Genomic DNA, 115343 nt, shown 5'->3' with positions numbered 1-115343 from the left:
GGTTGAGGGTGGAGATTTTCACTAATCGGTAGGTGGTTAGATGAATGCTAACCAATTAGCTATCGATCCGCCCTTAAACCTCTCCACTCAAAATCTGTTGAACCGTCAAACTTAGCTGTGGAAACATCGGAGATACGATCGCCTCTCCATCCCGAAATACCCCAACCTCAACATATTGCCCCTCCTCAAGCCGCAAAACCGTCACCACTTGTTCAATTGGATCGATAACCCAATACTCTGCGATGCCCCGCGCTGCGTACTGAGCTCGTTTGCGTTGGCGAAGCCCTCGAAGAGGCTCGTAATCCCGATCCCTGCCCACTCTACCCGGACTGACTACCTCCACAACAAACCGAGGAGGCAGCATATCGAAAGTGATAGTTAGCCTGATTGCTGTCAGCGGAATGTGTTCAGGTTCCAGAATTATCAAATCGGGGTAGCGGTTGGCCGCATCTCCCGATCGCAAAACGGCAACTTGAACCTCGCAATTATGCGTTTTAATCAGCCTGAGTGGCACGAGTCCGCTGCTAGCAAGATAGAAAAATAGATAGTTAGCAATGAAATTATTAGGTTCAGATTCTGGTGGCAAAGCTATTAACTCCCCATCAATTAACTCATAGCGTTGACCCGTATCATTTGAGTAATTAAGGTACTCGTCAAAAGTTAATTTTTTAGATTGAGCTTGTACCATAAAATTACATTCCTTGATTTATTCGTTCCTTTCTGCTGGGAGTTTGTTTATGTAGAAACGGTTTCAACAGCCGAAGCATATCCATCAAATCTGCTGTGCAAGTTTAGCAGGTGTCCCAGCCTCCATCGACAATCGAGCCACAAATGACATATTAAAAACTATCACAGTTCAAATCCTCTGGAATATTAAAAATGATTTCAGATAAATTTCGGCGCGAGTTGCGAGATCAAGCCAAACTCTGGCAAGCAGAAGGACTCATCGACACTTCATTCTACCAACAACTTTCGGAACGCTACCAATTCAACACACTCGAAACCGCCTCCCGCAACCGATTCCTCAGCATTCTGATGAGTCTCGGCGGCATTCTCCTCGGTATAGGAGTCATCACCTTTGTAGCGGCAAACTGGCAAGTTTGGTCGCGGGAAGTGAGAGTGGCACTGCTGCTAAGTCTTTTCGTAGCAGTCAATGCAGCAGGTTTCTATCTGTGGCGAATTCCCCCATCCCGAAGCCAAAACTCCCATCCAAATATGCCCGTAACAAAAGGGCGAAACAAACTCCTAGGTGAAGGATTGTTGCTGTTAGGAGCTCTGATTTTAGGAGCAAATATGGCATTGATGGCGCAAATGTTCCATATTGGCGGTTCTTCCTACGGACTTTTCCTTGCTTGGGGAATCGGCGTGCTCGGAATGGCTTACAGTTTGCGGTTGACTTCCTTGGGCGTTTTGTCCGCACTTTTAATCGGTTTGGGCTATTGGCTTGCCGTGTTAGATTGGTCTTCCAAAGTCGAGTTTTCTTGGCTGGAAGTTTTGGTGCGGCAAATGCCGATCGCAGCCAGTATAATGTTTGTGCCGCTGGCTTATTGGTGTCGGTCGCGTGCTATTTTTGCCATAGGTGCGATCGCGATAATTTTTTCCCTACAAGTTTCAATTATCCAAGGGTTAAATCAAACTTGGGCTGTGACAATGTTTTGCGCCCTACCGCCCGCTTTGCTGTGGGGATACGACGATGCAATCTGGCCGAAGGTACGCAGCAAGCTGTTTCAACCTACTTCCCGCAGTTTAGCACTGCTGTTTCTCGCCGGTTTGTTTTATTTTCTTTCTTTCCACTGGTGGTGGCAAGATTCGCCGAATCCTGGGCAAACTGAGCCCGATTGGGTTTTGCTGACAAATGTGGCTGTTTTGGGCGGTTTCACGGTGTTTGAGTGGCTGCGTTTGGGACGTTTGGAACTCCGACGGCCCAAACAAAATGGTGTGGATTTGAGTACAGGTGCGATCGGCATTTTAATCCTCGCCAGCGCCTTAATACCGCTTTTTCACCTCAATTTTACTCCCCTTCCTCAATTAGCGACTTTTCTGTTCAATGTTTTCTTATTTTTGCTTGCTGTCGGCTTAATCAGAGAAGGTTTAGCATTAGGAAACCGCCAGACTTTTTGGGGAGGCATGGTATTAATTACCCTGCAAATTATCAGCAGAGTCTTTGAATATAACACAGGATTGTTGCTCAAATCTTTTGTCTTTGTTTTGTGCGGAATTGGCGTAATTGCTGCGGGTTTGTGGTTCGAGCGCCACTTCGCAAAAATCCCCGATGAATAGAAAATCTTCATCTCTCTCTTCTCTAACTCAGCGCCCTCTGCGGTCTCTGTGGTTTAATCATTCCGAAACAACCGTAAACAATATAGCCATCCTCGCATCATTTGTGAATTTCTTACTCCCTCCCCTTGATAAGGGGAGGGTTGGGGTGGGGTCAAAAATTTACGACTCCTGCAATGATTGCTATATAACCCATACCTAATATGAACACAAACAACATTGACTTATTAGTTGAAAATCCAGATACAACAAATGTGTTTCAGCTTCCCCCGGAAGCAAAACGCCTTCCTGCGTGGCGGCTGTGGGTTCCTTTACTCTTGCAAATCGGACTAATTGCCGCCGTACCCGCGACCGCAGTTTACACTTTTATTACTGGCAAAACAGTTGTTCTGCAAACAGCACCAGTAGACCCTTACGACTTTTTGCGCGGATATTACCAAGTTTTGAGATATGATATTTCCGATGTCACAAATCTCCAAAAACTCCCCGATTGGAAAGATTTACCTACCGAAAAAAAACCTTGTCCGCCCGGAATTGTTTGTCCAAAAAATACGCACAATCTCAAACCAGAAACCAGTTTTTATGTAATCTTAGAAGCGCCAAAAGCCCCCACTAAGCCCGGCCGCCCCCAAGCTTGGAAACCCGTCCGGGTCAGTCTCAAAAATCCCACCAATTTGCCCGCCAATCAAATCGCAATTAAGGGCAAATATAACGGTTGGCAGATGCAATACGGCTTAGAAACTTATTATATGCCAGAGGATGAAAGGGAAAAAGTCAATCAGGAGATTAGCGAAGCTCAAAGGAAGCAGCGACAATCATTTTTGGTAGAAGTAAAGGTTGACAAAACAGGCCATGCTGTGCCTGTGAGTTTGTGGGTGCGCGATCGCAATTATCGATTTTAGCCAATCAGGGCAAAAGGTCGATCGACCTTTTGCCCTTGTTTTGAGTATTTTGGCTTAGGGATGGGGCAGAAGTTCGGCGATTCCCTACCGCAACGGGCCCGCAGGCGCGTTGGGGATAGCTTCGCTAGCGCGGACATTCAATTGCCGACAACTCAGGAGAATCTATTAAGATAGATAAGACTTGCACAAATCTTGCCTGTTCAAGGGCGCAAGTCATGACTCTACTGGAGCTTCTCATGTTAGCCGAGCTAATCTCTGCCAGACGAATACTCAAGACCAAACTCCTCGACTTCTTAGGACTTCCCGAAAATTGCCCAGACCAAACAGATCATCTCGTCAACCGAATTGTATCCCTCCTGGAAGCAAATCCAGCCGAACAAGAAAGATTTTGGGAGACTTTCAAAAGTGAATTAGCCGTCGATCCGGTAGAATTAGAAACAATACTCAAGTGTTCGCCCGCAGAACGCCAGCAGTGGATTGAACAAGACAAACTCCCTATTTTAGAATACCGCTCTTTCCGCAAATCAGGAATCCATCTAGAATATCCCGTTCACGACAGAAGATTCATCTTAAGTCTAACGCCAACCGATATTAATAATTGGCGCAAACAACCCAAAGGGCTGATTAAAAATAATCACCAAATACCCACCCCAATCAATACAGAAAAGCCTGAAGAAAACGAACAATCACGAGTAGCTTTTAGTTCAGCTTGGGAAAAAATTATTGCCGACTGGAAAGAACAAGGTTCGGAAGAAATTTCAGCAACCTTCCAGCTAGCTTACTGGACAGTTTGGGCGTCGCGCTGGGCCAAAGAAAATCAGCTCAACAGCTTTAAAGCAATTAATAAATATAAGGAAGTCTACGAAACTCACCAGCAGGAATGGTACCAGCGAAAAAATCAAGCAGTCAAGTTACTGATTGAAATGCCCTACGCCATGCTTTACTTCTACCGTCCGGCGGATTCTGACAAATTATATCTCGAACTGTGCGACGACCACCAGGAAATGATGAAAGATGCCTACTATTGGGACAAGTGGGACTTTTTCTATCAGAACCGCAAACTTGTAAATAAGTGCCGCGAATGTGTGTACTGCGAAACCAAAGATTATTACTCGCTTTACTATCTCGAAATCAAGAGCGACAAGTTTCCCGATTTTAGTTTTTCTTTCCACACGCCGTACACCATCGGCAGAAAATTTTTGCCACATCCAGAAACGCTACCTTATGTAGACCACGTAGAACAGGACGGCATTTTTCGCTTTGGCCGCCCGCTGCTGGAACAAGAGAAAGCTATTCACACCGAAAAGGATGTATTGCTCAAGTTTGAGGCGGCTTTGGCAGAAGCGAAAAAGTTTGTTTAGTTAGCAGTCATTAGTCATTAGTCATTAGTCATTAGTCATTGGTCATTAGTCATTAGTCATTAGTCAGGAAGGATTAGTCATTAGTCATTAGTCATGAAGGATTAGTCATGAAGGATTAGCGATGAGTAGACATTCTTCATTTTAAAAGTAAGAACTCAGCAGTGTTTAGTCAATAATTGGCGCGTCCTTTACTAATGACTAATGACTAATGACCAATGACTAATGACTAATGACTAATGACTTTTGAACTTGTATTACTTGAATGCTGCCGCCAGCATAAAGTTTGGGTTGTGGAGTTACTTCGGAATTGTACGATCGCCATCCCACCTCTGCCAACAAACTCCCCAAGTCAGTTTCAGTCTCCAACAACCACAAAAATACAGCCAACCCTGGCATAAATACCGGATTTGTATGCCGATGAATATCTACCAAAATGAATAGACCACCGGGCTCGATCGCGCGGTATACTTCCTGAAATATTTGTCGCAATTGCGCCCGTTGCATTTCGTGCATCCCAACGCTGCTGCGTACTCCTGTCAAACTGACAGTTGGCAAAAGCTTCTAAATAATAATTGGCTGATGGTACATTTTTCGTTTGCCGTTGTGACCCAAACGAGGATTGCAGCCTACGCTCAAAGCAGCCAGACGCGCGATCGCAATCCTAGAGACACTGATACGGATAACTTAAATCTCTAAAAAGTTTTGCAATAGTCAAAATTATGTATACGTTGCTATCGACTTAAGATATTATTAAGTTATATCATAAAGATAAGTAACAGAACTGAGACGATGGGAGAGCTGTAACCGCTATGGGTCGTGTGGGAGTATTGCTATTAAACTTGGGCGGGCCAGATCAAATCGAGGATGTCCGTCCTTTCCTGTTCAACTTGTTTGCTGACCCGGAAATCATTCGCATTCCGTTTCCGTGGATGCAAAAACCGCTCGCCTGGTTGATTTCGACCCTGCGCTTTCAAAAATCCCAGGAAAACTACCGCCAAATCGGTGGCGGCTCTCCTTTACGGCGGATTACCGAGGAACAAGCCACTTCGCTGCAAGAACTCTTGCAAGAAAAGGGACAGGATGCTCGAGTATACGTGGGGATGCGCTACTGGCATCCTTTTACTGAAGAGGCGATCGCCAAAATTAAGCGCGATCGCATCGAACATTTGACAATCTTGCCGCTGTATCCTCAATTTTCTATCAGCACCAGCGGTTCCAGCTTCCGGCAGCTAGAAGAAATGTGGGGCAAAGATCCTGCCCTCAAGGATATACAATATACCGCGATTCCTTCTTGGTATCAGCGGCCTGGTTACATTCAGGCAATGTCGGAACTGATAGCCCAACAACTAGACCACAATCCGAATCCCGATCGAGTTCACATCTTTTTCAGCGCCCACGGCGTCCCCCTCAGCTACGTAGAAGAGGCTGGAGACCCCTATCAGCGCGAGATTGAAGATTGCACTCGTCTGATTATGGAACATTTGAACCGATCGAACGAACACACTCTAGCTTATCAAAGTCGGGTTGGCCCGGTGGAATGGCTCAAGCCTTACACCGAAGACGCCATTACCGAATTGGCAGAAAATGGAGTCCAAGATTTGTTGGTAGTTCCGATTAGTTTCGTTTCCGAGCACATCGAGACTCTGCAAGAAATTGACATGGAGTATCGAGAATTAGCAGAAGAATCGGGGATTAAAAATTTCTACCGAGTGCCGGCCCTGAATACTCATCCGGTGTTTATTGAAGCCTTGGCCGATTTAGTCATCGAGTCGATCGAATCTCCCAGCGTTAAATTCTCTGATGTTATACGCCCTTCCAAGATAGTGAAAATGTACCCTCAAGAGCAGTGGGAGTGGGGTTTGACCACGGGGGCGGAAGTCTGGAACGGTCGTGTGGCGATGATTGGTTTTGTGGCACTATTGCTGGAGTTAATTACGGGTCAGGGCCCGCTACACTCGATCGGATTGCTTTAAATTGACAGTTGACAGTTGACCGTTGACTGTTGACTGTTGACTGTTGACTGTTGACAGTTGACCGTTGACTGTTGACTGTTGACCGTTGTTACACATGGTTAATGATATCAAATCCGTTGGGATCGGAATGATTGATCTCTCTCTTCTCTTCCTCAGCGCCCTCTGCGGTCTCTGCGGTTAAATCATTCCGAAATAACCGTAAACAATATGACTAATAACCCATAACAAATAACAAATAACAAATAACTAAATTAATCAGGATCGCGCTTGCGGCGGCGGGGATTTCCCCTATCGCCCGGTATTCCCTGACTTTTGTACCAGCGATACCACTCTTTAGAACTGCGAATTGCCAGCCACAGCAGGATCATCGCAACTAACCCTCCCTGCCGCGGTGCGTCAAAGGCAAACAAAACCAAGGAAATGCACAGAACATCTTGGAGGAAAATCACCCAAATCGGCAAACCTCGCAGCCGATAAAACCATCCAGCTTGTACCAGTTGCAGCACTAAAGCCAACAAACCTCCGACAATACCAATTATCCACAGCATCCAAGGGTGAGCAATAATTTCGTCGATCGAACTTACCTGAGCGATCGCAATTCCCATAATTGCTCCTACAATGGGACTGAAAATAATTTGCACAATTTGCAGTACCCGCTGTCCTACAAAGGTTTTAGAAGCAAATAACTCTAACAGCGACCAACTCACTAAAATTGCTATCACCACCTGGGGGTGAAGCCCAGACAATAGAGGTATTTCCGACCAAAGTTTGTCAATCCGCAACAAACCAATTAACAGCAGGGGCAGGGCAATTCTCATACCCCCTGCCGCAGACGCAGAGAGTGCGGCTAGGAGTCCAACCATAATAATAATTCAGTTTCTAACGTCAGCTAAAGCCTCGATCTATTTCAGAATTTAATTCCCCTGATGGCTGGCTGTGATTTGAGCGATCGAACTCAAATTGAGGCTTGAGCTTAAATATCACCTTCTATTGTAAGTGTATCTGCTTAATCCTGCTTGGCACTGCGATATTGTCGATCGACAATATCGCAGTTGACTGTTAACTGTTGACTGTTGTCAGAATAAAGGAGGCACCATTCAACCAGGATTGTGATTAAATTAGCTTAAGCACCCGAATCCTTCTTGTCTCTGACAACAGTCAACTAACAACAGTCAACAGTCAACTAACTTCTTATGTCTGAATCATTATTTGCCGATGCCAGCCGCCGATTAGAACGAGCCTTAAAATATGTGTCCCTTTCCGAGGATACGATCGAAAGGCTTAAACACCCCAAATCCAGTTTAATTGTATCGATTCCCGTGCGGATGGATGACGGTTCCCTGCGAATTTTTCAAGGTTATCGCGTGCGCTACGACAATACCAGAGGCCCGTCTAAAGGAGGAGTGCGCTATCATCCGGGAGTATCCCTTGATGAAGTGCAATCCTTAGCATTTTGGATGACTTTTAAATGTGCAGTTTTGAACTTGCCTTTTGGAGGAGCCAAGGGCGGAATTACTCTCAATCCCAAGGAATTGTCCAAACTGGAATTGGAACGGTTGAGCCGAGGCTATGTCGATGCGATCGCAGATTTCATCGGCCCGGATGTCGATATTCCCGCGCCGGATGTCTACACCAATCCCATGATTATGGGTTGGATGATGGATCAGTACAATATTATTAAGCGGCAGCTTTCTCCAGCGGTTGTGACTGGAAAACCAGTGACAATTGGTGGTAGTTTGGGCAGAGATACGGCAACAGCAATGGGGGCTTTTTTTGTAGTAGAAACTATCTTACCCAAATTTGAGCTAAATCCTCAAGATACAACTGTAGCAGTACAAGGTTTTGGTAATGCAGGTGCAGAAATAGCTGAACTGCTCTGGAAAGCAGGTTACAAAGTTGTTGCTGTCAGCGATTCCCAAGGGGGAATTTATGCTAAACAAGGGCTGGATATCCCCAGTATAAGAAGCTTTAAAGACTCTAACAAAGGGATCAAAGCTATTTACTGCGAAGGTTCTGTTTGCAATATTGTCGAACACGAAATATTGACAAATGAGCAACTTTTAGCATTAGATGTAGACGTGCTGGTTCCAGCAGCGTTGGAGAACCAAATAACAGAAGCCAATGTTAATGATGTTAAGGCTAAGTTTATTTTTGAAGTAGCTAACGGCCCGATTGATTCTGCTGCTGATTTGATTTTAGAAAAGCGGGGCATTCACGTAATTCCTGATATTTTAGTCAATGCCGGAGGCGTAACGGTTAGTTATTTTGAGTGGGTGCAAAACCGCAGCGGGCTTTATTGGACGCTGGAGGAAGTCAACCAGCGGTTGAAGCATAAAATGGTCGAAGAGACTGAGGCAATTTGGAAAAAATCTCAGGAATTGTCAGTTTCCATGAGAACTGCTGCTTACGTGTACGGGTTAAATCGGCTCGGAGAAGCGATGAATGCGAAGGGAACGCGGGATTATTATGTGAACGGTTGAGAAAAGTGCGATCGGGGAAGCTCGATCGCACAATCTTACCGCACTTATTCGATAAGAGTGCAGTCTACGAACCGACTTGGCAAAACTTAGCCCTTAATTGGGGAATTTTAGGTTGGCACGCAGCCGTTTATTTGACCGCAACTTTGGTGCTTTAAAAGACGAAAGATGTTTTTCAATAGAGATTTTACATAGAGAGAAATGTGTGAATTTCTAAGAAATACCTAATTTTACAAAAGCCACAGCTATGATGTAGGGCCAACCACCGGAGGATTACCCCGACCAAACACCATATCGGGAGGTCATGTGTAAGTCCGGATCTTGCAATTTTCTCAATCAATCGCCGCTGCACAATACTGGCATTCTTTTTTAAGAGGGCAAGAGAAGAAACGATCGCACTTTTTGATTAGATATGGAATAGGTGCGATCGCTGTTGCTTTTGCTTTTGCTTAGTTTGCTTTGTTAAGCTACCAAATCGTCTAACGAAAGCTTCAGGAGGTCGCACAAAACTTTCGTCGGTTCGAGATAGAGTTTGGGAATATGTCTACCCGTTTCCCAATTTTTCACAGTGGTTACACTCACCCCCAATTCATCCGCAACTTGCTGCTGCGTCAAAGAAAGCGATTGGCGTCGCTGTTTGAGTTTTTCCCCCACACTACTCATAATTCCTCTGGTTAAGTTGACTTAACCACAATTTGTCCGTAGTATGAGAAATGATGACTTGCGAACAAAACCGTTTGAAGACAGCTACGCCAACTGTTGCTGCCCTTACCCTCGAACACAGGCGAGTATCTTAAACAACAGCAACAACTCATCCAAAAACTCATTAGTGACCATTTTGACCCACACCCACACTTAAAAAAACAGCGTGACTTATTGACCTCAATTCCTGGAATTGGCGATTTAACAGCTTCTCTATTATTAGCTGAAATTGGTGAGGTTTCCGATTACCATAATGCTCGTCAATTAGCAGCCTATGCTGGTCTAACTCAAGCACGAACGGAGTTCTGGAACTTCGGTTAAAGGCAAAACTCGTTTGTCTTGTACCGGAAACGTCCGACGAAAAAAGGCGTTGTATCTGCAGGAGGTAGTGGCGATGCTCTGCGACCAGTTACTCAAAGCGACTCACTGTGCGATTATTGGGTCGGGGAAAGGTCAAAATGCAGGTGATTGATGCAATGATATCGGAAGTTGCTGCATTTGGCTTTTAGGATTTGAAAATCCCAAAAGCCTTTCGATCCCAATTATTTGAATGCTACCCCTTGACAGGTCAAAACAGTATAGACAACAGTATCTACCAGGTAAATAAATCAACCTTGCAAAACTTCAATTAAAGCATCGCCCATTGCCCGACAGCCGACGAGTTTCATGCCTTCCGACATGATATCACCAGTGCGATAACCTCGATCCAAAACTTCGACAACTGCTTGCTCAATTTTATTAGCAGCTTCCGGCTGATTTAAGGCGTAGCGCAGCATCATTGCCGCGCTTAAAACTTGGGCGATGGGATTGGCTTTATCTTGTCCGGCGATGTCCGGTGCGGAACCGTGCACGGGTTCAAAAACTCCCGGCCCGCTTGCTCCCAAACTAGCAGAAGGCAGCATCCCAATGCTACCAGTTAGCATCGCCGCCGCATCGGAAAGAATGTCGCCGAATAAATTGCCGGTGACAATTGTATCGAACTGTTTCGGCCAGCGAATTAACTGCATGGCGGCGTTGTCAACGTAGAGGTGAGAAAGTTCGACATCAGGGTATTCTGAAGAAAGGGCAATAATACGATCGCGCCACAGTTGCGAAACATCCAAAACATTCGCTTTATCAACGGAACACAGCCTTTTTCCCCGCTTCCTGGCCGTCTCAAAAGCAACTCGCCCGATTCTGTCAATTTCCGACTCGGTGTAAGCCATCGTATTGACACCGCGTTTTTCGCCGGTTTCCGTCTCAAAAATACCTTTCGGTTTGCCGAAATAAATGCCGCCTGTGAGTTCGCGGATGACCATAATATCCACGCCTTCGACAACTTCCCGTTTCAAACTAGAAGCATCAACCAACTGCGGTAAAATAGTCGCCGGACGCAAATTTGCAAACAATCCCAATCCGGCGCGCAGTCCTAATAATCCAGTTTCCGGGCGCTGTTCGCGGGGCAAATTATCCCACTTGTAACCGCCAATAGCTGCTAACAATACTGCATCGCAGTTGCGGCATTTTTCCAGTGTTTCTTCGGGCAGCGGATTGCCTGTTGCGTCAATAGCAGCGCCGCCCATTAAAGCTTCTTGAAATTCAAAGCCGATGTCCAATTGTTGACCGACAAGTTTCAGGACATCTACCGCCACAGCGATAATTTCAGGGCCGATGCCGTCTCCTGGTAAAAGAGTGATGCGGTAGTTTTGAGTCATATCGATTTGGGAGTTTTGATTTGAGATTTGAGATTGAGAGTTAATGGGAATTCTTTGGAAATGCAAGACATTCTCACAAGGTTATAATCATATCAGGATAAGCAACCTCAGAATTGATTATGACATTCCCGACTTACCCGCCTGCTCAAGCTGAACCGCCTCTAGACCCCCGGCAGAGTTTGCCAACAATGTATGATTTACCTAGCGAAGACCCAAAGGAGCCCGGTTTGCCAGATACATTTCATTTAGATCAGCCGCAACTCTTGGAATTCACGTTTTTGCCGCCGGGATGGGATGCGGAACAAGTCTTTACAGCCAGTGACCTAAATTTGTATTACGATGCAACACAACCGCGCTGGCATAAACGCCCGGATTGGTTTGCTGCGGTGGGTGTGCCAAGGCTTTATCAAGGGCGCGATATGCGTTTGAGTTATGTAGTTTGGCAAGAACGGGTAAATCCGTTTGTGGTGGTGGAATTGCTATCGCCGGGAACTGAAGATGAAGATTTAGGGCGGACTGTTCAGCAAGCTGGGGAACCGCCGACTAAGTGGCAAGTTTATGAACAAATTTTGCGGATTCCTTACTATTTTGTGTTCAGTCGCTACACGGATGAATTGCGAGCTTTTCATCTTGTAGGAGGCCACTATGAACCTGCAGAATTAATTGATGGGCGGTTATTTATTCCTGAGTTGCAGTTGAGTTTAGGTTGGTGGCAAGGCACTTATAAGAGTATGAATCGGTTGTGGTTGCGGTGGTTTACGGCCCAAGGAGGGTTGATTTTGAGTCCGGGTGAAAGGGCGACGGCGGCGGAACGGCAACTGATAGAAGCTCAACAGCAAGTTCTAGAATCTCAACAGCAACTGACAGAATCTCAACAGCAACTGACAGAATCTCAACAGCGAGAGGAAAGACTAGCGGCGCGGTTGCGAGAGTTAGGCATCGATCCTGAACAGTTGGTTTAATAGTTCTCGCACCCAGGCCTGGTGAAACCCCTTTTCAACTCATCGAATCCGCGCAACAGGAGTGAAATAAGATAAAAACAGTTCGATCGCACGCACGTACAAAAAAATCGGCAAGGAGTCGCACCAGTGGCAGAGGGCGAAGGCATACCAACATCACCACAGATTGATTATCGGGACTATTCTTGGGCCTTTTGGCCAGTTGTCCCCCTCTATCCTTACAGCAAGCGGCGCACCATCCGCAAGGAAATAGTCAAGGACACAATCTGGACTTTTGACCAACTACAAGGCATTTTTTACGTTGTCGTCCCGATTCGGATGACAGTAATTAAACTAGAACCCGAAGGCCTTCTCGTCTACGCCCCCGTTGCACCGACTCCTGAGTGCATCCGCTTGGTAAAAGAGTTAGTAGCAGAGCACGGCGAAGTTAAGTACATCCTGCTGACAACGGTTTCGGGGATCGAGCACAAAGTTTTTGTCGGCCCCTTTGCGAGGTGTTTTCCCGAAGCGCAGGTGTTTGTCGCCCCGCAGCAGTGGAGTTTCCCCGTGAATTTGCCGCTGAGTTGGCTGGGTTTGCCCGCCAAACGCACGTCTGTACTCCCCTTTGACAGCAGCAACACGTCCTTAGCCGATCAATTTGACTGGGCAATTCTCGGCCCCCTCGACCTCGGTTTGGGCAAATTTGCAGAAGTTGCGTTATTTCACAGACGATCGCGCACGCTGATGTTAACAGATTCCATAGTTTCGATTCCCGAAAATCCGCCCGCGATCGTCCAACTCGACTCGTACCCGCTGCTGTTTCACGCCAAAGACAGCGCCTTGGAGACGGTGGCAGACACCCACGAAAATCGGCGCAAAGGGTGGCAGAGAATCGCCTTATTTGCCATGTATTTTACGCCTAGCGTGCTGGAAGTGCCGCCGTGGTCGGAGGTGTTAGCCAGCGCGCGCCAAGCGCCAGAACGCTCTAGGAAAGCTTATTTCGGGTTGTATCCGTTCAAGTGGAAAACACATTGGGAGCGATCGTTTGAGGCTTTGCGGGGAGGAGGGCGGTTGTTTGTGGCCCCGATTTTGCAGACATTGATTCTCAACCGCGCGCCGCGGGAAACTCTCGATTGGGTGGATAAAGTGGCGAGTTGGGACTTTCAAAGGATTGTACCTTGTCACTTCGATAGTGCGATCGACTCCCGGCCGCGTGAATTTCGGCAAGCATTCTCGTTTCTGGAAAAACACTCGCCTGTTAATTCCTTACCCGAAGACGATTTTAAATTGCTCAGGCAGATTGATGCGGGTTTGAATAAAACAGGTTTGGTTCCACCTGCGAAAGAGAAAGTTTAATCTTACATCTTGCACCTTTGTTAGGAACAGGCAAGATGCCTGTTCCACAATAAAATTGAGTTTTGTGGAACGGGCATCTTGCCCGTTCCTAAACAGGTAATTGAGAATAGTGCAACATCTCAGTTTAATCTTACATCTTCCACCTTTGTTAAGAACAGGCAAGATGCCTGTTCCACAATAAAATTGAGTTTTGTGGAACGGGCATCTTGCCCGTTGCTAAACAGGTAATTAAAAATGGTGCAACATCTCAGTTTAATCTTACATCTTCCACCCTTCTCAAGAACAGGCAAGATGCCTGTTCCACAAAGAATGAATTTCTTTATTGTGGAACGGGCATCTTGCCCGTTGCTAAATAGCTAATTGAGAATAGTGCAACGTCTCAGTTGACTCAGATATCTGTAGGGACACGGCAATGCCGTGCCCTTACCTTTCGCACTTAAACTCATCAAACTTCACCACTTCCGATTCGGGTTTCCGCGTATCAAAATAGTAGCTGCTAACCGTACCCTCCCCCGTATCAAAAATAGTAAAAGCCGTAATATCATTGCTATCAATATACGGCAGCGGCCGCCCATCTTTCCCCAACAAAGGCGCAACTGTCGGCACCACAGGTTCCAATCCGTTCGGATCTCCAATAGCGCTGTAATCTTCCCGATATGCCGGCGGCACAAATCGGCGCTTTTCCCCCGCAAAAGCACCGTAACTGTTACCCACATTAGAAGTCTCCAAAAAGTGCATTCCGCTGGAACTTACAAACCGATTCCACAAGTGCGAATGTCCGTAAAATACCAACTGTACCCCCGCTGTTTCTAGTAGTGGCACTACATCCCGAATCAGATAATCTTGCTGTTTCGGATACTCGTAACGCACCATTTTAATCTCGCCATCGAGAGCGCGATCGACTATTTGCACTGGATCAGTATAAGCAGGTACAATATTGTCACCCAGAGAATGTGGCGGGTGGTGAAACATCACAATTTTATATTTTGCCTGCTGGAATTGCGAACTCTTTAACTCTTTTTGCAGCCAATTATATTGAGCGCTGTCCTTGACAATCGGCTCAAAAATATGCTGTCCGTATCCCCATTTTTCGGGATTATTAAAATCTTCGTCCCGTTCGCGATACCTGCCTCTCGCACCCGGATCTAAATTCGGAGTTCGCCAGATATTCGTAACATACAAAGTAACTAACCGCACGTCCCCAAAAGTCACAGCATAGTAATTTTTGCCTCCCGGTAAATTGAAAATTTCGTCATAGGTATCGCTATTAAAAGTATTGTTTTTCAGCCAGAGTTCGCGCACTGAAGAATCATTATTAGGATTTAAAAAGGCAGCACGTTGAGCGTATATTTTCTCGGCAGCGGCGCGGGGAAAAGGATCGTTAAATTGGTCATCGAGTTTGCTGCTGGTTGCAAAGCGACCCATGATTTCGTGATTGCCAATCGCCGGAAATAAAGGCGCGTGTTGGATCAGTTCGCCGCCGCTGTAAACGGTTTTGATGCCGTTTTTGTCGAGTTCGGAAAATGCGCGACCTTGCAGAGACGGAAAGAAGGCGCGGCCTCGGTAATCGTCAAACCATTCAGAAGCGCGATCGGGTATATTAATTAAATCCCCAGCCATGAAAACCGCGTCAACTCTCCCAATTGTTTCGGCTACTTTCTGGAGATTTGCTGCTGTCATCGGCATCAATTGATGGTCGGAAGTCAGGAGAATTTTGAGCGGCATTCCTGCTGCTGGTGTCGGAGAAAGAGTAAAAACTTTGCTGCTGACAGATGCGCCGTCTTTCCTTTCGCTGGTGACTCGATAAGGAATGCTAACACCGGGCATTAAGTTGGAGACTTCTGCTTCGTGGCGCCAGATGTCGCGGACAATTGGATTGCTATCAATTATGTTTTGTTTGATTGCATCGGAGATGCGCGAGTCTTTGTCTTCGCGAGTGCGACTTAGCTTGGTAGTATTTGCCGTCACAACTTGATTCAAATTTTCGCCGTAAGCAACAGTGTTGCGAGTACCGGCAAACTCGGTGAACCAGACAACTCGCACCGAGTTTGCTGTTGGGATTTGCAAAAACGGATCGGTTAAAAGCTGAGGTTTGTTAAGGTAAGATTGCATCATGAAACCTAGCAATAGGACAATCAAAATCAAAACAGCAAAAAACCAGGGATTGCGGGGCAAATCTCTAGATTTTTTAAATTGAACGGGCAATGGTGTCAACATTAGTTATTAGTTATTAGTTATTAGTTATTATTCATTAGTCATTAGTCTGAAGAAAAAACAGCCATCGATTTTAGATTCTCGACTGGGAATTTTAAACTACCAAGGTTATCAAAAAGTTAAGAAATTAGTAAAATATCTCACATCTAACAAACTTCAACCATTTTTTCACATCTTCTGACCTCTCCTTTCTCTTTCTCTGCGCCCTCTGCGCCCTCTGCGGTTCATTAAAAAAAATTCTCAAAAATGATTGAGACTTGCGATATAACATTCTTAACACCCTTCCTTCAATCTAAAATCTAAAATCTAAAATCCCATGACTCGCCACCTTCTCAAGGCTAACTGCAAAACCGTACACTTAGGCGGTTTTTCTCCGAACATCGAACCTGCTTTAATCGTCGATTCGGGCGATCGCATCGATATCGAAACCTATTCAGGATATTATGTTGCTGACAAGGCCCCGCCGGAATTTCTCACCCCCGAATTTTTAGATATTTGTCAGAATTTGCCTCCCCACCGCAAAGTTGGCCCAGGGCCCCACTTGCTGACAGGCCCAATTTATGTTAACAATGCCGAACCAGGAGACGTTTTAGAAATTCACATTGAGGATGTTTACCCAAGTTTGCCAGTAGGATTTAATGCAATTCGCGCCGGATGGGGATCTTTGCCTGAGTATTTCCCCGAACCTAAATTGCGGTTTATTTCGCTAGATTTAGAGCAAAAAATTGCAGAATTTCCCGCAGGTAGCGGCATTCGGATTCCCCTGCATCCTTTTTTTGGCATTATCGGCGTTGCCAATGCACAAATCAACCGTTCTTCTATTCCTCCAGAGCGCTACGGCGGCAATATGGACAATCAGGAACTCCAACCAGGAACGCGGTTATTTTTACCTGTTTTTATGTGCGGCGGTTTACTGTCCATCGGCGACGGACATTCGGCACAAGGAGACGGTGAAGTTGACGGTACTGCGATTGAAACTTCGATGAACGGGACTATTCAAATCATCTTACGCAAGGATTTATTTCTGATATTTCCGTTTGCGGAAACGCCCACTCATATTGTGATTATGGGATTTGGTAGAACATTAGATGAAGCGTTTGAGCTGGCGGTAAAACAGACGGTTTATTGGCTGCAAAAGTTTGCAGCTTTCAAAGAGGAAGATGCTTATGTTTTCTGTTCCCTTGCGGTAAATTTTCGGATTACGCAGGCTGTCAACAATCCTCAAAAAGGAGTTCACGGAATGATGCCCAAGTGTATCTTACCAGAGGTGAAAATTATTGGTCACGGAGTGTGATGTAAAATGATAACACGCGATCGACAAAAAAATTAGGATCGCGATCGCACAAACTACACAAATTTGTCACTGCTGTGGTCGATCAGGATCGCCATCCTGTTGACAATTAAGCTTAAAATAAGATAAGTTACCAGTTCTACCTAAATCGACCTCAACATGAAAAACTACACTGACGATGTTGCAAAAAAAGATTTAGTCGATCGAGCTTTTGGGAGTGCAGCAATACCAGATCCGACAGCGTGGGTGCACGAACATTATTTTCTGGCTAATTTCGCCGATACTCTGGCCCACATCCAAGAACATTTGTCTGATGACAGTTGCGAAATCGGCGAGAATGGTGAATCGGGCGAGGGGATATTATCGATCGATGCCAAAATTAGAGATATGTTGAGAGCTACTTTTAGCGACGATGGCTGGCAGTATGTCGAAAGTTTATTGTGAGTTTATGGTAAAATCCATAAGTATTTGTACGTTCATCACTTGAGAGCGTAAGTTATACCAGTTTAAAAAAAGAATCCAACTTTAGGCAGGTGATCTACACCATTAGATCCTCCGTTATGCCCAATTCTTTAATCTCAAATCTCAAATCTCCAATAATATCAGTTTCCTCCCCCAACGCAGACTCGCAACTTAGAGTAGCTGCGTGCATTTCCACCCCAATTTGAAGTAAATTTGACCTCTTGTGATGTAGGATACTTTAGATGGGAGGGAAATTACTGTCGCTAGGAATTTCGATCGATCGCAAAAACGCTGCACTTTCTTCGGGCAAAGCAGTATTGATAAACATCCCGCTGCCCAACTCAAACCCAGCTTGCTTGGTGACTCTGGGAATAATTGCGATATACCAGTGAAAGTATTTTGTTCCCCCTTCGGCGATCGGCACCGATCGAATATTATAGTTGTAATCGGGATTGTTCAATCCGTAATAAAGCTTAGCCAGTACAGTTTTCAAAGTATCAGCAAGATCCGTAATTTCCCCATCAGTAAGGTCATCAAATGAAGAGGAATGCCGGCGCGGAAAAATCCAAATGTGAAACGGTGAAAGTGCAGCGTAAGGGATAAAAGCCACAAAATGTTCACTCTCACAAATCACTCTTTCCTCCGCCGCTAATTCGTCTTCCAAAGTCCGGCAAAACAGACATTCTCCCGTGTCGTCAAAATATCTAATAGCTTCGTCGATGCGGCTGCGAAATTGGCTAGGTACAACAGGCGTTGCTGCTATCTGCGAGTGGGGGTGTTCGAGAGAAGTTCCGGCACTTTCCCCATGATTCTTGAAGATAATAATTGTTTCAATGTAGGGATTTTTTCTAATTTCTACATAGCGCTGGCGGTATACTAAAAGTATGTTGGCAATTTCTTCAACCCTCAACAAAGCGGTCGTCAAATCGTGTCGCGGGTGTTCGACAATTACTTCGTGAACGCCGATTCCCGCCATTGTGCGGTGAATTCCCGATGATATCCTCATCCATTCTGCTGTCGGGGAGAGGGCGGGATATTTGTTGCAAATTGCCCTGACTTTCCAGCCTGCGCGATCGCCCAAACGGCAAGTTTCTAAGGTTCCGTCTTCCTCATTTCCCACGCAAAACGGGCAATCGGCACGGTGCGGTGGCACTAATGTTTCGCACTTTTTTTTCTTAGCGAATTGATCCGGTCTTGTCGCCCGTTCGGTGGCGATGATTACCCAATCTCTGGTAATTAGGTTTTGTCTAAGTTCAGACACTTTCTTACCTTCAGTTTCAGGGTCAAATTGTCTATTATTTTAGAGAAAGACTTGTATTTTGTCACTCAGAAGAGCAAATTTTTAACAAATCTTAATTTATAATTAAAGTGGCAGTTTATATACAGAAGTTAACAACATTTGGAGCCAGCGAGAGAGGGCGATTAGCGACTAAAGGTGTTTCCCCCGATGTTACAAAATATTTGTCTAGGCCTTATCGGTAAGCACAGATTTTAACCTGAGAGATTAAGTCAACTGCAACTGCACATTCTGCAACTTGCAAATCGCTTTCAACACTTGCGCCAACAAGAGCGATCGCTCTCGGTCAATCAAATTCAATTCCGGTAAAATCTGATAAGTACAAGGATTTCCCCGCGTCACCCGCACAAACCGATAACTTTCGCCATTCGTCGTCAATCCCCAAACAGACGATTGCTGCTGCAAACTTTTATAAGTATAAGTCAGGAGTTGCGGCAAACCAGTCAAAGGTGCGATCGCACTATTTTTCGCCTCCACTACCAAAATCCAAAACTGTGCAGCCGGGAGCTCTGCATCCGGCTGATTTACGGCTAAAACATCCAAGCGCCCTTTAATTAAAGTATCCCCATCCTCAACCTCGATCGGGATGCTATCTTCCATTGTCAGCACGATCGGAATATCAAAAAATCCTGCTAATCTCATTAACGGTGAAAGCACTAAAAACTTAACCAGTTTTGCAGAAACTTTCCCTGCTTCTAGATAGCGCCAAAAGTGATTACCGATTAGCAATAATTCCTGCTGTTCAAAATCCGTCAGAGGTTCCATAGATAAAAATTCAGCAAAAGAGCCTCCTATTTGTCTTTCCAATTTGAGAAGGCGGCGAACGTCATTTAGCGAGAGTTGGCTTGCTTCTAAATTTTGCGTCATGGCTTTAGTGCGATCGGCTGTTAATGTCAATTATGAAAGCATTACCATCGGATTTGTTATGATATAATCATACCAGATATCGCTCCTGTAAATCGGGTAGATTGTATGAAAGCAATTAAAGTGATGGCAACGATCGACGATCGAGGACAATTATGCGTTGGTGAACCGCTCAATTTATATCGCAACAGCCGAGCCGAAGTAATTGTGCTGGTTCCGGAAGTAACAGAAATTAATAAAGAGAAGCAATCTCATGAAGCCAACCACCCAACCACGCAACTAGAAGACTATTTCAACTTCCTAAGACCTGACGATATTCGCCTCAAAGGTTCCCGCATTGGCATCGAAACCATTCTCTATGAATACCTGTTTCGCGCTCGAACTCCCGAAGAAATTGCTAACGTTTATACATCGCTCACCCTGGAACAAGTTTATGCGACAATTTTGTATTACCTGCACAACAAAGAAGCAGTCGGTAAATACATAACCGAATGGCTGGAGTGGGGAGAAAAAATGCGAGAAGAACAACGTCGCAATCCTCGTCCAGTATATGAAAAAATCCGCAAACTGAGAGCAGAAAGAGATGCAAAGAGAAAGGCTGATGGCAATCCAGTATCTCTTTGATGAAAATGTCGATCCTGCGTATGTCAACCAAATTCGCAGACGCAATCCCGATCTGATTGTTCTAGCAGTGGGAGAACTAACAGCACCTTCCAAAGGCACTCTCGATCCAGAAATTCTTATTTGGTGCGAAATCCACAATTTCATTCTCGTTACCAACAACCGTCGCTCTATGCCCGTTCATTTAACAGATCATGTAGAGCAAAATCGCCATATCCCAGGAATCTTCATCCTAAATTCCAAGCTGAGTATTGGTCAAAATATTGACGAACTGATTTTGATTTATGAAGGATCGTTTGATGATGAGTACCAAGATAAACTTGAGCATTTACCGCTACCATAATTTCTAATACAGTCCCAACATTGACAAATTTCCCCAAAGTCTTAAGGAAAATAAACATACTTTTGCCCCAACTTATGCAAACAATAGTTAAAAAGACGAACCGAAGTTAAAGTTAAAAGCAATGTCACAAGATACCATCGAATCAATTCTGCATGAAAAACGGCTATTTCAGCCGCCCGCTGAATTCTCCCAAAAAGCTCACATCAAAAGCCTAGAAGAATACCAAGCCCTCTACGACAAAGCCAAAGCTGACCCCCAAGCATTCTGGGCAGAACTCGCGGCCCAAGAATTGCACTGGTTCCAAAACTGGGATACCGTGCTCGACTGGCAACCGCCTGTTGCTAAATGGTTTGTCAATGGCAAAATTAATATTTCTTACAATTGTCTCGATCGCCACTTAACCACTTGGCGCAAAAATAAAGCCGCCCTGATTTGGGAAGGCGAACCCGGAGATTCCCGCACCCTCACCTACGCGCAACTCCACCGCGAAGTCTGCCAAATGGCGAACGTCATCAAACAATTGGGAGTCCAAAAGGGCGATCGCGTCGGCATTTATATGCCGATGATTCCCGAAGCAGCGATCGCCATGCTAGCCTGCGCCAGAATCGGTGCAGTACACAGCGTTGTTTTTGGCGGTTTTAGTGCAGAAGCTTTGCGCGATCGGCTTAACGACGGCCAAGCAAAACTCGTCATCACCGCTGACGGTGGCTTCCGCAAAGATACCGCCGTCGGCCTCAAAACACAAGTAGACAAAGCATTAGCAAATAATGCCACACCCAGCGTTACCAACGTTCTGGTAGTTCAGCGCACCAAACAGAAAATTGACATGGAACCAGGGCGCGATCATTGGTGGCACGATTTGCAAAAAGGTGCATCGGCAAATTGTCCAGCCGAACCGATGGACAGCGAAGATATGCTGTTCGTACTCTACACCAGTGGCAGTACCGGCAAACCGAAAGGAGTCGTCCATACAACCGGTGGTTATAACCTTTATACCCACATGACAACCAAATGGATATTCGACCTCCAAGATACCGATGTTTACTGGTGTACTGCTGATGTCGGCTGGATTACTGGACACAGTTATATTGTCTACGGGCCGCTGTCCAACGGTGCGACAACTTTAATGTATGAAGGTGCTCCTCGCCCTTCAAATCCTGGCTGTTTTTGGGATGTAATTGAAAAATACGGCGTCACCGTTTTCTATACTGCACCCACTGCGATCAGAACATTCATGAAAATGGGCGAACACTTGCCGAATGCCAGAGATTTGTCATCTTTACGATTGTTAGGAACCGTCGGCGAACCGATCAATCCTGAAGCTTGGATGTGGTATCAACGAGTAATTGGCCACTCGAATTGTCCGATCGTCGATACTTGGTGGCAAACAGAAACCGGGGGAATTATGATTACCGCTTTGCCCGGTGCAATTCCTACAAAACCCGGTTCTGCAACCCTACCGTTCCCCGGAATTGTGGCTGATGTTGTTGACCAAGATGGCGAACCAGTAACTAACGAAAGCGGCGGTTATTTAGTTGTGAAACATCCTTGGCCGGGAATGATGCGTACACTTTACAACGATGCCGATCGCTTCCGCCGCACTTATTGGGAATATTTGCACCCGAAAGATGGCGAATTTGTGTACTTTGCAGGGGATGGCGCGCACAAGGACAAAGACGGTTATTTCTGGGTAATGGGCCGCGTTGACGATGTAATTAATGTGGCCGGACACCGACTCGGCACAATGGAAGTTGAGTCAGCTTTGGTATCGCATCCAGCGGTGGCGGAAGCTGCGGTTGTTGGCAAACCCGACGAGATTAAAGGTGAGGAAATTGTGGCTTTTGTCACGCTGGACAACTCGCAGCAACCTAGCGATGAATTGGCTAAGGAATTGAAGCAGCACGTTGTTAAGGAAATTGGGGCGATCGCCCGTCCCGGCGAAATTCGATTTACTGATGCTTTGCCGAAGACTCGCAGCGGCAAAATTATGCGGCGATTGCTGCGTTCTTTGGCGGCGGGCCAAGAGGTTTCTGGGGATACTTCGACTTTGGAAGACCGGACGGTTTTGGATAAGTTGCGCGGTGGTTCGTAGGGGTATTTTTTAACCGCCGATGAACGCAGATGAACGCAGATGAACGCAGATGTAATCTTATCTGCGTTCATCTGCGGTTTAATTGTTAATTTGCTTATTTGCCGCGCCACAGATGAACCGCATCTGGGTTAATTTGCGACCTTACCTGTAGCCAATCCTCTAACAAGTAGTCATCATCAACTGCTTCAGAATGCTGTTCGTCTTTGAGAATTGCTAAGACGTGAACTCCTGACGGATAGTTGACATGACGAATGTCTGGGTCATATCCCAAGTCTTGAATTTTTGCTAAAATGCGATCGACTGCACCGGCAACAGTTAAATCGACGGCCAGAATAATTTGACCGAGTTTAGCACCCGGTTTTACACATTCCAGAACAGCCATTACTCTTTCTCCTTGTAGTTGCAACGGTAGACTTGAGGGCGATTTTCAAATTTTCGGGGTTGAGTCACAGATTCTAATTCAACCCGGTAGCGGCTCGTTTTTGGCACTCCTGTTTCGCTTGCTTGGGGTTATCCGCTAAAATCGGCTGTCCCAGCGTTCTGGTTCTTTTTCTGGATCTTGAATCATAATTAAATTGCTCCTTTGTTGGACGTTCAACTTCGGGGAAGTCGTCTTGGCATGGTGCGGCAACATTCTGCCAAGGCGCATTTATCTGCTATAATTGTACTGCATTTTTTAGTATAATTGCAGTATGAGTAAAAATGTTAAAGTTCTAACCATCCGACTGCCTGAAGTAGAAATGCTTCGGCTAGAAGCTTATTGCGCGAACAGCGGTAGAACAAAAACCGATGTGATTCGCGAACAGATTAGGAGTTTAAAAGTTGAAGATAAGTCGCTTCACCCAGATTGATAACCTTGGTTCATTAACATCCCTTGAGACACGCCATGCTCCCAGAAACCGTACAGTTGCAAATTCCTTTTCAAGTCCTAGTAGATGCGATCGCCTCCCTCCCACTCGCAGAAAAACGCCGACTTTGGCAACTATTAAATGAAGAAATTACTCAAGCAGAAACCAACCAGCCCTCTCAAGTTCTGATTCAAAATAACAATGGGTCGGATTACAAACCCACAGGGGAAATCTTGACTGCGGCAGAAATACGCGATCGCTATCCCCGCGAGTGGGTGCTAATTGCTGATACTGAATCCGACGATTTATGGAATGTGATTCGCGGTGAAGTCTTAGCTCATTCACCGCAGCGAGAAGAAATAGACCGAGCTTTGACAAAATTTAAAGATATCCGGTCAATTTCTATAGAATACACTGGCCCTATTCCTGATGACTATTCGGCGATATCGTGACTTCACAAAGACTTTATCGGTGTTCGCGTTACGGAAATTTACTCGTCTTAAAAGCTGCTGCCTCTAGCACAAGTAATACTGTCAGACAATTCAGATTATTAGTTGATACAGGCTCAACTTATACCGTCTTGCGGGTAAATATATTAGAAGCTCTTGGTTGCGATATCCAAAATCCTCTACGTAGAATTAGGACATCGGCAGATCGGCAGGTGGTGGTATCGTGGAAGCACCAGTAGTAGCTGTGCCTTGGTTTAATTGCTTGGGCGAGCGTTTAGAAAATTTTCCTATAGTTGCCTACACGTTACCTGCGACCACTTTTGTAGACGGTCTGCTAGGGATGGATTTTCTTACTCCTATGCAAGCTGTTATCTATGCTAAAGAGGGAGAGATTCGCATTCGTGTATGACTTATCTAGAACTTCTATATTTTGATAGCGGAAACTGATGCTGGGGAAGCTATTAGAGCGTTCCGTCGAGAGATGTAGCCGATCGCAAGCAATATTTGAGCGTGGGTGCAGCGATCGCCTGCATACTACAGTTAGACGATCGCTCTTTTGTTATCAAAGATTCAATGAATTATTTGGCTCATCTATTCTTATCAAAAGGCACGCCAGAATCCCTGATTGGCAATCTCTTAGGAGATTTTGTCAAAGGTTCGGCTGTCAACCTTTATCCCGATGAAATTAGAAAGGGCATCGATTTGCACCGCAAAGTAGATAGCTACACCGACTCTCACGCCATAGTGCGATCGAGTAAAAGCCTTGTTTCTTCCCAGAGACGCAGGTTTGCTGGAGTTTTGATTGACGTGTTTTACGACCACTTCTTGGCTAAAAATTGGCTGGAATATTCAAAAATTCCGCTCCCCGATTTTTCTAGCCATGTCTATAAAATCCTGCAAGACAACCGCGATATATTACCTGACTCTCTCCAGCGGGTGCTGCCAACAATAATTGCCCGCGACTTGCTTTCATCTTATCAGGAAATTGCCGAAATCGGCATCACTCTTACAAGAATGTCGGCGCGACTCAAACGGACAAATAACTTGGCAAGCGGCATAGAAGATTTGACAGCTAACTATCAGCGATTAGAATCAGATTTTCGAGATTTTTTCCCCGACTTGATAAAATACGCCACACTTGACAAATATTAATACAAACAACAAAAATTACAGTTGCTATTGATAGCGAACTCGTGTATGATTCAACCGATATCTGCATGAAATCTCAAATGCAACAGGGTTCAAAATATGGCAACCAGAATTCCGAACCTGCAAATAACTAAAGTAGTTGATGGCGACAGCATCAAAATTTCTCTCAACGGCAAAACCGAGGCTCTGCGCCTGATTTGCGTCGATACAGAAGAAAGTCATCCGGGAGGCTCTAAACCTGTAACTGCGGCGGGGAAAGCAGGTACGGAAATGGCTAAAAAATACTTTGCGACAGCAGATGGCGGACTTGCTCAAGTTGACATAGAATTTGATACAGACGATTCGGTTGAAGTGGCTCTACAAAAACATCGTGACAACTACGGGCGTCTCCTTTGTTACGTACATAAAGATGGAGAAAATTACAATCTTAAACTGATTGAAGAAGGCTGGAGTCCCTACTTCGTCAAGTACGGGCGCTCCCGATTGTATCACCGACAAATGACTGAGGCAGAATCGGCAGCAAAAGCTTACAATCTGATGATTTGGAATCCGATTACTAATGCCAAAATCCCCTCTCGCAACTATGCTAATTTACTGCCTTGGTGGTCGATGCGAGGCTCGATTGTTGAAGAGTTTCGGTTGTCGGAAGCAACGGCCGGAGCGCTTTCTTTGAGGTTGCACTACCCGAAAATATTAGCGGCTTCTGATAAAGCTAAATCTATTACTATTTTCTGCGATTTGCAGGCGGGAATTACTAAATGGATCGGCGGGAGCGCTCTAATTTATGCTGGTTCGGTGTATCATAAATTAGATTTGTGGATACCGGATGCTGAAACTGATGAAAGAGCTCCCTTGAAGCGCCTAATCGAGAAGCGTTATGCGGGTCTGGGACGGGGATATGTGTATGTCAGTGGGAAAGTAGAACAGTACAAAGGGAAGCCTCAAATAGTTTTGAAGGATATCAAACAACTTTCAGACTTTCCCCCACAAAAGTGAATTTTACATAAATTTAATTAACAAAATTGCAGGACAACTGGAACGATGAAGACTGTTCTCCGGGGAACGCGATTGAATTTTGGGCGATTCCCTACCGCAACGGGCTCGCACGCGCGTTCGGGATAGCTTGGCTTCACGCATTTTTTAAAATTTAAGTTTAAGTAGCATTATGGTTGACCATCCAAAATTATTGTTTTTTTTTATTAGGCTAAATCAATTCATACTATAATACTATCATCGCAAATCTGTAGCTGCCAATAGCTGCGACATCCATTCAAACTCCAGAGATTTAAAAGCTATGTGCCAATTACTGGGAATGAACTGCAATGTTCCGACAGATATTTGCTTTTCTTTTGAGGGTTTTTCTGCAAGAGGTGGCAGAACAGACGTTCATCAAGACGGTTGGGGAATTGCTTTCTTTGAAGGTTTGGGATGTCGCCTTTTTATAGACTCTAAACCTGCGATTGCTTCTCCGGTTGCAGAAGTAGTGCGTCGCTATCCCATTCATTCAACTAACGTCATTGCTCACATCCGCAAAGCTACCCAAGGCGAAATTGCTCTGGAAAACTGCCACCCTTTTATTCGGGAACTTTGGGGACGTTATTGGGTGTTTGCTCACAACGGAAATCTCGAAAACTTTGATCCAGAATGTGCCGGAGTTTACAAACCGGTTGGCAAAACTGACAGCGAAAAAGCATTCTGTTTGATATTAGAAAAGCTGCGCTCTACTTTTCCTCAAAGTAAGCCTGCTTTAGCGGAAATTTACCCGGTACTAGAGGAAATTACTAAAAGTTTGGCAGAACACGGAATTTTTAATTATTTACTTTCCGATGGAGAACACTTGTTCACCCACTGTTCTACTAATCTGCATTATATTGTGCGACAAGCACCTTTTGCTAGCGCTCACTCGATCGACGAAGATATAACAGTCGATTTTCGGGAATTGACCAATGAGGACGATCGCGTAGCTGTTATTGCCACTTTTCCGCTGACAGATAACGAAGTTTGGACGCAAATTCAGCCGGGAGAATTGCTGGTATTTCAGGATGGTTTGCCGATCAATTCTGGGTGGCTGGAGTTAAGTTAAGGAGATTTAAACTGAGATGTTGCACCATTGTCAATAAGCTTTTTAGGAACAGGCAAGATGCCTGTTCCACAAGAAAATTAAATTTTTGTGGAACAGGCATCTTGCCTGTTCTTGAGAATGGTGCAAGATGTAAGTTTAAACAAATTTCAAGCCTAAACAGAGCATCGAACCTGCTAAATGACCAGCTTTCCAGCTTGATTTATTAAGCCAGATTTGCCATTGCGCTTGACAGCGGCTAAGCCTTCTGAAAAACTGCCGACAGAGGAAACTTGGGGGCGATCGCCCACTAGCCTGCTTGATTGATATATCCCCACCCTTTTGAAGCCCTAACTGCTGCTAAACCTTCATTAAATGAGTGGGGGTTGCACAATTTGAGGAGGATTCTTGTGGGGTGTCCCGCCTGCGGTGAAAATACATCAGACGAGCTCAGGAACTCATCCCACAAAACAATCAAAATCATCCCCCAATTATCCAACGGCTTTTACTGTCCCCGAATTGACAACAAAGGGATTAATTCGGTTGAATAGCAGCTAGAATTTGTCCGGCTGTCACTGTTTGTCCCTTTTCACAAAACAACTCGGCAACAGTGCCGGCAACATCAGCAGTAATAGCAATTTCCATTTTCATTGCTTCCAAAATTAACAGCCGATCGCCCTCAGCAACCGCATCTCCCACATTAACCAGCACCTGCCAAACATTGGCCGAAACGTGAGCGACAACTGCCTCACAGTCGATCGGCAAAGTAACCTCCGCAGCCGTTTCCGAAGCCACATCCGCCGAGGCTTCTGCTGCTGATTCAGCTTCAAATTCCCCGGAGGCGGCCCAGCGATCGCGCTCTGCATTAAATGCGGCCTGCTGCTGCGCTTTAAATTCAGCCGCACTGTTTGCAATAGAATGCAAAAACTCATTGTATTCTCTCAAATTAAAAGTGATTTCCTCAACCTTTAATTTAAACTTCCCTTCGATAAATGCTTCCCGACAGCGGTGCAATTCCTCATGAGAAACCGGATAAAATCGGATTTGGTCAAAAAAGCGCAAAAGCCAAGGTTTACCAGACTGGAAATCCGCCGTTTGTTTGAACCGATTCCACATTTGCACCGTGCGGCCGACAAATTGATAACCTCCGGGCCCTTCCATCCCGTAAACGCACAAATAGGCGCCGCCAATGCCAACTGCATTTTCAGGAGTCCAAGTGCGGGCGGGATTGTATTTAGTTGTAACCAAACGGTGGCGCGGATCGAGGGGAGTTGCGACGGGCGCCCCTAAATAAACGTCTCCCAAACCCATCACTAAATAGCTAGCATTAAATACAATTTCTCTGACTTGTTCGATGCTGTCAAGCCCGTTTATGCGGCGAATAAACTCAATATTGCTGGGACACCAAGGTGCATCCAATCGCACAGACTGCATATATTTTTCAATGGCCAACAGCGTCGATTCATCTTCCCAAGATAAAGGCAAGTGCACAATTCGCGCCGGCACTTCCAAATCCTCGATCGCCGGAAGTTCCGCTTCCGCCGCAATCAGCGCCTGCATTAGCTGCTGTTGCGAAATCTGGCGACTGTCAAAGTGAATTTGGAGCGATCGCATTCCCGGCACTAATTCGATCACACCAGGCAACGGATTTGCTTTCAACTGTTCCATCAAGGCGTGCGCCCGAAAACGCAAATTTAAATCCAGCACCAACGGGCCGTATTCAACTAGAATATATTTATCCCCAGCCTGACGGTAAGTAACAGCAACCTGTCCAGGAGATTCGGGAATTTCGTGCAAAATTGGAGAAGCGGGAACTGCGGGCAATTTCTCCGCATTTTCCTCAAAAACAGGCAAACAAAAAGTAGCAATTTGCTTATCTTGTGCTAACTCCCGCTGCAAAGCTTCAGCAAAACTCAAACAGTGAAAGCGAATGCTGTCCCCCGGTTTCAGTTGCCCTATTTTCCACAATTCCGACTGCACAATAGTAGCAGGACAGACAAAACCTCCCAAACTCGGGCCGTCAAGACCGAGAATTACAGGCATATCGCCCGTAAAGTCGATCGTGCCGATCGCGTAAGCATTATCGTGAATGTTAGACGGGTGCAAACCCGCTTCCCCGCCGTCTTGACGCGCCCAGGTGGGCTTCGGGCCGATCAGCCGAATGCCCGTCCGCGTCGAGTTATAATGCACTTGCCATTCTGTAGAGAAAAACATTTCGATGTCTGACTCAGTAAAGAAATCCGGCGCGCCGTGAGGCCCGTACAAAACACCAATTTCCCAATTATTGCTGTAGGTGGGAATTAGTTCCGCAGGCAAAGATAATTCCGCTTCCAGAGTTGCAGTTTGATGCAGTTTAAGCACATCTCCCGGACGCAGCGTGCGACCCGCGTGTCCGCCAAATTTGCCCAGTACAAAAGTTGATTTGCTGCCCAAATAATCGGGGACATTAAAGCCGTGTTTGACTGCTAAATAAGTGCGGTATCCGCCGCCTTGAATGGCTTTTAACTTGAGAATGCTGCCAGCTTTTACGGGAATTGCCGTCCAAAACGGCACCGATTCGCCGTTTAGCGTTCCCTTCATAATTGCACCAGTCAAACTAATAACTGTATCGGCATTAAAGCGCAGAGTTGGGCCTGTCGCTGTGAATTCCAATCCTGCTGTCGATTCGGGATTTCCTACTAAACGATTTGCCGATCGAAATGCCAGATGATCCATCGGCCCAGAAGGCGGCACGCCAACATCCCAATAGCCAATCCGCCCCGGATAATCTTGAATGCTGCTGTAGGTTCCCCCATCCAATACATCGATCGTTAAAGGTGCGTATTCAAAAGAGTTTAAAAAGCGCGTGCTCAGTTCACCTTGGTTGAATCTGGAATCGTCCAAAATCTGGCGGAGGTAATCTAAATTAGTTTCAATTCCCGCTATTTCACTGGCATCTAAAGCAGCTTTTAGTTTTACGATCGCCTGGGTTCGATTATCCCCGCAAACGATTACTTTGGCTAGCAGCGGATCGTAAAAAGGAGTAACCTCCGTGCCGGTTTCTATCCAACTGTCGCAGCGGACGTTTTCGGGAAACGTAACTTGATTCAGCAACCCGGAACTCGGCTGAAAATTCTTGCCGGCATCTTCCGCATAAATTCGCACCTCAATTGAGTGTCCCTGCGGCTGATAGCGGTACTCTTCCAGGGGGAACAAATCTCCAGAAGCCTGTTTTACCATCCACTCAACGAGGTCGATGTTGTTGACAGCTTCAGTAACGCCGTGTTCAACTTGCAAGCGCGTGTTGACTTCCAAAAAATAAAACTGTTTCGCATCGACATCAAATACAAATTCAACAGTACCCGCTGACTGGTAATTTACCGCTTTTCCTAACCGCACTGCTGCACCGTACAACTGATTTCGCTGTTCGTCGGTAATAGCAGGGGCTGGGGTTTCTTCAATTACTTTTTGATTGCGCCGCTGCACCGAACAATCTCGCTCGCCCAAGGCTATGACATTTCCTTTGCCATCTCCAAAGATTTGGACTTCAATGTGCCTAGCTGTTTGAATATATTTCTCTAAAAAAACAGCGCTTTGTTTAAAATTGCTTTGACTCAAACGCTGTACTTTTTCAAATGCTTCTGCCAAATCTCGATCGCCAAAACAAGCCTGCAAACCAATGCCGCCGCCGCCTGCGGTACTTTTGAGCATCACCGGATAGCCGATCGCCCCAGCCGCTTTTTGGGCATCCTCTAAACTTGCTAAAAGTTCGCTTCCGGGAGTTAGCGGCACTTGATTTGCAGCGGCTATTTCCCGCGCGGTGTGCTTCAATCCAAAGCAGCGCAACTGATCTGGAGTCGGGCCGATAAATGCAATATTTTCGCTGGCACAAGCTTCGGCAAATTCCGCATTTTCGCTCAAAAAGCCGTAACCGGGATGGATAGCTTGAGCTTTAGTTTGGCGCGCAACTTCGAGAATGCGATCGAACCGCAAATAACTCTCGGCTGCGGCGGCTGCACCGATACAAACGGCTTCGCTGGCGGCGAAAACGTGCTTGGCGTGGGCGTCGGCTTCAGAATATACTGCTACCGAAGCAATTCCGAGGCGATCGAGCGTGCGGATAATTCGGCAGGCAATTTCACCGCGATTTGCAATTAAAACTTTGTTAAACATTGGGGTAATTGGTAATTGGTAATTGTTAATTGGTAATTGTTAATGGTAATTGGTAATTGGTGTCTGCTGACATCTTGTACTATCTTGAAGAACAGGCAAGATGCCTGTTCCACAAACATTAAATTTTGTTGTGGGGTGGGCTTCTAGCCCGCCCCTAAAAAGATTGCGGAGGCAGTATCTACCCTGGTTTACACCGCATCCCAAACAATCAACTGAATCGGCGTAGGATTGTAAGCATTACAAGGATTGTTCATTTGCGGGCAATTAGAAATAGCAACCAGCGCGTTCATTTCGGCTCGCAAATCAACTGTACTTCCCGGATCGGAGATGCCGTCAACAATTTCAAGCGTACCATCTTCGCTCACCGGAACATTCATAAAGAAGTTGATATTGCTGACTAAATCTCGCTTACCCAAACCGTAGGGAAGAATTGCGGCGAGGAAATTTTCAACACAGGCGTGCTGGTATTTTTTATCTAGTCCAAACCGCACCGAATTGCTCTCGCAGCTACACGCGCCACCCGAAGTATCGTGCCGCCCGCAGGAGTCAGCAATTATGGTCATAATGGCTCGCCCTTCGTTGGAAATGAGTTGGCTATTTGTAGTGACAAAGATGTTGCCTTGATTGACGATCGTATCGGGGGCACTGTAGCGTTCGGAAGGGTCATCGGCATTGTAAACTAAAAAATCTACTGCTTGATTTCCGCCTAAATCTACAATGCGGAGAATCTGTCCTTTTTTGATGACACGAGCCCAGGGATATGTGGCTGGTAAAACTTCGTTATAAATTGCAGTTTTTGGATCGAGAAGTTGTTGGGTAGTGGCAGTCATGGTTCACTTTTTATGAGGAAATTGCAGAATGTTTCACCGCAGATTGATGCGGATAAGATTGAGTTGTGGAATAGAGTTTATTGCACGAACAAAGCATCGGTGTTGATGAACCCGCGCACTGCTTCCGGGTTGGCGGTGCGGCACAAGTCGTCTGGTGCGGGTGCGGGGGTTTTCACAATCTGAATTTGGATGGGTTTTGGATCGTAAATTGAACCCGGATGCAGGATGTGGGGGCAGTTAGAGATAATTGTCAATACGTTCATTTCGGCTCGCAAATCGATAAAACTACCCGGTTTCTCGCCGCCTTCGCGAAACTCCATCGTGCCGTCTGGTTTGACGGCAATGCGAGTAAATAAGTTGAGGTTGGGCATGATATCTTTTTTGCTCAAGCCCCACCGAGTTAGGGCTTTGAGGAAGTTGTCGCGGGAGTTTTTCCAGTCTCCTTCCCCGTATTTTTTGGCATTGCTAATTGCGTTGCTGCATCCTCCTAGCAAATCGTGACAGCCGGAGGTGTCTTGGGTGATGGAAAATAAAATGCGCCCCATGTCTGTGTAGATTACCATGCCTTGTTTGAGAAAGGCGTTGAATTGAATTTTGGCGGTGTCTGCTGCGTTGAAACGTTCGATCGCATTGTCGGCGTTGTAGCACAGCATGGAAACGCCGCGAGAGCCTTCTAAATCGGTGATTCGCAGGGTGTTTCCCCGCTTGATGACTCCCGACCAGTACGCGCCGCCCGGTACGGTTTCTTGCATTAATACGAGGTCAGAATCAATTTGTGAGTTTGTGTCGATCGATAGTTGCACCATAAGTTCCTCTTGATGTATTTGGGTGGAGTCAGCGAAACCAACAATAGTATTCTGTAGTGGCAAAACTCGCCCTCTCCCAAAGTAATATTTATCTCCACTGATATCTTGCACCATTCTCAAGAACGGGCAAGATGCCCGTTCCACAATAAAATTGAGTTTTGTGGAACGGGCATCTTGCCCGTTCCTAAATAGGTAATTGACAATGGTGCAAGATGTTAAGTTTCCACTTACTTAGGTTGGCAGTTAAACTCTTGGCACAGGCCCAAAAAGTGCAACTACAAACCTATTTCTATTTAAGCAGCCATTGCAACTGCTTCCTGTCCGTGTTTCCGCATCAAATCCATGAGTTCGTCGCGGTAATCGTGGAATTTGGCGTGGCGTTTAACGCTGGGAGTGCGATCGGGCAAATTAATCGACATTTCCTTTCTCACTGTACCTGGACGAGCGCCCAAAGCATAAATCCGATTGGAAAGAAACACCGCTTCTTCGACATCATGGGTAATCATAAAGATTGTAATCTGAGTGCGGCGCCACAAATCGAGCATGAATTCGTGCATCGATTCTTTAGTGTGGATATCCAAGGCGCCGAAAGGTTCATCCATTAATAACACTTTAGGTTCAGAAGCGAGGGCGCGGGCGATCGCCACCCGCTGTTTCATCCCGCCCGACAATTCCTTCGGTAGCGACGAAGCAAACTGCGTCAATCCTACCACATTCAAATAATAGCTAGCTTGTTCGCGCCGCTTTTTCTTGGAAACGCCTTGAAGTTTGAGACCAAACTCGGCATTTTCCTGCACGTTCATCCAAGGATAAAGAGTGTAATGCTGAAATACCATACCTCGATCCGGCCCAGGCGAAACAACTTCTTTGCCATCAATTTTAACGAACCCTGTTGTCGGCTTGTCCAATCCCGCAATCTGCCTCAACAGAGTAGATTTGCCCGAACCGGATGCGCCTACCGCGCAGATAAATTCGCCTTGCTTGATGCTCATATTGATGTCCTTGAGGACAACTAATTTACCGTTTTTCGTTTCAAAGTTTTTGTGCAGATTGTTGATTTGCAGAAACATGAGTTTATCCTCTGTATTGTAAGTAAAAAATTGATGTCTTTATTCCCAAGATAGATCGATTTTAGGACTAAAAACGATAGGGATTGAGTCTTTTAATTTTAGGTTTATAGCACTGTCTTCTTCCATCTTCTTTCCATCCGTTACATCCGTTACATAATCCGTTGCCGAACTTCCTTCTTCCTTCAAAATCTGCTTACTGTTTCTGACTTGACCATTTACAAGAAACCCGCAGCAGATATTGAAAAAGCAAGTCAAAAGTCAGTCCGATCGCCCCAATGACAATCAGCCCCACAAAAATTTCATCGGTTCTGAGAAATCGACCTGCGACACTGATCCGGCGGCCTAAGCCTTCGGTGGCGGCAATCAATTCCGAGACGATTACCAATTGCCAAGCCGCAGCCAAGTTGATGCGGCTAGCATCTAGAATTCCCGGCAAAACATGGGGAAAAATAACTTGAGTTAGGATTTCCCAGCGATTCCCACCCAACATATAAGTAGATTCGATCAAGTCTTTGGGAACAAACTTTACTGTATCCATCACCATCAGCGAATTGAAGAAAAATACGCCGATAAATATCAGCATTATTTTGGGTTCTTCGCCGATTCCCAAGTAGAGAATTAGCAGGGGAATGAATGCTGGTGCGGGCATATATCGCATCAAGCCGAACATGGGTTCCAGCAAGGCGCGAATACTGGGAAAGCTGCCCATCAGCACGCCAATTGGTATGGAAAAAACCAAGGCGAACAGAAAGCCCACTCCCACCCGCCACAAACTCGCTACTGTGTCTTTCAAAAGTTCGCGAGTGTTCCACAGCCGACCAAATGCTTCTAAAACTTTGCCGGGGGAAGGCAAAAATTTGGGGTCTACATCGGCGAAGGTTGTTACTAGCCACCATAGCAGCAACGGGAGTGCGATCGATGTTACCGTTAACCCAATATTGAGGGGTTGTGGTATCTCTTCCGCAATCCGCCAGAAAACGGTGGGATTTAGGCTTTTTTGCTTGAGGTGGGATTGGATCGTCGATCGGGGTTCGGGATTTGGTGGCATGACTTAATTGCAGAATGGTTGAGCGAGTTATTGGAGTAGATTTTGGGGATTATAAAATGTATTTTTTTTAAGGTTTTTTGTGTTTGCAAAATCGTAAATTTTGCCTCCTAGCTTTTACCTTCGGCATAAGCTTTGATAAAGCGATCGTCAAATAATGTGCTGATATCGGGTTGGGTTTTTGCTAAATTTACATCGACGAGAAATTTGGTCATTTCGGAAGCCGCAAACTGCAATGAGGTCATGTCGTTTCCCGGTTGAAAGGCTTTCAAGTTTTCCTCGATCGTAAATATCTTAGTGCCGTTTTCATATTCTTTGTATTCCTCAACGCTAACTCCGGCGCGGTTGGCGAGAATCTCGTAAGATTTCTCTTTATTTGATTTCATGTATTCCAATGTTGCAAACCATGAATTGACCAGGGCTTGCACTCGATCGGGGTGTTCGCCGATAAACTTTCGGGTGAATACCAAATGATCGGAAATCGCCCCCGGAAAATCTTTGGAACTAAACAGTTCCTTGCTGTTCGCTCGTTTTAATGCCTGGGTGGTAAACGGCGCAAATACTGCCACCGCATCGACTTGTCCTCCGACGAAAGCCGCCGCAGCTTTGCCGGTTTCCAGCGGTACAAATTGAATATCCTGCACTGATAAACCTGCTTTTCTCAGCCCTAACAGCAATAGAAAGTGATCGACAGTACCCTCCTCGGCAGCCACTTTTTTACCTTTTAAATCGGCAACCGAATTGATGCCTTCAGCGACAATCACTTTGTCATTTCCCGTCGAGTTGTCGTTGACTAAAACAATTACTTGATCGGCACCACCGGATATGGAGTTTACTGTATCGCCGAGGGTTTGGCTGTTAGCATCTATCTGTCCTGCTGTGAGGGTGCTAATCGATTCTAAGTAGCCGTCAAACCATTTTAAGTCTACAGGAACATTGTTGGCTTCAAATATCTTTTGTTCTTTGGCAATTTGCCAAGGAAACCAGCCGGGCCACGCGCTGAATCCGAGGCGAACTGCGTTAGCACTTACTGAAGAAGCTGCTTCGCTTTCTGTGGTTGTTTTGATATAAATTGCCGGGTTGACGCAGCCGACAGCGAAAAACAAAGTGATAAAAAATATGGCGCAGTAGGACAAGGGCGATCGCGTTATTTTGGGGGAGCAATATCGGATATTCATAGGATATTCTAGTTGCTGGTTAGAGGTGAATATGTCGATCGAGCTTTTGCACCTTCTTTGGCTTCCTTAGCTTCCGCAAACCCCCCTGATATACAAGGATAAAGCCCGAGAGCTAACGAACCGAGTCTTGCTGACCGATCGCGTTTCTCCCGGGCTTTTATCCCGCCGTGTAACTGGCTAGTGTTTCCCTAAAATTAAAATCTTGGGAGAACCAGTCTGCTTCTCTCGGACCAGCACTTGAACTTTCTAAGCTGAGTTAGAAACTGATTCAAATCGGAACCCTAGAAGCGGTTAAATTTTTTCGGTTTTTGTCTGTATAAGCCCTGTTTGCAACCCAAGGAGTTATTCGAGACTGTCAGTAACAGCAATCTACTTAGCTTTTTGAAAGGTAAGCATACTGTAGCTTGCAGTCTTACTAGATTGCTACGTTTCAAACGGTAACAGCAAACTTGATGATAAAATGTGTAGAATGTTACAAAAAACGGTTTTTCTGGGATTTGTCAAATTAAAATTTTTGGAAGATTAAACCGGGCGCTTGGAAATCGCGAAGTATGGGCGGGGGCGGGTTTATGAGATAGTCGATTATGGGCAATTATTGTTGGTGAACCCGCCCCTACAAAATTTAACATCATACAAGTCCGAATCTCTCCGAAAATGATATGAAGTCAATTCTTCAATCTAAAATCTAAAATCTAAAATCTAAAATCCACTGACGGTGCATTATGGAAAAATTTAACTACAGCAACAGTCTCGACATTCATTCGCTGCTCGATCGCTACCGCACCGGCTCGATCGCGCCTGCAGATGCAATCGCGAGCGTGTACGATCGGATCGAACGCTATGCAGATCCGGCGGTATGGATTTATTTAGCACCGCAGGCGGAAACCCTCGAACGCGCCAAAGCTTTGGAAAACCTAGACCCGCAGCAATTGCCACTCTACGGGATACCTTTTGCGATCAAAGATAATCTCGATTGGGCGGGCGTTCCGACTACGGCGGGATGTCCGCAGTTTGCTCGCACTCCAGCGCGATCGTCCGCAGTCATAGAGCGTTTGTGCGCGGCAGGTGCGATCGCGATCGGCAAAACAAACATGGATCAGTTTGCCACAGGATTAGTGGGAACCCGCACGCCCTATGGAGTTTGTCGCAATCCGTTCGATCGGCGCTACATCCCCGGCGGATCGAGTTCCGGTTCCGCAGCAGCAGTCTCCGCCGGATTGGTGAGTTTTGCTCTGGGTACCGATACCGCAGGCTCGGGGCGGGTTCCCGCTGCTTTTACCAACATTGTCGGGCTGAAGCCAAGTTGCGGGCTGGTAAGCACTCGCGGCCTGCTACCGGCGGTGCGATCGCTCGATTGCGTTTCTGTGTTCGCTCTCACCTGTGCGGATGCAGCCTCCGTGCTGCAAGTAGCCAGCGGTTTCGACGCTGAGGATGCGTTTTCTCGTCGCCCTGAAACGAAAGTTTTGCCAGATTTATCCCGCTTACGGGTGGGAATTCCCGCAGACGGCGAACTCGAATTTTTCGGGAATGCAGAAGCCGAACAGCGCTACCGAGAGGCGATCTCGCGCTTGCAATCCTTGGGCTGCACGATCGCACCTATTGACTTCAAACCCTTTGCGGATGCTGCCGAACTGCTCTACGGCGGGCCTTGGGTAGCAGAAAGGTTGGCGGCGATCGGTGATTTCATCGACGCGCACCCAGATGCGATCGATCCGATCGTCTACGAGATTATCAGCGGCGGCAAACGCTACGATGCCGTCTCAGCCTACCGCGCGTCGTACCGATTGGCCGAACTCCGCCAGCAGGCAGAAATTCAGTGGCAGTCAATGGATGTGTTGGCGGTTCCCACGACTGGTACGATTTATACAGTCGCAGAAGTTGCAGCCGAACCGATCGCGCTCAACACCAATCTCGGCCGCTACACGAACTTTGCGAATTTGCTCGATTTGTGCGCGATCGCAGTTCCCAGCGGGTTTCAAAGCAGCGGATTGCCTGCAGGATTGACACTGATGGCTCCTGCGTGGCACGATTTATCGCTCTGTCGCCTGGGATCTGCTTTCCACGATCGCTTGGGGGGAACTTTGGGCGCAACCGGCCTGCCACTGCCAACCGTCCCGGAACCCGCCATCGCAGCCAAAACTTCCTCAGAAGAACGAGTCAAAATAGCCGTAGTTGGCGCTCATTTGAGCGGCGAGCCGCTGAATTATCAATTAATTGAGGGGGGAGGCATTTTGGTTCGCGCCTGCCGTACCAGCCCGATTTACAAGCTGTACGCTTTGACGGGTAATGCTCTGGGCAAGCCGGGATTGGTGCGTCAGATAGAGGGCGGTAGCGCGATCGAGGTGGAAGTTTGGGAGTTGTCGATCTCCGCTTTCGGCGGATTTGTCGCTAAAATTCCCCCGCCCTTGGGAATTGGTACGCTGGTGTTGGAGGACGGCTCCACGGTGCAGGGCTTTTTGTGCGAATCTTATGCTGTGGCGGATGCGATCGATATTTCTGATCTGGGCGGTTGGCGAGCGTATAACTTCCGGTTTTAGGCTAAGTTAGAATGGAAAATTTCTACCCATCTTCAGAATCATGCCATCATCAGTGCCAATTCGACCAATTCCCGTCACAACCCCAACCCCCAGCGGCGGTACCCGTCCCTCCGGGGCATCTGGCGGCAGGAATGGCACCAGCGGCCCCGACTCTCTCAGGGGTAGTGCGGGCGCGGACTTGATATTTGGTTTGGGTGGCCCTGACAGCATTTTTGGCTTAGGCGCCGACGATTCCCTCTACGGTGGCGACGGCGACGACTCAATACTGGGGGACGCTGGCAATGATTTGCTGTTCGGCGGTGCCGGCCGCGACAGCGTTTTGGGCGGCGCCGGCGGCGATACTTTCTACGGCGGCAAAGGTTCTGACTCAATGCTGGGCGACGATGGCAATGATTTGCTGTTTGGCAACCAAGACACCGATACTTTGTTAGGAGGCGCGGGCGATGACTCGCTTTTTGGGGGTGCCGGCGATGACTCGCTTTTTGGTGGCATCGGCAATGACTGTTTATCGGGCGATCGCGGGCGAGATACTTTAACTGGCGGCGCCGGAAACGATACTTTTGCGATCGGGCGTTTGGCAGACGGGGATGTGATTACAGATTTTACGGATGGTACGGATCAAATTCGCTTGACTGCCGGCCTCACCTTTGGCGAAATCACCATTTCGGCTGGGGCCGGAACTTCGCCGAGTACAATTATTCAGCTTACAGACACCAAGGAAACTCTGGCTACTTTATTCGGAGTTGCCCGCGCTTCAATCAGTCAGGCAGACTTTATTCTTTAATTGGGTATTGGGGAATTGGGAATTGCGAATTGGGAATTGCGAATTAATAATTGGGCTGGCGGGTACTTTGTAATTTTAACTTTTCAATGTTGAACTTGTTAACTCAAAACCATTTTCGCGTTGCGAATAACGTTAGCTTTAGCGTTCCCAAATAAAGCAATCTCAAAACTTTTCCTCTTCCTTTTTCCTGCTTCCTTCTCTCCGTTAAATGCCGTACACTGCTTCGTTGCCTTCTTCCCTCTTCCCTCTTCCCTCTTCCCTCTTCCTTCTTCCCTCTTCCTTCTTCCCTCTTCCCTCTTCCCTCTTCCCTCTTCCCTCTTCCTTCTTCCTTCTTCCCTCTTCCTTCTTCCTTCTTCCTTCTTCCTTCTTCCTAATGACTACTGACGGTTTTCTCAATCTCAACAAACCTGCGGGCATGACATCTCACGACTGCGTGGGGCGAGTGCGCCGGCTATTGAAACTCAAGCGAGTCGGACACGGAGGAACCCTCGATCCTGCTGTGACTGGCGTTTTGCCGATCGCCCTGGGCAAAGCAACCAGACTGCTGCAATATCTCCAACACAATAAAGCTTACCGAGGCACGATTCGCTTTGGCTTAACTACCGCTACTGACGATTTAGAAGGAGAAATTATCCATTCTCGACCTGTACCGGAGTTGAGTTTGGAACAAGTGCAAGTTGCACTGCCAAAATTCCTAGGAAAAATCGAGCAATTTCCACCGAGTTTTAGTGCGGTGCAGGTGGGAGGAAAACGCCTTTATGAGTTAGCGAGAAAAGGCGAAACTGTGGAAGTTGCTGCTAGAAATGTTGAGGTTTTTCGGCTGGAAATATTGGATTGGCGATCGGGGGATTTTCCTGAATTGGATTTGTCGATCGCCTGCGGGGCGGGTACTTACATTCGGGCGATCGCGCGGGATTTGGGCGCACTGTTGAATGCAGGCGGTACTTTGGCTTGTTTGACTCGCACCGAAAGTAGCGGTTTTTCGATCGACCAAAGTCTAACTTTTGAAGAATTGGAACTGCAATTGCAGGAGAATAAATTCTGCCCGATTTTGCCATCGGCGGTTTTGGGACATTTAGGGGCGATCGTCCTTTCCCCTGAATATACCAAACGCTGGTTTCAAGGACAGCGCCTCCCAATTCCCGAAACGCCGATCGGGCCAGAGGAGGAAAGTACGAACAATCCCTTCCACAACCCAATACCCGAACCTCCCTATCCGATGCAGGTTTACGATCGAGACGGTAATTTTTTAGGTATCGGTCAAGTAGCCAACTCAGAGACAAGTACCATATTATCTCCTCAAATTGTGCTTTAACTATCTAAAATAAAAAGGAAAATAGGTATAATTATAATGGGAAAGTTAGCGTAATTATAAATGCTGAGAATGCCTTCGATGCACCTAGCTGACAGCGATACAGGACGATATTTGGCTATTAATCTAATCAATCGCTGAGGTAAAAATTGTGAAGATATTGCTAATTGGATTAATCCGAGGCTACAAAATGGGGATTTCTCCTTACCTGCCTAACGCCTGTAGATTTCAGCCAACTTGTTCGCAATACGCGATCGAAGCAATAGAAAGATTTGGGCCGGCCCGCGGCAGCTCAATGGCAGTTAAGCGAATTTTACGCTGTCATCCTTTTCATCCAGGGGGTTACGATCCAGTACCTCCCACAGATAGCAAGGGCAATTAGTTATTAGTTAGAAGCCGAATTTTAGTTATTAGTTAATAGGGCAAATAGCCGTTACATCCTCATGGCTAAAACTCCTGGGGGGAATCACTCCCTGATGGGGTTACATTCGCAGAATAATCAGTAAAATTACTGTTATCTTTCAAAACTCAGCAGCTATATAATGGTACAAACAGAGTACAGGGGATGCGAGTTGATATGTCTGCTACCGCAATCGGATACAAAATGTTGTCCCATACTCTGGCTGTACTCAGCCAGAAACAAGCAACGGGGAAACTGCTGTTAGAGCAAGGGGAACAGCAGTGGCAACTTTACTTTTTTCAGGGTTGTTTGGTTTATGCCACAGGAGGATCGCACAGATCGAGGCGCTGGTATAGGGCGATCGGGCAACACTGTCGAAACTTTCAAGTGGATCTCAGAGACCTCGATGCTGGAGAACTGTGGGAATATCAACTGCTTCAGCGAGGGATAGCAGCCAGCGAAATGAGCCTGGAACAAGCTAGGGCGATCGTCCACACCAGCCTTTCCGAAGTGTTATTTGCTCTGATCGGTCAATCGGGTTTGCGCCGGGAGTGGCGTCCGTCCCAGAAATATTTTTCTACCATTACCTCTTCTTTGCTGCTGTCTTTAACAGAAGTAGAGAAAATTCTGTGTTGTACAGAAGAAATTTGGCAGAAGTGGAAAGCAATGGGTTTGTGGCTGGTAGATCCAGAACAAGCACCACTTTTAAAAGCATCGGCCCAGTTGCAGCAAAATCGATTTAGTTCTAATTCTTTGATCGCTTTGGGTAACGTATTCAACGGCGAGAATACTCTTTGGGATATTGCATTTAAGAAAAAGCAGTGCGTGACAGTGGCAACTCGCGCTTTAGTTAATTACATCAAGCAGGGTTTAGTAAATTTCCGAACAGTACCAGACTTGCCGTCGCCTATAGAACAGTGGCGCCTTGCCGCGGCGATCGCAGGGCCGGGTCGCCCTTTGATTGCCTGTATCGATGACAGTCCGACAGTTTGCGAATTTTTAGAGCAAATTTTATTGCCGGAGGGGTATCGAGTCCTAAAAATTCAAGACCCCATGCAGGGAGTGGGCATCCTCGCCAAACAAAAGCCTGCCTTAATTTTTATGGACGTGGTAATGCCGAAGACAAGTGGCTTTGCTTTGTGCAATTTTTTGCGAAAAGCACCTGCTTTTCGGGAAACTCCGATCGTGTTTTTGACCAGTCAAGACAGTATAATTGACCGCACGCGAGCGAAATTGACAGGTGCTTCCGATTTTTTGAGCAAGCCAGCCAATCCCGAACAGGTTTTGGAAATAGTTGACAAGTATTTGAAGGTCAAAGGCGATCGCTACCCTTTCGCAATTCGCCCCCATGATTTACTGAACTCGCACCAACTTACCTTGGCAAATTCTTGACCCCAAATTAATGAACACAATAACCCCTTGCTGGGTGCGTCAGGAACTGACGCACCCTACGCTCATTGTAAAATAAAGACGCAATCGAATTTAAGATAATTAATTATGAGTAATGTTACGATCGATCGCACTCCGCAGGTGAGCGTAGTAATTCCGGCTTACAACTGCGCGGATTACGTCGGCCAAGCCGTAGATAGCGTTCTGCACCAAACCTATGCTAACTGGGAAATTATTGTCGTAGACGACGGTTCCAAAGATGACACTAGATTAGTTTTAGAGAAATATGGCGATCGAATTCGCTACATTTACCAAAAAAATCAAGGAGTTTCGATTGCCAGAAATCACGGCATCGAGCTAGCGCGAGGAGAATTTATCGCCTTTCTCGATGCTGACGACTACTTTTTCCCCGACAAATTAGCAGCACAAATGGCTGTATTTGCAGCGCAACCAAATCTAGGAATCGTTCACAGCGGCTGGCGTCTAGTTAATAGTATAGGCGAACCGCTAAAAGATGTCAAACCCTGGCAAAATGTCCCTAAATTAGACTTAGAAATGTGGCTGCGGTGGAAACCCGTATTACCCAGCGCGATGGTATTTCGCCGTCAGTGGTTAGAGCGCGCCGGCGGATTTGATCCTCGATTTCCCCCAGCGGAAGATACAGATTTAGTGCTGCGTTTAGCCTTAATGGGATGTGAAGCAGAGTGGTTGCAGCAAGTAACTGTTTGCTACCGCCAGCACGAACAAAGCGCCATGTACAAAGGTTTACCGCAGGCTAAATCCCTCGCCGCAGTGATGGACAATTTTTTTGCCCGCCCCGAGTTGCCGGATAAAATACGTTTGTTGGAAAAGCACATCAAGTACAGTACCTTAGTTTGGATTGCTTGGTATTTGTACCGCACCTGTCATTCTGTTGAGATGGTAGAGTTTTTGCAGCGTTCTTGGAATTATACGCCTTATTTGCCTGTGGAAACAGTAATTAATTGGGCGGAAGCTTTCGCCGAGTTTTCGCAGGATGCGGGAAATGAATTGGATGCAGATTTGTTAGCTCAATCTCCCGAGTGGCAGCAGTTAATGCAGTGGGTTATTCTCGGTACGCCAGCTTGATTGAAAGCTTTTCCATTGCACTCATATCGTTTAGGTTGCATAGGAATTATTTAACCGCAGAGAGCGCAGAGGACACAGAGGAAGAGAAGAGAGGCTTTTCGCATTTCTGGCCATGTAAAACCTGCATAAACTTTATTAGGCTTCAGTTTGAGTTTCTGCTTCAGTAAAAATTGGCGGCCACAGTTCAGCAATTGGCAATTCCCAACCAGGGAAAAGTTCGGGGACAGTCAAAATATCTTCATTTCCCAGCACAATCGGTTCACCTTCCTGACGATAAACTGTTACAGTTTCTTCATCTGGATCGATCAAAATTCCTACTTGCGCTCCGAGTTCTATAAAATTATTAATCTTTTTTTCTAGGGGTTTAATGCGATCGCTCTGTGATTTAATTTCTACTACCAAGTCTGGGACTAATTCTCCGAAATAACGGGGACTTTGCCTGAGACGTGCGGCTCGGACAAAAGAAACATCAGGTGCTGTAAGGTTAGCATCAGGTAAAATAAAGCCGCCTGCGGAGTCAAAAACTCGACCCAAACGGCGGGGATAAACCCAATTGGCGAGCAGCCAACTGAAAATTACACCTATTTCGCTAGATACAATATCTGACGGGCCCACAATGATAATCCTCCCGCTTTCTAGTTCAACTTGGTAGTCTTGACCGGCTTCTTTGAAGGTTTTTTGGACTTTTTCTAAGTCTTTGAGTGTCATCATATTGATTATTCCTTGGCAGAAAAGGAGTTGCCGCAGCTACAGCTTTGAGCGGCATTGGGATTGTGAAATCGGAAACCTCCGCCCATCAAGTCTTCTGAATAATCCAAGGTAAGCTCATTGAGATATTTTAAGTGCTGGGGGTCGATCGCAACTTCAATTCCCTCCGACTCGCATACAGAGTCTTCTGGGGCTGGCGCATCGTCAAATGCCATTGTATAAGACAAACCGGAGCAGCCGCTCGATTCCACGCCCAGACGAAATAAAGCATTGGGGTTCGGATGCTTCGACTTGAGGCGCGTTACTTCGGTTGCTGCTGTTTTGCTCAGATGAATCATTATGAGTAATTGGTAATTGGTAATTGGTAATTGGGAAGTAATGTTGAGTTTTGAAAATGTAGAATGTGCCTAGGCGTGTACCTTACCCGTAGAATGTAGGGTGCGCCGGGCCGCGCACCTTACCCCTATATTTTTAGCAACTTGAGTTACTTAGCCTTTTCTGTACGGGCATAATCGTCTTGAAAGCGGATAATATCATCTTCTCCGAGATATTCGCCATTCTGCACCTCAATTAAAACCAGGGGGATAACTCCCGGATTTTCCAGGCGGTGAGAAATGCACTGAGGAACGTAGGTAGACTGATTTGTAAACAGAACTTGTTCTGTTTCGCCGCAAGTAACTTTTGCAGTACCACAAACTACGATCCAGTGTTCGCTGCGGTGGTGGTGCATTTGCAGGCTGAGGCGGTGTCCGGGCTTAACTTCGATCCGCTTAATTTTATATCCTGGGCCTTCTTCTAGAGTCGTAAATGAGCCCCAAGGCCGCAATTCTGTAGCGGCTATTCCGTTGGGTGCGGCAGGTGCGTGCAGGGTAGATACTTGAGAAATTTCTTGAATCTGAACCATGATTTTCACTCCTTGAGGATTGCTTGCTGAATCCTTTGGTAAACAACGTTGTTTTTTGAGATTAACTAATCTATAGTTAAAACCGAAGCCCACCTGCGGGGACTGGTTAGCCGACTGTAGAGTTTTGCAAGATTTGTGCTCAGCCCGATCGACTTGCCTTAACAACCATAGCAAAACCAACATAGCTGTTGTCACCTGTTATTTAGATCGATCGCCCCAATCTACATCAAATCTTCATAGAAAGGGCGCTGGTTCTTGAATATTGATTAAAGGTGAATCCTAATCCAGCTCTTGAGACTGCTGCTGCAAAACTTCTAGCATCTCTTGATAGAAAGGCAGCCCTTGACTTTGGCTATCGCTGGCGGTTGCTAGGATTTGCAAGGTTTCGATCAGCGAGTATCGCGCCGCATCTACAATAAGATCGAGGAGCGGATGAATCCCAGAACCCTGCTGCTGTGCTTCTGCGATCGCATCGATGTAGTCAGCACGCACCTGGTTAGAGATAATGACAATGGGATATCCCGCCCGCAACAGCAGGAGATTCATCAATAGCCGTCCCGTCCGTCCGTTACCATCCCGAAATGGATGAATCGAAACAAAGCGAAGATGTGCTTCGGCTGCATACTCTAACGGATGTAACGATTTGATTTTATCACTGTTGAGCCATTGGATAAATTCCGGCATCAAACCCGAAAGCAAATAATGAGGCGGATAGAGGTATTCAGTACCGGCGGCTTTGACATCTAACTGCCGATATCGTCCAGCTTCCTCCGGGGCGATCGCCCTTATAATTAAGTTGTGAATTTGTTTAATCTCCCATTCACCGATCGCGGTGTCCGATCGCGTTAGCATTTCAATGTAGTCGATCGCATCTCGATGTCCGATGACTTCTAGGTGTTCGCGCAAAGTTTTGCCACCGACAGTAATGCCGGTTTCGAGGACTAATTCGGTTTCGCGCTGCGTCAAGGTGTTTCCCTCAATCGCATTGGAGTGATAAGTAAACCGAACGTCATAGAGTTTTTTCAATTCTGCAACCAGGGTGGGAGAAAGTGGCCGAAAGCTATCTAACCAGGCTTTGAGTCGATCGACTTTTTGCAATTTTTCTGAAAAGTTCATCGCGGATGAGAAGGCAAAATGCTGGTGGAGAATGTCACCCAGACGCTGAGGATACAGTCGCATTAACAATGCTATAAACTCATTTCTCAATAACAGGCAAGATGCCTGTTCCACAGAGAGTAAATTTTGTGGGCTGGGCATCTTGCCCGCCCTTGAAAAGCTGATTAACAATGGTGCAAGATGTGAGTTGGTATCGGAATTACTCATCTCTCTTCTCTCCCTCTGCGCTCTCTGCGACCTCTGCGGTTAAATAATTCAAAATATATAATTGATCGTCTAGTTGCCAACAAGCTGTTTTTCACTTATTTATGAACAGGCAAGATGCCTGTTCCACAAGAAAATTCACTCTTTGTGGAACAGGCATCTTGCCTGTTGCTGACAATGGTGCAACATCTCAGGTTTAACTATTTTTTCACGATCTATCGCATAAGCTTAGATTTTTTGGTAACTCTACCTAATTGAGTAGATCCACATATAATACATGATACTAGATCGATCGCCATCCCACGCTCTACTCTAGATCAACATCTTTTCACCACTTTGAGAGACACATCAAAATGAACAACAACGGACTGCCACAAAAGCAAGGCCTGTACGATCCGCAGTTCGAGCACGACGCTTGCGGAGTCGGATTCATCGTACACATGAAGGGTAACAAATCCCACGAAATTGTCGAGCAGGCACTGACAATCCTGCTGAACCTCGACCACCGGGGCGCGTGTGGCTGCGAACCCAACACCGGAGACGGGGCGGGGATTTTGATGCAGGTGCCCCACAAGTTTCTCAAGAAAGTAACGGCGGCCCTCAACATCGAACTTCCCGAAGCCGGCGAGTACGGCGTTGGCGCGATTTACTCGTCGCCAAATCAAACTGAACGCGAAAACGGCAAACGCATTTTTGAGGAAATCGCCGCAGAAGAAGGCCAGGAAGTGCTGGGCTGGCGCGATGTTCCCACCGACAACTCGTCCCTCGGCGACACCGCCAAATCTAGCGAACCCTTCATGCAGCAAGTGTTCCTCCGGCGGGCCGCCGGTATTGACGAGGCGGCTTTCGAGCGGAAACTGTACGTCATCCGCAAACGGGCTCACAACGCCATCCGCAGGACTAACACAGACCCCTACTGGTATAATTCCACTCTCTCGTGCCGGACGATCGTCTACAAGGGTATGTTAATGCCGGTGCAAGTCGGCGATTACTATCCCGAACTGCACGACCCCGACATGGAAAGCGCTCTAGCCCTGGTTCACTCGCGCTTCAGCACGAATACTTTTCCGAGTTGGGAACGATCGCACCCTTACCGCTACATCGCCCACAACGGCGAAATTAACACGATGCGCGGCAACATTAACTGGATGCACGCGCGGCAATCGCTGTTCGAGTCGGAACTATTCGGCGATGACTTAAAGAAAATCCCCAATTTAATCAATATCGAAGGCAGCGACTCGACGATTTTTGATAATGCTTTGGAATTGCTGAATTTGGCCGGGCGTTCTTTGCCGCACGCCGTAATGATGATGATTCCCGAACCTTGGACAGCCCACGAGTCCATGAGTGACGAGAAAAAAGCTTTCTACGAATACCATTCTTGCTTGATGGAACCTTGGGACGGCCCAGCTTCGATCGCATTTACCGATGGTACATCGATCGGGGCAGTGCTCGATCGCAACGGTTTGCGCCCTTCCCGCTACTGCGTTACCAAAGATGACTTGGTAATTATGGCATCGGAAGCCGGAGTTTTGCCGATCGCCCCAGAACGAATTGTATCAAAAGGTCGCTTGCAACCGGGGCGGATGTTCCTAGTAAATACCGAGGAAGGCCGCATCGTCTCTGACGAGGAAATTAAAACCAAAATCGCCACAGAACACCCGTACCGCCAGTGGATCGACCAGCACATGGTCGAAATCGCCAAACTCAAAGATGCGCCGGCATTAGCAGAATCCCACCCGGAAACATTATTGCAGCGGCAAATGGCCTTTGGCTACACCTTTGAAGAACTGCGGTTGCTGTTAGCACCGATGGCGAAAGATGGCGTGGAAGCTGTCGGCGCGATGGGTGCGGATACGCCGCTGGCGGTGCTTTCCAATCGGCCAAAACTGCTTTATGAATACTTCCAGCAGTTGTTTGCTCAAGTTACCAATCCGCCAATTGATTCTATCCGCGAAGAAATTGTAACTTCTGCCGAAACTACGATCGGCGCTGAACGCAATTTGCTCAAACCGGAACCCGAAAGCTGTCATTTGATTGAACTGAAAACGCCAATTCTCAGCAATGAAGAATTAGCTAAGCTCAAACACGTAAATGAGGGCAATTTCCGGTCGATTACACTGCCGATTTTGTTTGACCCCAAAAGCGGCGTAAAAGGTCTAGAACAAGCCTTAGAAGAGGTTTTTGCAGCAGCAGACAGCGCGATCGCCTCCGGGGTGAATATCCTCATTTTGAGCGATCGGGGTATCAGTCCAGACAAAGCCCCAATTCCGGCGCTGCTGGCAGTTGCGGGCCTGCACCACCACTTGATCCGCAAAGGTACGCGCACGCGGGCGGGACTCGTTCTCGAATCCGGCGAACCGCGCGAAGTGCATCACTTTGCGACACTTATTGGATATGGTTGCGGCGCGATTAATCCGTATTTGGCCTTTGAGACGATCGCCGATTCGATCCGCGAAGGATTGCTGCTAAATGTCGAGTACAAAACAGCTTGCAAAAACTACATCAAAGCCGCCACTAAAGGGGTGACGAAAGTTGCCTCGAAAATTGGGATTTCCACAATTCAAAGTTATCGCGGCGCGCAGATTTTTGAGGCGATCGGCTTAAACAAATCCGTAGTCGATAAATACTTTGCTTGGACAGCATCGCGGATTGAAGGTGTAGACCTCGAAGTCATCGCCCAAGAAGCAATTTTACGCCATACTCACGCATTCCCAGACCGCCCAGCCAGCGGACATACTCTCGATGTCGGCGGCGAATATCAGTGGCGGAAAGAAGGCGAGGCGCATTTGTTTAGCCCGCAGACAATTCACGCGCTGCAAAAGTCGGTGCGCGAGGGCAGTTATACGCTTTTCAAACAGTATTCTGGGCTGGTAAACGAACAAAACCAGCAGCATTTTACCTTGCGCGGTTTGTTGCAATTCAAACAGCGGGAATCGATACCCCTTGAGGAAGTTGAGCCGATCGAGTCTATTCTCAAACGCTTTAAAACTGGGGCGATGAGTTACGGTTCGATTTCTAAGGAAGCCCACGAATCGCTAGCAGTAGCGATGAACCGCATTGGTGGCAAATCGAACACCGGTGAAGGCGGCGAAGATCCCGATCGCTACACTTGGACGAACGATCGCGGCGACTCGAAAAACAGCGCGATCAAACAAGTTGCTTCCGGGCGTTTCGGCGTTACCAGCTTGTACCTTTCCCAAGCGCGGGAACTGCAAATCAAGATGGCGCAAGGCGCGAAACCCGGTGAAGGCGGACAGTTGCCCGGTAAAAAAGTATACCCGTGGATTGCCAAGGTGCGGAACTCGACTCCGGGTGTGGGTTTGATTTCACCTCCTCCTCACCACGACATTTATTCGATCGAAGATTTGGCCGAATTGATTCACGACTTGAAAAATTCCAACCGGGAAGCGCGGATTAGCGTCAAACTGGTGTCGGAAGTTGGAGTCGGGACGATCGCGGCGGGTGTTGCTAAGGCCCACGCCGATGTCGTGTTGATTTCCGGCTATGACGGCGGTACCGGCGCTTCGCCGCAAACTTCGATCAAACACGCCGGTTTACCTTGGGAATTGGGATTGGCGGAAACTCACCAAACTTTGGTACTCAACAATCTCCGCAGCCGGATTGTCGTGGAAACTGACGGTCAAATGAAAACCGGTCGCGATGTAGTAATTGCTGCACTGCTTGGCGCTGAGGAATTCGGTTTTGCTACCGCGCCGCTGGTGACATTGGGCTGCATTATGATGCGCGTTTGCCACCTGAACACTTGCCCGGTGGGCGTGGCGACCCAAGACCCGCTGCTGCGGAAAAACTTTACCGGCGACCCCGATCACACGGTAAACTTTATGACTTTCATCGCGCAGGAAGTCCGGGAAATTATGGCGCAGTTGGGCTTCCGCACGCTGAATGAAATGGTGGGGCGGACTGATGTTTTGGAACCTCAGCAAGCTGTGGAACACTGGAAGGCTAAGGGTTTGGATTTCTCGAAAATCCTTTATCAGCCGGAGGTTGGGGCGGATGTCGGGCGCTATTGTCAGATGGCGCAGGATCACGGTTTGGAAAAGTCCCTGGATATGAGTGTACTGCTGGATTTGTGCAAAGGTGCGATCGAAAATGGCGAAAAAGTACACGCCAAACTGCCGATTACCAATGTCAACCGCGTTGTCGGCACAATTCTCGGCAACGAAATCACCAAACGCAACTGGGAAGGTTTGCCGGATGACACGGTGCACCTGCACTTCCAAGGCAGCGCCGGACAAAGCTTTGGCGCATTTGTTCCCAAGGGAGTCACCCTGGAGCTCGAAGGCGAAGCTAACGACTATTTGGGCAAGGGGCTCAGCGGCGGCAAAATCATCCTATATCCGTCGCCAGCTTCCACCTTTGTCGCGGAAGAAAACGTGATTGTCGGTAACGTAGTGCTTTACGGCGCGACATCCGGCGAGGTTTTCATCCGAGGGATAGCGGGCGAACGTTTTGGGGTGCGTAACTCCGGCGTTAACGCAGTAGTTGAAGGTGTGGGCGATCACGGTTGCGAGTACATGACTGGTGGCAAAGTTGTAGTTTTGGGCGAAACCGGGCGCAATTTTGCAGCGGGAATGAGTGGCGGTGTTGCTTACATTTTGGATGAGGCGGGGGATTTTGCTACTCGCTGCAATATGTCGATGGTGGATTTGGAAAAATTGGAGGATGTTGAGGAAATTAGCGATTTGCGGCAGTTAATTCAGACTCACTTTGATTTGACTGGAAGTGCGAAGGCATCGAAGGTTTTGGCAAATTGGGACTCGATGGTGCCGGTGTTTGTGAAGGTGATGCCGAGGGATTATAAGCGGGTGTTGCAGGCTATTGAAAGGGCGATCGCATCGGGTTTAAGCGGTGATGATGCGCTGACGGCTGCGTTTGAAGAAAATGCTCGCGATGTCGCCCGGATTGGCGGCAGCTAGGGTTTAGCATGAGGAATGGGTAATGGCTGTTACTCAGCAGTAATTGCCTATTCCTCACGAGCGATCGATTACTAATTATTAATTACAAACTACAAATGTTACAAAATATCAGTAATACCGAGGATGCGCTCATTGAAGAAATTCTTAAACGTTGGCAACCGCGATCGATTCGATGTGGTCGCCTAGTGCAACGGTTTGATAGCGTTTTGCATTGGCATTACAGCGTTGCTCTATCGGATGCGTCTGCGATCGGTTGGGGGCCGGAGCGATCGGGCAGTCCATCAGATCGAGGACGCTTGGCTATCGAGAAGCTAGGGGATAATTTTCATGATGCCCTGAAAGTTCCCTATCTCGATCGATCGGCAATTCTGACCAATTTAATTGCTTCTGTCCCGGCGTTTCACGAGCAATGGAACTATGGTGTTCAAGGCTGGAATTGCGAGCATTGGGCGCGTTTAGTAACGACCGGGCAACCGATTTCGTATCAAATCAAACATCAAGGTTTTGGAATTTTCGACCTATTTGGTACGTTGTACAATCGCGGGGAGGCGATCGCCCACCTCAATGGTCACAGAGACTATGCGACTCAACGAATCCGCGCGATCGCTGACAATGGTTAAAGCCTGTGTACGGTACGTCAAACATCAAGATTTTCTGGCGTATTTCAGGTTTTTGCCTGAAGCACCTTACTGATTACTCGCTATGTCGCTCGGATTGGCAGCAGTTAGGGTTTAAAATAAAGTCTAACAAGGGGCTTGAAACCCTTTTTTAGACTTACACTACCTATGTCCCGTATTTGTTGATTTTTATAGGTTTAGTGTAAGACACTCACCAATAATACTACAAGCAACTTTTAGCATTCCATGATTAGAATTCCTAGGAACAACAGGGTATTAACAGATAGTAAATTTTTGTTAATAGATTTGGATGGAACTTTAATAAATACCGCAGACATCGCATTGAAACCCATGAAAGATGGGCAGGAGCAAGCAGATTTATCACGGATTCAAATTTTTGATGGTGCTAGAGAATTTATCTCCCAAGCAACAGGTCTGGGATTTCAGTGTATTATTGTCTCTGATTCACATCCCAAATATGTCAATACAATTGTCAAAGAGTATTTTGGGAATATTTCTGCACTGTCGCTTGCAGATAAACCTAATACTTTAAAGACTATTAATTTTTTGCGTTCGGAAAACATAGAGCTTTCTGATAACAATTGTTACGTGCTAGGTGATTCTTGGTTAGATATCGAACTCGGTCGAGGACTACGAGTACCAACAGTGTTAACTTCATTCTATCAAACAACAAACTTAGAGATTCGAGACGGGATAGGTGATTATATTAAGAACATTAAGAGCGGTTCTACATACTACGCTGAGAATTACCATCAGATACTAAATATTCTGAGAAATCCTTTGCAGCATTTGCTGTGCTTGGAAGCTGGTTCCAGGGGTGTTGTAAGTTGCATAGCAAGGAAACCGCGTCGTGATGACTTTCCGCCAGATGGAAGCTTGACTGCTCACAGAATTTTGGCTAGGCAGTCTCAGGGTGAGTGCGATAAATACCATACTACGGAGAAATACTTCGAGTTCAATCGCGCTGATAGAAGCAGAGAGTTATTATTTACACTCCGTGATTCTGTTATAACTTATATAGACCGTATCCTAGAGGAAAGATCCTTTTTATGGGATATATTTACCTATGTCCCGGACAAGCGGACAACGCAACCAACGAATAAAATGGGGGAATTGTTTAACCTCATTGTTGAACTTGTTGGGCAGAGGACAGCTTCCTGGAATTGCCTCAGTATATTTGAGTGGAATGAGGGGGTAGATTCTTCAACTCGCAGACAACCTTCAGCAGGTGATCGGCGAAGGTTCGTTCGTAGTAACCTGATCTTGCAGGAGGGAGTGAATGTCAATGGCAAAAATGTCATAATAATTGATGATCAGTATACTACTGGAGCTACAGCAGATGCTCTGGCAGAGAAGCTACGCGCTAGAGGAGCAAAGAATGTTCTGTTCATTGCTTTGTTTCATCTGATAACATCTGTAAATAGCAGTAAGCTCTGTCCTAGATGTTCAGTCAATGGTCAGACTAAACAACTGCAAGTAAAGATTAATAGGCAAACTGGGCAGAAGTTTTACTCCTGCGTTCCACCTCAATATAAAGGCGATGGATGCGGATACACGGAGAACATAGTATGAAACGAAATTCGGAACTAAGCTTGATTATTCTCGCATTCTCTCTTCTCAAGGGAGTGGGGGCTGTATTTGTCAAGAAAAGTCTGGTTACTATACAAAATAGTTACCATTATTGGTCAAGTGCAAATGCTCATGATAGCCTTACTAAACTTCTAGCATTGGTGGAAAAAAAGTATTCAGCTTTAGAAATCGAAAAAGCTATTTCTCAAGCTGAGGATATACTTGCTGAATGTGAATCTCATGAAATTGGTTTCACTTCTGTTGTAGATGCAAACTATCCTAAGAAGCTTTTGGATTTAAAAGATCCTCCACCGATACTTTTTTTTAGGGGAAACCTATCTTTAGTAGATAAAGATGTAGTTACTCTCATTGGGACAAGGAAGCCAAATGAAAATGGCAAAATAATTGCCGAACGAGTTGGTAAATATTTTTCATCAAAAGGTTGGGTCATCTGTAATGGTTTAGCTGATGGCATAGACACTTTTTCAATTCTAGATCGGGACAACAATTGCTTTGCAGAGGTAATCGGAGTGGTAGGCAGTGGATTAGCTAAACCCTCTTTCCGATCTTTGCCCAAGCAGTCGGAAATTAATATTGAACGCATCTTGACAAATGGTGGACTTGTGGTCTCTGAAATTCCTCCTTTGAAGAAGCAAGATACTTTTTCAGTTGTGAAATCTTGTCGCATTCAAGCAGGGCTTGGAGCAGGTGTGATTCTTATCCAAAGTTCTCTTAACGGAGGCTCACGTTTCACGGTGAAAGCTTCGGTTGAGTCTAACAGACCCTTGGGAATTATACATCCTGTGGAACCAGATATGCACCGCGATGATTATAGTGCTAATAGAAAAATCATTGAATATGGGGTTCAAGGGTTAAATGAGTTTGTAGAGTTAAAAAACAGCAAAAGCTCCAACTCTAAAATTGTGGTTTTATTAACTAAACAGTCATATCCAGTGCTTGAGTCAGCTCTAAAAGAAGAGAAATTATCAAAGTTATTGCTCACTACCTAGCAGTCATTTTGAACGGATTCTGTTGATTCCCGATTAACAAGTTAATAGAGGACAATATGAACTATCAACTTTATTCAGATGTCATTTTACTGTGCAACCTTCCAGAAGAAGGACTTTATGCCGGCGATATCGGTACGGTTGTGGAACAGCATCAGGTTGAAGGACTAGAAACAGGTTATAGCATTGAGTTCTTCGATCTGTTGGGAAACACTGTAGCCGTTGCCACGCTACCTGGAAGTTATTTGCGATCGCCCACAAGTGCAGATAGACCTACAGTTAGACTGGTTAATAGTTTTGCTGCGTAAGTAGAGGAAATAGTACAATCGCGATGATGACCCCAAGTCGAGGAAGGCGATCGTCTAAAAATAGTGGCGATCGACTCAAATTGTCGCAACTGAGAGTAAAATTGAATATCTACTTTCCATAGAGCAACGTCGCTTTGAGCCAGATTCAAATCTTAAACTTACAAAGCCTTAGCCAGGGACTCCCTGCGATTACACCTGCCTTTGGAGCCGCGATCGCAGAAGCAGGTGCGATTTGTCTAACCGATGAAGCTCACCAACCAGGAGTAACACTTAAAGTTGAGGGAGAATTTTCTGCCACATTCAAGTTAGATTGGCAGCCAGTCACCGAGCAAACCCGACGATGTTGGAATGACGAAGAATATACTACCGAGCAGGCTGCTTATGGAATCGCATTCCTGTTAATTTTGCAATTAACAAATCTCACAGTCATTGAACGCTCTCGCAAAGGAACTGGATTTGACTATTGGTTAGGAAGTCAAAATTCAGCTACCACACTGCCATTTGAGCGAATGGCTCGGCTAGAGGTTTCTGGAATTCGCAAAGGCAATCAAAGTCAAATCAATACTAGAGTCAAGCTGAAAACTGAACAAACCCGCGCCTCAGACGCACAAGGCTTGCCAGCGTATATCATTGTAGTAGAGTTCAGCCGACCGATTTCTATTATTAGTGCCAAGCAAAATCCTGAAGGAACCGTACTCCAATGAGCCAGATTCAATCGCTCCACAAACAAGCAATGGATTTAGCCGAAGCCGCGGCAGTCGCCCGCTTAAGAGGTGCGTTGGAGTTGGCTGCACAATTGACGCGCCAAGCCTTTGAACAAGAAACTCAGGCCGCAGCCTTAATCGCTAGCGCCCTTGATGCTGAACCCACTCGTTCTGTGCTTCACCGCAGCGCAGCATCTTTAGCGATTGAATGTGGCGAATTACGAATAGCAGAACGTCTAATTGCAACTGCGTTATCTGGCAATCCCCCGGCAGAGATTGCTGAAGAGCTCAAAGATTTATTCATCCAGATTAACTTGAGCCAATATCTGAAACGTCAAGGAATCCACATCGACATTAAGGAACTGCGAGGACTGGTAAATCAATAGCACTCGTCGAGGGACTAGAAACAGGTTATGGCCTTGAGTTCTTCGATCTGTTGGGAAACACTGTAGCTGTTGCGACGCTACCTGGAAGTTATTTGCGATCGCCCACAAGTGCAGACATACCTACAGTCATGATATTGTCCGAAGGCGATCGCCCCCTAAAATATTTACAAAACTAAATCTGGTATGCGATCTATATCTAGCTCTTAGAATAGATCAACCTGAGCGTTACAATCGCAAATGTATCACAGCAAAAATACACCTCAGCAACTTGAGTAATTCCTTGGCTTTGCCAATACCGGACTAGGGCGATCGCATTGGGTTTGAGCGGTGATGATGCGCTGACGGCTGCATTTGAAGAAAATGCTCGCGATGTGGCCTGCAGTGGCGGCAGTTAGGGTTGTGCGGTAGAATTCTACTCATGTAGTAAGGGGCTTACAGCTCCTTGTCCGAGTTCCTACACACTATGCTATGGAATATCTAACTTTTAGAGAAGCCGATCGACAGGACATACAGGCGATCGTCAATATTCACAATTCTCATGCGCGCAGTCAAAATACGTCGATCGAGCGCGGCTTTTTGCTAACACAAATTACTGAAGATGAGATTGTCAAAAGCTTAAATAATTCATGCAGATATTTTGTGACCGCTAAAACCGATGGGGAAATTCTGGGATTCGTGGCTATATCACAACCCAAAATATCTGATGAAATGTTGGATAAAATTATCTGGAAAGATGAGGTTTTTAAGAAAAGAGTCACAAGCGATCGGCATTTTTATCTCGAAAGAGTCGCAACAAAGGTAGGTTGGATGGGTAGAGGTGTGGCTCAATTTATGTATAAAGAAATTTATCAAGTTTTTCCAAACTCATTTATTTCGCTGTTGATTGTTAGCAAGCCAATAGCTAATACTCGTTCCCTAATGTTTCACCAAAAACAGGGATTTGAACAAATTGGAACTTGGCAAGTTGACCGAGTTCTCGATCTAGAAAATTATGAATGTATTGTGATGTTTAAAAAAACTTGAATTTATCATGAGTGAGTCTCCCAGCTAGGGGGAACGCACAGGGTAAACGCATCTTAAATTTAATCCCAAATATGGTATAATAAAATCTTAATCTAAATCCAGCAAATAGTTCATGGGTGCGAACGATGGCGAGAGGTTTTACTTCGACTTTAACTTCCCAACGAAAACCAACAGTTTCAGCGAATAGAACGAACTTTTTGAATACCAGTTTTTTCAATTATTTTGAAAACTTGATAGATCCAAGAATAGAAAGAAGTAAAGAACATCTACTGATAGATATTGTAGCAATTGCAATTCTAGCTGTGATCGGCGGTGCGGAAGGATCGGTCCGGAATAGAAGTTTATGGAACAGCTAAACATGAATGGCTAAAAAGCTTTCTAGAACTCCCGAATGGGATTCCTTCTCATGATACATTTAGTCGAGTCTTTGCTCGACTTGAACCGCAGCAGTTTCAAGATTGTTTCTTGAGTTGGGTGAATTCAATTACTCAGAAATTAGAACTATAGCGATCGCAAATCATTCGTAAATTAATTAAGGGTTCGATCGAGCAGCAGTTCCATTGAGTGTTGGTTCAAAAATACCAAATTTGTGTAAAAGAGAGAAAGTCAAAGCTTTGTTCCTGTATGGTAAAATTGAAAAACCATTTAACCAAGGCATTCATAACTGAGCCGATTCCCAAATTTTCTCACCCAAGTCTTGGCATGAAGCCAAATATCTTCGACTGGATTCTGCTCCGGAGCATTAGGAGCAAACAGGACACAAGTTAAAGGCCATTCATCCTGCTCCTTACCTTGATTAATTTCTTCTAGGTAAGCTTTCATTTCTTTATATTTGTGATAGCTGGCTCCATCCCAAATAATCAAATGTCTGGCTTCGGGATTTAAAGATTGTAAGTCTTTTAAGAAAGCGACTGTATTCTCAGAATTTGCCGTTGCATATTGTCGCAGAACAAACTGTTTTGTTAAATAATTTACTGCGCCATAATAAGTTTGTTTTTCTCTCTGATTCACCAGTGGTATTTCTATTCTCTCGTTGCGCCTTCCCGAAAGATAACCATAGACATCTCCAAGCGAGTAGATGACACTCATCAATCAAATACACCACAAGCTTTCTCGATTCTATAGCATCCGTAGTGTTCTTCCAGAATCTCACAAATTTCTTGGTGCTTTTTTTTGACGAGTTTTTCATCACGCTTTGGATTCTTTTTTTGAGATTTTTTCCAGCTAATTCCCGCAGATTTAAAAAGTTGGTAAGCTGTTGCACATTTAAACTGTGATACAAGCATTGCCCTTATTTTTGATTTTGCGCCCCCATTTAATTATTAATTCTCCTTCCTTTAAGAGGATATGCAATAAATACTCTAGCTCTTCAATAGATGTAAAAAATCTATTAGCAATATATTCTTTTGTCGAATGCCATACTAATTCAACTAAGTTATAGTCGGGGCTGTATTCGGGGAGGAATTCTCAATGAAGATTAGGCATTTCTGTTTCAATTATTTTCAGGTACTCTTCTTTATTATGAAAACTAGCATTATCAAGAATAATCACTATTATTGCTCCTTTTTCAGCAAATTCTGAGGCTTGATTTCCGGCTGATACCCATTCATTAATTAATTAGCTCTTCATAAAAGAGTTTTAGCACTTGATAAAAATTATATGAATTGCCTTTCTTGAGGAACTCTACCCACCTTTTCTTATCGGATTTTCTCACTCCTCCCATTACATTAACCTGCCTTTTCTTCGGTCTCCTCTGACCTTTTTTCGACTGCCTTTTTTACACCAGTTCTTTCTTCGGGTGACTCTTAAACTAAATCCACTCTCGTCCCAAAACCATACCTGTAATCGTTCTGGCGTTGATTTTTCTATTTTTAAATATTCTGATATCTTTATTTTAAACGCTGTTCTTTTTTCGGAATTTCTATTGGATTAGAGGCTATAGTTAGCCCAGATGTAAACATACTTTTTTTTGCTTTAATATCCTCCGAATTTGGACTTCACTTAATTTTATTTCTGTGAACTTCTCTAAGTATGTTGCTAATCTCTGCGCTGTCCATCGTCCAAAATCATATCCTAATTCTTGAGGGTCTTTCTCTTGAGTTTTTAATAATATTTCTATATATTTATCGGTGGCTTTTTTGTGATTCCCCTTCATCCTCTCATCTATTAGACTTTCTAGATTGTCTGGGTCTCCCTTCACACATTCTTTTAGATACTTTGTTAACTGAGCAACCCAAAAAATGAGCGATTTTAGATTGTGTTTTGCCGTCATTTAGCAATAATAAAATCAGAATTCTTTCTCTAATATTTGCCTTTTATTCCTCTCTTAAGGCTTTTTGTAGTTAATCTATTGGTTGGGGATTGAGATGGTTTTTAGCTGGCATTTTTGTATTGATTGACTAAACTAAATTTTTATTATACCCTATTTAAAGGCACAACAACTTACACATATTTATCAAACATTTCCTGAATCTTTCGAGATTTGCGATCGACTAAGGGTTGGTAATATCATGTACCCTTCGGGCAATTGATAGCAATCGGCGATCGCTACGCTTTATTTTATAGCAGTTGTCGGTTTGGCTCGAAATCTGGCACTTAATAACAATAGCAGGTAACTTTCATTACCTGCTAATTTACAACAAGAAAAACAATAGTTTTCCGCTCTTTATTGCTGGAGTATTTTCACGGTGGGAAATTTTTTGTACTTCCCATATTTTAAGTAGCAAATGTGTTCGTTCAAGAATTATCTCTAACCCGCAGATGCTCTATCTAGGGTTGATTTGTCTCGGATTTGGTGCGGCAGTTCCGTAATTGACTCGACAGCCGATATTGAACAAACTCGAACTGCACTCAAGAGGGACAATCTGCTGATCGAGGAGGGCGCTGCAACTGACATACTCGTCGTTATTAGTATCTCTTACCATACATTCGATCGGGTTAGCTCCCGATCGCGCCGACCAACTCTTCATACCTACGACGGCAATCATATGCTGCCAGTAAAAAGCAAATAGCAAAACTCCCAAAAGTACAGCAACGGCTAATCCTGCTTTCAACTTCCAACTATTTAGGACGTTTCCCAAACTATTTTTCACGTTTTCCACCCCAGAAAGTGAGCTTTCGGTAGTTATTTCTGGAGTTGTCAAGTTTGTTTGTGTTTGTTCTGCTGGAATTTCCGACATAATGTATCTCCTATGATTGCTGGGATTTGGCTAAGCGGGCAGTTGTGATCGCTATCGCAAACTTTATCAAATTTTAGCAAAACTAGCCAGTACCGACAACCGATTCGGGCAGCACTGCCGGGGAAGTATGTATATTCACCAAGTGCGATCGCAATTTCTATGCCTTTTGAGGTATTGCCCAATTCGCGTTAGCGGAGCCCTCGAAGAGGATCGGCTATTTTGCATCTAGGGCAATAGAATTGTTGGCGATGCCCTTTGAAAACGGATCAAGTGAATCAGCTTTTTTTGCGAACCGCAGAGGCCGCAGAGGGCGCAGAGAAAGAGCAAAGAGAGATATATTGACTTTCACCAATCATTTATGGTTTCGATAGCAGTTCTAATAACTCTGATTCCGAAAGTAGTTCGACCCCCAAAGATTGAGCCTTTTCCAACTTAGAACCCGCATCTTCTCCCACAACCACATAATCAGTTTTAGCACTCACAGAACTTGTGACTTTACCTCCTGCTTTTTGAATCAAATCTTTAGCTTCATCTCGTTTCAAAGTGGGCAAAGTTCCCGTCAGCACAAAAGTTTTGCCTGCAAGTTGTAAATTTGTGCTGGCTAAATTGGGATTTTTAACTTCTGACTGCAATTGCAAGCCCGCAGTTTTCAACCGTGCAATTAAACTTTGATTTGCCGGCACTCGAAACCACTGATAAACCGCTTGAGCAATTTCCGGGCCGATGCCGTAAACGCCCTCAATCGATGCCGCCGATACCCCGGCTAACTCTTCCACATTTGCAAACCTTTCTGTCAGCAATTGAGCATTCACGCTGCCGACATGGCGGATGCCCAAGCCGTAAAGTACGCGCGAATAAGGTTGATTTTTCGATTGGGCGATCGCACTTACCAACTTTTCTGCTAACTTCTTACCCATGCGTTCCAAACTCATCAATCTTTCCGCAGTCAAATCGTACAAATCCGCCGCAGAATGCACCAGATTGGTATCAACCATCTGCTGCACCAACTTTTCGCCAACACCGTTAATATCCAGAGCATCCCGGCTGCAAAAATGAATCAGCGAACCCCTCAAAATCGCCGGACAAGATGTATTGATGCAGCGAGTAACGGCCTCCCCCTTTTCCCGAACCACAGGCTGTTCGCATTCGGGACAGCAACTAGGCATTTGGAAAAGTTGAGCATTTGGGGGGCGCAGTTCTGGCAAAACTCGCACAACTTCTGGTATAATTTCCCCAGCTTTTCTGACAATTACAGTATCGCCAATGTGCAGGTTCAGGTCGGAAAGTCGATCGCTATTATGGAGAGAAGCCCGCGAAACCGTCGTTCCCGCCAACTGCACCGGTTTGAGTTCCGCTACAGGAGTTAGAGCCCCGGTTCTGCCTACTTGCACGGTGACAGCTTCTACTATTGTAGGCACTTCGGCCGCGGGATACTTCAGGGCGATCGCCCAACGCGGAAACCTCTGAGTAAAACCCAATTGTTTTTGCAGCAAAACGGAATTAATCTTAACAACAACCCCATCCGTCATGTAAGGCAAATTCCGCCGCTCAGTATCCCAATATTCGTAATACTCCCGAACCTCATCCAAAGAATAGCAAATTTTGCGATGGGGATTCACCTTAAACCCAATTCGTCGCAACAATTCCAACGAATCCCACTGCGTATTACCCTCGTTACCTTGATCTAAATGCAGAGTATAAGCAAAGAAATCCAACCTGCGCTTATCCACAATTTTAGAATCCAACTGCCGCAGCGTACCCGCCGCAGCATTGCGAGGATTAGCAAACAATTGTTCCCCTGCTTTTTCCCGTTCCCGATTAATTTCTTCAAACACAGCTAAAGACAAAAAAGCCTCTCCCCGCACTTCCAGAACAGGCGGCGGATTATCTAAATTGAGCTTTAAAGGAATCGAGCGAATAGTTTTGACATTTTGAGTAATTTCCTCTCCGGCAATGCCGTCTCCGCGCGTCGCACCGCGAACTAAAACCCCATTTTCATAGGTTAACGCTAAAGCAGAACCGTCAATTTTCAATTCGCAAACATAGGAAACCCCCCCCAACCCCCCCAACCCCCCCAAGCTTCGGGGGGGAGTAATTTCCCTGTTTTCCTGATTGCTAATGGAAGATGTTATTCCCTCTAGTCCCCCCCCTTGATAAGGGGGGGTTAGGGGGGGTGCATTCCCATCTAATTCCCCCCCTTGATAAGGGGGGGTTAGGGGGGGTGCATTTCCCCCTTTGGGGGTTAGGGGGGGTGCTACCCTTTGCCAACGTTCCTGCCATTTAGCAAATTCTTCAAAATTAAAAGCATTTTCCAAACTGTAGAGAGGAATATTGTGTTTGACGCTAAAAAATTGAGTAGCAGGCTGTTCTCCCACGCGCTGAGTCGGACTTTCCGCAGTAATTAAGTCAGGATAATCCGATTCTAATTCTTGCAACTGGCGATAAAGTCGATCGTACACCTCATCTGGCATAATCGGCGCATCGAGAACATAATAAGCATAGCTAGCTTCCTGTAGCTGCTGCCTCAACTGTTGAATTTGCTGCTGAATCTCTGCTGCCATATCGATTTAAGGTTTTCGATTTTTGATGTTAGATTTTTGATTATAACTCTCCATTTTAGCTCAAAAAAAAGGAGCGAGCAACCTCTCTGCTGCCAGATAGATTTGAAATTTGAGATGAGCAATGTCAATTTGAGCTAACAACAAAGCTCCAGCAACTAGAAAATCAAAACTTATCCTAATTATCACGCTGCCCAAAAACGGATACTTAATTTCTGACAGGAGTCGCCAGTCGGCCAAAATTTTCGACTCTTGTTCAACCTCCCAGGTTCATCTATGGAGTAAATTTCAAATCCTTCGACTGATTAAACGCCGAACTTTGCGCCAAACCTGTCACGCCGAATTCTCAATTTTAAAATCCACTGAGTCGCCTTTATAGCTGCCGAATTCGGCGCGTAAATTATCACAAATTCAAGTCGGGAAACTCGGTAAATTTCTTGTTTTCCCCGGACATGGAAGGTTGAAGATTATCACCATCTTTTTCACCGTTCAAGTTGCTATTGGCGCGGGATTTGGTGAATTCTTGAGCGTTGGGCTTGGTGAAAGCGAGCGGTTCAGCGTGTTCTACCTGAAATACATTGGCGTAGAGGTTGGCAATAATTTGTTTGCCTCCCTGGGTCAATTCCAAGTAGTTCAAAGCTGCTGGAATGTAGGGAAAAACTCCATTCCAATAAAACTTGGCGTAATTTTGGCGCAAATCTCCCGGAGACTTGTAGCCCAAGATTTTATTAGTGCCAACTTCCTCAAACTCGTAGAACAGAGCACTTATTTTTCGCAGGTAATTTGGATCGCTCAACTGACCGATCAAATCGGCTGCCCTAGCGAGTCCAGAATAATTATTTCTGTCTTGATGAGTTTCGCTAGCAGGAACTGGAAATCGCGTCAATTCAATATTGCGCTTGATTTGTTCGGCATCAATTAATGTGTGCCCGCCGAAGCGTTCGTCAATTACGAGTTTTCCTCGATCGACATGATAAGGAGTTAAACTGGCTGAAGTTGCCCCGATCGGCACAGAAACCATGCCCCCGTCAATACCCGTAGCATATAGTCCCACAGCTTCTTGGTCTTGGCGGCAAACACCTTTGACGTAGCCGATATCGTGGCACAGCAGCGAAATCAGGTAGTGCAGCCAATCTTCCGGCGACACTCCCCCTTCGCGAATATGCTTGCCGCGGAGAATCTCTTGTCCCACCAAAGCCACGAGCATTGTGTGTTCCACATTGTGGTACAGAGCATCGCAATTAGCGATATTTTCCAGAGCCATAGTCCCTGCCCAGGCGATAATTTCAGGGTAGTCAGGCTTGTACTTGCCGTAGGTGCGACGGTAGCCGGCCTGCAGCTCTTGCACAAAAGCGTCAATCAGGATAGCAGTTGCATTGAACATGATAAATTCTCTCACTCAGACTTTAGTTACAAACTCGATCGAAAATATCTTGCATAATAGTGGGACTTAAACATTTTCGAGCCGCTTTAGGAGTCCAAACCCCTCGCTGGCAATAGAAAGAGGTTGATCGCCTAAAAATGCCTGAAACCTTTGGTATAACTAGATTCATGCCCATTCGAGCTAACAGTTTTTCTCTATTTGGGTTGGAAGCTATTTTGGCTTCAGTTTTTGTCTAAGTCCCGATAGCTGAAAAAATAATCAATGGGCATTCCAACAGGTTTGACCCCTCGGCGTTGAATTTTAAATTTCAGCTAGCCTTGTCAAATCAGAAAATTACTTTTAGGCTATGCTTCCCACGATAACCTAATTTCCGAAGCAACAGATCGATTTTTTGGCATTAAATATTGGCGAAACAATTTACATCGTTTCACCGACTAATGATTAGAAGTCCTAGGTGTGAAAGTTATGAACTGTCTGTTTCCGAGTCTCTCCACTGCTGTCATTCGCACTCGGCGGTCGATCGCCCCAAAATACCTAGGATGGTTTGCATTCACGGCTGTTTGCACCGCCGCACCAGCTTGGGGAGCAGAACGAATTTACGTAACTTACGGGCCGCTAGAAGAATCAGTTCCCATCGAATCCCTGGCACTCTTCGCCAAAGAAGGCAAAATAGACTCGAACTTGGACGGCTTCGCTCAGTACGTCAAAAAAGCACAGCTAGCGGAGATTCGCAGCGCCCTGCAAGCGAAAGCTGAAATCAGCAACGTGACGATCGCCCAATTTCTCTACACGCCTCAAGGAGAAGTGCTGCTGAAACGCTTGGGCCGAGTAATTCAAACCAAAGCTCGGCAGCCCGGATTTTATGCCATCCGAGCCGCCCTGATTTTAGCAGCCTCAGATCCAGAAGGCCTGACCATACTCAACGTGCTGCGGAAATTCCCCACTTATGGCATCAGGATTGACATCGCTCGCGGCTTGGGTATCGCCAACGAGCTGACATCCCTGATCAACCGTTCCAATCAGACGATCGCCGGAGTCGCCCAGTTGTCCGAAGCACAAGCAGCCTTAGAAGCCGCCATACCGCCCGCCGAAATGCTGCAGCCCCAGCTACCGGGCCCCTATACTTGGAAAAAATCATCGGTAACTCTGACGAGTCCAAATCGCGATCGCACGTTTGATATGGACATTTACCTGCCGCAGCGGAGTCCGCAACCGGCCCCAGTGGTAGTAATTTCCCACGGCTTAGGTTCCGATCGCCTTTCCTTCGAGTATTTAGCCAAACACCTAGCCTCCTACGGCTTTGCCGTCGCCGTCCCCGAACACCCCGGCAGCAACGCCCAACAAATCCAAAACTTAGTAACAGGCAGAGCCACTGAAGTAGCAGAACCAGCAGAATTTGTCAACCGCCCCCTCGACATCAAAGACCTGCTCGATTATTTAACCAAACTTTCTACAACCGCTCCGGCCTACCAAGGGCAGCTCGACTTGCAGCGAGTCGGCGTCATCGGCCAGTCTTTCGGTGGCTATACGGCTTTAGCATTAGCCGGGGCGGGGATTAATTTTGCACAGCTAGACCAAGATTGTCGGCTCGAAAACGAAACTTGGAACATCTCTCTGCTGTTGCAGTGCCGCGCCCGCGGACTAGAGCGCAACCAGTACAATTTCGGCGACCCGCGCATCAAAGCTGCGATCGCCGTTAACCCGATCGTCAGCAGCATTCTCGGAGAAACAAACCTCAGCAAAATCCAAATCCCAGTCATGGTAATCGCAGGCAGTGCCGATACCGTCGCCCCCGCTTTGCTCGAACAAATTCAACCGTTCACATGGCTGACATCGCCCAACAAATATCTCGTACTAATGAACAATGGGACTCACTTCTCAACGATCGAGGAATCCCCTCAAAGCCTCTTTCTGCCACCAGCACAGGTCATCGGACCCGAACCAGCTTTAGCCCGCCGCTACCTCAGCGGACTCAGCCTAGCGTTCATGGAAAGCTATTTGAACAACAAATCAAATTTCCGCCCGTATTTGGAGCCATCCTACGCTTTAAGCATCTCCCGAGACACTCTCGGACTGAGAATTTTGCGATCGCTCACCCCGCAGCAACTCCAGCAGTTCAGGATTTCTCCACCTGCTGGCAGGCCAGTCTCTCCACCTGTCCTCGCTCCTGTTCCTCTACCTTCTCCACCTCCCATAGCTCCCGTTCGTTAGGCTTGAGGTGCGCCGTGTGTGCAGCCTGTCATCTCTTTTCCCGCGGGGGCGATGGCGTCGGGCCCCGCAAGCTACGCCCCTGTCTCTGGTTTCATAAGCTTTGCTAATAACCCTCATCAGTTTAACTATCGCTACACCCCTTTACAAAGGTTAACAAAACCGTTAATAATAGAAACATCATCCGAACATTGACAACCAAATACAGCAATCATAAAACCATGACAACAACCTTACAGCAGCGCGAAAGCGCCAACGTCTGGGAACGCTTTTGTGAGTGGGTAACATCAACCGACAACCGCATTTATGTAGGTTGGTTCGGAGTCTTGATGATTCCCACCTTGCTCAGCGCCACCATCTGCTACATCATCGCCTTCATCGCAGCCCCTCCAGTGGACATCGACGGCATCCGTGAACCAGTAGCAGGTTCCTTAATGTACGGTAACAACATCATCACAGGTGCTGTTGTTCCTTCATCCAACGCCATTGGCTTGCACTTCTACCCAATCTGGGAAGCAGCTTCCTTAGATGAGTGGTTGTACAACGGCGGCCCTTACCAATTGGTAATTTTCCACTTCCTGATCGGTGTATTTTGCTACATGGGTCGCGAATGGGAACTGTCCTACCGCTTAGGAATGCGTCCTTGGATTTGCGTCGCTTACTCTGCACCAGTTGCAGCAGCAACCGCAGTATTCTTGATCTACCCAATTGGACAAGGTTCCTTCTCAGACGGTATGCCCTTGGGTATCTCCGGCACATTCAACTTCATGATTGTGTTCCAAGCCGAGCACAACATCCTGATGCACCCCTTCCACATGTTGGGAGTTGCTGGTGTCTTCGGTGGTAGCTTGTTCTCCGCCATGCACGGTTCTCTCGTTACTTCCTCTTTGGTTCGTGAAACAACCGAAACCGAATCGCAAAACTACGGTTACAAATTCGGTCAAGAAGAAGAAACCTACAACATCGTTGCAGCCCACGGCTACTTCGGTCGTTTGATTTTCCAATACGCTTCTTTCAACAACAGCCGTTCTTTGCACTTCTTGTTAGGTGCATGGCCAGTAGTAGGCATCTGGTTTACCGCTTTGGGTATCTCCACGATGGCTTTCAACTTGAACGGTTTCAACTTCAACCAATCGATTATCGACTCTCAAGGTCGTGTCATCAATACTTGGGCTGATGTGATCAACCGCGCTAACTTGGGTATGGAAGTGATGCACGAGCGCAATGCTCACAACTTCCCTCTCGACTTGGCTGCAAGTGAAGTCACTCCTGTAGCTTTGGTTGCTCCTTCTATCAATGGCTAAGTTTTAGTCTGAGATTACAAAAAGCGCTCCTAGTAATAGGGGCGCTTTTTGTTTGGGGAAAAATATTTTTCCTGCGGGGAGGGGAAGTATCACAGCCGCCAAGGGAGTTATATCGAGCTTATTTGAGATGGCAATTCGCGGAGATAACAGTTCCCTCGCTTCTGGTAATTCCTGTTAGGCTGGATTGAGGTCGGCTTCTGCTGGGAGCAGGGCGAACGCATCTAAACTTTATGTTAACAGAATGTGGTATATTGGAGAATTATTATTGAGTAGATACAAAACATTTAATTAGAGTTTAAGCTGTTGTGCCTTTAAATAGCGTATAATAAAAATTTAGTTTAGTCAATCCATACAAAAATGCCAGCCAAAAACCATCTCAATCCCCAACCAATAGATTAACTACAAAAAGCCTTAAGAGAGGAAGAAAAGGCAAATATTAGAGAAATAATTCTGATTTTATTATTGCTAAATGACGGCAAAACACAATCTAAAATCGCTCATTTTTTGGGTTGCTCAGTCAACAAAGTATCTAAAAGAATGTGTGAAGGGAGACCCAGACAATCTAGAAAGTCTAATAGATGAGAGGATGAAGGGGAATCACAAAAAAGCCACAGATAAATATATAGAAATATTATTAAAAACTCTAGAGAAAGACCTTCAATAATTAGGATATGATTTTGGACGATGGACAGCGCAGAGATTAGCAACATACTTAGAAGAATGCACGGGAATAAAATTAAGTGGAGTACAAGTTCAGAGGATATTAAAGCAAAAAAAGTATGTTTATATCTGGGCTAAGTATAGCCTAGAATCCAAGAGAAATCCCGAAAAAAGAACAGCGTTTAAAATAAAGATAGCAGAATATTTAAAAGTAGAAAAATCAACGCCAGAACGATTACAGGTATGGTTTTGGGACGAGAGTGGATTTAGTTTAAGAGTCACCAGAAGAAAGAACTGGTGTAAAAAATGCAGCCGAAAAAAGGTCAGATGAGACCGCAGAAAAGGCAGGGTTAATGTAATGGGAGGAGTGAGGAATTCGGATAAAAAAAGGTGGTAGAGTTCCTCAATAAAGGCAATTCATATAATTTTTATCAAGTGCTAAAACTCTTTTATGAAGAGCTAATTAATGAATGGGTATCAGCAGGTAATCAAGCCTCAGAATTTGCGGAGAAAGGAGCGATAATAGTTATTATTCTTGATAATGCTAGTTTTCATAAGAAAGAAGAGTACCTAAAAAAACTTGAAACAGAAATGCCTAATCTTCATTGAGAATTCCTCCCCGAATACAGCTCCGAGTATAACTTAATTGAATTAGTATGGCATTCGGCAAAAGAATATATTGCCAATCGACTTTTTACATCTATTGAAGAACTAGAGTATTTATTGCACCGCCTCTTAAATGAAGGGCAATTAATAATTAAATGGGGTCGCAAAATCAAAAATAAGGGTAATGCTTGTATCACAGTTTAAATGTGCAACAGCTTACCACCTCTGCATAATCAAAAATTATGGACGGGATTAAAAACAGTTGTCATGATAGTTAGTGAACGACGATTGTGGAATAAAACCACCACGCTCAGCTCATTTTTACTTGAGGAGTTTAAGCAGTAATGCTGAGACAATTGCTGGGGCGATCCGCAGTCATTGGGGCATTGAAAATAGCTTACATTGGACGCTTGATGTTACATTTTGTGAAGATAAAAGCCGGATTCGGAAACAGAACTCTCCCGAAAATTTTGCACTTCAATCGGAGGCTAGCCATAAATTTACTGAAACAAGAAAAAACTTCCGGCACAAAGTCTAAAAATGAAACGGTATCGAGCCGCAATGGACAATAATTATTTAGTTAAAATTTTAAACTCTGCCAGTTAATACTCGAAATCTAACACCTATCTAAGAAGGAAAATTATCCGGCTTTAAGAAGTTCAGAAAATCTTAAGGTTCTGATTTAATCTGCTCAAGTCGGGTTAAAATCAAGAATTTTAAGAAGGTTTTTTTAGTTATTTAGTAATGTACAAATTCACGTTTTTGTCAAATTAATTTAGATGTGTTTACCCTGGACAAACATCAAGGTTCGCTCAGGTGCGTATCGGCTCCGGGAGAGGGAACTGAATTCTGGATTGAGGTGCCGGTGCGGCAACAGTTCGAGCAATCAGTTTCTAAGGTTTCACCTGCGGTAGGTGTCAATTGGAATGAGCGGAACACATCTCGCTTCTAGCTGAGTCTAACTGGGAACATCTCAATGAAAGCAGCCAAGCTAGAAATGGGAGTTTGGAGGCATGAGGCAGGAGGAAAGAGGAAGAAGAATGGAGCCAGGAGCCCGGAGGAAAGAGGAAGAAAGAAGAAGCCACAAGAAGTGTTTTTACAAATAGGAGATGCTTCCTAATTCCTGTCTAGAAAAGGTGAACTATCCGCACTCTACTTGGGAAAGTTTCGGATTTCGCACTCTACTTTCAACAGTTAACTGTCAACTGTCAACTGTCAACTGTCAACTGTCAACAGTTATAGTTATTAGCAAGCGCGTGCTAATTTCATTGGAATATTGCCGAAAAAAAATATCTGGGGTTTTACCAGTCGTGACAATTTATAATTGTAGCCAGGCCAGATTACCAATTATTAACTACGATGTCTTTACAATCTATTAGCATTCCGCACACAACGGATCGCAAACCTGTCGCTTTGATTGTCGCTTTACATGGATGGGGTGCTAATGCTCGGGATTTGACTTCCTTAGCACCCTTTTTCAATTTGCCGGATTATCAGTTTGTATTTCCCGATGCCCCCTTTCCCCATCCCCAGGTAACGAGCGGCAAAGCGTGGTATAACCTTCAAAGCAAAGACGCTCAGGGATTGGTAGAAAGCCGGCAATTGCTGAGGGAATTTTTGCTGTCTTTAGAAAGCAGCACGGGTGTGCCTTTGTCTCGCACAATTTTAGGCGGTTTTTCTCAAGGTGGAGCGATGACTCTGGATGTGGGATTGACTTTGCCCGTAGCTGGTTTAATTTGTCTGAGTGGTTATTTGCACTCCTCAATTTCAACCGTTGCTGGGAGTGTTTTGCCACCTGTTTTAATCGTACACGGTACTCAAGATACTATTGTGCCTGTTAGTGCTGCTGCGCGATCGCGCGAGAGTTTGACGGCTTGGGGAGCTGCGGTGCAGTATCGAGAATTTAACATGGGACACGAGATTCTGCCGGAAGTTATAGAGGTAATGCGAAGTTTTGTTGTAGAAACTGTGTCGAAATCTGATTAAAGGTTTAGTATATAGTATGGCGGAAGTCTCGGGCAGGGGAAAAAAATGAAAACTTTAACCAAAGCATCGCGCGATATTGCTGTACTTACTTCTGAGGACGTGGCAGAATTGGCTGTCCGTTTGGAAGTTGACGATTATGCAGATCCTTTTGAAGGATTGAATGATTGGCATTTGTTGCGATCGCTTGCTTTTCAGCGGCCGGAGTTGGTTGAACCTTATCTCCACCTTCTGGATATGGAAGCCTACGACGAAGCATAGACTGAAAAATCTAGCTCAAAATTTTCGACGGAATTGAGGAAGAAGTTAGCAGCATATTTTGTTGCGGATTAAACAGATGAATTAGGGATTTTAGCCTGTTTTTATCTTAATTTCTTTCTTGATTCTTTTTTATGGCTGAAGGAAGAAGGAAGAAGGAAGAAAGAATGAGGAGATGCGATCGGGCAATTCTTCGCACAGGTTTCAGGAATTCATCAAGTTCTCATAACCTCGAAGGTTGCTGTATTACCAAAAATCATGAAAGACAGACGAATTTTAATCGGTGTTAGTGGCGGGATTGCGGCTTACAAAGTTTGCGAAGTAGTTTCAACTTTAGCGAAAGCTGGAGCGGAAGTTAAAGCTATTCTTACTGATGCGGCCGGGGAGTTTGTAACGCCTTTGACTTTTGCTACTCTGTGCCGCCATCCTGCTTTTACTGACAAAGATTTTTGGCAACCAAGTCACGGGCGCCCCCTGCATATTCAACTGGGAGAATGGGCGGAAGTTTTTGTAATTGCTCCTTTGACAGCTAATACTTTGGCTAAGTTGGCGGGGGGTTTTGCTGATAATTTGTTGACTAATACTGTCTTAGCTTCTAATTGCCCAATTTTGCTGGCACCGGCGATGAATACGGATATGTGGGAACAGCCGACGGTGCAGCGGAATTGGCGTGAAGTGTTGAGTTATCGGCGCTATCATGCTGCGAATCCGGGGGCGGGAATGCTGGCGTGCGATCGCGCGGGTGTCGGCCGCATGGCAGAACCTTATGAGATTTTGCCTCATATTGAATCGCTGTTGTATGCGAAGGGCGATCGAGATTTAGCGGGCCTTCGGGTGTTGATTAGTGCGGGAGGAACGCGGGAACACCTCGATCCGGTGCGGTTTATCGGCAATCCTTCCAGCGGCAAAATGGGTATAGCTTTGGCGCAAGCTGCACAGCACCGCGGCGCGACAGTGACGCTGGTACACAGTATAACTGGCGAAGTGCCGCTCTCAGGTGTGCGGGCGATCGCAGTTGCGAGTGCAGAAGAAATGCGGCAGGCGATGCTGCAATGCTTTCACGATGCGGATTTGACGGTGATGGCGGCGGCGGTAGCGGATGTGAGGCCGGCTGAGTACAGTAGTGAGAAATTGCCGAAGCGATCGCTCCCGAATTGTTTACCGTTGGCACCGGTAGCGGATATTGTGGCAGAGTTGGGAAAATTGAAACAGCCGCACCAAAAATTAATCGGGTTTGCAGCACAAACTGGGAATATTGTCAAGCCGGCTGTGGAGAAATTGCGGGCGAAGAAACTGGATGTAATTGCCGCAAACCCGATCGATCAAATAGGTGCCGGTTTCGGCAGCAATACCAATCAAGCAATATTAATTAATGCCGCTGGCAAGCAAGTAGAAATAGCATCTTGCAGCAAGCTAGAAATGGCTCACCGGTTGTTAGATTTTGTGATGGAGGGGTGAGGGCGCGATTTACTCATTAACTGGGATTAATTACTACTGGTTCGGGCGATAATTCTGATTCCCCAAAATCCGTTGATTCCGAGTCAGCCGAAAACTCAGTATCTGCAACAGTAATTTCTAGTTTAAATCCTAACGCTTCCAGCAATTCTACAAAGCAGAAAATTTCCGAACCTGCACTTTCGGTCAACATCTTGTCAAGCTTTTCCCATTGAAGTTGAGCTGACTCTGATAAATTGTTGAACTTTAGCCGAGAATCTACAACGTTTTTGAGTACCATTTGGAGCAATTTAGGTTCATCGCTTGCTTCTGTCAATGTCACCTCGATATAACCTGCTGCTTCTTGGGCATTTCTCAGAGATTCGATCAGAAATTCTTGGTAACTCCTACTCGTTGGTGCTTTCACGTCTTTCATAGTCTCTCCAATATTGAATAGCTTTGCCAATATCTCGCTCTTTCCTTTCTCTTATCTCCACCTACTAGCAGAAGTACAATTGTCAGCCCGACTTGTCCAAAGTAAAGCCGATATCCAGGGCCAGAGTCAATTTTGAGTTCAAAAACTCCTTCTCCGACGGACTTACAATCTCCTAGATTACCAGTCATGACTCGCTTTAGCCTTAACCGAATCCTATTTTTGCCTGTGGTATCCCGGAGCGAGTTATACCAATCTTCAAAAGGATTTGTCCCATCTGCTCTCAGGTAGTTGCGAATTTCCCTGGGTTTTACTTCCATGATTTTATCGTACTTGATTAACAATTTCTATCGTAAGTGCGATCGACAGTCCATTCAACAAGCAAATCATACTTAAGACAGAGGTATTCTATCGACAAAATAGTAAACCTTGTTTGAGGGAACAAACTTTAACTCAAACAGGGGATTGTGAATGAATTTTAAATCGATCGCAAAAACCAATCTACTATTCGGCAGCCTGATAATTAGCCTCGGATTGCAAGCACTTCCAGCCACAGCGCAAGCAGTCACCGACGCGCAAGTTTCGGCCCTTGTAGAAGCGCTGCGACAAGCCGCCCCGCCACAAGCCGCAAATGACGGAATGTACAGTCAGTGGCAAGTTTTACCGAACAATATTTCCCGCTGGGCAAAATTCTGTACCAAACAAGATTTAACACCGCAACAATTTGAGGCCGACGCGACAAAAGCCAAATCAATTGTTACCTGTATCGTGGGCGATTTGCTGCGCGACGAATACAAAGCTAGCAGCAACAATGAATTAACTGCTGTACGCCGCGCCGCTTGCTGGTGGATGACTGGGGAATCCGCAGCTTGTAAAAGTGGCGCAACTGCTACTTATGCCGATAAAGTTATCAGCGTTTACCAGCAGCAGCGTCCTAAAAAGTAAAGTTTGTGCTGGCGGAATTTAGCTTTTTTTGACGGCAGATTACCGCAGATTACCGCAGATTAACGCAGATGAATTGGCGAGGCGTTTTATTCCCCGATCGCCAATTCCTCTTCTTTTAAAGTAACTGTGAGCCTAAATCCTAACGCATCCAATAACGCGATCAAAGTGTAAATTTCAGAAGCGCCACTTTCCGAAAGCATTTTATCGAGTTTCTCGTGATGTACTTTAGCTTGCTTTGAAAGATTTTTCCCCAGCAAACGTGCATCAATTACGTCTTGAATTTCCGCCAGCAGCAGTTGAGAATCCGGTGATTCTGCTTCTAAAGCCACACTCAGGTAAGCCGCAGCTTCTGCTGGGTTTTTTAGAGATTCAATTAGTGCGTTCAGCCAGCTATCACTGGTTTGCGCGATCGCGTTTTTCATATTCTGCCCAAGATTCCTTAGTCTTGAGAATATCTCTATCTTGAGTGCTTTTATCGCCGCCGCAGAGGAGAAACACAATTGTTAATCCGACTGGTCCGAAGTATAAGCGGTAGCCAAGCCCCAGTCAATCCTAAGTTCAAAAACCCCTCATCCTACTGAGCGATAATCTCCCAGATTGCCAAGACTTACTCGTTTCAGCCTATTGTTAATTTTAGCTCTGGTATTGCGATCGCGCAGGGAATCTATCCACTCAGCAAAAGGATCTCTGCCGTCACTTATAATATAACGTCGAATTTCCCTCAATTGTACTTCCATGATTTTTGTGAAATATACATATTAGCCTGTGCAGGTTTGACTCGGCGACTGAATTATCCATTTTCTGCCTGACTTCTCATCAACCTTTGCACACTGGCTAAAGCTCGATTTAATTCATAACTTTTTCTTTCTGAATTCTGCAAAAAAGCCTGCTGTTCTTCTTCAATCATTAACACATCCTGTCGCACCAAACCATCTAATAACTTTTGAGCCGCGCCGAAACAACTATCTTTGATAAACTTGCGAAACCAAACAGGCAATTTGTGCAGCCGCCAAAACGCATTTAATGAGGTAAAATGAATTAAATAAGCGCGAGTTGCTGTCTCGCTAACTGGACAAACCAAGCAGTAAATCTTAAAGTCGCTCCCCAAAGTTGAAACCCAGTGCGGGTAAATATAGCTCACCTCCAGCGGTTCCGGGTGCAGTCGGCGCAAAGATTTAAAAAACAACTGAGAAATTGACCAAATTTTATCTATTTTGTAATAACTTTGTGCCTGATAGCGAGCAGTTACTTGATGCTCCTTTTCTTCTAAAGTATCTAACACCGGATTTGCCCAAGCTTGCCAATCATCGTGCAAGTGTCCGTGGTACATATCCATCAAGTTTTCAATTAAAAATGAATAGTGTGCCTGACAGTCGATGACTGAAACTGTGGCAATATAATTGAGATGTTCCCACTCTGGCAAATCCAGTAAATTAGTTTTTTCTGCTTGCGTTTCGTCGCCGGGAAACAGCCAGATAAAACCGTTTTGTTCCTTGACTGGATAGGAGCGAATTTTGCAGTTAGGTAGCTTTTGATTTTCTGCTAAATAATCGACTTCGGCGCATTCTCCCCTTGCATTTAACCGCCATCCGTGGTAAGCACATTCGATTAAATCGCCTTTAACTTTGCCGTGGCTGAGTTTAACTTGTCGGTGCGGACATCTATCTTCTAAAGCGTTGATTTTGCCTGCACTGTCGCGGAAAAGTACGATCGCCCGATTCCAGATTTTCGCAGCTAGGGGCTGAGTTTGCACCTCGGTGCTGCGGGCGATCGCATACCAGCGATCGAGATTAATGCCCAACTGGCGGATGTGAGTTTTTTCTCCCTTTGCAGCTACCGGTTTTATCGCGTTGTTTTGCATTACAAATGTTCCCAGATTATGCCCATAAAACAACCCAATTTTACAAAATAACAGCCCGGAAAGCAACGACCATAAATTTTTCTAAATCTCCCTTCTGACAAATACCTGTCGCTGGCTAAATGCTTCAACCACCCAGGCGACAATCTAAATTTTAATAATCTTGAAGCATTGCGAAATCCATATTTGGAACAGTCGGGAATATAATCTCTCCCAGCACCTACTATGTAGTCTCTTGTAGCAGGTGTTTCGACTTCCGATATATTATCTAAAAAGAGGACTTTCCCGTGCGGATTTAACAATTTTTTAATAGCTGAGAGGGCGGCGGGGAGGTTGGGCAGGTGGTGAAAAGTTGCAGAACTAACAATTAAATCAAATTGGCGATCGAGCGCTAATTGACTGGCATCCATTTGGATATATTCGATATTGGGGGCTGAGCGTTTTTGACGGGCTATATCTAGCATTTTTGCTGACAAATCGACGGCGACTACATGATCGTAATACTGGGCTAATTCAAAAGCAAGAATTCCCGAACCGCAGCCAATATCTAATGCTGCACCTTTGCTGGCCGATAGGTTATTAATAAAGAAATCATTCTGGCTTTGCAAAGTGGCAGCGAAATCGTATTCTGTTGCAAAAGCATCAAACATTACAGATTTATTGCGAATTTTGCAGTTACTCTTCAGCATCTATTATTGCTTTATACTAATTCAATAATATTTTAACCGCATATCCACCCTGCTTAACGAAGATATTTTTTTGGTTCGCAAGCTCTGCCTTTTCCCCTCAGCGAAACCACACCTACAAACCATAACTTATCTTAAAAAAAGAATGCAACTGCCGGAAACCTCCAAACCCTTATTGAATCAGTCATTCGCAATTATGAAAATCTCAAATCTCAAATCTCAAGTGGTATGGCTGGGGGCGGGTTTCACCGAGAATAGCAGCCGATAATTGACGATTGATAAAACCCGCCCCCGCTGCAAACCTTAGATTTTTAACACGCCTTCGGGATTCACCGTCAAGAGCGATCGCCTCTGCAAACCCTCCTGAGATAAAATAGCATTAGCGGCCAACAAACCGCTGCTCACTGCCCTTTCCATTAAACCGCACGGAAACGGCATTTTCACCCAATCTCCCGCAAACAAAAGATTAGGTACAGCGCAGCAAGTTTCTGGTCTCTCCGCATAGCTACCGGGCGGATATCCAGAGAAATTCTTTTGATTTACTAATTCCCGGTGCAGCAGGTTCGCTGCTTTTAATTCCGGCACAATTTCGTACAATTCTTGCTCAAAAGTCGCTAGCAAAACTTGCTGGTTCGGAAATTCCTTCTCCTTGTAACAATAAGCGTGCAGTTCCACGACACTACCGCCCGTTTTCTGATTCCACTCTATGAACTGATCCTGAATTCGGTGGTAAAGCGTGATGCTGTCAGTCAGTTTGTAGCCGGAAAGCGAACTGAAATTGCTGTGCTCCCAGGGAAATTCGCGATCGAACCAAAAACGGCCCACCGCAAACGGATCGGCTATTTTCAAGCTCTCTATCCGACTCTGCACTTGCGGATTCACCTCACCACTAGCCAAACTAAACAAATGCTGCATCCCCGGAACATCGGCCGCCAAAACATAATAATCAGCCTTCAATGTTTCTCCCAAATTTTGCGGCTGCGATTGGTTAACCGCTGCGGCCAACTGTACCTCATCTGCTTTTTCAGCGACTACCTTAAATCGAGGCAAATCCCGCTGAGCAGGCCCGCTGACAACTCGCCCTTCGGCATCAAAAATTGCCCCGTGACAAGGACAGTGAAATTGACCGTCGTTTTGTTTCTGAACTGTGCAGCCTTGGTGAGTACAGCTCAGAGAAATTGCCTCTTTTCCCGACGGTGCGGCGGCAAATACGCTGTCCCCAGCGCCGAAATATTCGGTAGAGTTGCTGTCAGTTAACAGCGCGTTTCGCTTCACCCAAAAAGGTATTTTACTTTGCACGTCTCCCGACTGGTAACTCAGAGAATCAATCTTGCCGTTTTCCCAGCGAATTTCACTGACTGCGACATCTGTCAATACTTTGCCACCTTTGCTTTCAATCGCTCTGGCAATAGGCTGCACCAAACTCGTGCCCATATCTTGCCGCGTGCCGTTGAAGGCCAAACCCTCTGGATTTCCGAAAAAGTAAAAGTGGAAAAATTGCATTAATTCTCCCGCGCTCAATTCGTCGGGAGCGTTGAGGCTGGACTTGGCAAAAGGCAGAAAATACAAGTCATAAAGCCCGCGCGGAAATTCACCTTTTACCCAGTCGGCAACTGATATATTGTCGAGGCGAGCGAAACTTTTTTGAGTTTGAAAACCGCCTATTTCTCGAAATACTTCCCAGTGAGCGGGTTTTGTCAGATTGATTCCCCACTTGAGCCGATTGGGAGAAGATATCCCCAAGTCAACTATATTCCAGGGGAAAGCTGAATGGTTGGGACGGAAAACTTCGGGCTTGTATTTGCCGTCTCGAAACACAACGGCGTAGGATTCTAAAGATACAAAGTTATCGCTAATTTCTAGTTCTTCAACCACACTTTTGAGGTTGTAGTATTGCGGAAAAAAACCGTGGAAACCGTGTTCCATCATAAAAGTTTCGTTCCCGACTTGAATCGGCCAACTAGCAATTTTGCCGCCGAGTTGGGGCGATTTGTCGAGCAATGTTACGGCGAAACCCCGCTGGGAGAGTTCGTAAGCACAGGCGAGCCCGGCCAAGCCTGCCCCTACAACTGCAACGGTTTTGCGCTGATTCAGCATTCGCGGCAAGTCAAGAGAATCTTGCACAAAAATGGTGGGCTCTGGCTTGGAAAATCGAGAGTAGCCCAGCAGCCCGCCGGCGGCACCGACTCCGAGGAATTTGAGGGCGGTTCTTCGAGAAACTGGTTGGGATAGCGGTGAATTGGTTGATTGACTCATCAGCGGTACGCGGTAACGGGCTTTAAACACAAATACGCCATAAGGCATATATCATAGACCGAAATCAGGATATGTGAAGAAATACTAAGACACATCCCCCAATCGGATCACGATCCTCTTCGAGGGCTTCGCTAACGCACCGTGCCAAGTTCGATCGCACACAATGTATAGCGGCAGGAACAAGGCTTTAGTTATCTAGGAGAGAAGTAAGAACAAAGAAGGAAAAAGCAATCAACCGCATAGCGTAAAATTTTCTAAATAATTAAGTGTTTTTATTTATGTTGCTCAACTCTTGGCAAGCGCCGCGATTCTAAAAAACTAGGAGATTTTCAGGCAAAATCTTAGGCTAAAGGCAGTCTCGACAAATTGTACGAAATAACCGCGTAGATATCCGAGGCAAAACAATTAACCAGTCGAGGTTTAAGTAAGTTGGAGCGAAAAACCTAACTATTTTAAAAACAAGTAAATACAGAGAATATATTTGCTAATATTACTCAATATATGGTCGCTCGATTCCTGATATTCCTCATTCAACAACAAGACCCAACCCGATTCAACTTGAGAAGTGCGGATGTGCCGCAAAAAGTCAAAGACGCCCGTAGAGGTAATGCCGGTTAAACTCACATCTTGCACCATTATTAAGAACGGGCAAGATGCCCGTTCCACAAAAGATGATTTTTTTGTGGAACAGGCATCTTGCCTGTTCATAAAAGGATTATTGAGAATGGTGCAACATCTCAGTTAAATGCACCTGGCTGCTAGGTAAAAAACAGGACTTACTTGAAGAAACCGGGTTTTTGCGTAAGTCCTGTTTATGCAAAACCCCTGCATAATTTACAAAATTTTACATAAATCGCGCATTTCTGGGTGCGGGGACTCTGTTGGTGCCGGTGTCCACACCCTACGGTAGATATTTGCGGTTGGTCTTGAATGCTATAATCGTGCCGCGATCGCCAGCACAGTCAAAATTCACCCACATCCAAACTTTTGCCAACTGCTGCCGCCAACGGCGCCATTAACCGCCCCAAAATCATGCACTACCAATCCCAGCAGCAACGCCAAAAACACACGACTCAGAAAAAAATTAAAAAAGCTATTTTTTACTGTTTGACAGCAATATTTTTCTGCTGGAGCACGGCGAACCTCGCTACAATTGCCCAAAACGCAGACCAGGGAGGGCTTAACGGGCAAGAAATGAGAAATTTGCTCGATCGGGGAAACCTCACCGAAGCCGTAACCAAAATCGAAGAAAACTGGGAAGAAGAGTATCAAAACTACTTTGAACAAGACTTTGAAACCCGTGCTAAAACCGCCGAAGCAATATCAAAAACTCTCTCCCGTCTAGCAGTTCAAACCAAGAAAAAACCAGCTTTAATTTACGCTATCCCCCGCACCGACCAACTAGAATTAATCTTAATATTGCCCGATCGCCCGCCCATTCTCCGCAGCATCCCCGAAGCCAAACAAGAGAAACTGCTCTCAGTAGTCCAAGAATTCCGCAGCGAAATCACCAACCCCGTAAAAATTAACACCACCAGCTATCTAGAACCAGCCCAACAACTCTACAAATGGATAGTTGCACCCCTAGAAACAGATTTGCAAACAGCAAAAATTGAAACCTTGCTGTTCTGCGTCGGCGCAGGTTTGCGAACCGTACCCCTAGCAGCAATGCACGACGGAAACCAATTTTTGATCCAGAAATACAGCCTCGCCCGCATCCCCGCCTTCAAACTCACAGACAGCAATTACGCCGACCTCAGAAACGTGCAAGTCCTAGCAATGGGAGCATCAGATTTCGCAGAAACGGCGAACAAAGAACCGCTGCCAGCAGTGCCGTTAGAACTAGGCGCGATCGCCCGACAGTGGCCCGGGCAATCCTTTCTCAACCAAGACTTCACCATAGTAAACTTGCAATCCCAGCGACTGCAACACAAATACGGAATCATCCACCTTGCCACCCACGCAGAATTTCGCCCCGGAACCCCAAATAACTCCTACATTCAATTTTGGGACACGCAACTTAGACTAGATCAAATGAGAGATTTAAAATGGAACAATCCGCCTCTTGAACTATTAGTATTAAGCGCCTGTAGAACCGCCTTGGGAGACAAAGAAGCAGAACTCGGATTTGCCGGTTTAGCACTGCAATCGGGAGCAAAATCAGCCCTCGCCAGCCTGTGGTACGTTAGCGATGCGGGGACTCTCGCCCTGATGACAGAGTTTTACCAGCAGTTAAAAATCCGCAGGCCAAACGACCCTCCAATCATTAAAGCTGAAGCAATGCGGCAAGCACAAATCGCTGCGATCGAAGGCAAAGTTACGATCGAAGGCGGTCAACTGCGAAGTGCGCGAGGCGACATTCCCTTGCCCCCGTCCATCCCCAAACTCGACAGCAAAGATTTATCCCATCCGTATTATTGGGCAGCTTTCAGCATTATCGGCAGTCCTTGGTAAGTGGGCCTCTTGACCGAGAGTGATGATAGGCTATACAACATAAAGTAATTTAATATCTGTAGCTGTCGCTCAACAAACCACCACCAACCTGTGACGAATCAAGCGGGAGCCTTCAAGGGGAAAGAAAGATGAAAAAATTAGAATTTTTGCTACAGAAAGAAGGCGATCGCGCCTGGTTGCCCCTAGAAACCTCCGACGTGGAAATTCTAGAAGGTAAATACCGCGTGGTTGCTCGCATTCAGCACCCCAACACCGACATCGAAATTCGCGTTACCCATACTTCCTTCGACCAAGGGGCGCAGCGGAAAGTCCAAAGCCGATCGGCCCGCACCAACCCCGAAGGATTAGTCGTGATCATTCCCTACACCAGGCTCAAACCCGGACTGTGGGAACTCTCCTGCTTGCCAGATCCCAAAGCAACACCACTAAAACCTTGGCAGTACGGCGTTCAGTTAGAAGTATTGCCTGCAGAATCGGAAACCTCCGAACCCCTACCGCCGATCGACCAAATCGAACCCGCTGCTTCCGTCCCAGCCCCACAAATCGCTTCCCCGGTCGATCGCCCCGCCCCACAAATCGCTTCCCCGGTCGATCGCCCCGCACCACAAATCGCAGCAGCCGATTCAGCACCGCAGCAGACCAAAATCTACCAATTCCCAATTCCCCAAACCCCCGAACCCAAACCGGGCGTCAAACTCGAACTCGTCCTCGATCGAGAAACCTTCGTCACCCAACTCGGTCGCCCCTTAATCATTTCCGGCAAAATCGACCTTCCCCAACACCCCCAACAAAGCAGAAAAACAGCAACTCTCATCCCCGAATCCGAAGCGCTAGAACTCAAACAACTCATCGGTTCAGCACAACTGCAAATTTACCTGCGCGACCCCCAAACCTCAAAAATTCTCGCAGAAATCCAGCAGCCGATGCCAGAACAAGTTCCCCCCTGCATCTTTGCCTGCGTCACCTACATCCCAACCGAGTGCAAAAGCCGCCTAATTTTAGGAGAAGCAATTCTCAGCAGCGGCGGCGTCACCCTAGCCACCAAACTATTCACAATTACAGCTCGTTTAGAGCACCTTCTACAGGAAATTAAAGACAATTTCATCGAAGAAAAGCATCAAGCTGAACCCTCCCCAACAGCCTCAAAACCCTCTGGAAGCGCCAAAAATATATCCTTCCTCAAGCTAGTAGAAAAATCCTTAGACCCTCCATCCCCCGCCGAAGTCCCAACCACTGAAGCCCTACCCCCTCTACTGGCTTCGCGTCAAACCCCAAGTGCAGGCGGCCTAGAATTGCCCGCATTCGGTAACAAACTGCCCGACAGCAGCCGATCGCAATTGCTTTCGGAAATCTCCAATTCGCCTCGAACGGCCGCAGAGTCGATCGACCCACAAACCCAACCCTCAGACATCCCAAATCCCACTCAAACAGCCGAAATCGGAGCGACTGACCAAAAACCAGAAAACAGCCCTGAACTAGAAACAACCGCCCCAGAAACCCAGCCAGCACCCACAAAACAGGCATTTCAAACCTTAAACGTCGAAAGTCGATTTTGGTCGCGACTGAGTTCCCTAGCCAGCAACGGCGAATCGACTGACTGGCTGAAAGCAACCACCCTGTCACCCACTCCAAAAACCGCCACTAATACCAGCGAAGCAATTGCCGTTGTGGAAGAAAGCAGCCCAACCCAGCAGCAACCCGAAACCAGCGAAACAATTTCCGAACCCCAATCCACTAGCCCGGAAGCCAGAGAATTTGTGGTTTTTGACGAGCCCCCGCAACCGAAACAAGTTGCTCAAAAAACCGCAACTGTCGCAGCAGAAGTAACTCCCCCAACTCCCTACGTTTTGCCAGAAGACGAGTTAGTACCGATGCCCGTTTTGGAATTGCCACGGGCCGAAATCATCGCGGGCCAGGCTGTAAAAGTGCAAGTGCAACTCCCGGAATTAATGCCCCGGATTTATGTGAAAGTTTGGGTGTACGATCGGCAAACATACCTCATTCTTGACGGGCCGCGCTGGATTACCGAATTTAAAGCTAACGGGTTGGGAAATGTGCGAGCAAGTATCGAGTTAGAGATTCCCTACGGCTGCATGGAAGTCGAATTTGAGGCGATCGCCGTCGAAATGCAAACTCAGCGGGAAAGCCACAAAGTAAGCGTTCACCGCCAAGTTTTACCCCCAGCCGGGCCAACTTTACCTCTAGATGGGTAAGCCAAAATCCGCGTGCATCCGCGTTGATCCGCCGACATCTGCGGTTAAAAATTTCTACTTACTTCCCCGCCAACTGCCGAAACTTCTTCTTAAACTTATTCTTATACACGTAGATCGATCGCTGTAAATCCTCAACTTGCAGCGACATCTCGGCAGCCAAACCCGTGCGGTTCCAAACATCTTCCTCACACTTGCGGCGACAAAAATTCATCGGTTCCGAGTAAACTTTCCCACTAGATAAAGTCGGCTTCGGCCCGCACCAGTGAATCACAGTCGCCTCAGTACGATCGCCCGCAGGCCCGCTTTCTTCCACCGGAAACCTCTTTCTCAACAAATCCTGGTCAAAATCTGGCACCAACAACTGCATATCCACATTCTGCACCCGCAGTCGATTTTCTTGTGCCGCCCGGAAAATCATAAAGTTCAAAAACCCCATTTCTCCGTACTTAAATATCTTCGGATTTGCCGCCGTAAAATCTAAAATTTCCACATATTCTTCCAAGCTAAAAACGCCGCGTTTAGCAAAGAAAGTACCCGTGCAGAAATAGTTGGATCGCGATTCCGACCACCGAAAATTCGGGAAATGCTTCTCAACGCCCGGAATGTCAAAGAAAAATTCCGAAATATCTGCATCCGGGTAATCGTAACAAGGCTTGTCTACAATAAAATCAAAGTCTTGAAAATTAGCCAATTTGAGAACATCGCCCCAGACGATCGTATCGGCATCCAAAACCATAAAATTTGACCAAGGACTTTCCCAGAAAGCAATCATTTTAGTTTTGCCCCAACCAAAACTTCTTTTCCTGAGAACTTCTTCAGAAACGGTTGTGCGATTGATCACTCGCACCCCATAGGATTTTTCCAAAGCACTCACAGAAAAAGTCCCGTCAATCAACAGACAAATCGGCACATCTCCCAGGAAATAGCGGATGCTAGCACAGCAACCCTTAGCAAACAGATAATCTTGGTCGCAGCAGGCAATAATAATACCAAAATCTTCCATAAACCCTCACTCTTTTACTAACTTGCCTACCCACAGCGTTTCAGTTTTTTGTTCTGACAGCAGCTCTATTTTCGAGTTCTGCTTTTTCGCCAGCTTAGCACTAAACTTCTGCGATCGTCCGTACACAAAAACATCGCTAAAACCGCTAGGAATTTGGGGTATATTTGGTCTGTCAAGCAAGTGAGCTTGACCTGCGCCAACAGCGGGTCAAGCACCACCAGTTGCAGTCGCACTCAAACAACAAAAAAGTTGTGTTAAAATAGCGGGAAATTAAACCCGCCGACGGTTAGTCTCAAAAAGGGCGATCGTCCTGGCAAGTCCCGACTGCAGGGGGCATCAAAAAACCAAGATTGGTCAAGCCTGAACTTTGGTTTGGATCGGGTAAATCTACCAGCCTTTAGGTCTCAGTTTCCCACTCATAGCGGGAAAATCGCCCCTGCCGGGTCGCGATGTTTAAAGTTAGGTTAAAAAGCTTGACATTAGAGGATATAAAGCTGTATAAGGGATGCGACAAGCAGCCACAATCCTACCTATAACTGTCTGTTAAGTCGGGCGTAACCGAGGATTCTGGGCAGTTGTCAGTTAGAGGCAGATTGTGGTCGAACCCGTAGAAACAGTTGTCGATCGCCCGCAGAGCAACTCAAGCAAGTCGGGCGATCGAGAGATGAAATTAGCAGGTGATGGTATAATCAGCCGTAAGGTAATGTGGGCTTGACCTGAATTGATGCCGGGGCGGTACAAGGGCCCAGCCCCTACGTTCAAGCAGAAGTAGACACGCCTACTGTGAATCAACAGTGAATCAACAGTTATGGATAGGTTCTATTTTGGCAGTTATTGTCAACAGGCAAGCAACCACAAAAATTAGCAGTTGGGAATTGCTGCTCGTCGAGTTGAATAGAGTGTGAAGGTGTGAGGAAAATGAACAGAACTTTTTGGAATTTAGTGCTAGTATCCCCGGCAATTCTGGGGCTATCATCAGTCATGAGTGCCACTGCGATCGCCGCAGAAGTGACCGCAACCGCTGAAGCCAACCAGCTAGCTACAGCTCAGTCATCTGAGTCAAAAATTGCAGAAATAGTTGGAGAAATAGTTGCAGAACCAGTTGCAGCAGCCCCTGCTGCCCCAGAAAACCTGGCTTTAAACAGCAGCGTCGAAGCGGCCCAAACCCCGGTCGTTAGCGAAGCAGACGCTGAAAAACTCGCCTCAATCGAACCAGAAACCAGCGAAGCAGCACTGCAAACAACAGGGAGCGACATCGAGTTAGCAGCCCCAATTGCTCCGACCAGCGCAGCAGCAGCGACTGAACCCCTAGCAGCTGCAGGCACAGCCGAATCCTCGCCCCAAGCATCAGACTTGGCAGAGCAAATCAGCCAGACAGACGCCCCTGGGAAAATTGAAGTGCCAGCAGTCGCCAGCACCCCAGCTACTACCCCAGCTACTAAGGTAGAAATTGCTCAGACAGTACCCGGAGGAATGGGCGGCCCCATCGTCCCTGTTGCTCCCCAAGCACTGCCGGCCCAACCGTCGGGAACCATGTCCCAGGTGACATCAGTCACTCAGCTCTCCGACGTGCGCCCGACAGATTGGGCATTCCAAGCCCTGCAATCCCTAGTCGAACGCTACAGTTGTATCGTAGGTTATCCCGACGGCACCTTCCGCGGCAACCGCGCCCTGACTCGCTACGAATTTGCAGCCGGCGTCAACGCTTGCTTAGACCAGATAACCCAACTAATTGGGTCAACAGGTAACTTAGTTACCCGAGACGACTTAGCCATCCTGCAACGCCTGCAAGAAGAATTTGCAGCCGAACTCGCTACCCTGCGCGGACGAGTAGACGGCCTAGAAGCTCGCACCGCAGAACTCGAAGCCAATCAATTCTCCACTACCACCAAACTGCTCGGAGAAGCCGTTTTTGCCGTCACCGACACCTTTGTCGGAGAGGGTATCCGCCTTGACGACGACGACGACAAAACAGTCACCGACTTCAGCTACCGGGTGCGCTTGAACTTATTGACCAGCTTCACCGGTCGAGACTTGCTCAGAACCCGCTTGCAAGCGGGTAACGTCCCTAACTACTCAGCAATTACGGGTACTAACATGACTCGCGTAGCCCAGGATGGGGCTGAGAACAACAATTTCACACTAGATGAAGTGTGGTATCGGTTCCCGCTAGGTAACGCTACATTCTTTGTCGGTCCTAGAGGACTTGACCTAAATGAAATTGGAGACGCGCCTGCTACTAGTACCTTTGGTGACGCTACGGGTAATGGCACTCTATCCAGATTTGGAGTTCGCAACCCGGCCGTACACCGCGGACCGCAGGGAGCTGGCGCAAGTATGAGTTACAACTTGGGCAACTTCCGAGCTACTGCGGGCTATCTGGCCTCCGAGGGCGATGCTCCCAACCCCGCAAATGGCAGGGGCGTTTTCGACGGTTCTTTCAGCGCTTTGGGTCAGATCGGCTTTTTTAGCAACCCGTTTAATTTGAGCCTGACTTACACCCACAAATACAATCGCGCAGGCGATGTTGGCCTCATGGGTGGCACCGGCAGTTCTTTGGCTAACCGGCCCTTCGGTCAAGCACCCACTCAAGCAGATAACTATGGCGTGCAAGTTAACTTCAAACCCAGCAGTCGCTTTCACATTGGCGGTTGGTACGGTTATACGAAGGCTGAGCAACTGCGGGGGGGCGGCAATGACGCGACGATCCAGAATGGTGCTATCACTTTGGCCCTGCGAGATTTTGGCCGGCAAGGCAACCTCCTCGGTTTTGTCTTCGGTGTACCGCCAAAAGTTACTGAAAGTGATGTCGCCAGAAACCGTAACACCTCTTATCACTTAGAGGGTTTCTATCGCTTCCAAGTCAATGACTTTGTATCAGTGACACCGGGCGTTTACGTGATTTTGAACCCCGAACACAACAACAGAAACGACGATATCTGGGTCGGACTCCTGCGTACAACCTTTAGTTTCTAAGGCTTCTAGACATCTAGTTACAGCTAAAAGCGGCAGGCGACTGCCGCTTTTATTTATTGGTCATCAGGCGATTTTAGATTTTAGATTTTAGATTTTAGATTGTTAACAGTCATCAGTCATCAGTCATCACTCATCAGTCATCAGTCAACAGTCATCACTCATCAGTCAACAGTTGACAAATTATGAATTTTGGCGGCAAATCCCGAATACGGAGGTGTAGCCGTGCAGAAATGTGCTGCCGCCGACGGGGCCGATTTCGCCGTTGCAGAAAAAGCCGCCCAGGGGGATGTTTTTGAGGTATCGGCCAAAAAGTCGGGAGTCAAAGTTCGATTCGCCGTAAAGCCCTTCACCGCGCCCCAGACAAGAGAACATCAAGGCGCCGACGCTGGATGTACCACTGTACTCGGCGGCCCGCTGATAGCGATCGAGCAGCATTTCTAGGTCTTCTGCAGAGGTGCGCGCGTCCCGCAGGTGAAATTGGATGCGCTGTCCGGGACGGACTCGATCGCCGATCGCAATTGCCCCCACTTTCGGATCTACTCCCAACAGATTGCGGATTAAAAAATCTCCCGGCTCTAATTTCAGCTTGAATTCATCGCTGACTAAGCCTACAAATAACGAGTGCTGGGCTAATTCTCGGTCTTCTTCGCTCAAAGTTTGAACTAACTCTCGCAAAGCCTCTAAGGGCGATCGCTCGATGCCCCCGCTGCCGATATCATCGGTTTGTTCTTCGAGTTTCAGCAAAATATTGCGATCTCCTTCCGTCACCCGATAAGGATGCCCGATCGGCCTGCAGCCTTGAGCGACGATCGTTTCCAAAACTATATTGCCGCTCAAAGCTACCCCAACCGTCCCTTCTCGGTGAAGCTGATAGTCGCAAAACAGCGCCGCGCCCCTGCCCGCACCGTCCCCCCCGGCTAGTCCCCCTACCTTCGCCGCGCCCGGATAGGCATAATCTAGCCCTTGGAGCAAATCGTTAATTTTTGCGGAAAAGGGGTCAGCCAAGATGATGAACTGCGGTTCTTCCTGGGCCGGCACGCCCAAGAGATCCACCCAAGTATCCGGGGGACTGTCTAAGTCGGGCAGTTCTTCTGAACCGACATGAAAAGTTCTGACATTCACTCCCGGCAAGCGCGCCAGACTGAGGCTGACTGCGGGAGATCCCTCGACTTCTTCGGTGAGGCCGCCCCGGTTCGTGCCGATGACTCCTCCCCCGCCACAGCCCAGGATCGCGGGCACTGGTAGCAGTTCTCGGAGTAAAGGCATCAGCCGAGAATACTCGCTGGCAAAGGCAGACGAGATAAATATCAGCGCTAAATCAGCCGGGCCTTCTAGGTCGCGATCGGCTTGTTCTATAACTTCTTTGAGGGCGGATTCCAAAGAGGGACGGGTTGATAAAGCGCTGACCCATTGCATTTGGTTTTGGGTGTACATAAGGCAAATTTCTCTATAAAACTATCTCTATACATTAGGCTAACCGGAACTGGCCACTGGGGGGACGCTATTTTTGGGCGATCGATTCCCCCTCGATTGCCGTTCTTGTGTTAACATAAGTTAACATGAGTGTCTGCTTAATCTTTTAAGTGTTAAATGCCGTGTTCAGCTAAATCTTAAAAGATAAAGCTCAATACAGTTTGGCACACCAACCTCGTGTAATGTTTTCATCAAAAGTAAGGTCAGCTCGACCTACATTGATGCCTGTGTACTAGAACCCGCCTACGGGCTAGTAAAGCAGGAAGTAGAGACGGCTGCTGCGATCGCAGTTATGGATGGTTTCTCTCTGGGCTGCTGCAACAGCAGCGCATCTCAAGCTATTATTAGCTGGGGTCGCCAGACCGAAACAGCAAATCCAACCCAAACTAACATCCCAAAAGAAAACCTTTCTTACTTAATAAGGTCAACGACCCAGGTCTAAAGACACGCTCGCTTCGAGCCTAAGACTTAAACCACAGTTGACCAGCCGTATACTTTAGAAGTCTACGTTTTTTGAGTTATGACACCAAGTGGCTGCTTAGCTAGTCCCTTGCTCTGTCGTTAACGGTTAAACATTTTTATTTGGGTAAGGATGTGCCGTTAGCCCAACAAGCTCACTAAACAAAGGCGCGTGCTAACATTACCTAGAAATAGGTCGGGGACAACCATATTCTCCTACACATTCATACCAACAAGCTTTATGACAACAACACCCGCAGGCAACATCCAAGAGAAAATTGAAGAAGAACTAGAAAGCGCTCGTACCGTCTGTGACCTCAAGGGCGCGGCTTCCGGCGAATGCGCGGCGGCGTGGGATGCAGTTGAAGAACTGCAAGCAGAAGCTTCCCACCAAAAGCAAGTCAAACCTAAGAATTCCTTTGAAAAATTTTGCGACGACAATCCTGACGCTGCTGAGTGCCGCATCTACGAGGAATAAACGAGCCATTTAGCTCTATGCCTTCCCTCCCGCGCCGAAATCTAACTTTTGGCGCGGGAGAATTTTATTTTAGGGGTTGAGCCTTGAAATAATGGCGAGATTTGCCCTCTATCCCAATACGGTTCAAATCCGCCAGCTTCCCCCTCGCCCACCAAGCAGGACAATAATTTGCTCTTGCATCCCCCAAGGGAGGCGAGGATGGGAAGGAGATATCTCAAGAATAAACAGTTTTAACTCAAGCGTATTGCCGTCTATCGTGTCTCAAGTACCCTTCAAAGCGCGCCCAGTACCTTAGAAAAGGTAGCAGTAACTAAAACATTAAGACCGTGTTCTGGTTGCTGATTTTTTAGCATTTTTGTAGTAAAATTTGTGACAAATAAGTGAGTATATTTTCCCAAAGATGTTGAGTCTTTTATTGGCAGCCACCGGGCCTTGGTTTCAACCGCTAGTCTGGATGGATTATCGGTTGTCTGTGTTATTAACAATTTCGATCCCGCTGGTAGTGCTGATTTGGGCTGTTGTGGCAAAAGCTGAGGCGATCGTCCGTTTGTCGATTATTTATTGGCGGGTGGCGAGTTTGCTGGCAATTACACTTTACCTGATGATGGCTGCGCTGCCTGTGAGCTTTGTATCGTCGGTGATTGGGAGGGCCTTAATTCCTGCTAGTCTGTGGTTTTGGGAGGATTTAAACGAAGAAATTGCCGATCGACCGCAGTCGCCCCTGAAACTGGCTTTTACAGCTTGGCGGTGGGCGATTACTGTTTACAGCGGTTTGGGCGCTCTAGCTCAACTTCCCTTCTTAAGCTGTGCTTTTAAATCGCAAATTGAGGTAATTGACGAACCTTTTTGCCGCATTTGGTTAGACCCACCTTGGCTCTACAAACAAATGTTTCACCCTACGGCAACCCCTCAATTTTTGGGATTGTTGGGTCTGATAGGTTTAGCAATTTATGTAATTTACTTGTCATACTTTGTGCTTATTAGACTAGGAAAACAGGGGAGGTCAGCTACCGGAAATTAAGTTTGGTTTAAGTTAGTATTTTCCTCCTCAATAGCAGCTAAAGTCTTCCAGAAAATACTCAAAAATCCCCAGAAAAAAAACCGGGGCGCATATACCAAAGAATTGAACTAACAGCAGAGTAGCTGACGTGCCGCCGCCCAAAAACGGATACCGTGCGACGTACTCCAGTCGTGGAGATCTAAAAATTTTAGACTAAGGTTCCAGCTTCCAGATTCATCTGTCGAGAAAATCTAAAATCTAAAATCTAAAATCGACTGACAGCAATGTTATTGGGAAAGACTGTGATGGATAGCAAACAAGCCTACTTACAGTGCTTAGAAAGGCTGATTTGGGCGATCGATCGCCTGGAAGCAAAAGTCGAACCAAGTGAACTCGCTCGGATTGCCGAACTGATTGTTCAGCCGATGATGGGGCCCTGGCGGTTTTTTCACACTCCCGAACATATTTTTGATGTGGGGGGAGATGAAGACGCGATCGAGGTTTTGGCAGCTTTATTTCACGATACCGTCTACGTGCAAGTCGATCGCAGCATTAACTTTAACGTCAGCTACTACATCACTCCTGTTGCAAAAGAGGTTAACAAACAACTACAAATTCGGGATAAATCTGAACTGTCTGCGGATGCTACCTTCGAGATGGTAATGCTGGTATTCAATTTTGTACCGGGCGAAGTCCTCAATCCTTTCGCCGGACAAAACGAATTTCTCAGCGCTGTGGTAGCAGCAAAAGCTCTAGAACCATTTCTCAAACGCGAGCAATTGCTTCAAATTGCAGGCTGCATTGAAGCAACAATTCCGTTTCGCGCCGCCGATGCAGGAGTAACGGTAAGCCAGCGCCTTTATGACCGCTTGCAAGCAATAAATAGCCTGTTTAACCTCAGTTTGACTGACGAGGAAATGCGGGAAACGGTGAAAAAATCTGTGCGAATCTCTAACCGGGATGTGATGAGTTTTGCTCACCATAGTTCAGCCCATTTTTTGGCAAATACCTGGAATTTACTGCCGGAAACCAATCACAATCTCATCTACTGGGGTTTTTACACGGTTCGCGACTACCGAGTTGCTTTGCTGAAGATGGAAGGTTTTCTGAATTATCTGAAGCCAGAGATAATTTTCCGGCAGTTTGAGGGATATCCAGACGATCGCACCTATCAGCGCTGGGAAACTACTGCTAAGTACAATCTCGAAATTGCGAAGCTTTATTTGGGGTGCAAACTGTCTGCTCTCGCCCTGCTAGAAGCTCTTTCTTCGGGTTTGGGCATCGATGTTTCTCTGGCGATGATGATGGGCGGAATTCCGGATCAATCTGTTAACTGCGTGCGCCTAGAAAGCTTTTTTCCAGAAATAGAAAAACCTTATCAACCTAAAATTGGTTTAGAAGCGGAAGTATTAAATTTATTAGAAAATGGGCGGGCTAAAAGCACTTCTAAAACCGATTTGGAGAACTCGCCACTGACAACGTTTGTCGTAAAAATTGTTGGCTTTGGCGAAATGCGCTATCAGTGCGATCGAGCTAAGGAATTTTTTAGAGCAAATCTAAACGCCGACGACTTTATTTCCGACTTTAACCCGATAGTTACAGAAATTGTCATTGATTCAATTCTCAAGTTGTTTGACAGCCGAAAATCTACTATCTACCGATACTACGATATCACTTCTAAGTTAAAGTCCCAACCCCAGAGCAATTTTCCCGATCGCCCTTTTCGCTCAAATGGTTAACTAGCTTTAAACACAGTATTTCTTCCTCCTCTATAGAAAATACCCTTACTCAGCTTATACAACAGTGGAGCGATTACACTGTGACAGGATTGATTGCCTCGCCAACCTACGTCAATCTGCCTATCCATCCCGGCACTAACAGCCGTACAGGTAAGTAGGTAGACGGGATTAAACCGCATAATGTAACACTATGTAAACAGGTTTAAGTCAGCCTGTAGAGAGCCTTTGGGGACTTTGCCCTTGTTTACATAGGGGCGTTTTTTCGCGCCGCCTTACTTATGGTGTGGGGTTGGTGGCAAAGATGCTAAAAGTTGATAAACAATGGAAATTCGCTGCTGTTTGCCTTTGACAATTACTTTGTACAAAACGGATTTTCTAGCTGGCTGTCACTCATCTGAGCTACCCCAGATAAGCGTCACTATAAAAAGCGACTGTTAAAGCACTTCCCCCCACAGCTACAACTGGGGAATAGCAAGTTCAAACGACTTGCAAACCACTAATCCCCAATCAAACCATGCAAACCACAAATTCAATTTACACCCAATTGCCTCTTTGCTCTTCACTGCCCACACTGCAACGAAATAATAGTACCACTGCCAATCAAAACGTGCGCTATCTCCAACAATCCTTAGTTAAAAAGGGATATCCCGTCGCAACTGATGGATTCTTCGGCCCAAAAACCGAACAAGCAGTCATCAAATTTCAAAAGGAAAATAAGATTGCTGTTGATGGCATTGTCGGCCCTCAAACTTGGAGTCTATTAGGCGCTTGTTATACAGGTGAACCCGGATGTTAAATCCAAGTTAACTAATCCTAGGCGCACAGGTAGCAAGAAACTGGGTTTTTTCACAGCAATACTTCTTTTACTCCCCCAGAAACGCTAAAAAATCTGGTGGTTGAGCGAAGCCGAAACCTTGTTTATGCCCGTCAAAAGTGCATCCAGGACTATTAATTAACATTTTTTCCTCGCTTCCCTGCTTTTAAACAACTTGCAAACAACCAATGGAGAATCAAACCATGCAAACCACAAACGCAATTCACCTGGAATTACCTTCCTGTCGTTATTTTCCCCTACTCAAACGCAACGATGGCGTCACCCAAAATGAGGACGTTCGCTACCTTCAGCGACTCTTGAACGCCAGCGGATTTTCTCTAAATACTGATGGAGGATTCGGCCCCAAAACCGAACAAGCAGTCATCAATTTTCAAAAGCAACAACAAATCGTTGCTGATGGCATCGTCGGCCCTAAAACTTGGAATAAATTGGGCGTTTGTACAACTATATTTTAAAGTTTGTACAACCATATGTTAAAGAGAGTAGGGCGTGCAGTGTACGCCCTATTTCTCCGTAGAAGTTTCCACGCCAGACCACCCCTCCGGGACTCCGTACATTCGATACTTGCGAGCTCGTTTGAAATACAGCATGGCTACCCGATCGTCAGGATTGATTTGTAAAATATTCTGAAAAACTTTTTGGGCGGCAACAAATTTTTGCTCATAGTAAAAATTGAGAGCTTCTTGAAAAATCTCCGCAGTTTGCTGCTTAAGTACAATGCTCTGCTCTGTTTCTGTCTCGTAAATTTCAAACACCGACACAGCATTTGTCTTTCCTTTCACCGTTACTCGATCGACAAATCTGTACTTATATTTTTCTGGATCGTCGAGGCGATCGATAATTGCACCGCTAACTAGAATGCCCGCGCCGTAAACCTTAGTCAATCCTTCCAAACGAGACGCGAGATTCACCGCATCAGCAATCACCGTACTTTCCATCCGTTCTCGCTCGCCAATTGTACCCAACATCAAATTGCCCACGTGCAAACCGACGCCGATCGCGATCGGACACAAACCATTTTTTTCTCGCTGCTGGTTGTAGATATTCACTTCTTTTTGCATATCAATTGCTGCTCGCACGCCATCAGATGGAGATGTAGGAAACAGTGCCATGACTGCATCCCCAATGTATTTGTCAATAAACCCGTTATTTTTCCTGATTGCAGGGCTAACCCTTCCCAAGTAAGTGTTAATAAATGCAAAATTTTCAGGCGGTGTCATATTTTCGGAAAGCGCCGTAAACGAGCGAATATCAGCAAACAGCACTGTCATATTTTTTTCCTGATGTTCGCCTAATTTTACTTCAATAATACTCGGCTTTTCCAGCAAGTTTAGAAAATCGTGCGGCACAAACCTGCCGTAGGCTGCATTCAGTTTGGCTAGGCGAATTTGCGTGTTAATTCTCGCCAACAATTCCTTTTTGATAAAAGGTTTAGTTACATAATCATTTGCTTCTAAGTTAAAAGCTTCTACCAAGTCAGTAGTTTGATTTTTAGCCGTCAGCATCAGAATCGGCATTTCTAAAGGCGAGTATTTTTTGCGAACTTCTCGACACACTTCATAACCAGTCATCTGCGGCATCATTACGTCGAGTAAAATTAAGTCCGGCTTAAATCCTGATTCAATCAGATTTACAGCTTCTAAGCCGTTGCTCGCTTGAGTAATCTCGTAGTTTGCTAGAGAAAGACTGTTGATAATGACCTGAATATTAATGGGTTCATCATCGACTACCAAAACTTTGAGTTTTTCACTTTCTAGCAAGTCGCTATTTTCTGATAGCTGAGAATTTATTGTAGAGGATTTGCCCGCGAATTCAGGAGTGATTAAAATGGGAGAACCCTCGGTTAAACGCGGCTGTATGCTGCTAAATTCCGGCTGACTCTCAGATACGGGCAAAGTAAAGATGAATTGGGAACCCACGCCTACAGTTGAAGATACCCCAATTTTCCCTCCGTGCAATTCAACTAATTGCTTGGCAACCGTTAACCCTAAACCAGTGCCACCATATTCTCTAGCAGTAGAACCGTCAGCTTGTTCAAAGGATTCAAAAATTCGGTCTAATTTATCTTCGGGGATGCCAATGCCAGTATCAGATACAGTAATGGCTAATTGGGAATTAGACGGTGATTGTGCGTTGCCCGTTACCAATTCTGCGGAAATTTCAACTCGGCCACTTTCGGTAAACTTAATCGCATTGCCGATTAAGTTGTAAAGTATTTGCTGCAAGCGATTCTCGTCGGCTGCTATTGGTGGCAATTCAGGAGCGACTGAGTTAATCAACTGCAAGTTTTTTTTGCCTACTAATGGCTGAGACAAAGTGAGAATTACCGAGACTATTTCTCGAATACCGACGGACTTAATTTGCAGTTCTATAGTTTTGTGTTTTAGCTGAGAAAAATCTAGAAGATCGTTAATTAAAGAAGACAATCTTTTCCCCGATGATGAAATCAAAGCTAAGTTAAAATTGGTTGATTCTGGCAGTTGTCCGGTAGCACCGTCTATTAAAGATTCTGCAATCCCAATAATACCGTTGAGGGGAGTGCGGAGTTCGTGGGAAGTATTGGCTAAGAATTCGTCTTTCAGTTGGTCGAGTCGCTGCAATTCGATATTTTTAGTTTCTAACGCAGTAAATGATGCTTGCAGTTGTGCTGCCATGCTGTTAAAGGCAGTGGCAAGTACGCCCAACTCGTCGGATCGATCGAGCTTTACAGTTTGGTCAAATTGTCCTTCAGATAAAGCTATTGCTGCATTTTTTAATTTTATAAGAGGTTTGATAATCCAGCGAGAAGTGAGAAGTCCTAACACACTTGCCATGCCCAAAGCTGCCAGACATAGCAACACTGTAGTTCGGTTGCCCGCATGAATTTGTTCCATAAAGTCGGCTTCGGGAACGACGACGACTATCAGCCAATCTAAACTTTTGCCGTCTTGGAATGGCAGGACTTTTAAAAATTTATTCTGGCCGTTTATCTCAACATTTATTTGCTGCGATTTGCTAATTTGCTGCAATTTTTGAAAGTGACTTTCTAAATATTTAGCTGTAGTTTTCGTTACTGCATCGCTGCTTTCTGTAACTTTAAACAGTTCTTTTTTACCGTTTTGGGTGCGGAAAGGTTTCTCTGCTGTGGAAGTTGCCAGCAGCGTGCCGTTTCTTTCGATAATAAAAGTTTGACCGGATTTGCCTATTTTGAGGCTGTTTAAAAATTGACCGATACTGTCGAGACGCAAAGCAGCAATTAATACTCCTTCTAGCTGTTTCTGGCTGTTGTAAACTGGTTGCAGCGCGCTGAGGATTAAGGTGGGTTCTAGGAAGGATACATAAACTGAACTCCAAGTTGGTTTGGCTTCTAGAGCCGCATAGGTGTAGGAAGGGTGCTGTCGGATGTCGAAGTTTTTGACGGTGGCTGCTACTGTAGTGCGATCGCCTGTATCATTAGTATTGTAAGAATAAAAATCAAAATTTGTAGACGGGCCCGATGCGTTAATCAATAAAGTGCCATTAGACATCTTTTCGCCAGTGCGATATTCTCCATCTTGATTAGCGATCGACGTAAAATTGATATAAGGATATAATTGCACTTGCCGCCACAGATACTTTTCCCAAGCTGACAAGTCTTTCATGTTCACAAAACCCAGTTTCACCGCATCCAGCTTGCTTTGATTGATTTGGTGCGGAGTTTGCAGATAAGTTCTCAAATTTTGCTCGATGCGATTGCTCACCTCTCCCATCAATTGAGCCGCAAGGTCATTCACTGCTCTTTGAGAGTTCCTAAATGATAAATATCCCACAATACCCACCGCTGCAAATACTTGCAAGACAAACGGAACTATGAGTACGGTTTGCAGCGTTGCTTTTCTTGAAAGTTTTGCCACTAAGTGCTTGAGAGAAAGAGTGGACATAACATTAATTTAGCTTGAAAGACACAGTTGATACGGGCGAACGAAGCTGCACCGCTCGCTGCTAAGTATTGTAAACCATTTTGTAGTTGAACAAAACTTGCACAAGCAAAGTTTGATTCTCGGTTTCTTCCTGAATCGCTGTCAAACTTAAGATTTTTCCGAGAAATCGGGTTTCTTTTTCGCAGAGATTTCCGCAATATATGCGAGGAAGAAGTCAAACCAGCGCGATCGACGGCAAATCTCTCAGGAAAACTCCCAATTTTGGGTTCCCATGCTTTGGTCTGAATATATTATGACTGAGATTAGGTAAAAAAACCGGATCAATACATAAAATTTTCTGCCGTCAGCTTGATGTTACTTTTACTACTTTTCATCCAAAGCTTCTATTCCCGACCATCCTTCTGACACTCCATACATTCTATTCTTCAGAGAACGTTGGTAGTAGGTTGCGGCTAACTTATCTTGAGGATTTGTTTCGCAAATCTTCTTGAATATTTTTTGCGACTTACTAAAATTTTGCTCGAAATAAAGCTCCAGACCTTTTTCAAATGCAGCAGCAGTTTCCTGTTTGAGTTTAATGCTTTGTTCTGTTTCTGCATCATAAATCTCAAACACTGACACGACGTTTTTTTTTCCTTTTACTGTGACTCGATCGACAAATCGACACATATATTTTTCTCGATCGCCCAAACGCTCTAAAATTGATTCAGTAACTAGGATTCCCGATCCGTAAACCTTAGTCAGTCCTTCCAAACGAGACGCGAGATTTACCGCATCAGCAATCACCGTACTTTCCATCCGTTTTTGCTCGCCAATCGTACCCAACATTAAAGTTCCCGCGTGCAAACCGATGCCGATCGTAATCGGTGCATAATTGCTCCGTTGTCGGTGCTGGTTGTAAATAATAACTTGTTTTTGCATTTCCACCGCCGCGCGAACAGCATCATCTGCCGACTCAGGAAATAGTGCCATAATCGCATCACCAATATATTTATCGATGAAACCTTGGTGAGCGCGAATTACCGGACTCACTCGGCTGAGGTAGCTGTTGATAAAATTAAAGTTTTCTTGGGGAGTCATCGCTTCTGAGATAGTCGTAAAGGAGCGAATGTCCGAAAATAAAACTGTCATTTCTTTCTGAATTTGATCGCCTAGTCGGACATCAACAATACTTTCGTGTCCCAAAAATCGCAGAAAGTCGTGGGGGACAAATCTACCGTAAGCTGCATTGATTTTTGCCAGACGGATGTGAGTTTTGATTCTGGCTAGCAATTCATTTTTGACAAACGGTTTAGTTAAAAAATCATTGGCTCCTGCATCGAAACCTTGCACTAAGTCAGATACTTGATTTTTGGCGGTTAGCATCACAATTGGCACTTCTATAGCCGTGAATTTCTCCCGGATTTTCTCGCAAACTTCGTAACCTGTCATCCGCGGCATCATGAGATCTAGCAAGATTAGATCGGGCTTGTAGCCTCTTTCTAGAAGGGCTAAAGCTTCTTTACCGCTGCTAGCTTTGGCGATCGCATATTTTTCGAGAAGTAAATTGTTAGCCAGTACCTGAATATTCACAGGTTCGTCATCTACAATCAAGATTTTCACCAGACTGTTTTCTTGGCATTCTAGATCGTCGCTCAAACTGTGATTATTAAAACTTGGTGCGGCAGTTGCATTAGTTATTAACTGGCGATCGTTGGTTCTTGAAACTAAAGACGACCGAACCGTTGCTGGCAGATGCTTGCGCTCAATGTACTGATTTTGAGAGATTGGCAAACTAAAGGTAAACTGCGAACCAATACCTAGTTTTGAAGATACCTGTATTTCGCCGCCGTGCAGTTCGACCAACTGCTTTGTAACTGCCAAACCTAACCCTGTTCCTCCATATTCTCTAGCAGTGGAACCGTCTGCTTGTTCAAAAGATTTAAAAATTCGTTCTAATTTATCTTCAGCAATGCCAATACCACTATCGAATACCGTAATTTGCAGTTTTGACCTAACAATTAAAGATTGAAGCTGGCTGGTTACTGAACTTTCTTTGTCTGTCAAAGGCGGCGAATCCAAGCCGAGCGCATTCGCGGAAATTTCAACTCGGCCGCTTTCGGTAAATTTAATCGCATTTCCGATTAAGTTATAAAGAATTTGTTGCACCCGATTTTCATCGGCATCCACGAGGGGAATGTCGGGAGTGACTGAATTAATCAACTGCAAGTTTTTTGTACCGATTAGAGGTTGAGAAAGAGTCACCACGATATCGACAATTTCTCGGATGCCGATCGGCTTGATTTGCAGTTCAATATTTTTGTGTCTCAGCTTCGAGAAATCGAGAATGTCGTTGATGAGATTGGACAGTCTTCTGCCGCTAGATGCAATAATTTCCAGATTGGAAATAGTCGATTCTGGCAATTGTCCTGTAGCACCGTCGATCAAAGATTCAGTTAAACCTATAATGCCGTTAAGCGGGGTGCGGAGTTCGTGAGAAGTGTTGGCTAAAAATTCGTCTTTGAGTTTGTCAAGTCGCTGCAATTGGGCATTTTGATCCTCTAATTTTGTGAAAGATACTTCTAATTGACTGGCCATGCTGTTGAAAGCATTAGCTAATTTTCCGAGTTCGTTAGATGCTGCAATATTTACCCGATTTTCAAACATTCCGCTACTCATTTTAGTAGCTGCAGATGTTAGGGATTTCAAAGGATTTGTAATCGATCGAGCAAAAGCCACTCCCAAGCCCACGGCGACGAGGGCGCTGGCGAGGGTAACTGCACCCATGACGTATAGGAGCGATCGCACCGGAGCGTAAGCTTCCGCCGTAGGTAGCTCTACAACCACCATCCACTGCACCCTCCGCACGATCGCACCCGTACCCATTACTTCTTCCCCGCGCAAGCCTCGATACACGATCGGAGATTGAATCCCCGAAGCTAAAGCTAATTTGGATAACTCTCGCACAAACGATCGCCCTCTCAAATCTTGCAGTAAATATGGATTAATCTTGCTTCCGGTTTCCGAAATCAGCACCGAGCGATGGTCGAGAACGTAGGTGTAACCAGTTTTTCCCACTTGCGATCTGGCGGCAATTTGAGTTAAAAAATTGAGACTAACTCTGGCAAACAATACTCCAGTAATTTGATTTTTACTGTTGCGAACAGGCACTGCTAAATTAACAACATTAACCGCTGTTTTCAGATCGACATCTACGGGACTAACATAATTTTGAGCCTGCCCAAAAGTCTCCCAAAATATAGGTGCATCTCCTGAAATACCTGCTAAATTCAAGCTATAGAGAGAGAATGGTTCGTAAGGCGACATCGCCTGTAGGATTTGACCTTTACTGTTGAAAATTCCGACCACTTCGTAGGCGCTGTTGCTGTTAACCAATCCTTCGAGAATGCTGCGCTGAGTTTCCGCATTAAATTCTGTTAAACCCCGCAATTCTGACAAATAATTGAGTTGGCGCTGCAAGTTATCTAGATAAGCGCTAATTTGGACAGCAGCAGCTTGCGATCGTTCGTACTGAAGCTGTTTTGTCTGTTCTATTTGTCCCCGAAAGCTGAGGTAAGCTAAGGTACTTCCCGCCATCAATACGCTTGCCACAACAATCGAGACAAAACCATAACGCAATTGATTGGCAATTGATGACATTTGATTCTGCCAGTTAACAGTTTTAACTCACTTTATAGGATACACTAAATTGCACATTTTTCATAGTTGCGGAATTGCAACCGTTGATTTATCGTTACCTTTACCTAAGTTCTGGTTTTATAAATCTAATTTTTGTTTCCAGATAACATCTTCAATCCAAATGCGATCGGGAAGCAGCCCCAACCGAAAGAAAATTTCAGCAATCCGCTGCTGTTCTTCAACTGCCCTGTCCTGAATTGGCAGCAAATCGTAGCGGCGGCTTTTCGTTAACATGATAGCTGTGGTTATTTTCATTCCCCTTCGATTGCTGATAAAATCCGCTGCTTGCTGGGGATTTTTAGTGATCCAAGTAGCCATCTGTCGCGTTTCTCCCATCACTATTTTAACAATATCCGGAAAGTCGCTAGCAAACGAGCGACTTGCCAAATAAAAGTTTCTGTCATTCATCAGCCCGTCGCTGTTAGTCAAGAAATGAACAGGCATAGTTTCCTGTAACTGAGCTAGAAACGGCTGCCAAATCGCCCAAGCATCAACCTCGCCTCTCACAAATGCTTCCTGAGCTTTTGGCGGCGGCAAATCGACGAATTGGACATCTTTTAACTCCAAACGACCTTGAGTTAACGCCCGAATTAACAAATAGTAACCTGCTGTTTTTCGAGTTGCAGCTATTTTCTTGCCTTTGAGATCCGCTAGAGTCCGAATTGGAGAATCTTGAGGAACTATGATGCCAATGCTTCCAGGTAAAGCTGAATCATTAGCAATATAAACAAAAGGTACGCCGTCTGATTGGGCAAAAATTGGCGGCGCAACTCCTGCATAACCCAGATCGATTTTTCCTTTTCCTATTGCTTCTAAAATTGGCGGCCCTGCAGCAAATTCCGTCCATTCTACAGACCACCCAATTTCTGCTAAACGGGTTTCCAAAGAGCCTTTAGCTTTGAGATAAAACAGCGCTCCGAAACGCTGATGCCCGATTCTTACAACTCTTGTTAAGTTTGAGGGTGCATTTTTGGTTTTTGCTGTAGAGTTATTTATTAGTTGTGATTTGCAACTTGCCACAGCTAAACTCAAGCAAAAAACGAGCGTGAATAGCAGCGTATATCCCCAAGCAACACGCCGTTTAATAGTATTTTGACTAAAAAACGATAATTGGCATCTAGTCTTGATGTGGCTCATAAAATATCGGACAAGTAGGTTTTGCAGTCAGAAAATCTTCCAGATGTTTTTTACAGGATTTATATTATGTCCGCTTACTTCCTGCGGTTAAAAAAGCTCGAATTAAAAATAAAATTTTAGCTGGCTGTCCCTGAAATTAGCTGCAAAATTCAGCTATATTATAGCAGATTTCAGGAAAGTGAGATTTGCTATGGCTGACTCTATTGCTCGTCGCTTGGAACAATACACGGTAAAACGATCGCACGAAGTTTTAATCGTCAAGGCCCAAATTGACGGCGAATTCGATGAAATTGCTATTTTTAAAGGCTTTTCTAGCTCCCTGACGCGATCGACTGCTTTCGATCCAGAGGTTCCTGTGTTGCCGGAGGAAGCAAAAATTGTCAGTGTCGATCGCCTGGAGAGCCCCTACAATCCAAATAACCCCCGCTATCTTCAGCAGGGGTTATCTTGGGAAACAATGCAATCTCTATTGTCCGAGGTGGGAGTTTAGCAAAACATTAGGGACACAACGCGAGAAAAACAGCAGGGACACAACATTGTTGTGTCCCTGCTACAAAAGCACTATGTCCTTAACCTGAGAGCTAGAGCGTGCCGCCGGCAGCTTGGAAACGAGCTCTCGCGCGTTTGATTGCTTGCTTAGCTTGAATTTGCTCTTGCAAAGTGCCGGTAGTAGCCTTTTGCAAACGAGCTTCTGCTTCGGTGTAAGCAGTACGAGCAGCTTCTTTATCAATGGTTTCGCCTTTTTCAGCGCCGTTGACAAGAATAGTAACTTTGTTTTCTTGGATTTCTGCAAAGCCACCCATCAGAGCAATAGACACCCATTCCTTGCCGGGACGGACGCGCATCACTCCGGTATCCAAAGCTGTCAACATGGGAGCGTGACCACTCAAGATACCCAGTTGGCCTGTGGTGCTCGGCAGAATTACTTCTTCAGCATTAGAATCCCAAACAGTTTTGTCTGGGGCCACTACGCGCACAGTTAATGTCATAAATTGTCCTTAGTCATTAGTCATTAGTCAGCAGTCAGCAGTCAGCAGTCAGCAGTCATTAGTAATTAGTCATTAGTCAGCAGTCAGCAGTCAGCAGTCACTTAGTTGTTAACAGTTAAAAGTTAACAGTTAACAACTAATGACCAATGACTAATGACCAATGACTAATGACTAATGACTAAAATTACTTGGCGTCAGCTTTCATTTTTTCAGCTTTGGCGATCGCCTCGTTGATATCGCCCACCAAATAGAACGCTTGTTCCGGTAATTCATCAAGTTCGCCAGCCAAAATCATCTGGAAGCCCTTAATGGTGTCTGCCAGCTTGACGTACTTGCCAGGGGAACCAGTGAACACTTCAGCCACAAAGAATGGTTGAGACAAGAACCGTTCAATTTTGCGAGCGCGAGAAACGGTCAAGCGGTCATCTTCCGACAGCTCGTCCAAGCCCAGAATTGCAATAATATCTTGCAATTCCTTATAGCGTTGCAGAGTTGACTGCACCTGACGAGCAACACCATAGTGCTCTTCACCGACAACGCTAACTTGCAACATCGTAGACGTAGAATCCAGCGGGTCAACCGCAGGATAAATCCCCTTCGCAGCCAAACCGCGAGACAACACAGTTGTAGCGTCCAAGTGAGCAAAAGTCGTAGCCGGTGCGGGGTCAGTCAAGTCATCCGCAGGTACGTACACAGCTTGAACCGAAGTAATAGAACCTTCGGTAGTCGAAGTAATCCGTTCTTGCAAGTCGCCCATGTCTGTACCGAGAGTCGGCTGGTATCCCACAGCCGAAGGCATCCGACCCAACAGAGCCGATACCTCAGAGCCCGCTTGCACGAACCGGAAGATATTGTCAATGAACAGCAGCACGTCTTGCTTGCTGACATCACGGAAGTATTCGGCCATCGCCAGAGCCGACAAGCCCACGCGCATCCGAGCACCAGGTGGCTCGTTCATTTGACCGTAAACCAGAGCAATTTTTGATTTGCTGCGGTCTTCTTCGTTAATAACCCCCGACTCGATCATTTCCTTGTAGAGGTCATTACCTTCGCGGGTGCGCTCGCCCACACCACCGAACACGGACACGCCGCCGTGAGCCTTGGCGATGTTGTTCACGAGTTCCATCATAATCACGGTTTTGCCGACGCCTGCGCCGCCGAACAAACCGATTTTGCCGCCGCGACGGTAGGGCGCGAGCAGGTCAATCACCTTGATCCCAGTTTCAAACACCGAAGGCTTGGTTTCCAGTTCGGTGAAAGCCGGCGGGTTGCGGTGGATGGGCATACTTTCGGAAGTATTGACCGGGCCGAGGTTGTCTACGGGTTGACCGATGACGTTAAAAATCCGGCCCAGAGTTGGGATTCCCACGGGAACTTGGATCGATTCCCCGGTATCTACTACTTCCATGCCGCGCACCAAGCCGTCGGTGGTACTCATGGAAACGGCGCGTACTTGGCTGTCTCCGAGCAGTTGCTGAACTTCGCAGGTAACGGCAATGTCTTGACCTGCTTCGTTTTTGCCGGAAATCGTGAGAGCGTTATAGATTTGGGGCAGTTTGCCGCCTGGGAATTTTACGTCTACAACCGGCCCAATGATTTGGGTGATGTAGCCTACGTTCGTTTTTGTTGCGGTGGATACCATGAATAGTGCCTTTGTTAGGATGCTATTTTTCCCGTTATGGAAAAAGTCTTAACATTTAGAAATGCTATTCCTCAGATTACCACTGAACAGACGCACTATTTAGATTTGTATGGGGCTGGTTAAGAGTCATTTTTATGGTTCCTGCCCTTGCTTTTTTTTCCTGCGAGTCGCAGCCAAAGCCCCGATCCCCAGCATAGTCCCGAATACTGTGACTGGTTCGGGGACTGGTTCGGGGGCTGGTTCGGGGGCTGGTTCGGGGGGTAACTGAGCCGACACGGTGAAGTTTCGGAAGGCAAGGCCGTTGACTGGTTTGGGGGCTAACTCAGCCGACAGGGTGAAGTCTTGGAAGTCCGCGTCGTTTCCTCCTCCGGCATCGTCGAAGGAGATTTTTGTACCCTGAGCCAGTTGGGCCATTGTGAGCAATGAATATTGCTCTGGGCCTTTACCGCCGTTGACGCTTGTAAATAAGTCGCCGGAGTTGTAGTCGAGATTAAAGTCGCCAAACACGGCTTGCTGACAGCCCGCCACCAGACAGTCATCTCTCCGGAACTGGGTGTTGGCGGCAAACCATTCGGGGCTGTTCATGAAGGTGCTGCTGGAGGCGTACTGCTCCAATGGTTTGCCGCTGCCGCTGTCGCTCCACAGCAGCAGGGCATAAGTTTGATCCTGCAAAAATTTGAAGGTTTGGGTGATGGAGCCGTTTTCCGAGGTGACTGCGTTGCCGAAGCTTCCCTGCCAGTCATTTGCGCTGCCGTTATCTGAGGGTTTAGTCTCGTAGAACAGTCTGGCGATGTTGGTGTAGCCAGTGTTTCCTGACTGAGCTTGGGCTACCCACAAGCTGGACTGGTAAGCGCCGTGAGATTGGTCGAATGTAAAGTTTATACTTGTATCTTGATCGAACTGGATGCCGCTGGTGCCAAACATGAAAGCTCGGACGGGCGGGCAGATGCTGAGCAACATTGTGGTTGCCAAGCTGGCGACTGTAAAAGATGTTTTTTTGACTAGCGTTAAGGTAGTCATAACCCTGATTCCTCCAGTATTGTTAGGTAGTAAGGCGGAAAATGCCCTAAATGCCATGTTGCCGTGACGCGAATCGACGATCGCGAGCCTGCGATATTTAGGACGATCGTCAAACCTAAAGAAGAGGCTCCACACCAGTGAATCTACATACAGATCTCACTTAAGGGTGTTTTGGAGTAAATGAGTGCTTCTTCTAAGAGTTTTCACTGACACTAGAGTGCCACACTTTAATCTGTAACAGCAAGATTTTCATCCTGCGTAGACTTCCAACCTACTACATTTACTTCGTTTCGGTAACGGTCTAAAGTTGAGTGCAAGACTTGCAAATATTGGCTTTCATCAAAAATACATAAAAATTTTACTCGACCTTTATAAAGTTTTGGTAAAGTTCCTCCATAAAATATAAAGTTTTCGAGAGAACGTCGGCTGTTCAGTCAGTTGTTCATGAAAGCGCGCTGCAAGCTGCTCGACCGATGCAGAAAGCAGCGGCGGCGACCGCGAGTAGGATTGTATCGAGTTTTTGCCACTCTAAGCAAGCTGTATAACAAGCGAGCGTTACTTACGTAGTTTTGACTAAATTTTCGAGTTTTTTAAACCCCTAACCCTCGCATTCCGCGCCATATTTTCACCAATAGTCCCGGCCGCATTAACCCGGTTTTTTAAGGTAATTGGGTCAGGGAAGCATAGAAAGTCAAAAAAAGAAACTAAGTTTCATTTCCCGCGCCTGACTTCTAGTAAAAAAACTGTTTTTACGTAAATCATAGTAATTAAAAACATACATTTCATTTTTTAGTCCTAATTATTCTATCACCCAAAATAGGCTGCTCCTATTGACATGAGAAATTTTTAGGGGTAAAAATAGTAGAAATAAATACGATCGCACTTTAAGCACAATATTTAAACACAATGACAGCCAACAAATTACATTTACTCGGATGGTTATTCATTGTTAGCTGGCTGAGTGCAGCGGCGGGTTCTGCCAAGGCGCAACCCATCGCCCCGGCAGCGGACGGCACTAACACAGTTGTTACTCCCAACGGCAACCGCTACGACATTTCCGGGGGATCTTTCAGCGGAGATGGGGCTAATCTTTTTCACAGTTTTACTCTGTTTGGCCTCAGCGAGGCTCAAACGGCTAACTTTCTGACCAATCCCAATATTCAAAATATTTTGGGAAGGATTACTGGGGGTAATCCTTCTTTAATAAATGGCTTAATTCAAGTTACGGGTGGCAATTCCAATTTATTTTTGATGAATCCTGCTGGCATAATTTTCGGGCCGAATGCCAGTCTCAACGTGCCTGGATCTTTTAATGCTACTACGGCGACAGGGATTGGTTTTGGGAACAATCAGTGGTTTAGTGCGATCGGCAATAACAATTGGGCAACTTTAATTGGGATGCCGAATAGTTTTGCGTTTACAAATTTGCCAGGGGGCAGCATTGTTAATGCAGGCAATTTGACGGTGACACCAGGTCAAAGTTTAAGTTTGATCGGCGGTACGGTTGTCAATACGGGTCAGGTAACTGCGCCTAGTGGCAATATTCTGATTAGCGCCGTACCGGGTAACAATTTGGTGCGAATTAGTCAAGCTGGAAATTTATTGAGTTTGGATATTCAGCCGACAGCAAATCAAAGTTCGCTGCCAAACAATTGGACGCAGCCAGTGTTATCTTTGCCGGAGTTGCTGACTGGACAAGGTGTGGCACAGGCGACGGGTTTGACAGTAAATTCCAATGGCGAAGTTGTGTTGACAGGGAATGTTTCTGTGCCGGTAACTGCGGGAACTACGATCGCATCCGGCAGTCTCAATGTCTCTGGCAACACTGGCGGTACTGTAAATATTTTAGGCGATCGAGTAGGTGTTATTGCGGGCAATATCGATGCTTCTGGGATTAACGGTGGCGGCAATGTACTGATTGGCGGAGATTATCAGGGTTTGGGGACTGTTCCCAATGCTGCGCGGACTTTTGTTAGCAGCGACTCGACGATTAATGCTGATGCTATTAGTAATGGGAATGCAGGACGAGTCATAGTTTGGGCTGATGAAACTACTCGCTTTAACGGCAATATTACGGCCAGAGGTGGCTTGTTTTCTGGGAATGGCGGCTTTGTGGAAGTGTCGGGAAAGCAATCGCTGGATTTTCAAGGATTAGTTGATTTGCGATCGACCTTTGGGATTGCGGGAACCTTACTTTTAGATCCTACTGATATTACTATTAGCGCAGGTGCGGATGCAGGCGGCACTTTAGCAGGGGGAGCATTTACGCCCTCGGCGGGTACTTCTACAATTAATAATGGGACGCTGCAAACACAGCTAGGTTTGGGAAATGTGACTATTTCCACTGCGTCGGCTTCTCCGAACCAAGGCGATATTACAGTCAGCGCTCCGGTTTCATGGGCTAATAGTAATTCCCTAACTCTGAATGCTAATAACAGCATACTTGTTAACAAAAATATCACGGCTAACGGCGGCAGTATCACCCTGAATGCAGATGTAGATGGCAGTGGTGCAGGGGCGATCGCCATTACCAATGCTATCATCAACTCCAACGGCGGCAACATCATTTTAGGAGGCGGCACCAACCCGTCAAATTCCCCAGCATTAGGGACAGCGGCAAATCCCAGCGGAGTTTCTCTCACAGGTTCCACGCTCAATGCCGGCACTGGAAATATTTCTATTAGAGGTCAAGGAGTCGCTGGAGTCAGCAACAATCTCGGCATTTCTGTTTCTACCAGCAAAATCACGACGGCTGGGACTGGAAGTATTACTCTCAATGCTACTGGCGGTAATGGAACTGGAAGCGACAACAAGGGGATTAACATTATTACCAGTACAGTGGAATCGATCGGGACAGGGAGTATTACTCTCAACGGTACTGGCGGGAACGGGATAGATAATAATCAAGGGATATCTATTGACAGCAGTACAGTGCGGGCTGGGGGAAATATAAACCTGGCTGGTAACGGTGCTGGAACTTTAACCCAAAACACCGGCGTTAGAATCATCAACTCTACAGTCGAGTCAACGCCCGGGAACGGGACTGTCACCATCACCGGGACGGGAGGAAATGGGACTGACAGCAATCAAGGGATAACTATTGATAATCCCAGCACCGTAAAATCGCAGAATGGAGATATCACCCTAACTGGAACAGGTAAGGGGAGCGCGGGCAACAACAGGGGCATTTCGAGTTCAGGGGTGGTGGAGTCCACAGGCACCGGGAATCTGACTCTAAGCGGTGTTGGCGGCAATGGGACTGATAGCAATCAAGGGATACAACTTCAAGGCGGCACAGTGAAAGCGCTCTCTGGAAATGTCAGTCTGACTGGTACAGGTGATGGGGCTGGGTCTACAAACGAAGGCATATATGTAGATAGTGGTGCTACAATCCAAACCGCAGGCTTGGGAAAGGTGACGTTGACGGGTACGGCCAGTGCAGGGACGGGCACTAATTCCGGGATCTGGCTCAACAACGGCACGGTACGATCGGAGAATGGAGATATTGTTTTAACCGGTACCGCTGTAGGGACAGCATTTAGCAGCTACGGCATTAACTTAAACACCAGCATACCGCCGGTAACGGTGCAAGCTACGGGAACGGGTAATATTAGCCTCACGGGAAGTGCTAACAACAATTCCATTCCAATTAACCTCGCGGCCGGTGTGATTGATGCGGCTTTGGGCGGCAATGTCACTTTGACGGGCGATGAAATTCAACTGTTAGGGACGACTCAAGTCAATGGCAAGGGTACTATTACTTTACAGCCGCTGACGCCGAGTTTAGGTGTTCTGATAGGCGGTACTCAGAATAACCCTGACGTTCCTCCTTTGAATCTGATTCAGGCGGAGCTCGACACGTTAAAAGGGTTTTCGCAAATGGTTATCGGACGGACGGATGGCACGGGGGCGATCGCCCTTGACCCCGCTGGCGTTACTTTTAATAACCCCGTCACAATTCAAGATTCCACAATTGCAGTCAATGGAAACATTACAGGTAAAAACAACGCTTCAATTACTTTTAATGCTGCAACCACTAACTTAAATGCAAATATTGTCACCAACGAACAGAATATTACCTTTGGCGGCAAAGTCTCTCTGGCTACGGGTTCTAATGTCACCCTAGATACTGGGTTAATGAATGCAGGCGACATTACTTTTGGGGGAACGGTTGACGGCGATGGCAACCTAGTTTTGACTACGGGAACAGGCGTTATTAATGTCAACGGGCCCATTGGGGAGACTACAGGTTTGCGTTCCCTGAAAACAATCAATGCTTTCGATGTGAAGAGTCCGATCGACTTTTCAATTGAAACTACAGGTAATATTACCGTTGGTAGTATGAGAAATCCCGGACGGGCGATCGCCCTTACCAGCACTAATGGCGATATTGATACGACGGCAGGGGCAATTGATACCACATCCAGTACCGGAAATGGTGGGCCAATTACACTAAGTGCCAACAATATTAATGCTAGTAATCTTAACTCCAGTTCCACTGCTGGCAATGGCGGAAACATCACACTCACGGGCAAAACAGGCAACATTTTTGCATACTCAGGAGTAGTTAATTCTAGTTCTAGTTCCGGTGCCGGTGGAGATATCGCGATCGCAACTCCCAATGAAGTTGGGATAAATAGCGTTGATGCTAATGGATTGCCCGGTACTGGAAATATTAGCATTAGCGGCAATGAGATTGGCTTTTCGGGAGCAGGTTCCGCCCAGAGTAAAGGCACTTTTTCAATTGTGCCGTTTTCGCCGAATGTCGGAATTCGCTTCCAGGCTGGACTTCCTTTCGATCCGCAGGCGATCGATATAGGAGCACCTTTTTTATCCTCATTGCGTAATGGCTTTAGTGCCATTATTTTCGGAGGGAAAACTACTACAGGCAATATCACTGTAGAGAATTTGCCAGTATCTTTTGCCGATCCTGTGACTTTCAATACTCAAGGCACTATTTTTGTCAATCCCAATCAATCGATTTCGGGAACTGATAATGCTTCCATTACTCTCAACGCTACAACTAATAACTTAAATGGCAATATTACCACCCAATCTCAAGATATCACAATTAACGGCAATACCTTAGTTGGAGATAGTGTCTTAGTGAGCAATGGCAATTCAGCAGGTGGCAATATTCTGTTTAACAATAACATTGATGGCAGCGGCAATCTCACTTTAGAAACAGGTACAGTTAACTTTTCAGTTAAATCGGCGATCGGCAATACTACACCATTAGGAAATATCACCGTCAATAGTGCTGGTACAGCTACATTTAATGCTGTCACGGCTACCAGTTTCACGACCAATTCTGGCGGCACAACTACACTTAATGGCAATGTCACTACCACCGGCAGTCAAACCTACGGAGATGCTGTCACTCTTGCCAATAATCCCATTCTCACAGGTAGCGACATTACTTTCAATAATACTGTGGACGGTACCAGCGATTTGACTGCGAAGGCGGTGAGCGGTAATGTTACATTCAATGGTGCAGTTGGGAATACTACAGCATTAGGAAATATTACCGCTAACTCTACAGGAACAACTGCATTTAATCAAACAGTCAATGCCGCAAGTTTAACCACAGATGCTGGCGGCACAACTACACTCAATGGCGATGTCAAGACAACCGGCAGTCAAATCTACGGAGATGCTGTGACAATTGCCAACAATCCGACTCTCACAGGGAACGGTATTACTTTCAACAATACTGTTAACTCCAATAACATCGGTAGCGATTTGACTGTGGATGGGACGACTGGTGATGTTACATTCAATGGTGCAGTTGGGAGCTCAAAGGCGATCGGCAATTTAACAGCTAACTCTACAGGAACAACCGCATTTAATCAAACAGTTAATGCCGCAAGTTTGACGACAGATGCTGGCGGCACAACTCAAGTCAAGGCAAATGTGACAACCACTGGCGCTCAAACTTATGCAGATGCAGTGACAATTGCCAACAATCCGATTCTTTCAGGTGACAGCATTACTTTAGAAAATACTGTAGATGGCACCAGCGATTTGACGGCGAAGGCGAGTAGCGGCAATGTGACATTCAACGGTGCAGTTGGGAATTTAAGTGCGATCGGCAATTTAACAGCTAACTCTACAGGAACAACCGCATTTAATCAAACAGTCAATGCCGCGAGTGTGACGACTAATATTGGTGGCACAACTCAAGTCAATGGCAATGTGACTACAACCGGCAGTCAAACTTATGCAGATGCTGTGACTGTTGCCAATAATCCAATTCTCTCCGGCAGCGGCATTAGTTTCAACGATACTGTTAACGGCAGCAGCGATTTAACTCTGAATGGGGGTACTGGTAATGTTACATTCAATGGTGCAGTTGGGAGTTTAAGTGCGATCGGCAATTTAACAGCTAACTCTACAGGCACAACCACATTTAATCAAGCAGTCAATGCCGCGAGTTTGACTACAGATGCTGGCGGCACAACTCAACTCAAGGGAAATGTGACTACAACTGGCAGTCAAACCTACGGAGATGCAGTTACAATTGCCAATAATCCGATTTTTTCAGGTGACAGCATTACTTTCAATAATACTGTTGATGGTATCAGTGATTTGACTGTGAAGGCCGCTAGCGGTAATCTTACCTTCAATGGTGCAGTTGGTGCTGCAAGTGCGATCGGCAATTTAACAGCTAACTCTACAGGCACAACCACATTTAATCAAGCAGTCAATGCCGCGAGTTTGACTACAGATGCTGGCGGCACAACTCAACTCAAGGGAAATGTGACTACAACTGGCAGTCAAACCTACGGAGATGCAGTTACAATTGCCAATAATCCGATTTTTTCAGGTGACAGCATTACTTTCAATAATACTGTTGATGGTATCAGTGATTTGACTGTGAAGGCCGCTAGCGGTAATCTTACCTTCAAAAGTGCGATCGGCGAAACAACTCCTCTCACAAGTTTAACTGCCAACAGCAAAATATCTTTAGGCGGCAATGTCACTACAACCGGCAGTCAAACTTATGCAGATGCTGTCACTGTTGCCCCAAACTCGATTCTTTCAGGCAGCGACATTACTTTCAACAAGACAGTTGACGTAGCTGGCAATCTGGGTATTGCGGCTGATAATGTTAATCTCAAAGGAAGTGTAACAACCACCAATGATGGCACGCTCACACTTACCAATAAGGTAAATCTCAATATTGAGAATAACTTGAATTTAGACGGTGAATTTATTCAAAATGGCGGCGGAAATGTTGCGGTTAGCGGAAATATCACCACAACTAATGATAACATTAGTTTTAGCGACCCGGTGACATTAAAAGCTCCTGTAACTTTTACACTGGGAGATGCAACTATTGCTTTCGATTCGAGTTTATCGGCAGGTAGTAACCCGCTGAGTTTAACGGCAGGTGAAATTGATTTTTCGGGGAATGTTTCTGGTACTGGCGCACTAACGCTGCAACCCGCAACAGCCGGACAAAATATTGCGGTTGGCGGAACTGATAACAATACTAGCGCTTTAGATTTGACTGCATCGGAAATTAATGTAATTCAAAATGGATTTAGCTCGATCGCGATCGGGCGATCGGATAGCAGTGCAAATGTTAGTATTTCCTCTAATCTTACATTTTTAGATCCGGTAAATATTCAAACGGGAACTGGTGCGATCGCACTTGATGGCACTCTGACGGGCAATGACAACAGCAGTATCGCCCTCAACGCTTCCACAATTAATTTAAATTCTGGCATCAATACCAATAAAAACCCGATCGCTCTCAACGGCACTGTCACACTCGGCAACGATATTAATCTCAGTACCAGCGGCGGAGATATTAAGATAACTGGTGCGATAGACGGTAATCATTTATTGAACTTAGATGCGGCTACAGGCAATGTGTTGATGCAAGGAAATATCGGAGACACAACGCCCTTATCTGTTTTGAATGTTACTGCCTCAAATGCAGAATTTATTGGAAACGTTAACAGTAATTCTGGTGTTAATCTTACGGGTTTAAATACTAAAGTAGGCGGTAATGTTACGACTAATAACGGCAATATTAATATTAGCAATGCTTTAGTTTTGACAAAGGATGCGGTATTTAGTACCGCCGGGGGAAATATGGCTTTTGGTGCGATCGACAGTGACAGCATTAATGCCCGCAACTTAACTCTAGCCTCCGGTAGCGGCAGCATCACTTTCAACGGTTCGGTGGGGGCCACCAGCAAGTTAGGAAATCTTGCGATCGACAATGCTGGCAATGTGACAGGAAACTCGACAATTAACGCGCAACAATTGACAGCACTAAACACGGAAAAAGTCAACTTATCGGGAGATGTCACCGCCGCCAAAGTCGATATTACTGCCCAGGGCGATATAACCGTTAAAAATATTACTACTAATGGCGGAGAAATTCTATTTACAAGCGGTAACAACTTCACCGCAGGCAATTTGAATACATCGGCAAACAGTGGCGGTAACATAACTGTTAAGGCGATAACTTCAATTACAACCGGACAAATTAACTCTAGCGCTATAGTCGGAAATGCCGGCAATGTGTTCTTAGATCCGATCGGCGATATTCAAGTAGAGTTTATCAATGCCCAAGGCGGTACTGGCGGCACTGGCGGCGATGTCACAGCAATAACAGGCAATTTTTTCCGCGCTACGGGTGCTTTTTCAACCCCACTTTCGCCGACGGGATTTGCTAGCATTTCTACTGCTGGCGGCACAGGTGGCGGAAATATCGCAATTACACACGCTGGGGGAGATGGAGGGACGCCGATTCAACCGTTTGTGGTGGGGGATGCTGCTAGCAACGGTACGGCGGGTGCAATTACAACGGGACAATCTAGCATTACATCGCAGTCGTTTCCGCGTTCTAGTAGTGTTGGTAATATTGTGTTTTCGACTGATGACGCGATCGACCCGCCGCCAACACCAACTCCAACTCCGGTAGTAACTCCGACTCCGACTCCAGTTGTCACTCCCACTCCGGTAATAACTCCAACTCCGACTCCAGTTGTCACTCCCACTCCGGTAATAACTCCAACTCCGACTCCAGTTGTCACTCCCACTCCGGTAATAACTCCAACTCCGACTCCAGTTGTCACTCCCACTCCGGTAAT

The 115343-nt window shown here is 46.0% G+C and carries 93 protein-coding genes, 5 pseudogenes and 1 riboswitch; of the genes and pseudogenes, 55 read left to right on the top strand and 43 right to left on the bottom strand.

Annotation, left to right across the window (positions count from 1 at the left end):
• Positions 1-73 precede the first annotated feature (73 nt).
• Positions 74-688: a Uma2 family endonuclease gene (locus tag QUA43_RS03215; protein ID WP_333370953.1), complete on the bottom strand. Its 615-nt coding sequence runs from the start codon at positions 686-688 to the stop codon at positions 74-76.
• A gap of 191 nt (positions 689-879) precedes the next feature.
• Here QUA43_RS03215 and QUA43_RS03210 point away from each other — a divergent pair, with 191 nt between their 5' ends.
• The 3 genes from QUA43_RS03210 (at position 880) to QUA43_RS03200 (ending at position 4540) form a co-directional block, all read left to right on the top strand.
• A complete protein-coding gene (locus QUA43_RS03210) occupies positions 880-2280 on the top strand; it encodes a DUF2157 domain-containing protein (protein ID WP_333370951.1) in 1401 nt (466 codons plus the stop codon).
• A 200-nt stretch (positions 2281-2480) separates the two neighbouring features.
• Positions 2481-3179 carry a GDYXXLXY domain-containing protein gene (locus tag QUA43_RS03205; protein WP_333370949.1) on the top strand — a complete coding sequence of 233 codons (699 nt, stop codon included), beginning with the start codon at positions 2481-2483 and terminating at the stop codon, positions 3177-3179.
• Positions 3180-3415: 236 nt separating this feature from the next.
• On the top strand, positions 3416-4540 hold the full coding sequence (locus tag QUA43_RS03200) for a hypothetical protein (protein WP_333370947.1): 1125 nt from the start codon (positions 3416-3418) through the stop codon (positions 4538-4540).
• A gap of 219 nt (positions 4541-4759) precedes the next feature.
• Here the strand turns inward: QUA43_RS03200 and QUA43_RS03195 are convergent, their stop codons facing one another.
• Positions 4760-5095: a hypothetical protein gene (locus QUA43_RS03195; protein ID WP_333370945.1), complete on the bottom strand. Its 336-nt coding sequence runs from the start codon at positions 5093-5095 to the stop codon at positions 4760-4762.
• Positions 5096-5349: 254 nt separating this feature from the next.
• On the opposite strand from QUA43_RS03195, the gene hemH reads away from it, so the two are divergent.
• On the top strand, positions 5350-6513 hold the full coding sequence (hemH, locus tag QUA43_RS03190) for a ferrochelatase (RefSeq protein ID WP_333370944.1): 1164 nt from the start codon (positions 5350-5352) through the stop codon (positions 6511-6513).
• Between the two features lie 251 nt (positions 6514-6764).
• Here hemH and QUA43_RS03185 read toward each other — a convergent pair whose 3' ends face one another.
• A complete protein-coding gene (locus QUA43_RS03185) occupies positions 6765-7376 on the bottom strand; it encodes a DUF4126 domain-containing protein (protein ID WP_333370942.1) in 612 nt (203 codons plus the stop codon).
• Between the two features lie 330 nt (positions 7377-7706).
• Between QUA43_RS03185 and QUA43_RS03180 the strand changes: the two genes are divergently transcribed.
• Both QUA43_RS03180 and QUA43_RS03175 read left to right on the top strand, forming a co-directional pair.
• On the top strand, positions 7707-8993 hold the full coding sequence (locus tag QUA43_RS03180; RefSeq protein WP_333370940.1) for a Glu/Leu/Phe/Val dehydrogenase: 1287 nt from the start codon (positions 7707-7709) through the stop codon (positions 8991-8993).
• A gap of 5 nt (positions 8994-8998) precedes the next feature.
• Positions 8999-9148 carry a hypothetical protein gene (locus tag QUA43_RS03175; RefSeq protein ID WP_333370938.1) on the top strand — a complete coding sequence of 50 codons (150 nt, stop codon included), beginning with the start codon at positions 8999-9001 and terminating at the stop codon, positions 9146-9148.
• 304 nt (positions 9149-9452) lie between these two features.
• Here the strand turns inward: QUA43_RS03175 and QUA43_RS03170 are convergent, their stop codons facing one another.
• Positions 9453-9653 (bottom strand): helix-turn-helix transcriptional regulator, encoded by a 201-nt coding sequence (locus tag QUA43_RS03170; protein ID WP_333370936.1) that lies wholly within the window; start codon positions 9651-9653, stop codon positions 9453-9455.
• 96 nt (positions 9654-9749) lie between these two features.
• Here QUA43_RS03170 and QUA43_RS03165 point away from each other — a divergent pair, with 96 nt between their 5' ends.
• Together QUA43_RS03165 and QUA43_RS30760 are read left to right on the top strand one after the other, a co-directional pair.
• Positions 9750-10013, top strand: coding sequence for a transposase (locus QUA43_RS03165; protein WP_333370934.1), 264 nt, complete (start codon positions 9750-9752; stop codon positions 10011-10013).
• 13 nt (positions 10014-10026) lie between these two features.
• Positions 10027-10164 (top strand): hypothetical protein, encoded by a 138-nt coding sequence (locus tag QUA43_RS30760; RefSeq protein ID WP_445301943.1) that lies wholly within the window; start codon positions 10027-10029, stop codon positions 10162-10164.
• Between the two features lie 136 nt (positions 10165-10300).
• Here the strand turns inward: QUA43_RS30760 and leuB are convergent, their stop codons facing one another.
• On the bottom strand, positions 10301-11386 hold the full coding sequence (gene leuB, locus QUA43_RS03160; protein WP_333145250.1) for a 3-isopropylmalate dehydrogenase: 1086 nt from the start codon (positions 11384-11386) through the stop codon (positions 10301-10303).
• Positions 11387-11505: 119 nt separating this feature from the next.
• On the opposite strand from leuB, the gene QUA43_RS03155 reads away from it, so the two are divergent.
• Together QUA43_RS03155 and QUA43_RS03150 are read left to right on the top strand one after the other, a co-directional pair.
• Positions 11506-12348 carry a Uma2 family endonuclease gene (locus QUA43_RS03155; protein WP_333370932.1) on the top strand — a complete coding sequence of 281 codons (843 nt, stop codon included), beginning with the start codon at positions 11506-11508 and terminating at the stop codon, positions 12346-12348.
• Positions 12349-12474: 126 nt separating this feature from the next.
• A complete protein-coding gene (locus QUA43_RS03150) occupies positions 12475-13680 on the top strand; it encodes a DUF4336 domain-containing protein (protein WP_333370931.1) in 1206 nt (401 codons plus the stop codon).
• Positions 13681-14103: 423 nt separating this feature from the next.
• Here QUA43_RS03150 and QUA43_RS03145 read toward each other — a convergent pair whose 3' ends face one another.
• Complete coding sequence (locus tag QUA43_RS03145) at positions 14104-15897, bottom strand: metallophosphoesterase family protein (RefSeq protein ID WP_333370929.1); 1794 nt, start codon at positions 15895-15897, stop codon at positions 14104-14106.
• 313 nt (positions 15898-16210) lie between these two features.
• Here QUA43_RS03145 and QUA43_RS03140 point away from each other — a divergent pair, with 313 nt between their 5' ends.
• Positions 16211-17188, top strand: a complete 978-nt coding sequence (locus QUA43_RS03140) for an acetamidase/formamidase family protein (protein WP_333370928.1) — start codon at positions 16211-16213, stop codon at positions 17186-17188.
• Positions 17189-17344: 156 nt separating this feature from the next.
• Complete coding sequence (locus QUA43_RS03135; RefSeq protein ID WP_333370926.1) at positions 17345-17629, top strand: hypothetical protein; 285 nt, start codon at positions 17345-17347, stop codon at positions 17627-17629.
• A 256-nt stretch (positions 17630-17885) separates the two neighbouring features.
• Here QUA43_RS03135 and galT read toward each other — a convergent pair whose 3' ends face one another.
• On the bottom strand, positions 17886-18908 hold the full coding sequence (galT, locus tag QUA43_RS03130) for a galactose-1-phosphate uridylyltransferase (RefSeq protein WP_333370924.1): 1023 nt from the start codon (positions 18906-18908) through the stop codon (positions 17886-17888).
• Between the two features lie 243 nt (positions 18909-19151).
• Positions 19152-19841 (bottom strand): restriction endonuclease subunit R, encoded by a 690-nt coding sequence (locus QUA43_RS03125; protein WP_333370922.1) that lies wholly within the window; start codon positions 19839-19841, stop codon positions 19152-19154.
• Between the two features lie 75 nt (positions 19842-19916).
• Between QUA43_RS03125 and QUA43_RS03120 the strand changes: the two genes are divergently transcribed.
• The 3 genes from QUA43_RS03120 to acs all read left to right on the top strand — a co-directional run bounded on the left by QUA43_RS03120 (position 19917) and on the right by acs (position 22864).
• Positions 19917-20432 (top strand): DUF433 domain-containing protein, encoded by a 516-nt coding sequence (locus QUA43_RS03120; RefSeq protein WP_445301942.1) that lies wholly within the window; start codon positions 19917-19919, stop codon positions 20430-20432.
• On the top strand, positions 20410-20772 hold the full coding sequence (locus QUA43_RS03115; protein ID WP_333370920.1) for a DUF5615 family PIN-like protein: 363 nt from the start codon (positions 20410-20412) through the stop codon (positions 20770-20772). The genes QUA43_RS03120 and QUA43_RS03115 overlap by 23 nt, the downstream gene beginning before the upstream one ends.
• Positions 20773-20893: 121 nt before the next feature.
• Positions 20894-22864, top strand: a complete 1971-nt coding sequence (gene acs / locus QUA43_RS03110; protein ID WP_333370918.1) for an acetate--CoA ligase — start codon at positions 20894-20896, stop codon at positions 22862-22864.
• A 94-nt stretch (positions 22865-22958) separates the two neighbouring features.
• Here acs and QUA43_RS03105 read toward each other — a convergent pair whose 3' ends face one another.
• The gene (locus QUA43_RS03105; RefSeq protein WP_333250067.1) at positions 22959-23246 is read right to left on the bottom strand and encodes a hypothetical protein; all 288 of its coding nucleotides are present in this window, start codon (positions 23244-23246) and stop codon (positions 22959-22961) included.
• Between the two features lie 310 nt (positions 23247-23556).
• Here QUA43_RS03105 and QUA43_RS03100 point away from each other — a divergent pair, with 310 nt between their 5' ends.
• The 6 genes from QUA43_RS03100 to QUA43_RS03075 all read left to right on the top strand — a co-directional run bounded on the left by QUA43_RS03100 (position 23557) and on the right by QUA43_RS03075 (position 27393).
• Positions 23557-23715, top strand: coding sequence for a hypothetical protein (locus QUA43_RS03100; protein WP_333053645.1), 159 nt, complete (start codon positions 23557-23559; stop codon positions 23713-23715).
• 35 nt (positions 23716-23750) lie between these two features.
• A complete protein-coding gene (locus QUA43_RS03095; RefSeq protein WP_333370916.1) occupies positions 23751-24164 on the top strand; it encodes a hypothetical protein in 414 nt (137 codons plus the stop codon).
• Between the two features lie 220 nt (positions 24165-24384).
• On the top strand, positions 24385-24570 hold the full coding sequence (locus QUA43_RS03090; RefSeq protein WP_333370915.1) for a hypothetical protein: 186 nt from the start codon (positions 24385-24387) through the stop codon (positions 24568-24570).
• A gap of 101 nt (positions 24571-24671) precedes the next feature.
• Complete coding sequence (locus tag QUA43_RS03085) at positions 24672-25313, top strand: ACP phosphodiesterase (protein ID WP_333371037.1); 642 nt, start codon at positions 24672-24674, stop codon at positions 25311-25313.
• A gap of 96 nt (positions 25314-25409) precedes the next feature.
• A complete protein-coding gene (locus QUA43_RS03080; protein ID WP_333370913.1) occupies positions 25410-26306 on the top strand; it encodes a thermonuclease family protein in 897 nt (298 codons plus the stop codon).
• 298 nt (positions 26307-26604) lie between these two features.
• Complete coding sequence (locus QUA43_RS03075; RefSeq protein WP_333370911.1) at positions 26605-27393, top strand: class II glutamine amidotransferase; 789 nt, start codon at positions 26605-26607, stop codon at positions 27391-27393.
• 173 nt (positions 27394-27566) lie between these two features.
• Here QUA43_RS03075 and QUA43_RS30755 read toward each other — a convergent pair whose 3' ends face one another.
• The 7 genes from QUA43_RS30755 to QUA43_RS03045 form a co-directional block, all read right to left on the bottom strand.
• Positions 27567-27680, bottom strand: coding sequence for a WG repeat-containing protein (locus QUA43_RS30755; RefSeq protein WP_445301945.1), 114 nt, complete (start codon positions 27678-27680; stop codon positions 27567-27569).
• Between the two features lie 223 nt (positions 27681-27903).
• On the bottom strand, positions 27904-31521 hold the full coding sequence (uca, locus tag QUA43_RS03070) for an urea carboxylase (RefSeq protein WP_333370909.1): 3618 nt from the start codon (positions 31519-31521) through the stop codon (positions 27904-27906).
• Positions 31522-31709: 188 nt separating this feature from the next.
• Positions 31710-32351: an urea amidolyase associated protein UAAP2 gene (locus QUA43_RS03065; protein WP_333370907.1), complete on the bottom strand. Its 642-nt coding sequence runs from the start codon at positions 32349-32351 to the stop codon at positions 31710-31712.
• Positions 32352-32428: 77 nt separating this feature from the next.
• Complete coding sequence (locus QUA43_RS03060) at positions 32429-33271, bottom strand: urea amidolyase associated protein UAAP1 (RefSeq protein WP_333370905.1); 843 nt, start codon at positions 33269-33271, stop codon at positions 32429-32431.
• A gap of 179 nt (positions 33272-33450) precedes the next feature.
• Positions 33451-34227: an ABC transporter ATP-binding protein gene (locus QUA43_RS03055; RefSeq protein ID WP_333370903.1), complete on the bottom strand. Its 777-nt coding sequence runs from the start codon at positions 34225-34227 to the stop codon at positions 33451-33453.
• Positions 34228-34420: 193 nt separating this feature from the next.
• Positions 34421-35275 carry an ABC transporter permease gene (locus QUA43_RS03050; RefSeq protein WP_333370901.1) on the bottom strand — a complete coding sequence of 285 codons (855 nt, stop codon included), beginning with the start codon at positions 35273-35275 and terminating at the stop codon, positions 34421-34423.
• Positions 35276-35382: 107 nt separating this feature from the next.
• Positions 35383-36450 (bottom strand): ABC transporter substrate-binding protein, encoded by a 1068-nt coding sequence (locus QUA43_RS03045; protein WP_333370899.1) that lies wholly within the window; start codon positions 36448-36450, stop codon positions 35383-35385.
• 144 nt (positions 36451-36594) lie between these two features.
• Positions 36595-36746: riboswitch (guanidine-I (ykkC/yxkD leader) on the bottom strand.
• A gap of 426 nt (positions 36747-37172) precedes the next feature.
• Here QUA43_RS03045 and atzF point away from each other — a divergent pair.
• Together atzF and QUA43_RS03035 are read left to right on the top strand one after the other, a co-directional pair.
• Positions 37173-38987, top strand: coding sequence for an allophanate hydrolase (gene atzF / locus QUA43_RS03040; RefSeq protein ID WP_333370897.1), 1815 nt, complete (start codon positions 37173-37175; stop codon positions 38985-38987).
• A 40-nt stretch (positions 38988-39027) separates the two neighbouring features.
• Entirely contained in the window at positions 39028-39771 is a 744-nt protein-coding gene (locus QUA43_RS03035; protein ID WP_333370895.1) for a calcium-binding protein, read from the top strand.
• A 204-nt stretch (positions 39772-39975) separates the two neighbouring features.
• Here QUA43_RS03035 and QUA43_RS03030 read toward each other — a convergent pair whose 3' ends face one another.
• Entirely contained in the window at positions 39976-40188 is a 213-nt protein-coding gene (locus QUA43_RS03030) for a hypothetical protein (protein ID WP_333371043.1), read from the bottom strand.
• Between QUA43_RS03030 and truB the strand changes: the two genes are divergently transcribed.
• The 4 genes from truB (at position 40145) to QUA43_RS03010 (ending at position 43979) form a co-directional block, all read left to right on the top strand.
• Complete coding sequence (truB, locus tag QUA43_RS03025; protein ID WP_333370893.1) at positions 40145-41086, top strand: tRNA pseudouridine(55) synthase TruB; 942 nt, start codon at positions 40145-40147, stop codon at positions 41084-41086. The two genes, QUA43_RS03030 and truB, sit on opposite strands and share 44 nt — an antisense overlap.
• Positions 41087-41234: 148 nt before the next feature.
• Positions 41235-41465 carry a membrane protein insertion efficiency factor YidD gene (gene yidD, locus QUA43_RS03020; RefSeq protein ID WP_333370892.1) on the top strand — a complete coding sequence of 77 codons (231 nt, stop codon included), beginning with the start codon at positions 41235-41237 and terminating at the stop codon, positions 41463-41465.
• Positions 41466-41660: 195 nt separating this feature from the next.
• Entirely contained in the window at positions 41661-42875 is a 1215-nt protein-coding gene (locus QUA43_RS03015) for a response regulator (protein WP_333370890.1), read from the top strand.
• Positions 42876-42980: 105 nt separating this feature from the next.
• Positions 42981-43979 (top strand): glycosyltransferase, encoded by a 999-nt coding sequence (locus QUA43_RS03010; RefSeq protein WP_333370888.1) that lies wholly within the window; start codon positions 42981-42983, stop codon positions 43977-43979.
• 135 nt (positions 43980-44114) lie between these two features.
• Here QUA43_RS03010 and QUA43_RS03005 read toward each other — a convergent pair whose 3' ends face one another.
• From QUA43_RS03005 to QUA43_RS02990, 4 genes are all read right to left on the bottom strand, one after another.
• Positions 44115-44687 (bottom strand): Uma2 family endonuclease, encoded by a 573-nt coding sequence (locus tag QUA43_RS03005; protein ID WP_333371035.1) that lies wholly within the window; start codon positions 44685-44687, stop codon positions 44115-44117.
• An 8-nt stretch (positions 44688-44695) separates the two neighbouring features.
• On the bottom strand, positions 44696-45025 hold the full coding sequence (locus tag QUA43_RS03000) for an iron-sulfur cluster assembly accessory protein (protein ID WP_333370886.1): 330 nt from the start codon (positions 45023-45025) through the stop codon (positions 44696-44698).
• 146 nt (positions 45026-45171) lie between these two features.
• The gene (locus QUA43_RS02995; protein ID WP_015175415.1) at positions 45172-45591 is read right to left on the bottom strand and encodes a phosphomannose isomerase type II C-terminal cupin domain; all 420 of its coding nucleotides are present in this window, start codon (positions 45589-45591) and stop codon (positions 45172-45174) included.
• A gap of 279 nt (positions 45592-45870) precedes the next feature.
• Positions 45871-46848 carry a Fic family protein gene (locus QUA43_RS02990; protein ID WP_333370883.1) on the bottom strand — a complete coding sequence of 326 codons (978 nt, stop codon included), beginning with the start codon at positions 46846-46848 and terminating at the stop codon, positions 45871-45873.
• A gap of 416 nt (positions 46849-47264) precedes the next feature.
• Here QUA43_RS02990 and gltB point away from each other — a divergent pair, with 416 nt between their 5' ends.
• The 9 genes and pseudogenes from gltB to QUA43_RS02945 all read left to right on the top strand — a co-directional run.
• The gene (gltB, locus tag QUA43_RS02985) at positions 47265-51851 is read left to right on the top strand and encodes a glutamate synthase large subunit (protein ID WP_333370881.1); all 4587 of its coding nucleotides are present in this window, start codon (positions 47265-47267) and stop codon (positions 51849-51851) included.
• A 95-nt stretch (positions 51852-51946) separates the two neighbouring features.
• Positions 51947-52471, top strand: a complete 525-nt coding sequence (locus QUA43_RS02980; protein ID WP_333370880.1) for a hypothetical protein — start codon at positions 51947-51949, stop codon at positions 52469-52471.
• Positions 52472-52714: 243 nt separating this feature from the next.
• Positions 52715-54061 carry a hypothetical protein gene (locus QUA43_RS02975; protein WP_333370878.1) on the top strand — a complete coding sequence of 449 codons (1347 nt, stop codon included), beginning with the start codon at positions 52715-52717 and terminating at the stop codon, positions 54059-54061.
• Positions 54058-55068 (top strand): DNA-processing protein DprA, encoded by a 1011-nt coding sequence (locus QUA43_RS02970; protein WP_333370877.1) that lies wholly within the window; start codon positions 54058-54060, stop codon positions 55066-55068. Before QUA43_RS02975 ends, QUA43_RS02970 begins: the two co-directional genes overlap by 4 nt.
• A gap of 56 nt (positions 55069-55124) precedes the next feature.
• Positions 55125-55373, top strand: coding sequence for a DUF4926 domain-containing protein (locus QUA43_RS02965; RefSeq protein ID WP_333370875.1), 249 nt, complete (start codon positions 55125-55127; stop codon positions 55371-55373).
• 134 nt (positions 55374-55507) lie between these two features.
• Positions 55508-56077 (top strand): hypothetical protein, encoded by a 570-nt coding sequence (locus QUA43_RS02960; protein WP_333206885.1) that lies wholly within the window; start codon positions 55508-55510, stop codon positions 56075-56077.
• On the top strand, positions 56074-56463 hold the full coding sequence (locus QUA43_RS02955) for a hypothetical protein (protein WP_333242973.1): 390 nt from the start codon (positions 56074-56076) through the stop codon (positions 56461-56463). The genes QUA43_RS02960 and QUA43_RS02955 overlap by 4 nt, the downstream gene beginning before the upstream one ends.
• 468 nt (positions 56464-56931) lie before the next feature.
• Entirely contained in the window at positions 56932-57486 is a 555-nt protein-coding gene (locus tag QUA43_RS02950) for a GNAT family N-acetyltransferase (RefSeq protein ID WP_333370873.1), read from the top strand.
• 125 nt (positions 57487-57611) lie between these two features.
• Positions 57612-57987: pseudogene (locus QUA43_RS02945) on the top strand (ISAs1 family transposase); the annotation flags it as partial.
• A 31-nt stretch (positions 57988-58018) separates the two neighbouring features.
• Here the strand turns inward: QUA43_RS02945 and QUA43_RS02940 are convergent.
• The 5 genes and pseudogenes from QUA43_RS02940 to QUA43_RS02920 form a co-directional block, all read right to left on the bottom strand.
• Positions 58019-58745 (bottom strand): annotated as a pseudogene (locus QUA43_RS02940) (IS630 family transposase); the annotation flags it as partial.
• A 7-nt stretch (positions 58746-58752) separates the two neighbouring features.
• Positions 58753-59870, bottom strand: a pseudogene (locus tag QUA43_RS02935) (IS630 family transposase).
• 381 nt (positions 59871-60251) lie between these two features.
• Positions 60252-60665, bottom strand: coding sequence for a hypothetical protein (locus QUA43_RS02930; RefSeq protein ID WP_333370872.1), 414 nt, complete (start codon positions 60663-60665; stop codon positions 60252-60254).
• 356 nt (positions 60666-61021) lie between these two features.
• Entirely contained in the window at positions 61022-63226 is a 2205-nt protein-coding gene (gene ligA / locus QUA43_RS02925) for an NAD-dependent DNA ligase LigA (protein ID WP_333370870.1), read from the bottom strand.
• A 400-nt stretch (positions 63227-63626) separates the two neighbouring features.
• Positions 63627-64607 carry an Npun_R2479 family HD domain-containing metalloprotein gene (locus QUA43_RS02920; RefSeq protein ID WP_333226809.1) on the bottom strand — a complete coding sequence of 327 codons (981 nt, stop codon included), beginning with the start codon at positions 64605-64607 and terminating at the stop codon, positions 63627-63629.
• Between the two features lie 465 nt (positions 64608-65072).
• On the opposite strand from QUA43_RS02920, the gene QUA43_RS02915 reads away from it, so the two are divergent.
• The 8 genes and pseudogenes from QUA43_RS02915 (at position 65073) to coaBC (ending at position 73084) form a co-directional block, all read left to right on the top strand.
• Positions 65073-66818, top strand: coding sequence for an alpha/beta hydrolase (locus QUA43_RS02915; RefSeq protein WP_333370868.1), 1746 nt, complete (start codon positions 65073-65075; stop codon positions 66816-66818).
• Between the two features lie 218 nt (positions 66819-67036).
• Positions 67037-68119, top strand: a complete 1083-nt coding sequence (gene psbA, locus QUA43_RS02910) for a photosystem II q(b) protein (protein ID WP_333070606.1) — start codon at positions 67037-67039, stop codon at positions 68117-68119.
• A 357-nt stretch (positions 68120-68476) separates the two neighbouring features.
• A pseudogene (locus QUA43_RS02905) lies at positions 68477-69589 on the top strand (IS630 family transposase).
• Between the two features lie 73 nt (positions 69590-69662).
• Positions 69663-69923, top strand: coding sequence for an ISAs1 family transposase (locus tag QUA43_RS02900; RefSeq protein ID WP_333370866.1), 261 nt, complete (start codon positions 69663-69665; stop codon positions 69921-69923).
• A gap of 438 nt (positions 69924-70361) precedes the next feature.
• Complete coding sequence (locus QUA43_RS02895; protein WP_333370864.1) at positions 70362-70505, top strand: hypothetical protein; 144 nt, start codon at positions 70362-70364, stop codon at positions 70503-70505.
• 239 nt (positions 70506-70744) lie between these two features.
• Positions 70745-71371 carry an alpha/beta hydrolase gene (locus QUA43_RS02890; protein ID WP_333370863.1) on the top strand — a complete coding sequence of 209 codons (627 nt, stop codon included), beginning with the start codon at positions 70745-70747 and terminating at the stop codon, positions 71369-71371.
• Between the two features lie 45 nt (positions 71372-71416).
• Complete coding sequence (gene isiD, locus QUA43_RS02885) at positions 71417-71629, top strand: protein IsiD (RefSeq protein ID WP_333370861.1); 213 nt, start codon at positions 71417-71419, stop codon at positions 71627-71629.
• Positions 71630-71884: 255 nt separating this feature from the next.
• Positions 71885-73084, top strand: coding sequence for a bifunctional phosphopantothenoylcysteine decarboxylase/phosphopantothenate--cysteine ligase CoaBC (gene coaBC / locus QUA43_RS02880; protein WP_333370859.1), 1200 nt, complete (start codon positions 71885-71887; stop codon positions 73082-73084).
• A 16-nt stretch (positions 73085-73100) separates the two neighbouring features.
• Here coaBC and QUA43_RS02875 read toward each other — a convergent pair whose 3' ends face one another.
• Positions 73101-73496 (bottom strand): transcriptional regulator, encoded by a 396-nt coding sequence (locus tag QUA43_RS02875; RefSeq protein WP_333370857.1) that lies wholly within the window; start codon positions 73494-73496, stop codon positions 73101-73103.
• Positions 73493-73813, bottom strand: coding sequence for a type II toxin-antitoxin system RelE/ParE family toxin (locus QUA43_RS02870; protein ID WP_333370855.1), 321 nt, complete (start codon positions 73811-73813; stop codon positions 73493-73495). Before QUA43_RS02870 ends, QUA43_RS02875 begins: the two co-directional genes overlap by 4 nt.
• A 151-nt stretch (positions 73814-73964) precedes the next feature.
• Between QUA43_RS02870 and QUA43_RS02865 the strand changes: the two genes are divergently transcribed.
• The gene (locus QUA43_RS02865; protein ID WP_333370853.1) at positions 73965-74438 is read left to right on the top strand and encodes a hypothetical protein; all 474 of its coding nucleotides are present in this window, start codon (positions 73965-73967) and stop codon (positions 74436-74438) included.
• A gap of 86 nt (positions 74439-74524) precedes the next feature.
• Here QUA43_RS02865 and QUA43_RS02860 read toward each other — a convergent pair whose 3' ends face one another.
• The 6 genes and pseudogenes from QUA43_RS02860 to QUA43_RS02835 all read right to left on the bottom strand — a co-directional run bounded on the left by QUA43_RS02860 (position 74525) and on the right by QUA43_RS02835 (position 79946).
• The gene (locus QUA43_RS02860) at positions 74525-74860 is read right to left on the bottom strand and encodes a transcriptional regulator (protein WP_333370852.1); all 336 of its coding nucleotides are present in this window, start codon (positions 74858-74860) and stop codon (positions 74525-74527) included.
• Positions 74832-75175: pseudogene (locus tag QUA43_RS02855) on the bottom strand (type II toxin-antitoxin system RelE/ParE family toxin). The gene QUA43_RS02860 and the pseudogene QUA43_RS02855 overlap by 29 nt, the downstream one beginning before the upstream one ends.
• Before the next feature lie 53 nt (positions 75176-75228).
• Entirely contained in the window at positions 75229-76299 is a 1071-nt protein-coding gene (locus QUA43_RS02850; RefSeq protein ID WP_333370850.1) for an aromatic ring-hydroxylating dioxygenase subunit alpha, read from the bottom strand.
• Positions 76299-76985, bottom strand: a complete 687-nt coding sequence (locus tag QUA43_RS02845) for a class I SAM-dependent methyltransferase (protein ID WP_333370848.1) — start codon at positions 76983-76985, stop codon at positions 76299-76301. The genes QUA43_RS02850 and QUA43_RS02845 overlap by 1 nt, the downstream gene beginning before the upstream one ends.
• Positions 76986-77285: 300 nt before the next feature.
• A complete protein-coding gene (locus tag QUA43_RS02840) occupies positions 77286-79238 on the bottom strand; it encodes an FAD-dependent oxidoreductase (RefSeq protein ID WP_333371032.1) in 1953 nt (650 codons plus the stop codon).
• A 447-nt stretch (positions 79239-79685) separates the two neighbouring features.
• A complete protein-coding gene (locus QUA43_RS02835; protein ID WP_333370846.1) occupies positions 79686-79946 on the bottom strand; it encodes a hypothetical protein in 261 nt (86 codons plus the stop codon).
• 279 nt (positions 79947-80225) lie between these two features.
• On the opposite strand from QUA43_RS02835, the gene QUA43_RS02830 reads away from it, so the two are divergent.
• Both QUA43_RS02830 and QUA43_RS02825 read left to right on the top strand, forming a co-directional pair.
• Positions 80226-81692, top strand: coding sequence for a CHAT domain-containing protein (locus QUA43_RS02830; protein WP_333370844.1), 1467 nt, complete (start codon positions 80226-80228; stop codon positions 81690-81692).
• Positions 81693-81820: 128 nt separating this feature from the next.
• Complete coding sequence (locus QUA43_RS02825; RefSeq protein ID WP_333370843.1) at positions 81821-83905, top strand: hypothetical protein; 2085 nt, start codon at positions 81821-81823, stop codon at positions 83903-83905.
• A 58-nt stretch (positions 83906-83963) separates the two neighbouring features.
• On the opposite strand, the gene QUA43_RS02820 is transcribed toward QUA43_RS02825, so the two are convergent.
• Complete coding sequence (locus tag QUA43_RS02820) at positions 83964-84908, bottom strand: hypothetical protein (RefSeq protein WP_333370841.1); 945 nt, start codon at positions 84906-84908, stop codon at positions 83964-83966.
• 6 nt (positions 84909-84914) lie between these two features.
• Positions 84915-85088, bottom strand: coding sequence for a hypothetical protein (locus tag QUA43_RS02815; RefSeq protein WP_333370839.1), 174 nt, complete (start codon positions 85086-85088; stop codon positions 84915-84917).
• A 738-nt stretch (positions 85089-85826) separates the two neighbouring features.
• Between QUA43_RS02815 and QUA43_RS02810 the strand changes: the two genes are divergently transcribed.
• Positions 85827-87884 (top strand): iron uptake porin, encoded by a 2058-nt coding sequence (locus QUA43_RS02810; RefSeq protein WP_333370837.1) that lies wholly within the window; start codon positions 85827-85829, stop codon positions 87882-87884.
• Positions 87885-88064: 180 nt separating this feature from the next.
• Here QUA43_RS02810 and QUA43_RS02805 read toward each other — a convergent pair whose 3' ends face one another.
• On the bottom strand, positions 88065-89318 hold the full coding sequence (locus tag QUA43_RS02805; RefSeq protein WP_333370836.1) for an FIST N-terminal domain-containing protein: 1254 nt from the start codon (positions 89316-89318) through the stop codon (positions 88065-88067).
• Between the two features lie 739 nt (positions 89319-90057).
• Between QUA43_RS02805 and QUA43_RS02800 the strand changes: the two genes are divergently transcribed.
• From QUA43_RS02800 to QUA43_RS02780, 5 genes are all read left to right on the top strand, one after another.
• Positions 90058-90294 (top strand): Calvin cycle protein CP12, encoded by a 237-nt coding sequence (locus tag QUA43_RS02800; protein WP_333370834.1) that lies wholly within the window; start codon positions 90058-90060, stop codon positions 90292-90294.
• 400 nt (positions 90295-90694) lie between these two features.
• On the top strand, positions 90695-91315 hold the full coding sequence (locus tag QUA43_RS02795) for a DUF3177 family protein (RefSeq protein WP_333370832.1): 621 nt from the start codon (positions 90695-90697) through the stop codon (positions 91313-91315).
• Positions 91316-91578: 263 nt separating this feature from the next.
• Positions 91579-93033, top strand: coding sequence for a hypothetical protein (locus QUA43_RS02790; RefSeq protein ID WP_333370830.1), 1455 nt, complete (start codon positions 91579-91581; stop codon positions 93031-93033).
• 514 nt (positions 93034-93547) lie between these two features.
• Positions 93548-93829, top strand: a complete 282-nt coding sequence (locus QUA43_RS02785) for a peptidoglycan-binding domain-containing protein (protein ID WP_333370828.1) — start codon at positions 93548-93550, stop codon at positions 93827-93829.
• Between the two features lie 221 nt (positions 93830-94050).
• Positions 94051-94323: a peptidoglycan-binding domain-containing protein gene (locus tag QUA43_RS02780; RefSeq protein WP_333370827.1), complete on the top strand. Its 273-nt coding sequence runs from the start codon at positions 94051-94053 to the stop codon at positions 94321-94323.
• Positions 94324-94371: 48 nt separating this feature from the next.
• Here QUA43_RS02780 and QUA43_RS02775 read toward each other — a convergent pair whose 3' ends face one another.
• The 3 genes from QUA43_RS02775 to QUA43_RS02765 form a co-directional block, all read right to left on the bottom strand.
• The gene (locus QUA43_RS02775; RefSeq protein WP_333370825.1) at positions 94372-97767 is read right to left on the bottom strand and encodes an ATP-binding protein; all 3396 of its coding nucleotides are present in this window, start codon (positions 97765-97767) and stop codon (positions 94372-94374) included.
• 363 nt (positions 97768-98130) lie between these two features.
• On the bottom strand, positions 98131-101406 hold the full coding sequence (locus tag QUA43_RS02770) for a response regulator (RefSeq protein ID WP_333370823.1): 3276 nt from the start codon (positions 101404-101406) through the stop codon (positions 98131-98133).
• Positions 101407-101523: 117 nt separating this feature from the next.
• Positions 101524-102582 (bottom strand): aliphatic sulfonate ABC transporter substrate-binding protein, encoded by a 1059-nt coding sequence (locus tag QUA43_RS02765; protein ID WP_333370821.1) that lies wholly within the window; start codon positions 102580-102582, stop codon positions 101524-101526.
• A 190-nt stretch (positions 102583-102772) separates the two neighbouring features.
• Between QUA43_RS02765 and QUA43_RS02760 the strand changes: the two genes are divergently transcribed.
• The gene (locus QUA43_RS02760; RefSeq protein WP_333370818.1) at positions 102773-103072 is read left to right on the top strand and encodes a DUF7734 family protein; all 300 of its coding nucleotides are present in this window, start codon (positions 102773-102775) and stop codon (positions 103070-103072) included.
• 91 nt (positions 103073-103163) lie between these two features.
• On the opposite strand, the gene atpC is transcribed toward QUA43_RS02760, so the two are convergent.
• From atpC to QUA43_RS02745, 3 genes are all read right to left on the bottom strand, one after another.
• Entirely contained in the window at positions 103164-103571 is a 408-nt protein-coding gene (gene atpC / locus QUA43_RS02755; protein WP_333058306.1) for an ATP synthase F1 subunit epsilon, read from the bottom strand.
• Positions 103572-103755: 184 nt separating this feature from the next.
• Positions 103756-105213, bottom strand: coding sequence for a F0F1 ATP synthase subunit beta (gene atpD, locus QUA43_RS02750; protein WP_333143861.1), 1458 nt, complete (start codon positions 105211-105213; stop codon positions 103756-103758).
• Positions 105214-105345: 132 nt separating this feature from the next.
• Complete coding sequence (locus QUA43_RS02745; RefSeq protein ID WP_333370816.1) at positions 105346-106233, bottom strand: PEP-CTERM sorting domain-containing protein; 888 nt, start codon at positions 106231-106233, stop codon at positions 105346-105348.
• 906 nt (positions 106234-107139) lie between these two features.
• Between QUA43_RS02745 and QUA43_RS02740 the strand changes: the two genes are divergently transcribed.
• The coding region (locus tag QUA43_RS02740; RefSeq protein WP_333370814.1) for a two-partner secretion domain-containing protein at positions 107140-115343 on the top strand (8204 nt) is incomplete at its 3' end.

The organism is Microcoleus sp. N9_B4 (assembly GCF_036701635.1).
In the GTDB taxonomy this organism is placed as follows: Bacteria; Cyanobacteriota; Cyanobacteriia; order Cyanobacteriales; family Microcoleaceae; genus Microcoleus.
This window is presented reverse-complemented; position numbering and strand designations above follow the sequence as displayed.

Bases quoted from the DNA above. Each gene is read 5' to 3' on its own strand.
- QUA43_RS03215 (WP_333370953.1), bottom strand. From the start codon at position 688: ATGGTACAAGCTCAATCTAAAAAATTAACTTTTGACGAGTACCTTAAT.
- QUA43_RS03210 (WP_333370951.1), top strand. From the start codon at position 880: ATGATTTCAGATAAATTTCGGCGCGAGTTGCGAGATCAAGCCAAACTC.
- QUA43_RS03205 (WP_333370949.1), top strand. From the start codon at position 2,481: ATGAACACAAACAACATTGACTTATTAGTTGAAAATCCAGATACAACA.
- QUA43_RS03200 (WP_333370947.1), top strand. From the start codon at position 3,416: ATGTTAGCCGAGCTAATCTCTGCCAGACGAATACTCAAGACCAAACTC.
- hemH (WP_333370944.1), top strand. From the start codon at position 5,350: ATGGGTCGTGTGGGAGTATTGCTATTAAACTTGGGCGGGCCAGATCAA.
- QUA43_RS03185 (WP_333370942.1), bottom strand. From the start codon at position 7,376: ATGGTTGGACTCCTAGCCGCACTCTCTGCGTCTGCGGCAGGGGGTATG.
- QUA43_RS03180 (WP_333370940.1), top strand. From the start codon at position 7,707: ATGTCTGAATCATTATTTGCCGATGCCAGCCGCCGATTAGAACGAGCC.
- QUA43_RS03170 (WP_333370936.1), bottom strand. From the start codon at position 9,653: ATGAGTAGTGTGGGGGAAAAACTCAAACAGCGACGCCAATCGCTTTCT.
- leuB (WP_333145250.1), bottom strand. From the start codon at position 11,386: ATGACTCAAAACTACCGCATCACTCTTTTACCAGGAGACGGCATCGGC.
- QUA43_RS03155 (WP_333370932.1), top strand. From the start codon at position 11,506: ATGACATTCCCGACTTACCCGCCTGCTCAAGCTGAACCGCCTCTAGAC.
- QUA43_RS03145 (WP_333370929.1), bottom strand. From the start codon at position 15,897: ATGTTGACACCATTGCCCGTTCAATTTAAAAAATCTAGAGATTTGCCC.
- QUA43_RS03140 (WP_333370928.1), top strand. From the start codon at position 16,211: ATGACTCGCCACCTTCTCAAGGCTAACTGCAAAACCGTACACTTAGGC.
- QUA43_RS03135 (WP_333370926.1), top strand. From the start codon at position 17,345: ATGAAAAACTACACTGACGATGTTGCAAAAAAAGATTTAGTCGATCGA.
- QUA43_RS03120 (WP_445301942.1), top strand. From the start codon at position 19,917: ATGAAAGCAATTAAAGTGATGGCAACGATCGACGATCGAGGACAATTA.
- QUA43_RS03115 (WP_333370920.1), top strand. From the start codon at position 20,410: ATGGCAATCCAGTATCTCTTTGATGAAAATGTCGATCCTGCGTATGTC.
- acs (WP_333370918.1), top strand. From the start codon at position 20,894: ATGTCACAAGATACCATCGAATCAATTCTGCATGAAAAACGGCTATTT.
- QUA43_RS03105 (WP_333250067.1), bottom strand. From the start codon at position 23,246: ATGGCTGTTCTGGAATGTGTAAAACCGGGTGCTAAACTCGGTCAAATT.
- QUA43_RS03100 (WP_333053645.1), top strand. From the start codon at position 23,557: ATGAGTAAAAATGTTAAAGTTCTAACCATCCGACTGCCTGAAGTAGAA.
- QUA43_RS03095 (WP_333370916.1), top strand. From the start codon at position 23,751: ATGCTCCCAGAAACCGTACAGTTGCAAATTCCTTTTCAAGTCCTAGTA.
- QUA43_RS03080 (WP_333370913.1), top strand. From the start codon at position 25,410: ATGGCAACCAGAATTCCGAACCTGCAAATAACTAAAGTAGTTGATGGC.
- QUA43_RS03075 (WP_333370911.1), top strand. From the start codon at position 26,605: ATGTGCCAATTACTGGGAATGAACTGCAATGTTCCGACAGATATTTGC.
- uca (WP_333370909.1), bottom strand. From the start codon at position 31,521: ATGTTTAACAAAGTTTTAATTGCAAATCGCGGTGAAATTGCCTGCCGA.
- QUA43_RS03065 (WP_333370907.1), bottom strand. From the start codon at position 32,351: ATGACTGCCACTACCCAACAACTTCTCGATCCAAAAACTGCAATTTAT.
- QUA43_RS03060 (WP_333370905.1), bottom strand. From the start codon at position 33,271: ATGGTGCAAGATATCAGTGGAGATAAATATTACTTTGGGAGAGGGCGA.
- QUA43_RS03055 (WP_333370903.1), bottom strand. From the start codon at position 34,227: ATGTTTCTGCAAATCAACAATCTGCACAAAAACTTTGAAACGAAAAAC.
- QUA43_RS03050 (WP_333370901.1), bottom strand. From the start codon at position 35,275: ATGCCACCAAATCCCGAACCCCGATCGACGATCCAATCCCACCTCAAG.
- QUA43_RS03045 (WP_333370899.1), bottom strand. From the start codon at position 36,450: ATGAATATCCGATATTGCTCCCCCAAAATAACGCGATCGCCCTTGTCC.
- atzF (WP_333370897.1), top strand. From the start codon at position 37,173: ATGGAAAAATTTAACTACAGCAACAGTCTCGACATTCATTCGCTGCTC.
- QUA43_RS03035 (WP_333370895.1), top strand. From the start codon at position 39,028: ATGCCATCATCAGTGCCAATTCGACCAATTCCCGTCACAACCCCAACC.
- truB (WP_333370893.1), top strand. From the start codon at position 40,145: ATGACTACTGACGGTTTTCTCAATCTCAACAAACCTGCGGGCATGACA.
- QUA43_RS03030 (WP_333371043.1), bottom strand. From the start codon at position 40,188: ATGCCCGCAGGTTTGTTGAGATTGAGAAAACCGTCAGTAGTCATTAGG.
- QUA43_RS03015 (WP_333370890.1), top strand. From the start codon at position 41,661: ATGTCTGCTACCGCAATCGGATACAAAATGTTGTCCCATACTCTGGCT.
- QUA43_RS03010 (WP_333370888.1), top strand. From the start codon at position 42,981: ATGAGTAATGTTACGATCGATCGCACTCCGCAGGTGAGCGTAGTAATT.
- QUA43_RS03005 (WP_333371035.1), bottom strand. From the start codon at position 44,687: ATGACACTCAAAGACTTAGAAAAAGTCCAAAAAACCTTCAAAGAAGCC.
- QUA43_RS03000 (WP_333370886.1), bottom strand. From the start codon at position 45,025: ATGATTCATCTGAGCAAAACAGCAGCAACCGAAGTAACGCGCCTCAAG.
- QUA43_RS02995 (WP_015175415.1), bottom strand. From the start codon at position 45,591: ATGGTTCAGATTCAAGAAATTTCTCAAGTATCTACCCTGCACGCACCT.
- QUA43_RS02990 (WP_333370883.1), bottom strand. From the start codon at position 46,848: ATGCCCAGCCCACAAAATTTACTCTCTGTGGAACAGGCATCTTGCCTG.
- gltB (WP_333370881.1), top strand. From the start codon at position 47,265: ATGAACAACAACGGACTGCCACAAAAGCAAGGCCTGTACGATCCGCAG.
- QUA43_RS02980 (WP_333370880.1), top strand. From the start codon at position 51,947: ATGTTACAAAATATCAGTAATACCGAGGATGCGCTCATTGAAGAAATT.
- QUA43_RS02975 (WP_333370878.1), top strand. From the start codon at position 52,715: ATGATTAGAATTCCTAGGAACAACAGGGTATTAACAGATAGTAAATTT.
- QUA43_RS02970 (WP_333370877.1), top strand. From the start codon at position 54,058: ATGAAACGAAATTCGGAACTAAGCTTGATTATTCTCGCATTCTCTCTT.
- QUA43_RS02965 (WP_333370875.1), top strand. From the start codon at position 55,125: ATGAACTATCAACTTTATTCAGATGTCATTTTACTGTGCAACCTTCCA.
- QUA43_RS02955 (WP_333242973.1), top strand. From the start codon at position 56,074: ATGAGCCAGATTCAATCGCTCCACAAACAAGCAATGGATTTAGCCGAA.
- QUA43_RS02950 (WP_333370873.1), top strand. From the start codon at position 56,932: ATGGAATATCTAACTTTTAGAGAAGCCGATCGACAGGACATACAGGCG.
- QUA43_RS02930 (WP_333370872.1), bottom strand. From the start codon at position 60,665: ATGTCGGAAATTCCAGCAGAACAAACACAAACAAACTTGACAACTCCA.
- ligA (WP_333370870.1), bottom strand. From the start codon at position 63,226: ATGGCAGCAGAGATTCAGCAGCAAATTCAACAGTTGAGGCAGCAGCTA.
- QUA43_RS02920 (WP_333226809.1), bottom strand. From the start codon at position 64,607: ATGTTCAATGCAACTGCTATCCTGATTGACGCTTTTGTGCAAGAGCTG.
- QUA43_RS02915 (WP_333370868.1), top strand. From the start codon at position 65,073: ATGAACTGTCTGTTTCCGAGTCTCTCCACTGCTGTCATTCGCACTCGG.
- psbA (WP_333070606.1), top strand. From the start codon at position 67,037: ATGACAACAACCTTACAGCAGCGCGAAAGCGCCAACGTCTGGGAACGC.
- QUA43_RS02895 (WP_333370864.1), top strand. From the start codon at position 70,362: ATGAAAGCAGCCAAGCTAGAAATGGGAGTTTGGAGGCATGAGGCAGGA.
- QUA43_RS02890 (WP_333370863.1), top strand. From the start codon at position 70,745: ATGTCTTTACAATCTATTAGCATTCCGCACACAACGGATCGCAAACCT.
- isiD (WP_333370861.1), top strand. From the start codon at position 71,417: ATGAAAACTTTAACCAAAGCATCGCGCGATATTGCTGTACTTACTTCT.
- coaBC (WP_333370859.1), top strand. From the start codon at position 71,885: ATGAAAGACAGACGAATTTTAATCGGTGTTAGTGGCGGGATTGCGGCT.
- QUA43_RS02875 (WP_333370857.1), bottom strand. From the start codon at position 73,496: ATGAAAGACGTGAAAGCACCAACGAGTAGGAGTTACCAAGAATTTCTG.
- QUA43_RS02870 (WP_333370855.1), bottom strand. From the start codon at position 73,813: ATGGAAGTAAAACCCAGGGAAATTCGCAACTACCTGAGAGCAGATGGG.
- QUA43_RS02865 (WP_333370853.1), top strand. From the start codon at position 73,965: ATGAATTTTAAATCGATCGCAAAAACCAATCTACTATTCGGCAGCCTG.
- QUA43_RS02860 (WP_333370852.1), bottom strand. From the start codon at position 74,860: ATGAAAAACGCGATCGCGCAAACCAGTGATAGCTGGCTGAACGCACTA.
- QUA43_RS02850 (WP_333370850.1), bottom strand. From the start codon at position 76,299: ATGCAAAACAACGCGATAAAACCGGTAGCTGCAAAGGGAGAAAAAACT.
- QUA43_RS02845 (WP_333370848.1), bottom strand. From the start codon at position 76,985: ATGCTGAAGAGTAACTGCAAAATTCGCAATAAATCTGTAATGTTTGAT.
- QUA43_RS02840 (WP_333371032.1), bottom strand. From the start codon at position 79,238: ATGAGTCAATCAACCAATTCACCGCTATCCCAACCAGTTTCTCGAAGA.
- QUA43_RS02835 (WP_333370846.1), bottom strand. From the start codon at position 79,946: ATGAACAGGCAAGATGCCTGTTCCACAAAAAAATCATCTTTTGTGGAA.
- QUA43_RS02825 (WP_333370843.1), top strand. From the start codon at position 81,821: ATGAAAAAATTAGAATTTTTGCTACAGAAAGAAGGCGATCGCGCCTGG.
- QUA43_RS02820 (WP_333370841.1), bottom strand. From the start codon at position 84,908: ATGGAAGATTTTGGTATTATTATTGCCTGCTGCGACCAAGATTATCTG.
- QUA43_RS02810 (WP_333370837.1), top strand. From the start codon at position 85,827: ATGAACAGAACTTTTTGGAATTTAGTGCTAGTATCCCCGGCAATTCTG.
- QUA43_RS02805 (WP_333370836.1), bottom strand. From the start codon at position 89,318: ATGTACACCCAAAACCAAATGCAATGGGTCAGCGCTTTATCAACCCGT.
- QUA43_RS02800 (WP_333370834.1), top strand. From the start codon at position 90,058: ATGACAACAACACCCGCAGGCAACATCCAAGAGAAAATTGAAGAAGAA.
- QUA43_RS02795 (WP_333370832.1), top strand. From the start codon at position 90,695: ATGTTGAGTCTTTTATTGGCAGCCACCGGGCCTTGGTTTCAACCGCTA.
- QUA43_RS02790 (WP_333370830.1), top strand. From the start codon at position 91,579: ATGTTATTGGGAAAGACTGTGATGGATAGCAAACAAGCCTACTTACAG.
- QUA43_RS02785 (WP_333370828.1), top strand. From the start codon at position 93,548: ATGCAAACCACAAATTCAATTTACACCCAATTGCCTCTTTGCTCTTCA.
- QUA43_RS02780 (WP_333370827.1), top strand. From the start codon at position 94,051: ATGCAAACCACAAACGCAATTCACCTGGAATTACCTTCCTGTCGTTAT.
- QUA43_RS02775 (WP_333370825.1), bottom strand. From the start codon at position 97,767: ATGTCCACTCTTTCTCTCAAGCACTTAGTGGCAAAACTTTCAAGAAAA.
- QUA43_RS02770 (WP_333370823.1), bottom strand. From the start codon at position 101,406: ATGTCATCAATTGCCAATCAATTGCGTTATGGTTTTGTCTCGATTGTT.
- QUA43_RS02765 (WP_333370821.1), bottom strand. From the start codon at position 102,582: ATGAGCCACATCAAGACTAGATGCCAATTATCGTTTTTTAGTCAAAAT.
- QUA43_RS02760 (WP_333370818.1), top strand. From the start codon at position 102,773: ATGGCTGACTCTATTGCTCGTCGCTTGGAACAATACACGGTAAAACGA.
- atpC (WP_333058306.1), bottom strand. From the start codon at position 103,571: ATGACATTAACTGTGCGCGTAGTGGCCCCAGACAAAACTGTTTGGGAT.
- atpD (WP_333143861.1), bottom strand. From the start codon at position 105,213: ATGGTATCCACCGCAACAAAAACGAACGTAGGCTACATCACCCAAATC.
- QUA43_RS02745 (WP_333370816.1), bottom strand. From the start codon at position 106,233: ATGACTACCTTAACGCTAGTCAAAAAAACATCTTTTACAGTCGCCAGC.